A 115343-nucleotide genomic window follows, 5' to 3' on the forward strand; every position below is an offset into this window, starting at 1 on the left:
CAAGGCTTTTTTTTATGTCTAAGATATATTTTATTTGGTAAAAGGCACTGAAACTCTAGTGTTACCCCAACCTAAGTGAAGGTGAACACCATTATCGGCCTCACTAAATGTCATTGAAAAGGCTTCTAAAAATTCTTCACCAGATTTAACAGGTACTGCTAAACGTGCCACATCATTTTTTTCATTATAAAAATAAGATCCCCAAACGTTTAGGTCTTTACTTATAATTGCTGTCCACTCGTCCTCTCCAGGAATTACATAAAATGTATATGTTCCGGCTTCTATTTTGGTATCACCCAATTTCATATCGGTATACAATGTTAATTCTGCTGCTTCATTTGCGCCAGTTCGCCATACTTTTCCATTAGGAGCAAGTTTTGACACCTCTCTGCCTTTTAGCTGAGGTCTACTATATACTATTTTAATTAATTTATCAGATACTTTGTAATCTCTAGGGAAGGCAGTCGCATCCATAGGACTCTTGTCTAATTTTGAGAATTTTTGAGCATTTACATGAGCGCCTGATAATACTACAATTGCAAAGGCAATTATTGTAAGTAATTTTGATGTTTTCATAAATATTTTTTTAAGGTTTTGATATTTTCAAATTTAAGGTAGAATATCCTTAAAGTTTTGATAAAAGTCGTTAAGCTTTGTTAAAGTTTACAGCGTTTTAATTTTACTTAGCATAAAGCATCATTTAAAAAGAAGGAATTAAACGAGGTAAAGTTATTGAATTTTGATTTGGACTTAAAACCCGAAAAGAACGTTGTTCTGAAAGGTTTTATTGAAACTTCACTAAACGACGGGCAGATTTTTCAATAATAACACCTTTTAAATTCTTGGTTTTGGAGAACATCATTTTCTTTCAATTTGAATATAGAAATCTGAATATGTAGTGCATTGTTCTTTAACGTTTATATACAGAGCTCTAATCACTAAAAGGAGTTTAATATCATGGTCTCTTTTATATAAAGTCGTAAAAAATGATGCTAGAAGTTGCCTTAATTTATTTGAAAATATTCACTACAGTTAATTAACTTTTTATATTTTCGATTAATGCAAGAAGATTTTCTACACTACATCTGGAAGCATAAGAAGTTTAATAACGCCCAGTTAAAAACTGTTAGTCATGAGCTTATTGAAATCAGCTCAGTAGGTGATCATAATTTTAATGCTGGACCAGATTTTTTTAATGCAAAACTAAGAATAGGCCAACAGTTATGGGCTGGAAACGTAGAAATACACTTGAAATCTTCTGATTGGTTTGTACATAATCACGAGAAAGATACGGCTTACGACAATGTGATTCTGCATGTAGTTTGGGAACACAATGCTGAGGTGTTTAGAAAAGATAATTCTGTTGTTCCAACTCTAGAGCTTAAAAATTATGTATCAGCTTCTGCATTAAAAAATTACAGAACACTTTTTAACACAAATCAAAATTGGATTAATTGTGAGAACGATTTTGCTTTAGTTGACGATTTCACAATTTCAAATTGGCTAGAACGCTTATATTTTGAGCGTTTAGAGCGAAAATCTAAGGAAGTATTTTTGCTGTTGGAAACTTCAAAAAACGATTGGGAAGCTGTATTATTTAAAATGTTGACCAAGAATTTTGGTTTGAAGGTAAATGGAGAGGCGTTTTTTAGTTTGGCAAACTCTTTTGATTTTTCAGTTATAAGAAAATTACAATCAAAAGTAGAGCACATTGAAGCACTTTTGTTTGGGCAATGTAGATTGTTAGAAGTTGATATTGAAGAGCCTTATTATAAAACATTACAAAACGAATATTTATTCTTGAAGCAAAAGTTTGGTTTAGATAATTCACTTGTGGTTTCACCTTCATTTTTTAGATTGCGCCCTAACAACTTTCCAACCATTAGATTGTCTCAATTGGCTCATTTGTTTTCAAAACATCATAATTTGTTTTCAAAACTTATGGAAGCCAAAACTATAGAAGATATTTACAGCCTTTGCTCGGTAGCAACTTCAGAATTTTGGAAAACCCATTATACGTTTTCAAAAGCTTCTAAATCAACTCAAAAGCCAATTTCAAAAGCATTTATCAATTTGCTGATTATTAATACGATTATCCCTGTAAAATTCAGTTATGCTAAGTTTCAAGGGAAACAAGTAGAAGATCAAATTTTAAAATTGGTGGAAACATTACCCTCAGAAAAGAATAGTATTTCAGATAGATTCAATTCATTAAAAAACATATCAAAGCATGCATTGCAATCGCAAGCGTTAATTCAGCTAAAAAATGAGTATTGCGATAAAAATAAATGCCTAAAATGCGCCATTGGCAACAAACTTTTAGTAAGCTAAACTTTTAAAAGAATAACCTATAGGCTAATTTGCGCCTATGAATATGGCTTATCGAATTTTATTGTTTTTGCAAAAGCGTGGTTATCACGTTTGCTGGCGGATTACAGATAGATTTGGTATTCGTGCCAAGGTAGTATTCACATAACTTTTGTAACCATTGGTTTTGCATTATATATGGTTTTGGCATTTTGGATGCGCATTAAAAATTTAGATTAGAAAATTTTACTTCAAAAAAAATAATTTTACTAGAAAAGATAATGTTTTATGTATCGCCTTCATAGATTTTTAGATGTCATGAAGGTAATGGTTTTGATTATTTATGATTTTACGTTATATGAAATCAATTAAATAGCCAATTGATAAATTAAAAAAACCTGTTGTTTTTAGCTTGGGTTCAGTTTCTACACGAGAAGGGAAATTAATATTATAGCCCAATTCAAAATCCCATGATTTGGTGACTAAACTTATCGGAATGCTGACTTGCGTGTTTAATAAATCGAAGATATCGTTATAAATATAATCAATAGTGGTTACTTCACCCTGGGTGTTTAATTGTTCTAAGGCAATGGTTTGTTGTGCTACTACGAAACTAAGTTGTGGTCTAAATTTAAATGAATAGTTCTTTTTTGTTACTAAGATTAGATTCGCATAGCTACGGGATACAATTTGAAACGATTGATCGGTTCCAAATAAGTACGATGTCGTTAGTCTTGTGCCCAAGGTTCGTTTATTATTTCGTAAACCTAAATTTAAACTGACTGAGTTCGTAAAAACATCCCAACCGTTGGCGTAAAAAAACCGGGTGTAGGCAACATTATAGTTTAAAGACTTCTTTTTGCCGATGGTATTATAATACCCTATCGAAACATTAGTAAAATCCCAATTTGGGCTAAAATTTTCATAATAAATACCTGAAACGCTAATATTAAACCCTGAAGCACCGTAATAGGATATTTGAGGTACTATATTAAATTGATTGATTCCAGAATCACGACCTGTAAAAAAAGTATTGCTGTTAAAAGATACGTTTGTGTAAATAAAATTATTGGTATTGAACGAATCTAAAATATCATTCATAAATTGTTCATCGTTAAAAAACAATTCGTCAAGAAGCATATCTATTTCGTCTTCTTTTGGTTCTTGTGCATTTAAATCAGCAAAGGTTACTGCTGTAAACAGCAGCAACCAAAATGCTAACATTTGTTTTTTAAAAATGGGCTGAGTGTTCATCTTTACAAGATTTTAACTACCCCCCTTTCCACTTCCACTACCGTTTCCTGCTCCATTTCCGTTTCCGTTTCTGCCGCCATTTCCAGTACGAGTGCCATCGCTATTTCTAGTTTTATTACCATTTCCTCCAAAACCTTCGCCGTTTCTCATTTCGCCTTGGCCAGATTGTTGTCTTGTTTGTTGCATGTGTTCTTGCAACATTTGTCTTTGCTCTTGGGTACAAGACTCTCTAAATTGTTCTCTTACTTGACGTAATTGACGTTCTTGGGTTTTAACCATGTCTTTTTGGGCATCGTTGAAGGACTTTCTCAAACGTAATCTCATTTGTTCTTTAGTTTGAGTTTTGTCTTGCAAGATGGCCAATTGTTCAGCTGTTAAAGAAGCTTTGAGTTGTTCTCGGTTTTTTAACATTAATTGGCGTTGCGTTTGTAGCATTTCTTTTTGTTGAAGCGTTAATTTATTCATAATGGGAGTATAATCATCTTCCTGAGCAAAAAGTGTGCTTCCTGTTGTTAAAAGCATTATTAAGCTAAATAATGCAATTACAGTTTTTAACGATATTGTTTTCATGACTTATGAATTTATATTATTAAATCAGTTATACTACTTAGAACCTAAAATTTTAAAATAGTTTGAAATTATAGTACGATATTTTCAATTAAACTTTTATCTAGGTAGTTATTTATTAAAGAATCTTCTATAAAAACAGAATTGATAAAAATGTTCTCTAATTGTTGTTGAGATAATTCGGCTTCAATTATAACATTAGTAACAAGGTAGCTGTTTAAATAAGTGTTCATTTCTGAGTCTGAAATTAGTAACGATGATGTTAAAAAATCACCATTAAGAATATCAGGGTTTATAGTTTTAATAGTTTTGGTATTTGTAATTTGTTCTGTATTAACGGTATCCTTATTTTGCATCCATAATGTTAGTGTAATAGCTAGAACAATACTAGCAGCAATAGGATAAGCAATTATAGGTCTTAACCAAAAAATGGTTTGTCTAGGCTGTTCTTCTTGTATTATTTTATTAAGAATGTTTTTCTTAGATTTTGCAAAAAAATTATCAGGAATATCCATTCCAAGTTTTTCTTTATGAAGTTTTGAAATGTCTTTTTTATGTTGATCTGAATCTTTCATGGTATTTTAAATCTTAATTTTTTAGACCTTAAATTTTTTTAATAGTTTGTTTAGCACTGCGCCACTATTTTATCTTCAATAGTTTTTACGGCGCTGTAATACGATGATTTTAATGTGTTTTCGCTTATATTTAAAATTTCTGATATGTCTCGAAAACTTAGATCGTCAAAATATTTCATTTGAAAAACACGTTTTTGTTTTTCCGTGAGATTAGAAATAGCTTCATTCAGCTTTAATTGTACGTCATTACCATTAAAAAAACTGTCTTGGGCTAAGTTTTTAATATATGTGTTGTTGTCTTGTTCTATAGATATTGCGTTTTTAATTTTAATTTTTTCTAAAAAACGTAATGATTCGTTATAAGCTATTCTATACATCCAAGTATGTAAGCTACTTTTTTCTTTAAAATCATGTATGCCATTAAAAATTCTAATAAAGGTGTTTTGTAGTACGTCGTTGGCATTGTCGTGAGTAACAACTATTTTACGAATGTGCCAGTATAAGCGCTCCTGATACAAATCAAGTAAATCCTTAAAAGCTTTATTTTTTGACTTTGGATTCTTGAGATTTCTTATAAGTTCAATGTCGTAATCCATAATATGAAGGCTTTATAACTTAGACCCTTCTTTTATTAAATAGTTTGTTTAAAATACAAAAAAAGACACATTTAAATTCGTTATATTTTTATGAGTTTAGTGCAATGCAAGACGATTTTTTACATTGTATGTGGAAACATAAAGAGGTTCAGCAAAAAGATTGATAAACTTCAAAAGGAATATAAATTTTTAAATCAGAAATTTAATCTTGATAATACTTCGGTTAGAGTGCCTTCATTTTTTAAGCTACACCCCTATAATTTGCCAACTATCAGAATATCTCAATTGGCGAATGTATATTACAGCAATCAAAATTTGTTTTCAAAAGCAATTGATGGATCGTCAATAGAAGATATGTATTTACAATCTTCGGTTGAAAATTCAGAATTCTGGAAAAACATATTATACTTTTTCTAAGGTATCAAAAGCAACTAAAAAAGTTATTCCAAAAGTATTTATTGATTATTAATACGATTATCCCTGTGAAATTCAGTTATGCTAAGCTTCAAGGAAAACAAGTAGAAGGTCAAATTTTAAAATTGGTGAAAACATTACCCTCAGAAAAGAATAGTATTTCAGATAGGTTCAATTCATTAAAAAACATATCGAAGCATGCGTTGCAATCGCAAGCGTTAATTCAGCTAAAAAATGAGTATTGCGATAAAAATAAATGCCTAAAATGCGCCATTGGAAACAAACTTTTAGTGAGCTAAACTTTTAAAAGAATAAACTATAGACTAACTTGCGCCTATGAATATGTTTTATCGAATTTTATTGTTTTTGCAAAAGCGTGGTTATCATGTTTGCCAGCGCATCGCAGATAGGTTTGGTATTCGTGCCAAGGTAGTACGCACATCGTTTATGTACATAACTTTTGTAACCATTGGTTTTGGTTTTGCATTATATATGTTTTTGGCATTTTGGATGCGCATTAAAGATTTAGTTTATACCAAACGTTCCTCAGTTTTCGATTTATAGCCTATGAATCCTATTGTACGCCTTTTTAGATCTAGAATTTACACAGCATTGATGCTCTTGGTATTTATTATGCTGGTTGGTGTTTTTGGCTACCGTTTTATCTCAGATTATTCTTGGGTTGATGCTCTGTATATGACGGTTATTACCATGACAACGGTTGGTTTTAGCGAAGTAGTACCTTTAGACGACCAATCTAAAATATTCACTATATTCTTGATTTTGGCAAGTGTAATTATCGTAGGTTATGCATTATCAATAATAACAGAATATATTTTAAGTAAAAATGATATTGAAGAATTAAAACACAAAAAAATGCAAAAGAAAATAGATGGTTTTAATAATCATGTAGTTATTTGCGGTTACGGGAGAAATGGCAAACAAGCTGCTAGAAAGCTGCAAGCGCACAATAAATCGTTTGTAGTGATTGAGAGAAATAAAGAAGTTGAAGAACGTTTAAAACATGACGGCGTGCCTTACGTTATCGGTAATGCTAATGAAGATGAAACGTTGCTTTTAGCAGGGGTAGATAGAGCTTCTAGTTTTATATCGGCTCTTCCTAGCGATGCCGATAATTTGTTTGTAGTACTTTCAACTAGGCAATTAAACAGTAAAATAAATATTATTAGCAGAGCGTCTCAAGAGTCGTCGTACGAAAAGTTAAAATTTGCCGGTGCCAATAATGTGATTTTGCCAGATATGATTGGAGGAGACCATATGGCATCCTTAGTAGTTGTTCCTGGTTTAATGGAATTTATTGATAATCTTTCTATTGTAGGGGACTCTAATATCAATATTGAAGAAGTAGCCGTAGAAAAACTGTTTAATGGCAACATAAAGAAAGCTAGAACCATAAAAGATTTAGATTTAAGGAAGAAAACAGGATGTACCGTTATAGGGTATAAAGATGAAAACGGAGAATATACAGTAAACCCGGAAGCAGAATTACACCTTGCGCCAAATTCAAAGATAATTGTATTAGGGCGACCAGAGCAAATAGAAGAACTTAATTCTGAATACGATATTGAGTTCGAAGAATAACTACATTTAGCGTAATATGTTTTAAAAAACGATTTTTTTTTAGCATCTTGCTGACTTCTTATATTTATTTTTCAATAAAACTAATTAATTAAAGCACTTATGAAGAAGTACCTTCTTTCAATATTCACTACGATTGTGCCATTTTTTATGTTTGCTCAAGAATCGGGCAACAAGGGCATAGATCAACAAATAGATGAAGCGTTTAAACCTGTTTCTGATTTTTTCTCGAATATTATCTTTTTTACTATAGGCGGTGTACCATTTGTTTTAATATTATTGGTATTCAGTGCGGCTTTTTTTACGCTATATTTTAAATTTCCGAATATTAGACATTTCTGGACAGCCATTAATGTAGTTAGAGGCAAATATGAAGATATTGAAAAGCATGGAGCAAAAGTGCTTTATGGAGAAGAAGGTATAGCACAGGGTGTAGATCTTAACACAGTAGATGATATTGAAGAACACATAGAGAATATAGAAAGTATTCATAGCGATCTAGAAATAGATGGGGATATAAAGGACACTATAAGAGATGAAAGTTCTGATGGCGAGGTTTCTCACTTTCAGGCATTGGCCACTGCGGTATCTGGAACGGTTGGCAACGGAAATATTGCTGGAGTTGCCTTAGCTATCGCTCTTGGAGGGCCAGGTGCTACTTTTTGGATGGTTGTTTGTGGGCTTTTAGGTATGTCCACTAAGTTCGTAGAATGTACCTTAGGTGTTCATTACAGGGATGTAGGAGCCGACGGTACAGTTTATGGTGGTCCTATGTATTACCTTACCAAGGGGCTCAAGGAAAAAGGGCTAAAGACTTTGGGTAAAATTGCAGCAATTTTATTCGCTATTTTTTGCGTTGGTGGTTCTTTTGGAGGTGGAAATGCTGCACAGTCCAACCAAGCAACTATTGTAGTTAAGGAGCTTTTAGGGCTAGAAAGTACTATGGCAGGAACTGTAATTGGATTAGTAATAGCCTTAATTGTAGGTATTATTATTATCGGGGGTATTAAGAGAATCGCATCGGTTACGGAAAAGATTGTACCGTTTATGGCACTTATGTATATTTTATGTTGTCTTTATATTATTTTTGGAAATTTCAGTTTAATCGATGATGCTATTGGATTAATTGTTAGTGAAGCTTTCAATCCGAAAGCTATTGGCGTAGGAGGGTTCATCGGTGTGTTATTGGTAGGATTTAAAAGAGCTGCTTTTTCTAACGAGGCTGGTGCAGGTTCAGCTTCTATTGCCCACTCAGCGGTGAAAACAAAATACTCTGCTTCTGAAGGATTGGTAGCGCTACTAGAGCCATTTATAGACACAGTAGTAATATGTACCATGACGGCTTTAGTGATTATCATATTTAATTTTGGAGGTTATTTTCAATATGGCGGTGATGGCTTAGGCGCTGTATTAATTGATGGAGTTGCTTATGAAGGTGCAGGAATTACAGCCAAGGCTTTCGCAGAATATATACCTTTCTCTGATGTGTTTCTTACAATTGCAGTATTTTTATTTGCCATTTCTACTATGATATCATGGAGCTATTACGGATTGCAATCTTGGAAGTTCCTTTTTGGTAGAGGAAAAAGAGCAGACCTTGTTTATAAAGTATTGTTTTTAACGTTCGTAGTTGTTGGGGCAGCCGCAAGTATGAAATCTATTTGGGATTTTTCCGATGCCATGATTTTTGCAATGGTATTTCCTAATATGGTAGGTCTGTACTTGTTAACACCAGTAGTTAGAAAGCAGTTAAAACGTTATACCGATGCTATAAAGCTTAAGAGAGAGGCTCTTCAAGATTAAATAAAAAATGAACAATTTTAAATCCCATTTTGTATTCACTAAAGAACAACGAAATGGGATTTTTTTATTATTATTAATTATCGTTGTGCTGCAGTGCATATACTTTTTTGTGGACTTTTCTTCTGGTGATGTTGTTGCTGATGAGACTGAACTAAAAATATATAAAGCTGAAATTGATTCTCTAAGGCGAGCCAAAATCGAAGACAATAAACCTAAAATATATCCTTTCAATCCAAATTATATTACCGATTATAAAGGTTCAGCATTAGGAATGAGCAATGAGGAAATTGACCGTTTATTAGCTTTTCGCAAACAAAATAAATGGATAAATTCTATAAAACAATTTCAAGAAGTCACGAAAGTTTCAGATAGTTTATTGGCTGAAATATCACCATATTTTAAATTTCCGGAATGGGTATCAAACCCTGAACAGCAAAAAGTAAATACAGATTCATATAATAATAGGGCTAAAACCTTTGCTCAAAAAAAGGATTTAAACAAAGCTACAGCAATAGAGCTACAGCGCGTTAATGGTGTTGGAAAGACACTGTCAGAGCGTATTACAATCTATAGAGATAAATTTAACGGTGGTTTTATTGCCGATGTGCAATTAGAAGAAGTTTATGGGTTATCACCAGAAGTCATTTCAAAAATAACAGAACAATTCACGGTAAAAACACCAAGAAAAATTTCAAAGATTAACTTGAATACGGCTTCGGCAGACGATTTAGTCAGTATTCAACATATAGATTACGAAATTGCCTATAATATAATAGAATACCGCAACCTAAACGAGAGGTTTAAAGCTTTAGATGAATTATCAAAAGTAAAAGACTTTCCCACAAACAAATTAGAGATAATTAAATTATCTTTGCAAATTCAATAAATGAGTGCATTAAAATTTCCTATCCTAACAAACCAAGCAGAGTTTTAATGTTTATCAAAAAATTGCATGTATGACGAGTATGTATTTTACTGAAGAGCATCATCTCTTTAGAAAAAGTTTACAAGATTTTCTTAGAAAAGAGGTAGTGCCTCACATTGATGATTGGGAAAAATCTGGAGAAATAGATAAAGCTGTTTGGTTAAAGTTCGGTGAAATGGGGTTCTTCGGTATTAATTATCCAGAAGCTTACGGCGGATTAGATTTAGATTTATTCTACACTGTAATTTTACTGGAAGAACTTCAAAAAATTAATTCTGGTGGATTTGCTGCAGCCGTTTGGGCGCATGTATACTTGGCTATGACGCATTTAAATGCCGAGGGTGACGAAGCTATAAAGCAAAAGTATCTTGCGCCAAGTGTAACAGGAGAAAAAATTGGCTGTTTGTGTATTACAGAACCTTTTGGAGGGAGTGACGTTGCTGGAATGCGCACCGCAGCTGTAAAAAAAGGCGATACATATGTTATAAACGGGTCTAAAACATTTATTACTAATGGTGTATACAGTGACTATTTAATAGTAGCTGCCAAAACAACACCAGAATTAGGAAATAAAGGAATTAGTCTGTTTCTTGTAGATAGAGATACTATAGGTTTATCTGCAACAAAGCTTGATAAATTAGGTTGGAATGCTTCAGATACAGGTGAAATTGCGTTTGATGAAGTCACTATTCCTGCCAGTAATTTAATGGGCGAGGAAAACAAAGGGTTCGCTTACATTATGCAACATTTTGCTTTGGAGCGTTTAATTATGGGTATTAATGCACATGCACGGGCAGAATATGCTTTAGAGTATGCCATGCAATATATGAGCGAGCGTACTGCATTTGGTAAAACTATAGATAAGTTTCAAGCCTTAAGGCACAAGATAGCCGATTTGTATGCGGATATGGAAATTAACAAAATGTACAACTACTCTGTAGCAAATGCATTAGATAAAGGTGAGTACGTCGTAAAAGAGGCGACGATTTCTAAATTGAGATCTACTAAAATGGCTGACGAGGTCATTTATCAGTGCTTGCAATTTTTAGGTGGTTATGGCTATATGGAAGAATATCCGATGGCAAGATTATTTAGAGATAGCAGATTGGGGCCAATTGGCGGTGGAACTTCAGAAATTCTTCGAGAAATTATCGCTAAAATCATAATTGATAAAAAGGAATATCGACCAGCTACCAAATAGTTTTTACTTTTCCAAAAAAAATAAAAGTTGTTAATTGTAAAATCTAAATTACTTTTTATATTTGCATCCGAAAAATTTTAAAAGAGAGGAGGTTAAGACCTATGTTGATAGTTCCAATAAAAGAAGGAGAAAATATAGATAGAGCTTTAAAGCGTTACAAAAGAAAGTTCGATAGAACTGGAAGAAAGCGCGCTTTACAAACAAGAAAGCAATATACAAAGCCTTCTGTGGCGCGCAGAGCGCAAATTCAAAAAGCGCAGTACATTCAAAAACTTAGAGACGCTGAAGACGTTTAAGCTGCTCCAATAAATAAACTATAATCCCGCTATATGCGGGATTTTTTTTTGCCTTACTTTAATCACCGATAAAACAAATAAATTGTATATTCCACTTAAAACTTTTAATAAAAAATGACTTTCAGTGCTTTTACAGATTATTTGCTTTTAGAGAAAAACTATTCTAAGCTTACGGTAAAGGCATACCAGTCTGATTTAGACGCGTTTCAAAATTTTATAGCAACAGAATATCATTCGAAAGCAATAAAAAAGGTTAACTATTCTCAAATACGAAGTTGGATTGTTAGTTTAGTAGAAGCAGGTATAACCAACAGAAGTATTAACCGTAAAATATCATCTTTAAATACCTATTATAAATTCCTATTAAAAGTAGGAGACATTAAACAAAACCCATTAGCCAAACACAAGGCATTAAAAACCAGTAAAAAAGTTCAAATACCATTTTCAGAACAAGAAATTAAAACGGTTTTGGGTGATTTTAATTTTGATAATTCTTTTGAAGGTCTGCGTGATAAACTTATTATAGAATTATTTTATTCAACAGGTATCCGCCGCATTGAACTCGTAGAGCTAAAACTGTCAAGCATTGATATTAACAATAAGACTATTAAAGTTCTCGGAAAAAGAAATAAGGAACGCATTGTGCCGTTGTTAAATTCAGTAAGGAGCACTCTAAAGCGTTATTTGAAAGAGCGTGCTGGTTTAGCAGTAATCAAAGACACAGGTCATCTCATTATAACGAAAAAAGGCGTTAAAATATATGAAACACTTGTTTACAGAATTATAAATGATTATTTTAGTCAGGCTTCTTCGAAGGTAAAAAAGAGTCCGCATATATTAAGACATTCCTTTGCGACACATTTGCTAAATCAAGGAGCAGATTTAAATGCTGTTAAAGAGCTTCTTGGTCATACAAGTTTGGCAGCTACACAGGTTTATACACATAATAGTATAGCCGAACTTAAAAAAGTACATTTAAAAGCACATCCCAGAAGTAAAAAATGATGCTTTTAAATTTTTGTCTAACCGAAAATAGTTAAGTTATGATAAATGCTTTTCATTGTATCTTATTAATGTAAGTAGCAAATTCATTATTTCTATTTTAAAATCTTAAACCATATGAAAGTAAACACACAATCCATTAATTTTAATGCAGATAGAAAACTTATTGATTTTATTCAAAGACGTATGGATAAATTAGATATGTATTATGATAAGGTTATAAAATCTGATGTATATTTAAAGGTTGAAAACACGAGTGATAAAGAAAATAAGATTTTTGAAGCTAGGGTAAGTGTTCCTGGAGATAGTTTTATTGTGAAAAAACAATGTAAAAGCTTTGAAGAAGGTGCAGATAGTGCAGTTGCATCCTTAGAAAGGCAGTTAAAAAAGCGCAAGGAGAAATTAAGAGCACATTCCTAATAAATTTTTTGAAAAAATGTTTTGAATAATTAAAAATATCTATACATTTGCAGTCCGTTAGAAATAGCGGGCTTTTTTTATGTGGAAAAATGTAAAAAACGCCGATATAGCTCAGCTGGCTAGAGCAGCTGATTTGTAATCAGCAGGTCGTGGGTTCGAGTCCCTCTATCGGCTCAAAAAAAAGCAAAGAATTTAGTTCTTTAAAATATTGAAAATTAATTGGGAAGATACTCAAGCGGCCAACGAGGACAGACTGTAAATCTGTTGGTTTTCACCTTCGCAGGTTCGAATCCTGCTCTTCCCACTTAAAATTTTATCATAAAGTCGTCAAAAGTTCGCTTTTGTAAGGCTTTTTTATAAAATTTTATGTTCGGGGTACCCCGAACAGGATCATCGAGCATAGCGAGATAATCCTAAAATAAAACCAAGCAAACTAAAGTTTGCAAAACGCGGGAGTAGCTCAGTTGGTAGAGCGTCAGCCTTCCAAGCTGAATGTCGCCGGTTCGAACCCGGTCTCCCGCTCGAAAAACCATTTACGAGTTACGATGTACGAGTGCAAATCGTGAATCAGAAATCGGCAATCGTAAATGAATTGCCGACGTAGCTCAGGGGTAGAGCGTTTCCTTGGTAAGGAAGAGGCCACGGGTTCAAATCCCGTCGTTGGCTCAAAAATTAAATAGAGTACACTAATATTATTATATAACTAAGATTTAAATTATTTAAAACATGGCAAAGGCAACTTTCGATCGTTCAAAACCACACTTAAACATTGGTACTATTGGACACGTAGATCACGGTAAAACAACTTTAACTGCTGCTATTACTAAAGTATTAGCTGATGCAGGTTTTTCAGAGGCAAGATCATTCGATCAAATTGATAACGCTCCAGAAGAGAAAGAAAGAGGTATCACAATTAATACTTCACACGTAGAATATCAAACAGCAAATCGTCACTATGCCCACGTTGACTGTCCAGGTCACGCGGATTATGTAAAGAACATGGTAACTGGTGCTGCTCAAATGGATGGAGCTATATTAGTTGTTGCTGCAACTGATGGTCCGATGCCACAAACACGTGAGCACATCCTTTTAGGTCGTCAGGTAGGTATTCCTCGTATCGTTGTTTTCTTAAACAAAGTTGATATGGTGGATGATGAAGAGCTTTTAGAGCTTGTTGATATGGAGGTAAGAGATTTATTAAACTTCTATGAGTATGATGGAGATAACGGGCCAGTTGTGTCAGGTTCTGCTTTAGGTGCACTTAACGGTGAGCAAAAATGGGTAGATACTGTAATGGAATTGATGGAAGCATGTGATACTTGGATTGAAGAGCCAGTTCGTGATATGGATAAGCCTTTCTTAATGCCTATTGAAGATGTGTTCTCTATTACAGGTCGTGGTACTGTTGCTACTGGTAGAATTGAGACTGGTGTAGCTAATACAGGAGATCCTGTAGAAATCATTGGTATGGGAGCTGAAAAATTAACTTCTACTATCACTGGTATTGAGATGTTCCGTCAAATATTAGATAGAGGAGAAGCTGGAGATAACGCTGGTATTTTATTAAGAGGTATTGAGAAAACTCAAATCTCAAGAGGTATGGTTATCACTAAACCAGGTTCTGTAACACCGCATGCTAAATTCAAAGCAGAGGTTTATATCCTTAAAAAAGAAGAAGGTGGACGTCACACTCCATTCCATAATAACTACCGTCCTCAGTTCTACGTTCGTACAACTGACGTTACTGGAAACATTGCGCTTCCTGATGGAGTTGAAATGGTAATGCCTGGAGATAACTTAACTATTACTGTTGAGTTAATTCAACCAATTGCTATGAACGTAGGTTTACGTTTCGCTATCCGTGAAGGAGGTAGAACAGTTGGTGCAGGTCAGGTAACTGAGATTTTAGACTAAACACTAGTTTAATATAAAATAAGAACTCAAGGTATCACGCCAGCGGCGTGATGCCTTTTGACTTATATTTACGGGTTTAGCTCAGTTGGTAGAGCACTGGTCTCCAAAACCAGGTGTCGGGAGTTCGAGTCTCTCAACCCGTGCTAATAAAATCGGGTAGATATACTCAATAGTTAAAATAGGATGTAATTCCTAGAAAAAAGAAATTAAATGGCTGGAATTGTAACATACGTAAAAGAATCGTTCGGTGAACTTAAAAATAATGTGACATGGCCTTCATGGGCAGAGGCGCAAAGTTTAACAGTTTTAGTAGCTGTGTTTTCAATTATATTCTCCTTAGCAATTTGGGGAGTAGATACAGTTTTCAGCAAGGTGATAACGGCTTACTTTGATTTAATTAAATAAAAGGGTTTTTTATGTCTGAAGTAAGTGAAAAAAAGTGGTACGTTGTTAGAGCTGTAAGTGGTCAGGAAAACAAAATCAAAACATATATCGAGAATGAAATTGCTCGATTAGGTTTGCAAGATTATGTTGATCAAGTTTTAGTACCTACCGAAAAGGTAATACAAATTCGTAATGGAAAAAAAATCCAAAAGGAAAAAGTATTTTTCCCAGGATATATTATGATTCAAGCGAATTTAACTGGAGAGGTGCCTCACATCATTAAAGGAATAACTAATGTAATTGGTTTCTTGGGAGAAACAAAAGGTGGAGACCCTGTGCCATTGAGACAATCTGAAGTGAACAGAATGCTAGGTAAGGTGGATGAATTGGCCGTTGACGATAATGTTCATGTGGCAATTCCATTTACTAAAGGAGAAACTGTTAAAGTAATTGATGGTCCATTCAACGGATTTGATGGTACTATCGAAAACATAAATGAAGAAAAGCGCAAGCTTGAAGTGATGGTCAAGATTTTCGGAAGAAAAACACCATTGGAATTAAGTTATATGCAAGTAGAGAAAATTTAATAATTGTTACATATCCAGATAAGTTTAGAGCTTCCAAACTAATCTTATCAAATTTAAATTTTAAAACATGGCAAAAGAGTTAGGTAAAGTAGTTAAGCTACAAGTTAGGGGAGGTGCTGCGAATCCATCGCCACCGGTTGGACCCGCTCTAGGTGCTGCTGGAGTAAACATTATGGAGTTCTGTAAGCAATTTAATGCTAGAACTCAAGATAAAGCAGGTAAAGTATTACCTGTTGTTATTAGTGTTTACAAGGACAAGTCTTTCGATTTCGTAATCAAGACGCCACCAGCTGCAGTACAATTATTAGAAGCGGCCAAGGTGAAAAAGGGTTCAGGCGAACCAAACCGAAAAAAAGTAGCTAAAGTGTCTTGGGACCAAGTTAAAACCATTGCGGAAGACAAAATGCAGGATTTGAATGCATTTACTGTTGAGTCTGCTATGAAAATGGTTGCTGGAACTGCAAGATCAATGGGAATCACTGTAACAGGGAAATTCCCTTCTTAATCTATTAAAGACATTAGAAAATGGCAAGATTAACAAAAAAGCAAAAAGAGGCTTTAGCGAAAATAGAAAAGGGAAAACTGTATTCTGTTGATGAAGCGTCTGCATTAATCAAAGAAATTACCAATACTAAATTTGATGCATCTGTTGATTTAGCAGTGCGTTTAGGAGTAGATCCTAGAAAAGCAAATCAAATGGTAAGAGGTGTTGTATCTCTTCCTCATGGTACTGGTAAAGACATGAAAGTATTAGCATTAGTAACACCAGATAAAGAAGCCGAGGCTAAAGAAGCAGGAGCTGATTACGTAGGTTTAGATGAATACCTTGATAAAATTAAAGGTGGCTGGACAGACGTTGATGTTATTATTACTATGCCAAGTGTAATGGGTAAATTGGGTCCTTTAGGACGTGTATTAGGTCCTCGTGGTTTAATGCCTAACCCAAAAACTGGTACAGTGACTATGGATGTTGCAAAAGCGGTTAGCGAAGTTAAAGCTGGTAAAATTGACTTTAAAGTTGATAAAACTGGTATTGTACACGCAGCTATTGGTAAAGCATCATTTAGTGCTGATAAAATTGCGGGTAACGCAAATGAATTATTACAAACATTACTAAAATTAAAACCAACTACTGCAAAGGGTACTTATGTGAAGAGCATTTTCATGTCTTCAACCATGAGTCCTAGTGTTGCAATAGATCCTAAAATTGGTTAATTAGTTAAATAACTTTTATTATGACAAGAGAAGAAAAATCGCAAGTAATTCAAGACTTAACTGCACAATTAACCGATAACGCTAATATATACTTAGCAGATATTTCAGGATTAAATGCAGGTTCTACTTCAGACTTACGTCGTGCTTGTTTTAAGGCAAACGTTAGTATGGCAGTGGTTAAGAATACATTACTTGAAAAAGCAATGGAGGCTTCAGATAAAGAATTTGGAGAACTTCCAACGGTTTTAAAAGGTAACACTTCAGTAATGTATTCTGAAACTGGTAATGCGCCAGCTAAAGTAATTAAAGCTTTTAGAAAAAAATCAGAGAAACCTTTACTAAAAGGAGCTTTTATTGAGGAGGCAATTTACATTGGTGATGACCAGTTAGATATGTTGGTAGATATCAAGTCTAGAGAAGAGTTGATAGGTGAGATTGTTACATTATTACAATCGCCTGCTAAGAATGTTATTTCAGCACTTAAATCAGGTGGTGGAACATTGGCAGGTATCATTAAAACTTTATCCGAAAAAGAAGGATAAACAAACAAGTACGCACTTTTTACAATTATATTATTATTAAAACATTTTTAAAACGATAGAAAAATGGCAGATTTAAAAGATTTCGCAGAACAATTAGTTAACTTAACAGTAAAAGAAGTTAATGAGTTAGCTACTATATTAAAAGATGAGTATGGTATCGAGCCTGCTGCTGCAGCTGTAGCTGTAGCTGCTGGTGGAGGTGCTGCAGGTGGTGGAGAAGCCGCTGAAGAAAAATCAGAATTTGATGTAATCCTTAAAGCCGCTGGTGGTTCTAAACTAGCTGTTGTAAAATTAGTTAAGGAATTAACTGGTTTAGGATTAAAAGAAGCTAAAGGTCTTGTAGACGAGGCTCCTTCAGCAATTAAAGAAGGTGTTGCTAAAGACGAAGCTGAAGCTCTTAAAGCTCAATTAGAAGAGGCAGGAGCAGAGGTTGAGCTTAAGTAAGCTTAATTACTCAACAATACAAAGGTTTAGGTTTATCCCGCGAAGGCGGGATATCGCCTAGACCATTTTGCGTATATAACCATATACGCAAATAAATTGAAAAAACAGTCTGTTTATTAGGTTTAAAATTTGGCTGTTTCTCTAGTGTTTAAAAGCACTATCAAAATATTTTTTAATCAAAATTCCGTCCATTGATGTTGTCAACACAAGCTGAAAGATTAAATTTCTCCTCTATTGTAAATAGAACGGAATATCCAGATTTCTTGGATATTCAGATTAAATCCTTCCAGGATTTTTTCCAATTAGAAACAAAATCTGAAGAAAGAGGTGATGAAGGGTTATACAATACCTTCATGGAAAACTTTCCAATTACAGATTCTCGTAATCAATTCGTATTAGAATTTTTAGATTACTTTGTTGATCCGCCAAGATATGCTATTGAAGAGTGTATTGAAAGAGGATTAACGTATAGCGTTCCGCTAAAAGCAAGGCTAAAGTTATACTGTACAGATCCTGAACATGAAGATTTCGAAACCATCGTTCAAGATGTTTATTTAGGAACTATACCTTACATGACGCCAAGTGGTACTTTTGTTATCAATGGTGCAGAACGTGTTGTGGTGTCTCAGTTGCACCGTTCACCAGGGGTGTTCTTCGGTCAGTCTTTCCATGCAAATGGTACAAAATTATATTCAGCAAGGGTAATTCCTTTCAAAGGGTCTTGGATAGAATTTGCTACTGATATCAATCAGGTAATGTATGCCTATATTGATAGAAAGAAAAAATTACCTGTTACAACTTTATTCCGTGCGATTGGTTTCGAGCGCGATAAAGATATTTTAGAGATTTTTGACTTAGCTGAAGAAGCTAAAGTTTCTAAAACAGGTTTAAAGAAATACTTAGGACGAAAGCTAGCGGCACGTGTATTAAACACTTGGCATGAGGATTTTGTTGATGAAGATACAGGTGAAGTAGTATCCATCGAGCGTAACGAGATTGTACTTGATCGTGATACTATTCTTGATAAAGAAAATATTGAAGAAATTCTTGAAGCAGGTGTAAAAACCATCTTGTTGCACAAAGAAAGCAATGAGCAAGGAGATTATGCTATTATTCACAATACACTTCAAAAAGATCCAACAAACTCTGAAAAAGAGGCTGTTGAGCACATCTATAGACAACTACGTAACGCAGAACCACCAGATGAGGAAACTGCGCGTGGTATTATAGACAAGTTATTCTTTTCAGACCAACGTTACTCTTTAGGTGAGGTAGGTCGTTACAGAATGAACAAGAAATTAGGTCTTGATATTGGAATGGACAAGCAAGTGTTGACCAAGGAAGATATCATTACTATCATAAAATATTTAATTGAGTTAATCAATTCTAAAGCAGAGATTGATGATATTGATCACTTATCAAACCGTCGTGTACGTACAGTAGGTGAGCAATTATCCTCTCAGTTTGGTGTTGGTTTAGCACGTATGGCTCGTACAATTCGTGAGCGTATGAACGTTCGTGATAACGAGGTGTTTACGCCTATAGATTTAATTAACGCGAAGACATTATCTTCTGTAATTAACTCATTCTTTGGAACAAACCAGTTGTCTCAGTTTATGGATCAAACCAATCCATTAGCGGAGATTACGCATAAGCGTCGTTTATCGGCTTTAGGACCTGGAGGTCTTTCAAGAGAAAGAGCAGGCTTCGAGGTACGTGACGTTCACTATACGCATTACGGGCGATTATGTCCTATTGAAACGCCAGAAGGACCAAATATTGGTTTGATTTCTTCACTTTCAGTATATGCGAAAGTGAATTCTATGGGATTCATTGAAACACCATACAGAAAAGTTGAAGATGGTGTTGTAGATATCAAAAACGCACCTACGTATCTAAGTGCAGAGGAAGAAGAGGAAAAACTAATTGCACAAGCAACTATCGAAGTGGATGATAAGGGTAAAATTTTACATGATAAGGTAATTGCTCGTATGGAAGGTGACTTCCCAGTAATCGATCCTAACGATTTGCATTACACTGATGTTGCACCAAACCAAATTTCATCGATTTCAGCATCATTAATTCCTTTCTTGGAACATGATGATGCAAACCGTGCATTGATGGGATCAAACATGATGCGTCAAGCAGTGCCTTTATTGAGAGTAGATTCTCCTATTGTTGGTACAGGTTTGGAGCGTCAAGTAGCGTCAGATTCTAGAGTATTAATTAATGCTGAAGGCAATGGAGAAGTGCTTTACGTTGATGCAAACGAAATTAAAATTAGATACGACCGTACTGAAGATGAAGCTAAAGTAAGTTTTGATAGTGATATCAAATCTTATCCATTAGTGAAATTCAGAAAAACAAACCAAGGTACTTCTATTAACCTTAAACCTATTGTTGTAAAAGGTGATAAAGTAACTAAGGGACAAGTTTTATGTGAAGGATATGCAACTCAAAAAGGTGAATTAGCACTTGGTAGAAATATGAAAGTAGCCTTCATGCCTTGGAAAGGGTATAACTTTGAGGATGCAATTGTAATTTCTGAAAAAGTAGTACGTGAAGATATTTTCACATCTATTCATATTGACGAATATTCTCTTGAAGTAAGAGATACAAAATTGGGTAACGAAGAGTTAACTAATGATATTCCTAACGTTTCTGAAGAGGCTACCAAAGACTTAGATGAGCATGGTATGATTCGCGTTGGTGCTGAAGTGAAGCCTGGTGATATCTTAATTGGTAAGATTACGCCAAAAGGTGAATCTGATCCTACTCCAGAAGAGAAATTATTACGTGCTATCTTTGGTGATAAAGCTGGAGACGTAAAAGATGCTTCTTTAAAAGCTTCACCGTCATTAAATGGTGTTGTAATCGACAAGAAGTTATTCGCAAGAGCTGTAAAAGACAAGCGCAAGAGAGCACAAGATAAGGATGATATTCTAGTGTTAGAAGCACAATACGACAGAAAGTTTGATGAATTAAAAGAAGTTTTAGTTGAGAAACTTTTTGCTATTGTAAATGGAAAAACTGCACAAGGGATCTTTAATGATTTAGGTGAAGAAGTATTACCAAAAGGTAAAAAATTCACCTTGAAGATGTTGAATGCTGTTGATGATTATGCGCATTTAGTATCAGGAAAATGGACGACTGATGATCATACTAATCAATTGGTTTCTGAGTTAATTCATAACTATAAGATTAAGGAAAATGATTTACAAGGGGCTTTACGTCGCGAGAAGTTTACCATTTCTGTAGGTGATGAATTACCAGCAGGTATCATCAAACTAGCTAAAGTTTACATCGCTAAGAAGCGTAAGCTTAAAGTAGGTGATAAAATGGCAGGACGTCACGGTAACAAAGGTATTGTGGCTCGTATTGTTCGTCAAGAAGATATGCCATTCTTAGAAGATGGAACTCCTGTAGATATCGTATTAAATCCACTTGGTGTACCGTCTCGTATGAACATCGGACAGATCTATGAAACTGTATTAGGATGGGCAGGTCAAAAATTAGGTCAAAAATATGCAACACCAATTTTTGATGGTGCAAATATTGACCAAATTAATGCCTTAACTGATGAAGCAGGTATTCCAAGATATGGACACACGTATTTATATGATGGTGGAACTGGAGATCGTTTTGATCAACCAGCTACTGTTGGTGTGATTTACATGCTGAAATTAGGACATATGGTTGACGATAAAATGCACGCACGTTCTATCGGACCGTACTCATTAATTACGCAACAACCGCTTGGTGGTAAAGCACAGTTTGGTGGTCAGCGTTTTGGTGAGATGGAAGTTTGGGCACTTGAAGCTTATGGTGCATCAAGTACCTTACGTGAGATCTTAACTGTAAAATCTGATGATGTAATTGGTAGAGCTAAAACATACGAAAGTATAGTAAAAGGTGAACCAATGCCAGATCCAGGTTTACCAGAATCTTTCAACGTATTAATGCACGAATTGAAAGGTTTAGGTTTAGACATCAGATTAGAGGAGTAGTTAATTAATTAAATTCATTTCAACCATATATTATGGCAAGAAAACAAGATAAAAATACAGTTAAGAGATTTAATAAAATCTCAATTGGTTTAGCATCACCAGAGTCTATTTTAGCAGAGTCTAGAGGTGAAGTTTTAAAACCAGAAACTATCAATTATCGAACGCACAAACCAGAACGTGATGGTTTGTTTTGTGAGCGTATTTTTGGTCCTGTAAAGGATTATGAATGTGCTTGTGGAAAGTATAAAAGAATTCGCTACAAAGGTATTGTATGTGACCGTTGTGGTGTTGAAGTAACTGAAAAGAAAGTACGTCGTGATCGCGTAGGGCACATCAATTTAGTTGTTCCTGTGGCTCACATTTGGTACTTCCGTTCGTTACCAAACAAGATTGGGTATTTATTAGGTTTACCGTCTAAGAAATTAGATATGATTATTTACTACGAACGTTACGTAGTAATCCAACCTGGTGATGCTAAAAACGAAGAAGGAGAGCCATTACAAAAAATGGATTTCCTTACTGAAGAGGAATACTTAAATATTGTTGAAGAATTACCTCAAGAAAATCAATATTTAGAAGATTCAGACCCTAACAAGTTTATCGCTAAAATGGGAGCTGAGTGTTTAATTGATTTATTGGCACGTATCGATTTGGAAGCATTGTCTTATGAATTACGTCATAAAGCTAATACGGAAACATCAAAACAACGTAAAACTGAGGCTTTAAAGCGTTTACAAGTTGTTGAAGCATTACGTGAATCTAACAACAATAGAGAAAATCGTCCGGAGTGGATGATTATGAAGGTTGTGCCAATTATTCCGCCAGAATTACGTCCTTTAGTGCCGTTAGATGGTGGTCGTTTTGCTACATCTGATTTGAATGATTTATACCGTCGTGTAATTATTCGTAACAATCGTTTAAAAAGGTTAGTTGAGATAAAAGCACCAGAGGTGATTTTACGTAATGAGAAACGTATGTTACAAGAATCTGTAGATTCATTGTTTGATAACACACGTAAATCATCAGCTGTAAAAACAGATTCTAACAGACCATTAAAATCATTATCAGATTCACTTAAAGGTAAGCAAGGGCGTTTCCGTCAAAACTTACTTGGTAAGCGGGTTGATTATTCTGCACGTTCTGTAATTGTTGTTGGTCCAGAATTAAAATTATATGAATGTGGATTGCCTAAAAATATGGCAGCTGAATTGTACAAGCCTTTCGTTATTAGAAAACTAATTGAAAGAGGTATTGTAAAAACAGTAAAATCTGCAAAGAAAATTATAGACAAAAGAGAGCCAGTAGTTTGGGATATCTTGGAAAACGTTCTTAAAGGACATCCAGTATTGCTAAACCGTGCGCCAACGTTACACCGTTTAGGTATCCAAGCTTTCCAACCGAAATTAATCGAAGGAAAAGCAATCCAGTTACACCCATTAGTGTGTACTGCATTTAATGCGGATTTTGATGGTGACCAAATGGCGGTGCATTTACCGTTAGGACCAGAGGCAATCTTAGAGTGTCAACTATTAATGTTGGCATCTCATAATATTTTGAATCCAGCAAATGGTTCACCAGTTACTGTTCCTTCTCAGGATATGGTACTTGGTTTATATTATATGACTAAGGAGCGTAAATCAACTCCTGAATTACCAATTAAAGGTGAAGGCTTAACATTCTACTCTCCTGAAGAAGTAGAAATAGCTTTCAACGAGAAAAGAGTTGATCTAAATGCAGGTATCAAAGTAAGAACTATTGATATAAATGAAGACGGGAAGTTAGATAGAATGATTGTTGAAACTACTGTAGGTCGTGTATTATTTAACCAACATGTACCACAAGCAGCAGGATATATCAATCAGGTATTAACTAAAAAGTCTTTAAGAGATATTATTCATGGTATTCTTAAAGTAACGTCTGTACCTGAGACAGCAGAATTCCTTGATGCGATTAGAACTTTAGGTTTCAAATTTGCATTCCAAGGTGGATTATCTTTTAGTTTAGGTGATATTATTATTCCGCCAGAAAAGCAGGGAATGATTGATAAAGCTAATGGTTTAGTTGACGGTATTACCGGAAACTATAACATGGGACTTATCACAAATAACGAACGGTACAATCAGGTTATTGATATATGGACGTCCACCAATGCTGAATTGACAGAGTTGTCAATGAAGCGTATTCGTGAAGACCAACAAGGATTTAACTCGGTGTTTATGATGCTTGATTCTGGAGCTCGTGGATCTAAAGAACAGATTCGTCAGCTTACAGGTATGCGTGGATTAATGGCGAAACCTAAAAAATCTAATGCAGGTGGTGGTGAGATTATTGAAAACCCGATTTTATCTAACTTTAAAGAAGGCCTTTCAATTTTAGAATACTTTATTTCTACCCACGGTGCACGTAAAGGACTTGCAGATACAGCGCTTAAAACGGCTGATGCAGGTTACTTAACACGTCGTTTAGTAGATGTTTCTCAAGATGTTATCATTAACAGTGTAGACTGTGGTACATTAAGAGGTGTTGAAGTTGAGCCATTAAAGAAAAACGATGAAGTTGTAGAAACTTTAGAAGAAAGAATCGTTGGGCGTGTTGCATTGAATGATACTTATAATCCTCAAACTGATGAATTATTAGTTGCATCAGGTGAGTTAATAGATGATAAGATTGCTAAGGCTATTGAAGACTCCCCAATTGAATCTTTAGAAGTACGCTCTCCATTAAGTTGTGAAGCTACTAAAGGTATTTGTGCTAAGTGTTACGGACGTAACCTTGCTACAGGTAAAATGGTTCAAAGAGGTGAGGCTGTAGGTGTTGTTGCAGCGCAGTCAATTGGAGAACCTGGTACACAGTTAACCTTGCGTACATTCCACGTTGGAGGTATTGCTGGTAACATTTCAGAAGAAAATAAATTAGCGGTTAAGTTTGATGGTATTGCTGAAATAGAAGATCTTAAAACTGTAAAAGGTGAAGATTCTGAAGGCAATATTGCAGATATCGTAATTTCTCGTACATCTGAAATTAAACTAGTTGATAAGAAGACAGGAATCACTTTAAGTACAAATAATATTCCTTATGGTTCTACTATTTTCATAGAGAATGGTCAAGAATTGAAGAAAGGCGATGTGGTTTGTCAATGGGATCCATATAACGGTGTAATCATTTCAGAATTCGCCGGTAAAGTGAGGTATGAGAACATCGAACAAGGTGTAACCTATCAGGTTGAAATAGATGAACAAACAGGTTTCCAAGAAAAAGTAATTTCTGAATCTAGAAATAAAAAGTTAATCCCAACACTTCATATTGAAGATGGTAAAGGAGAAACGATTCGTTCATACAACTTACCAGTTGGTGCTCACTTAATGATTGACGATGGTGAAAAGATTAAAGTTGGTAAAATTTTAGTAAAAATACCTCGTAAATCGGCTAAAGCTGGTGATATTACTGGTGGTCTTCCTCGTGTAACAGAGTTGTTCGAGGCACGTAACCCATCTAATCCTGCTGTAGTTAGTGAGATTGATGGTGTAGTATCTTTCGGAAAAATTAAGCGTGGTAACCGTGAAATCATTGTTGAGTCTAAATTAGGTGAGGTTAAGAAATACTTAGTAAAATTATCTAATCAAATTCTTGTTCAAGAGAATGATTATGTAAAAGCTGGTATGCCATTATCTGATGGTTCTATAACACCTAACGATATTCTTAATATCAAAGGGCCATCTGCGGTTCAACAATACTTAGTGAATGAGGTACAGGAAGTATATCGTTTACAAGGTGTGAAAATTAATGACAAGCATTTTGAGGTTGTAGTAAGACAAATGATGCGTAAAGTTAGAATTATTGATTCTGGTGATACCATTTTCTTAGAAGATCAATTAGCTCATAAAGATGATTTTATATCAGAAAATGATGAAATTTTCGGAATGAAAGTAATTGAAGATGCTGGAGATTCTACTAACTTAAAAGCAGGTCAGATAGTTTCACCTCGTGATTTAAGAGACGAAAACTCTATTTTACGTAGAGAAGACAAGAAACTTGTTGAAGCAAGAGATGCGAAACCAGCAACGGCAACACCTATATTACAAGGTATTACTAGAGCTTCGCTTCAAACAAAATCATTTATTTCTGCAGCATCGTTCCAGGAAACAACAAAAGTGTTGAATGAAGCAGCAGTTGCAGGAAAAGTGGATACTTTAGAAGGATTGAAAGAAAATGTAATTGTTGGACATAGAATTCCAGCAGGTACAGGTATGAGAAATTATACCGATATAATTGTAGGTTCTAAAGAAGAGTTTGACGAAATGATGCAGGTAAAGCAAGAGATGAATTTTAACTAATTGTCATTCCTGCGAAGGCAGGAATCTAAAACATAAAAGCCTTCATGTGTAGTAACTTGAAGGCTTTTTTTATTAAAGTATTAAATTATGGCAGACGAAAAGAATAAACAACAGCAAGGACAAATCAATATAGAATTAGATGAGAAAGTTGCAGAGGGAACTTACTCTAATTTAGCAATTATTAACCATTCTGTTTCAGAGTTTGTAGTAGATTTTGTTAACATCATGCCTGGGGTGCCAAAAAACAAAGTAAAATCAAGAATTATATTAACACCACAACATGCTAAAAGATTGTTGAAGGCATTGAGTGATAATGTAGCTAGGTTTGAAAATGCCCACGGTGAAATTAAGGATTATGAGCAACCGCCAATTCCTTTAAACTTTGGACCAACAGGGCAAGCATAATTTTTTGTTCTCGAATGAACAGTAATTGAAAGCTTAATTGACTTACATTAAGTTTGATATTTAATACTTGACATTTTTTTGGTATAAATTCGTTTCAGAAAATCTTTGAAAATATAAGAATTACAATGTTTAAAGGTCCTGTACAAAGTCTAAATTCAAACATTACATATATTCTATAAAAAAGCTGGATAAATTTTTATCCAGCTTTTTAAGTTGTTCACTATATTAAAATAGAAGGTTATCTATTTATAACTATCCTTTTAACTACACTAGGATTGTTGTTAGTTTCGATGATTAGAAAGTACAATCCATTTGCAAATGATGACACATCTACCTTATCTGAAGAAGGTTCTGCTGCCATTACTCTGCTACCAAGTGCATTAAATAATTGAATACTGTTAATTTTTGTTTTAGATTTTATAGTTACAAAATCTTTCGCTAGAGTTGGATAAACCATAATATCGTTATTTTGAACAGCTTCATCATCAACGCCTAACGTGGTATCGATTTGTCCACTAATACCATCAAAATAGTAGTTGTCTGCTGTCTTACCTGTTAATAGCCTTAACGTTATTCCGGTCGTACTCTCTGTAATATTCGTGGTAAACGTATATTTTGTGTACGCAGAGGTAGTTGTCGGATAAATCCCAACGAAATCTGAACCACCAGCAGTTTTATCTATTTTCAATTGAATGCCTACCTGCGATGCATTATCTGATTTTACATAAGCATCAATAGTAACGGTTTTTCCATTAAAGTCACCATCGTACGTTGTGTTTTGCAATTGCACGTCTCCTAATTTTGGTGCAGCTAGCGTATTGGTTTTTGTAGTTGAAATTTTAAAAGCATTGTTACCTTCAAAAATCATAGAACCCTCATCCGAAAAGGTTGCTTCTGCATCGGTAGAACCAGAAATAACACTCGTCCAATTGCCATCAGATAAATAACATTCTGCACTTCCGTTAGCTATTATATTAGCTTCCGATGCATCACAATCTATATATGTAATAGTAATAACACTAATACTGTATGCAGGAATGCTAAAACTTCCTGTTGAAGTAGATTGTGTGCTTGAGCTCCACGGACTTGTTTTATCCGTGTAGGGTGAAGTCAATTCACTAGTAATATCTTCATTAAACGTTTGGATGGTATAATTACCATCATAAGCTACACCATCCATAGAGAAGTTTAATGTGGATGCTACAGGCAATTTGTTTACTGCAAAAATTTTATACTCAGTTCCTGTATTAACCGCTTTAGCATACATACCTTGTAAGCCAGTTTCTATATCCGGACCGTTACTGTATGCATCATAAACCTCATTATTTTTAAAAACATCAAACAAAGAGGCGTACATTACACCCAAAGCCGATAACTTCATTTGCCCGCCGTCTAAAAAGGCTAAAGTAGATTCAGAATAGGTGTTGTTTTTCCATAACATATGAATTCCAGCTTGTTCCACTACCCCTTGAACATTTCCTTTTTCTAACGCCAAAAACACGTCGGCACTCGCAAGTGTTTGTGTGAAATTTACGGGCATATCGTCTGTTAAAACACCCCATTCTGTTATTAGAGCCGATTTTCCAGGGAAATTAGTACTGAATTTTGAAACACGTTCTTCCACTACCTTATACGACGTCATCATTTTATAAACCGTAGAGCCGCTGTAGAGAAAAGAGTTGGAATTATTATAAAAATGAACGGTGGCCGCATCAAAATAATCATCCACAGTGTCAATATGGTTTTTTATGGTATTATTCCAGCTACCTGTAAAATAATAATCTTTTTCAAGGCATACTGCCGCCTTAACATTGGGATTTACTGTTTTTAATTGTGTAATCACATCAGTAGTGTGACTAATATAAGAGTTGACATCTCTAATGTTATTGCCTCCTTGTTGGTCTGAGAAAAAGTTTTCGTTTCCTAACTCAACCCACTTAACATTCATGCCATCATTTAGTCTAGATTGATATCTGTTCTTTGAGTCTGTTGGAGAATCAATAAGCGTATTAAACATTAAAGTTGCAGATGCACCGGTATTATTTAAAACAGTTTTATACCCTGAATAGCCAAAAGTAAAAGAGGAACTATAATTTTTCACATCAACCCCATTGGTGCCATCAGGATAATAACCATCGGTAAGATAATTATAGTAATTCCCTACGGTACCTCCAGGAAATCTGAAGTTAGTTTGTGGAAACCAGTCATTAATAATTTGGCTAGTTTCAGGAGAGCTCCAAGTGTAGCCTCCTTGATTTTCCATAAACCTAAAGTGTGAATTTGTTGATAGCAGATCGTTATTAAAATTGTGTTTGCTGTTAGTATCTATATCTAAAGTATAGATTGGGCTTGCGGGCACATTAAAGGGAAACGAAAAAGCCATTGCTGGCTGTATGTTTGTAATTTCAGGATTTTTGATAATCATTTGTCCTGTAACGTTTTGTAATGTAAATTCAATACGCAAAGAAGTTAATCCTTTGTTGTTGTATTTCCTAACAGCAATACCCGTCTTTTCAAAAGTCCCCTCTGGGTGCTTATCTAAGTTTTCAGCAACAACAATACTATTGGTTCCCCCTTCGTAAATTTTTATTCTTGGCGCCTCAAACACCCTGTCACCTAGAACAATATTATTAATTTCAATTTCGGCTGTTACGTAAACATCGGTATAGGTATTTGCCACGTTTACATCTAAATATACTTTGTTATTTTTTGACGTTAATGTGTACTGATTGCCAACACGGGAAATACCAGAGCCAACTTCTGTCCAGGTGTTAGTATCAAAACTAATATTGGTTGGAAGTGTCTGTGCAAAAGAGTTCCCAATTATGAATATTGAAAACACTAAGCAAATTCGGTAAATCTTTTTCATACAATTGTTTTTTAATGATTTTTAAATTACAGTATTTAAATAATCTACTGATTATCTGGATGTTCAGTAAAACATAGGCAAATTTAATTTTTGTACTGATACTACTGGTTTTCTAATTCTCCTAAAAGGTTAGATAACTATCAATATTAAAAAGAAGCTACTCGCTCCAATTTTTTATATAATATTTTGCTAGTTTTCCAGATTCAGTCAAGTCATCAGCGCTCCAGCCACCATCAATGCTAGAACCTGGTTTTAGGGCAGAAGCTCCCTCATCTTTATCATTGATAGACCAATTGCAGTGTGTAAGATTGTGTATTCTCATAAAGTCCATCCAGAGCTTAGTAGATGTAGCATCTACATTTCCATTGCCATCTGCATCCACGCAGCCCCATTCAGTTACAATTAGTGCAATTCCATTCTCTAGTGCTTTTTCAGCTTTATTTATTAACCATTCCTTATGTGAACCAGAATAAAAATGAAGTGTGTAAGCAATGTTTGTATATCCTGTAATTGGATTATTGGAAGCAATGTCTACATCTTGAGACCAATGCGGCGTACCAACCACTATGATGTTATCGGGATCAATCTTTCGAATGGCAGCAATTACTTTTTCAGCGTAGGGTTTTATAGTATTATCCCAGGAAACTTTTAAAGGTTCGTTATAGATTTCGTAGATAACATTTGGATATTTACCGTATTTGCTTGCCATTTTTTCAAAAAATGTAATAGCTTCATTAGTAGTTTCTTCGGCGCTATGACTATGCCAGTCAATAATAACATACAAACCCAATGCAATGGCAGCATCAACAACAGCCGTTAGCTTGTTTTCATTTGTTGTAGGATCATAAAGATAACTATCTTGAATATCTGGGTCTGCAGTCATTGGTATCCTTATAATAGTTGCGTTCCAGTCATCTCTTAGCCATTCTACAACCTCTCTGTTGTAGAAACCATTACCTTTATAGTAATCATTTGACCAAAATAAACTATTACCTGCAAAACTTACCACTTCTCCTTTTGAGTTAACAATGCGATTGCCTTCTACAGATAAGTTGCCATTTTTAGACACCACTGTGCGTGTTTCAGAAGAAAAATTAGATATCGTATTCTTTTTAGAATTACAACTAGATAAAAGTAAAGTGATGAAAATAAAAATTCGCATAGGGAAAGATTAATATATGGCTCAAAACAAATTTAAAGGTTTTAAGGGTCTCTTTTTGAGGCTAAATAGTATTTTGACAATATCTAAACCTTTTACGATGTTAGTGAAACCCTTGTATCTTATATTAGAAATACTTTTATACCATTACATTAATATCTATTTATCTATGAAAGTTTTTGTTTTAAAGCCAATAATTCTCCTATTAATTGTTTCACTTATTTACACCTGTAAAACAGACAAAGGTAAAGGGGTAGCCGATAAAAATGATAGTAGCGAGATTACAAAACCTAATGTTGTTTTCTTTATAGCTGATGACATGTATCCGTGGATGTTTAATAACATACCACAAGGACAATCTGAAGATGGTAAGCCTTTAAATCTTACGCCTAGTTTAGACCGCTTAGCGAAAGAAGGTGTTTGGTTAGACAACATGAAAGTAGTATCTCCTGTTTGTACACCAAGCCGATATAATGTACTAACAGGTAATTATGCTAGTAGAGCTACAAACGAGGCTTTTATTGGCTTTACGGAAAAAAATGACGGTCAAACGGTAATACAATGGAACTCCTACATTGTTCCAGGACAGCCAACAATGGGTACTTATTTTCAAGATTTAGGCTATAAAACAGGTTTTGTAGGTAAAAATCATATAATCGAAAGCTTATCGCAGGTGGGTGATGGTGGCGAAAAACCAGAACTAGATGCGGATCCAACAGACCCGAAAGTAAAGGAGGGTTTAGAATATAGATATAATGAATTGCAAAAGGACATTAAAAGATCTGGCTTTGATTATGCGGATAAATTATATCATAATAACCCTAATTGGTTAGGCATTAGAGCCTTGGCTTATCAAAACATGGATTGGATTGCAGAAGGAGGTGTAGAGTTTATAGATAAGTATAGTAACGAGCCTTTTATGTTATACATTGCTTCTACTTTGCCGCATGCACCGCTTAAACCAGAGTTGTCTTGGAAAGCAGATAGGAGAATTACACCAAGAGGTATCTTAGATAAAGCGCCTACCGTTTTACCACAACCACCCGTAGAATCGCTCAAAAAGAGAATTAAGGAAGCAGGGTACCAAGGAAAAGACCGTGAAAATTTGTTATGGCTAGATGATGCTGTTGGTGCATTGTTTAAGAAGCTAGAAGAAGAAGGTGTACTAGACAATACAATTGTAGTATTCTTTAACGACCATGGTCAAGATTATAAAGGTACTTTATATGAAGGAGGCGTAAACTCGCAAGCGTTCATTTGGAAAAAGGGAGGCTTTGAAGTAGGTAATGTTTTAGAAGCGCCTGTTTCAAACGTAGATTTTTTACCAACATTATTAGATTTTGCGGGAGATAAAACTAATCTCGATAAATTTGATGGTAAAAGCTTTAAGCCTGCACTAGAAGCAAAGGCTTACCAAGGTAGAACGTCTTTCTATCATGAATTAGGCTATGCTAGAGCAGTGGTGAAAGATGGTTTTAAATACTATGCTGTGCGGTACCCCAAATGGGCTACAGAGTTTACTTTTGAGCAACGTAAGGACACTCTTCAAAAATATACAGCATTTAGGGAGTCTTTTGGCGAGCATGCCATATCTAATGATCCCAATGCACCATATGGTCAATTAGAAATGGTTCCAGGTGGTGGAGGTGCAGAGCATAATGCGTATGTTAACCATCCTAATTTTTCATCACCAGACCAATTATACGATTTGAAAAATGATCCTGAAGAGCAAAACAATTTGATAGATAATCCTAAATATTCTGAAATTCTTAAGGAGCTAAAAAACGAACTAAATGACTATACCAAATCATTACCTGGTAAGTTCAATTTATAAGAGCAAATTGCTTAGAGTTGTTTGAGACTATATGTTTTATAAGGGTTTTGACTATTTACAAACCTCTTAGGACTCTAAACTGACCCATGGATTAAATAGAATAAATACATTTACATTAATAATATCATTATTCTGCTGAATGGAAATTTCCTTTCTAGCAAAAACTAAAATCAATTAAACTTAAACAAACTAAAAATTAACAAATGAAAAAATCAAAATTCATTAAACTATTAATTATTTGTTTGCTGCCAGGTTTTGTTTTGGCTCAAAAAACAATATCGGGTACAGTTACGGATAATACGGGACAACCGTTACCAGGAGCCTCAGTGCTGCAAAAGGGCACAACTAAAGGGGCGGTTACAGATTTTGATGGGAAGTACTCATTAACTGTAGATAGTACTCCAACTACTCTTGTTTACGGCTTTTTAGGTTACAAAAGCAAAGAGGTTACTGTAGATAAACAAACGCAGGTTAATGTCGTATTGCAAGAAGACACAAGCCAATTGGACGAAGTTGTTGTAATTGGTTATGGTACTGCACGTAAGAGTGATATTACGGGCTCTGTTACCTCAGTTGAAGTTACAGAAGCTGCTGTTGCTCAAAACACCACTGTAGACCAGTTGCTTCAAGGTAGGGCAGCAGGTGTTCAGGTGACTCAAAATGGAACACCAGGTTCCGGTGTAAGCGTTCGTATAAGGGGCTCGAACAGTTTGAGAGGAAATAATGAGCCGCTTTATGTTGTAGATGGTGTAATTATATCATCAGCTGGTGAAGATGCTGCTAACGCCGGAGGAGGTAACGATTTACAAGAGAATCAAAATGGTTTGAATGGTATTAACCCTAGAGATATTGAAAGTATTGAAGTGCTAAAAGATGCATCTGCAACAGCTATTTATGGTTCACGAGGTGCAAATGGTGTTATTTTAATTACAACCAAAAAAGGAAAAGTTGGAAAAGCCAGTATTGGAGGTTTTGTAACGTCAAGCGTTTCAGTAATAAATGAAAGAATAGATGTGTTAGATGGTGTTGATTTTGCTAAATATCAAAATGAGGCAAATTTAGTAGATGGACTTAACCCTCAATTCCATATTGAAGGCAATGACGTGTTTAGAATTAATTATAACAATACTGGTGCCACTATTGAAGCGGAACCTGTAAACCAAGTAAATTGGCACGATGAAATTTATAAACAAGGATTTTCTAAATCTATCGGTGCTAATTTTAGTGGAGGTAACGATAGTGGTTCGTATTATGCAAGTATTACTTATAACGATCAAGGTGGTATTGTAGATAACTCGCGTTTTCAGAGCGGAAATTTTAATATAAATTTATCTAAAGACCTTTCTGAGAAATTAAAATTAGATGCGCGCTTAAATATGTTTTATTCTAGCGGACAATTTGCTCAAGATGGTGATAGAGCGGGAGGGCAAAGAAGTTTTATAAACAACTTAATTACATTTAGGCCGTTTTTTGATGAGCAAAGTGCTATCGATGATGATGAGCAAACTTCTAACCCTTATTCATGGGTAAACGATTTTCAAGATTTATCAGAAGAAAGACGATTGATAGGTAATATTGCTTTAACCTATGATTTAGGTAAAGGCTTGAAGTACAAAGTTCAAGCAGGTGGTAATATCAGAGATAAATCGCGTGATCGTTTTTATGGTTTAACTACATTCCAAGGAAGCACGTCTAATGGCGAGTTGCAAATGTCTTCATTAAACAGTAAAGCATATCAAATTAACAACCTATTACTATTTAATAGAAACTTTAATAAAAAGCATAGGATAAATGCAGTTGCAGGTTTAATATATGATGTTAGAGATACTAGAAACGAGCTGTATGCAGTCACAGATTTTTCAACTTTAGAATTTGGAGCAGATCAACCAGCTTATGGTCAGGTTATTTCTAGACCTTTAGAAGTACGTCCAACAAAAACACAATTGCTGTCATATCTTGGTAGAGCTACTTATACATTAAATAATAAGTATATTTTCACTGGTACGTTTAGGGCAGATGGTTCGTCTAAATTCTCGAAAGAGAATAGATTTAGCTACTTCCCTTCTTTAGCGCTTGCTTGGAGAGCAGGAAGCGAGAAATTCCTTAGAAATTCAAAATTGGTTTCTAATTTAAAATTTAGAGCAGGTTGGGGTATGACAGGAAATCAGGGTATTCAACCTTATCAAACCTTAAGTAACTATGGGCCTCAACTATATGGTAACCCAGATAATGGAACAAGTGTAGGTTTTATTCCACTTAACATTGGAAATAGAGATTTAAAATGGGAAACTACTGAGCAAATAAACGTTGGCGTGGATTTTGGATTTTTTAATGATCGAATTTCTGGTACTGTTGATGTCTACTCAAAGGAAACTCAAGATCTTTTACAATTAGAAAATTTAGGACCTTCAGCTGGTTTTGAATCTGTATTGGTAAATCGTGGAAATATTGAAAACAAAGGGCTTGAAGTAACTTTAAGTGGTTTATTAGTAAATAAGGATGAGTTTACTTTTGAAGTTGGAGGTAACATTGCTTTCAATCAAGTCAAAATATCCAAATTAGGAAGTTCACAATCTGAAATTCTTATCGATGGAACATACCAACAACGTTCTTTTTATTTAGGAGATAATATTTCTAGTGGAACTTATTTTAAAGCGCCGGCGAATGCATTTATTCAAGGTGAAGAAGTAGGCTTATTCTACGGTTGGGAAACTGATGGAATATGGCAAACTGGAGACACAGGTCTACCGAATGGATTTCAGCCTGGAGATATAAGGATAATAGATCAAAATGGAGATGGCGAGATTGATGGGAATGATAGAACCATAATCGGTAATCCAAATCCAGACTTCACTTATGGAGGTTTTCTAGATTTCAAATACAAAAGATTATCTCTAAATGTATTGATAAATGGTGTGCAAGGGAATGATATTGCCAACGGAAATAATATTAAATGGGCAACTCCCGACGGGAATACTCAAAACATTTTTCCGTATGCGTATCATAATGCATGGAGACCAGATGCACCATCTAATAGCGTTCCAAGAATAGGTTATAGAAAAGAACAAACAGCTATTTCTATTACCGATAGAATTATAGAAGATGGTAGTTTTTTAAGGATTAGTAATATTACTTTGGGTTATGATATACCCGTAGAAAACTCAAATACATTTGCTAATGCCAACATATATGTATCAGGTGTAAATATGTTTACGTTTACGAAATATTCGGGTTATAATCCTGAAATAACAAGCTTTTCGTACAACGGTAATATACTAGGTGTAGATTGGTTAGGGATGCCAAATGTGCGTACTGTAATATTAGGATTAAACCTTAACTTTTAATAAAAAATTGAATACAATGAAAAATTATAAATATATATTAATAGCAATCCTTGGCTTCACAGTATTTAATTGTGGTTTAGAGGAAGAACCGCCATATTTGGCAAACGAAAACGTTTATAGTTCGGCAAGTAACGCAAAAGCAGCCACACTAGGTATGTACTCTGCTTTCAGTGATTATTTTTATTATGGGAATCAATTTGTGTTTCTGGTTAATTTAAACTCTGGGTTTGGTGTAACCAGACGTGGCGGTAATCGTAATAGCAGTATTGATAATACCACTTTAGCATCTTTAAACCCCACTTCAAATAGCTTGCAGTCCGACAATGCTTGGGGCGCTATTTATAAAGCAATTGCAAGAAATAACGATGCGATAGTTTCCGGGGTACCTTTTGACGACGCTGCAACAGCTGAAGAATTAGGCATCAATGATGCTATCGGTCAAGCCTATTTTTTAAGGGCATTTAATTATTTTAATTTGGTAAGACTATGGGGAGAAGTACCGTTAAGGTTAGAACCTACAACCTTAGAAACGGTGCATGTTGCTAAATCTCCAATTGTAGATATTTATACTCAGATTATATCAGATGCTAAAAACGCTCAAAAATACATGAATGGTACTATTGGAGCAGGAACGGCGAAACCTTTTGCTGCTGACATGTTATTGGCCAAAGTATATATGACATTGGCTACGGCACCGTCATCTCATCAACCAGAATCTGGTAACTATTGGCAATTGGCTTATAATGAAGCTAAAAAGGTATATGGTCAATATAGCTTATATCCAAGTTACGATGGGCTGTTCGATATAGATACGGGTAATAATACAGAAGAGTCTATATTTGAAATACAATCCTCAGAAGGAGCCTCTTTAGATCATACCAGAGCATTTACACCCTCAAATTTCACTCAGGCCAATACGTTTGGTTGGCTTAAAATAAATGCAGAAGTATACGACAGACATGTATCTACATATCCAAACGATCCGAGGTTGAATACTAATTATCTTTTAGAATATACGCACTCAGGAAATGGTAATAATATTACGGTTTACCCACTTAGAGCAAGGAATAATTTTAACAATGCGTTTCCATGGGCGTTTAAGTTGGGTTCTAAAGATCCTAACAATACCAGTAGAGAAACGGCTAAAAACTTCAAAATTTATAGGTATGCAGATGTATTGTTAATGCTTGCAGAAATTTCGAATGAGTTACAAAATGGTGAGCAACTAGGTTATGTACAGGAAGTTCTAGATAGAGTTGGTTTAACGCCTCACTCAGGGTATTTAGGTGGCCAAGAATCATTTAGAGATGCAATAATGCGTGAATACGAATTCGAATTGGTTACAGAATGTCATGACTGGTTTAATAATAGACGTAGAGGATATAATTATTTTTTAAACAATGTGATTATTCCTCACAACACAGCACCAACGTTTGATGCCAATGTTGATGTAACATTTGAGACTGATGAGAATAAGGTAATGTACTTGCCAATTCCAGCATCAGAAATTAATAACAATAACGAAATATCAGGATAATTATGAAAACTATAAATATTAAGCACATATTCTATTTATGCCTTATTGGTTTGGTATTTTCATCGTGCGGTGAAGAACGCATAGATTCAGAATATAATGAATATACCCCGAAAAAATTGGCAGACAATGATGGTAATGTTGTGTATACAAATATCAGCACTTACCCCTTAATAGGTGATATAAGTTCTGAAGCTCCTACAGTTGATGTTGAAGGGGCGAGTAAGTTTCTTATAGCAGATATAGAGGCACCTGCTGGAAGTACTTTTAATAGATCTAGATTTAAAATTGACAATAATACTGGAGTAATTACCTATGAAAATAATGGTGAAATTTCTCCAGGAACGTACTTTGTTGATGTTGATTTAACCTATGTTTTAGGTGTTGTTACCTACCAAAGGGCTTTACAAATAGATATTGATGCTGTTCCGGTAACTGTTCAAGTGGATAATGCTAACCCAACAGCTGGTATTTTTGAACAAGGCGTTGTGGCTACGGCGTCATACACAGACACCTCAGGTTCTGGCTTAATCACTTCAGTAAGTTATACTTTAGTAAATGCTCCAGAAGGATTTAGTATAGATAAGGATACGGGTGAAATTTCTAAATCTTATCCAGCAAACTCGGGAGATAATCCTATTTCAGTTAAGGTTACTACTAATTTAGGGGCTGTTACCGTGGAGAATTTAACTGTTGTAACAGTGGGTGATGCACCAACTATTGCTTATGTGCAAACTGGTAGTACAGCACCCTTAACAAGTGTTACACTATCACCTTGGACTGCCTATACATCTGAAGTGCCAACATTAAATGGTATGACAGCTGTGAGTTATGATGTTATTTTGCCTGAAACTCTAGTAACAGATGGAATAATTGTAAATACTAATGGTTCAATTTCAGTACTTGCTGATCAAAATTTACCCGTTGGCACATATAGTCTAGGAGTAAAGGCAACAAATGCTAGTGGCATTGAAGTAGAATTTGAAGATATTATTGAGTTGATTGTAGAGAACCGATGGGAAACGTCAAAATTATTCGACGATACTTTTGACGATACTACGACAGGTGCTTTAGATCCAGTAAACGCTAGCTATCCAGAATATACAGGTTACACTTTGGGTACTACAAGTGCATGGCAAAAAGTAGTAGTTACAAAAGCCGGAGCACCTGATATAGAAGGGTTAAGGGTTTTCAATCCAGGAACAGACGACCATTATTTGGTAAGAACAATAGATATAACTGTTGTAAGGGCCTTAAGGATAACTTTTGGTGAAATATTTGGCTATAATGATAGGTTTGCAACTGAGACGTATCAACGCGCATTGTACGCTGGTGACTCTACATCAGATTTAGAGTCTGGAACGTTTAATGCGGCAAATTGGACTGCAGTGATGCCTATTGGGGATCCAAGATGGCCAGGGTCGAATACATGGGGCTCAAGAACACCTAATATTGTAGGTAATGTAGATGTTGATTTGAGTAACATCGCCGGAAATGATTTAAAAATAGCATGGTTTTTGGGTAATGCTAGTGCAGCTCAAAATGGACAATATATCATCGATTCATGCAGTGCGGAATATGCTACGCCATTTCCAGCAGAAGAAAATTAATAGAAAAATAAATATCTCTTATTTTACTGGTCTTAAAAAGCTAGTTTAAGGCCAGTAAGATGAGGTTTCATAAATTATAACTACTAAAGACGCTAAAAAATAGCAATAAAGAATAGCTAGGTATATAGAGAACAAAAATCCAATCCACAAATATTAAGAAATGGTACAGTAAGCTTCTCCTAAAAAGTATTAAATATGTTTAAAAAAATAAGTTTCATTGTAATTGGGGCGGCATTAATTTTGGCTGCTGCATGTCACCTGAAGAATAAGGAACATCTTTTGGCGATGCATACAGATGATGAAATAAACCAAAAGCCTAATATTATATATATTATGGCAGATGATCTTACTACTCAAGCTATCAGTAGTTATGGCGGCATATTTAAGGATATTGCACCTACACCAAACATAGACAAGCTAGCTAATGAAGGTATGCTTTTTCAAAATGTATTATGCACCAATGCTATTTGTGGACCTAGTAGAGCTGCTATCTTAACAGGTGATTATAGTAACATAAATGGTTATTATAAAAATGAAAGCGGCGGAAAATTTAATGACAGTCTATGGACATTTCCTCAAGAGTTTCAAAAAAACGGTTACCAAACATCACTTTTTGGTAAATGGCATTTAGGCTCACAGCCTAAAGGATTCGATGTTTTTAAATATCATAACGCAGCCAATCAACAAGGGATGTATTGGAACCCAGTTTACAATGTAAATGGGAAAGACGAAAAAACTGAAGGATACGCCACTAATTTAAGTACGGATTTTGCATTACACTGGCTAGATAAGGATCGAGAAAAAAATGCACCTTTCTTGATGGTTTTACAATACAAGGCCCCTCACAGGCCATGGGAACCGGACAAGAAATATGAAAAATTATGGGAAGATATTGAAATGCCATATCCCGATACATTTAATGATTCTTACAAAGGACGTGAACTTACAGCTGGTGATACTGAAATGACTATGGATTATTTCTCCAATAGAGATATGAAGATAGAAGAGCCCGAAGGGTTAAAAGGAATCGAAAAAGTAAAATGGGCATTTTTTGGAGCAAAACCTCAAGAGATAGTTCAGCCAAAGGGAGTGAGTGATGAAGAAGGTCGAAAATGGCGATATCAAACCTATATTAAAGATTATTTGGCTTGTGTAAAGTCGGTTGATGATAATGTTGGACGTGTTCTTGAATATTTAGATAAACACGGTTTAACAGAAAATACTCTGGTTGTATTTACGTCAGATCAAGGCTTTTATTTAGGTGAACATGGTTTTTTTGATAAACGATTTATTTACGAAGAGTCAATAAAAATGCCATTCATTGTAAAACACCCTAAAAAAGTACAAGCAGGAACTGTAAATGATGATATTATTACCAATATTGATTTTGCACCTACGTTGCTTGATGTGGCCAATATTAAAACTACCCAAAACATGCAAGGGAAAAGCTTTAAACCAATATTAAAAGGAAAAACACCCGATAATTGGCAACAGGCTATGTATTATCACTATTATGAGTTTCCATATTGGCATCATGTACAGCCACATTATGGTATTAGAACACAAAACTATACGCTTGCCCATTTTTACTATAATATTGATGTATGGGAACTCTATGATTTGCAGAAAGACCCAAAACAAATAAATAATATTATAAATGATCCGCAATATGCGAATGTTGTTGAAGATTTAAAAAGGCAGTTGAAAGATTTAATGGATAAATACGAAAACAATAAATCTTTAGCAGATTTCAGAAAAATAACGGATGCCGATTTCGGACTTATTTCAAATAAAGAGGGCGAGGCATCAGTTCAAGACATACTAACCAAATAAAAAAAAAGAATGAATAGGATGTATTCCACATTAGCTTTTGTAACTATACTATTTATGGCTGGTTGCAATACACAAAAAACGGCTAGCACAGACTCAAAGAAGAGTGAAGCTATAGCATCTAGTAGTAATAAAAAAAATATTCTTTTCATTGCTATTGACGATTTGAAACCTTTGCTTTCAAACTATGGCCATTCAGAAATGATAACACCTAATTTTGATCGTTTGGCGGATATGGGTATGACCTTTACAAACGCACACGTGCAATATGCCGTTTGTGGTCCCTCAAGAGCAAGTGTAATGACAGGTGCTAACCCAGATAAAACTAGGGTTTGGGATTTACATACCGATTTTAGGGAGTCTGCGCCAAACTTAGTTTCCATGCCAGAATATTTAATTTCACAAGGTTATGAAAGCACAGGTGTTGGAAAAATTTATCATATCCCTTCTGCGGCCGACGGACACGACGGAAAAACTTGGAGTATCCCTCATGAAATGCCAAAAAATTATGATCCTACTTACGGAGATCCTGCATACGCGTATTACCAAGACCCTGAAACAAAGAAAAAGCTTGACGCTATAACGCAAGAAGCGTTAAGTAAAGGTATAAAAAAGTGGAAAACCAGAGGCTATGCACTTAAAAGATATAAACCAAGTACAGAGAGTGTAGATGTGAGTGATGAAGCTTACAACGATGGTCTTTTCACACAAACAGCATTAAAGCAATTAGATCAATTAGAATCTGGAAGCAAGCCTTGGTTCTTAGCGGTGGGGTATCAAAAACCGCACTTGCCATTTGTGGCTCCTAAAAAGTATTGGGATTTATATGATAGAGATAAAATTGAACTGGCCAAATTTCAAGAACTAGCAGATGGTACACCAAAATTAGCGTACCATTCTTTTGGAGAACTTAGAGCTTTTACAGATATTGATAATGACCTGGGCGTAGGAGATAAACTTCCTGAAGCCAAACAAAGAGAACTTATACATGGCTATATGGCGTGTGTTTCGTATATCGATGCGCAAATAGGCATGCTTTTAGACGAACTGGAAAAGCGTAAGATATTAGACGAAACAATTATTGTGTTATGGGGCGACCATGGATTTCATCTAGGAGATCACACCGAATGGTGTAAACATTCAAATTTTGAGCAAGCAACCCGTATTCCGTTTATGTTTGCTGGCCCTGGTGTAGCAAAAAGTCAAAAATCAAACCACCCAGTAAATTTGGTAGATTTGTTTCCAACCATATTCGATTTGGCAGGAGTGCCACAGCACCAACAAACTGATGGAAAATCGTTAATGCCTCTGTTAGATTCAGATTCTAAAACCACTATTGATGTAGATTATGCCTACCATCAATATGCCCGAGGAAAACGTATGGGGTATGCCGTGAGAACAGAACGTTATAGATATACGGAGTGGCACAATAATTACAAAAGTTTCAACACTTATAGCAATGATAATATTGTAGGCATAGAATTATACGATTACGAAAAGGATCCATTAGAAACAAAGAATTTTGCCAAAGATCCTGAATATAAAGCTGTAGCTGCACAATTAAAAACGACACTTAAAAATCACTTAGGAAACTAATAATTAATAGCGTGATTTTTAAAAGCGATGGTTGTCATCGCTTTTTTTTGCAAAAATTTCAACATCAGAGGATAAAGCGTTGGTTAGACCAAAACAACTTTAAAAAACAAGCAAATGAAGTATTATATAGCTCTTGCACATCTTGGTTTTACGTTGCTATTTTATAATTGTAAATCGAACGATAATTACCAACTTAAAAGTGTTAATAATAGCAGTCCAAATCTGCTTGTTGGTGCAACCTTAAATTACCATGAGCTTGGTACCAAAAAAGAAGCGCTCTATTTAAAAGATTTCAAATATCTAACGCCAGCTAATGAAGCCAAACAACGTATCATTCATCCTAGTCCAGATGTATGGAACTGGTCTAAAATTGATGCTTTCATGGCTTTTGCTAAAAAACATGATCTTATAATGCGGTTGCATGGGCCCATAAGTCCGCAAGCCTCAAAATGGGCAAAAGAAGACCATAGAACAGCCGAAGAGCTATCACAAAATTTAGAAGAATTTGCAACGGCATTCGCGAAACGTTTTAATAATGAAACCCAAGTAAAATGGATGGATGTTGTTAATGAAACGGTATTGGCTAATGGAGATTGGTTTGGTCCCAAAGAAGGTACAGATAAATGGGAGAATCCCTGGCTAACTATAGGACTCGATGCAAACGGATATCCTAAATACATTGTAAGAGCTTTTGAAATAGCTACTAAACATGCTACAAATATCAAGCTAGTCTATAATCAAAATGCAGGTATGGAAACCGAAATGTGGGATAAAGTTAAGCGCACTATACTATACTTACGTTCCAAAGGGCTGCGCGTAGATGGATTGGGTTGGCAAGGGCATTTATTATTAGGGGCTAAACGAAAAGACTTTATAGATAATGCAGATGTAACTTTAAAGAAATTAGGAGACTTAATTGATTGGGCACATCAAAACGATTTAGAGTTTCATGTTACAGAATTGGATTATTTAATAAAGGACGAAAGCCTTATAGATAAAGAACGTCAAGTTCAGAAAGAAGTGTATCAAAAAATTGTGGATGTACTCCTGGAAAAAAGTAAAAACGGTACGGTAACACTTAACCTCTGGGATTTATCTGTTCGTCCTCATAAAGGTCAGGGAAATTTTCATTCGATTTACGATGAACAATTAAACCCTACACCAGCTTATGAAGTCTTACAGGTATTATTAAAATAATAGATTGTAGAACTTTATTTAAGCATAATTTATTTCGAATTAATAAATATTACGATTATTCAATAACAAGTATTTGAAAAAAACATTAGAATTTAAAGCTGTCTAAATAATATTTATAGGCCTTACTAATAGTAGTTTGATTACAATTTTTATACAGGTGAAGTACTATATACTCTTAATATTAATCTTTATTTCTACTTCCTCAAGTATTGCACAGGATAGTAATAAAGGAAATTACAAAGACCAATGGCAGTTTCCTGCCAAGGATGCCACATATTACGTAACAGCAGAGCAACAACGCGAGCTGTATGCTACTGAAGCTGAAATGCAATGGTTTAAAGACGCAAAACTGGGCATTTTTGTGCATTGGGGTCCGGCATTATTAAAAACCAATGTGTTGAGTTGGGGAAGGTTTGGGGAAAGACCAGGTGCAGGGCGACCAGCTACAAACGGTGAGGCTCCCGAGGTTTACGATAATTTATACAAAACGTTTAACCCCAAAGACTTTGATGCTGATACTTGGATGCAACACGTAAAAGATTGGGGAGCCGAATATATAGTGTTCACTGCAAAACATCATGATGGTTTTGCTTTTTTTGATGCAAAAAATTCAGATTATACCATTATGAACACGCCATACGGTAAAGATATTTGTAAACAACTATCTGATGCAGCCCATAAGGCCGGAGTCAAACTCTTTTGGTATTATTCGCAACCTGATTGGATGCATCCAGATAATTTAAGGGAAAAACATTACGAAAATTATTTGCCCTACATGAAACAACATGTAAAACAGCTATTTACCGAATACGGTAGAATAGATGGCGTGTTTTGGGATCATTTAGCTACAAAATATTGGCAATGGGACAGTTACCATCTCCTAAAGGATATGAAACAGTGGCAATCGGGAATACTTAGCAACGCCAGAACGGGTTTTGGCTGGCCCTTGCCAGATAGAGGGGATTATGATACCCCAGAGCAATCTTTAGGTCCTGTAAATCACCATAGGTATTGGGAGGCCTGCTTAACCATGACGGATAAATGGTTGTATAGCCCCAAAGGCCCTATTAAACCTTATGAAACCGTTTTGGGGATGTTAATTCAAGTGGCCGGAAATGGGGGTAATTTATTATTGAATCTAGGTCCTAACGGCAAAGGTACGTTTGTTGAAGCCGAAGCTAATGAAGTTGATAAAGTGGGTGCGTGGATTAAACAGTACGGGCACACCATTAAAAATACCCGTAGAGGCATTTATATTGGTGGTGATTATGGTGCCTCAACCCAGACAGGGAACAAACTTTATATTCACGTATTGCAACAATTATCAGAGGATGCTGAAGCTACAATAGAATTACCAATGCTTCCAACTGAAATTATTTCAGCAAAAGGGATTACTGAAGGTTTTAAAAATTACGATGTTGTAAATAAAACATTGGTACTTCACTTTAATAAAAATAAATTTATTAAAAACCTCGACAACATAGTAGAATTAACTTTAGCTGAAAATCCATTAAATTTTGAACGTATTGAAACTTGGAAAGCTAATCCATTATCTAAAAAACAATTTAACGTAACCGCATCTTCTTTTATAAAACCGAAACACAAGCCAGAAGTTATTTATAATACTAAAGGTAATGTGTTTAGTGAGGGTATTCACTTAAAGTCGTGGTGGGAACCAGCTAAAGATGATAGTAACGCGAGTTTAACATTGAATTTTCAATCAGCAAAAAAAATAAAAACAGTGTTATTGAGCGAAAATATGCGCTCGCATTGCGTACGTAAATTTACTTTGGAAACTAAAGATAAAAACGGAAACTGGAACACTATTTGTACTGGAACAACTATTGGTGAAGGGTTGCGCATAAAATTAAGCGGTAGCGACATATTTGGTATTCGTTTTAAACCAAGAGAACATACAAAAGCCATTCAAATCACTGCATTTAATGTTTATGAATAGATTATTTTTTATAACAGTTTTAAGCTTAGTTTCTTTTGTTTCTAAAGCACAGAAAACCATTAAGAAGCCTAATATAGTCTTTATTCTCGCAGATGATTTAGGTATTAATGCCCTGAACTGCTATGGTAACAACCTAGTTGAATCGCCTCATATAGATCGCCTTTTTTCAGAAGGTATGCATTTTACAAATGGCTACAGTAACGACCCCACTTGTGCGCCTTCACGAGCTTCAATTATGACGGGCCAATATGTGCCAAGGCATAAGGTGTATCGGGTAGCAGATCGCTTTAAAAAAGACGCAGTTACCCTTTCTAATATGCAATATTTACCTCCTGAAAATAACAGGGTTCATGGACAAGGTGTGGGAGTTGCGCCCGAAAAAACACTTATTCCAGAAGCATTGAAAGCGAATGGTTATGCAACATCAGCCTATGGAAAGTGGCATTTAGGAAGAGGTGCAATGGGAATACCTAACCAGTTTGATGAAGGTTTTGAAATTACGGGACATTACACCATTAAAACAGAACCTAAGCAAAACCTTGAGGATGGGGTTTATGCATCAGATCTAGTAACGCAAAAAACAATTGATTTTATTAAAAATGCTGTAGAAAGCAAAACACCCTTTTTTGCCTACGTGCCTTATTATTTGGTACATAAACCCTTAGAGCCAAAACCGGAAGACCTTGAGTATGTAAAGAACAAGTTAAAAGACAATACCATAATTGGCAAAGATGAAATTAAAGTGCTGGCTATGATTAAAGGTCTAGACGATAATATTGGTGCCTTATTAACTACAATATCAGAATTAGGTATTGAAGAAGAAACTATTATCATTTTTACTTCAGATAATGGCCATTATAAAACAGAAAGCAACATCTTCAATCAACCTTATAAAGGTGTTAAGGGCCAAACATTAGAAGGTGGTATTCGCGTACCCTATATATTTAAGTGGAAGCATAACATTCAGGCAGGGTCTATTTCCAAAGAGCCTATTATTCATGTTGATATTTATCCTACTATTTTAGAGATGACAGGAACTCCGAAACCTCAAAATTTAGTACTTGATGGAGAAAGTTTGTTCCCTATTTTAAGCAATAGAAACAAAAAATTAAAACGCGATGCCCTTATTTGGGAATACACAAATTATTCAAGGTATAATGCGAAGAGACAAACGTTTGCTTCAGAATGGGTTAATGTGATTCAGCAAGAGGGCTATAAATTAACAGAGGTTGTGGAATCAGACACCTATTATTTGTATAATTTGAATAATGACCCTTATGAAACCAGAGAGGTCTCTAAAAATTATCCCGAAAAAGTCCATAAGCTTAAAACCAGACTAAAGCAGTGGAAAGAGGAGGTTGGGCACGAAGCGCCAAAACCTAATCCAGATTACAAGAAAATATAAATCAAACACTTGCTATAGGGCATAATAAGCGTAAAAAATTGAAATAGACGATTATCTAACCTTTTCAGATACTTAGTTATACATTGAGGTAAATTTTTAATCTAATTTTAGCTTATCATAAAAAATACACTTATGAATCTAATAAAACGTTTTGCATTTATCATATTAGTTTTGCTTTTTGGCTGTAAAACACAACAATCGAACCTAAAGCAAACTACCGAAACAGAACAACCTAATATCTTAATTATTCATGTGGATGATTTAGGATACCATGATTTAAGTGGCCATGGCTCAAAAATTTATCAAACACCAAATATTGATGCTTTAGAGAAAGCATCTATTTCTTTTACCAATGCCTATGCAAACTATCCACGATGTGTGCCATCACGGTATGCAATGATGACGGGGAATTATCCTGTACAAAATGGTAATGTGCCAGATGATGGGTTTAAATTAAATAATACGCCAGATAATAAAAACTTTGTAAAGCAATTTAAGGCCTCAGGATACCAAACCGCATATTTTGGCAAATGGCATCTTGGTGGCGAAGGGAGCTTAAAGGATTTTGGTTACGACTATAGTTTTGGCGCAGGACACGCAGGCTCTCCAATAAGCTTTTTATACCCTTTTAATGTGTTTAAAGGCAAAGGAAAAACTAAAAAATCCCCTATTCCAGACGTAGATAATGTGAGTAAAGAAGGCGATTATTTAATGGATGTGATGACGGATAATGTGATTAAATACATTAAAAATGCAGATAAGAACAAACCTTTCATGGCTATGTTTTCGTTTTATGCAGTGCATCAGCCTTTAGAAGCCAAACAAAAGGATATACAACGCAATAAAGAAGAAATTAAGAATTTCGATTTTGGAAATCAACCAGAATTCATTCCAGAAGGTACTGGCCGTACTAAAATGCGCCAAAACCACCCTAAATATGCGGCCATGGTTGAAACTATGGATGAAAATGTGGGCAAGCTTTTACAAACCTTGAAAGATTTGAATATTGAAGACAACACTATCGTTATCTTTTCATCAGACCATGGAGGTTTGTCTAACGATGGGTATAATAAGCGCGATTTGGCTACAACAAATTATCCGTTGCGTGCAGGTAAAGGTTGGTTGTATGATGGTGGTATAAAAGTGCCTTTATTGGTGAAATGGAACGGTAAATTTCAACCACGAACAGATAACGAATCTATCATTATGCTCATGGATGTTTTTCCTACCTTAACCGATATTACCTCGAAAGCTGATTTAAAAACCGATGGTAAAAGTTTTCTTCCAGTACTTAAAGGTGAAGAGAATTGGAAAGACCGCACCGTATTTTGGCACTCCTCAAAAGCCAGACCTAAAAGCACTGGAGACACCAAATCCTCAAGTATTAGAAAAGGGGACTTTAAATTGATTAATTGGTATAAGGAAGGACGAACAGAATTATATAACATTGTTAACGACCCATCTGAAAGTAAGGACATTTCAGAAGATAATCCTAAATTAACTCAGGCTCTGCTTGGTGAATTAAACACTTGGAAATCTAATTTTTAAAGCCTTATGAAAACTCTAATTTATAGTGTTATTTTTTTCACCTGTTTAAGTTTTTATGCACAAAACCCAATACCTGAAATAGAATCTGAAACTGTCATTTACAAGAAAATTGATACTATTGCATTGAAGTTGCATATTTATAAACCTTTGGATTTTGATGCTTCTAAAACCTATAACTGCATTGTGTTTTTCCATGGAGGTGGTTGGAATGGAGGCTCTTATAAAGCCTTTCAACGGCAATCTCGATATCTGGCTTCTAGAGGAATGATTGCTATTTCTGCTGAATATCGTCTTAAAAACACGCATCAAACCACGCCTTTTGAAGCCGTTGAAGATGCAAAGTCGGCTATTCGCTACGTACGGAAACATGCAAAAGATTTAAGTATCAATCCAGATAAAATTGCTTCCGGAGGTGGATCGGCAGGAGGCCATTTGGCCGCTGCTTGTGGAAACATTGAAGGTTTGGAAGCCAAAAACGAAGACCTTAGTGTCAGCTCTAAAGCCAATGCATTAGTGCTTTATAACCCTGTTTACGATAATAGTAAACGAGGTTACGGCTATCGAAGAATGAATGGCAGATATTTGGAGATTTCACCATTGCATAATATCTCAAACGGAGCACCGCCTACCATAGTGTTTTTTGGCACTAACGACAAGACAACCCCCGTAATATCATCCGAAGAATACAAAGCTAAAATGGAGGCTGTAGGCAGTCGCTGTGATCTACATTTTTATGAAGGCGCAGAACATAGCTTTTTCAATAGAGGAAACTATTTTACAGACACCCTTATAAAAACTGATACTTTTTTGACATCCTTAGGCTTTTTGGAGGGTGTCCCTACAATTAAAAAATAATGATTATGAAACGATTGATTTTTCAATTAATAGTATGCATCCTATCGTTTAGTGCCTTTGCGCAAAGCAGTACTATAAACGGAGAAGACCTCATACTTGGTGATAAACTAAAACACCTCAGTACAAATAAAAACTATGGTAAGGTTACTGCTACTACAGACACTATTGCCAATACGCCAATTATTGAATTTGAAACCTTTGTTCAACCCAAATTTATATACAATTGCGCTACAGCATTGCCTATAAAAAATGGAAACTATAAAGCAGGAACTGTATTCTTGGTTTCCTTTGATGCTAGGACGGTTAAATCAAGCTTAGAAACCGGTGAGGCAAAAGTTAATGTGTTATTTCGCCAGACAGATTCCTATAAAGATAACCTCGTTACCACGCAAAGTATATCATCAAATTGGCAAACCTACTATTTACCTTTTGAAGCCAACGTACCATTGAAAGAGGAGGCCTTTAAACTTGTCTTTCACTATGGTTTTAAGCCACAATCTTTTCAAATAAAAAATTTAAAATTTGAAGTTTTTCCAAAGGGAACAAGCATAAATAGTTTGCCAAAAACAAAAATTACCTACAGCGGTATGGAACCAGATGCCCCATGGAGAGCGTCTGCTATAAAACGTATTGATAGCTTGCGTAAAGGCAATTTTAAAATACAATTAGTTAAAAACAACGTTCCTGTAGCTAACCAAGCGGTATCTATAAAACTTAAAAAACATGCATTCTTGTTTGGGGCCGCAGTTAATGCTAAGGATATAGTTGAAGACCAGACCTACTATAGCAATTTTAAAAAGGCATTTAATTTGGCGGTTCCTGCAAACGATTTAAAAATTAAGACATGGAGATGGGAGGTTAAAAGACCCACGACAATGGAAGCCCTACAAATGCTTAATAAAGACAATATAAAAGTAAAAGGGCATGTGCTGATTTGGCCTGGATTTAATTATTTAACACCTATTTTTAAGGAAAAAGAGGATGACCCAAAAGCTATTACAAAGCTAACAGAAGACCATGTGGAAACCATGCTAGAGGTAACTAAAGGCAAGGTGTCACACTGGGACGTGGTTAACGAAGCCTACACCAACCAAGATTTGCAAACCATTACTGGGTCGGAAGATATTCTGTATAACGGTTTTAGGGCTTTAAAGGCAAAACAGCCCAACGTATTGGCATTTACCAACGAGTATGGTATTATTAGTAAAGGTGGATTAGACACACAAAAACAACATTGGTATTACGATTTTGTTAAACGAATCGATGAAAATACTGAAGGATTAATTGACGGTATTGGTATTCAATGCCATATAGGTTCCGACCTTACTCCACCTGAAAAAGTTATAGAAATTCTTGATTTTTACGGGCAATTGGATAAGGAAATAAGTATTTCAGAATTCACTATGGATATACAAGATCCTGAAATTAGAGAGCAATACACCAAAGATTTTATGATCGCCACCTTAAGCCACCCTAAGGTTAGGGAATTTTTGTTTTGGGGCTTTGTTGAGGATGAAAGAAAAAAAGTGGATGTCTATAATAAAGATTGGAGCCTGGGTGCCATGGGAAAAGCGTTCTTTTCTTTGGTGCATGACCAGTGGAATACCAATTTGGTAGGCAATAGCAACGAAAGAGGGGTGATAGATGGTACAGGTTTTTATGGTGAATATGAATATGCTTTTTTAGATGGTAACAAATTAATTAAAGGCACGTTTAGTGTGAAGCCGAATCAAACTAATTTCAAAAAGATTGAATTATGATAAGAGTACTGCAATTTGCGTTAATATTGGTGGTGTTATCCTGCAAATCAGAACCAAAACAAAATCAAGAACAAGAAGAAACCAAACAACCTAATGTCTTATGGATAGTAACTGAAGATATTAGTCCAACGCTTTCCTTTTACGGTGATAATACGGCTAAAACGCCTGCCCTAGATAAACTTGCTAGTGAAAGTATTATTTACGATAATGCTTATACCACAGTGGGGGTTTGTGGCCCTAGTCGCTCTACTATTATTACGGGCATGTACCCCACAAGTATAGGAACCATGCACATGCGTACATCGCATGATGTGTTCTCTTGGGGAAGACGGGATTATAGTGCCAAAGTGGACATTCAGGATATTAGTGGAAATACCATAAGAAAGTATTCTGCGGTAATACCCGATTACATAAAATGCTATACGGAGTATCTTCGGGAAGCAGGCTATTATTGTACCAATAATTACAAAACCGATTACCAGTTCGCGGCCCCAGTAACCTCTTGGGATGAAAACAACCAAAGTGCTCATTGGCGCAATGCACCAAAGGGTAAACCTTTTTTTTCAATATTTAATATTGATGTGTCTCACGAAAGCTATCTGTGGCGTAATAAAGATTTGCCACTTACGGTAAATCCTGATGACGTACCCGTGCCACCGTATTTACCAGATAATGTAGCAACACGAAATACGATAGCTAGACACTACAGCAATGTAGAGTTGATGGACAAACGCGTGGAAAATATCATAGCCCAATTAAAAGCAGATGGTTTATACGATAATACCATTATATTCTTTTATAGCGACCATGGTGGGCCGTTACCAAGACATAAGCGGGAAATTTATGACTCTGGCTTAAAAGTACCTTTTATTATTAAAGGTTTGGATGGCAAGCCTGGAAGAACGGACCGACTGATATCTTTTGTCGATTTGGCACCAACCATGTTAAGTTTAGCTGGAGTAGAACCGCCAAAGTACATGGAAGGAAAACCCTTTTTAGGTAAATATGATAACGAAGAACGCGAATATATTTTTGCAAGTTCAGATAGGTTTGATGAGTTTACAGACCGAATTAGAGCCACACGGGATAAGCAGTATTTGTATGTAAGAAACGATTTCCCTGAACTGCCCAAGTACAAGGATTTGGCTTATAGAAGAAATATACCTATGATGGATACGTTTTTGGAATTGAGGGAAGCAGGTAAATTAAACGAGGTTCAACAAATTTGGTTTCAAACGAAAACAAAGGAAGAGTTATACGACTGCATCAACGATCCATTCCAAATTAACAACTTAGCAGATGCCCCAGAATATCAGGATGTTTTGCTTAAAATGCGAGGAACGCTCAACGCGCATTTTGAAAACAGACCAGATTTTGGTTTAACACCTGAAGCTGAAATGATTGCGAATATGTGGCCCAATAATCAGCAACCGACTACAAAGACAGTTAATGTAAGTATTAGTAACGCCTCTAAAGGTAAAAACGCAACCTTATCGTGCGATACCACAGGTGCATCAATGGCCTATATCATATCAGACCAGCCCATAGAAAATCTTGATTTTAATAGTCCCTGGCAACTTTATACTGCGCCTATAGCTGTAGAAAATGGCAAACTTCTGTACACCATAGCGCATAGAATAGGGTTTAAGGCAAGTGACATTGTTTCAGAAGAACTTTAAAAACCTAGAAACAATGAGGGTGTTTGTACGCTGTGGTATTTTGGTTTTAGCTTGCTTGATATATTCCTGCAATTCCAAAAATGAAACCAAGACTAAAAAGCCAAATATACTTTTATTGTACATGGACGATTTACGTCCCGAACTGGGGTGCTACGGAAACACTTTAATACAAACCCCAAACATTGATGCTCTGGCAAAACAAGGCGTTCAATTTAATAATGCCTATTGCAATGTACCGGTTTGTGGTGCATCTAGAGCAAGCACATTAACAGGTGTGTTACCAACAAAGCATCGGTTTTTAGACTACAATACTTTTGTAGAAAACGAAACGCCACAAGCGATAACCCTGCCACAATGGTTTAAAAATAATGGCTACATCACTATTTCAAACGGAAAAATATACCATCATTTAGATGATAGGGAAACCGATTGGGATGAGGTTTGGCGACCTTATGCCTTCAATGAAAACAATTTGGGTTTAGCACCAACCGATTATTGGCAATCGCTTTGGAAAGATTATCAACGTCCCGAAAATATTCAAGAATATAAAGCTACTAACACTGGGCCTGCTTACGAAAGTGCTGAAGTTCATGATTCCACCTACATAGATGGACTCTTAACGGAGAAAGTAATCAGAGACCTCAAAAAACTAAAAAAAGCCGAAAAACCGTTCTTTTTAACAGCTGGATTTATTAGTCCGCATTTACCATTTAATGCACCAAAAAAGTATTGGGATTTATATCCTAGAGATAGTATAAAACAACCCGAAAACTATAATTACATTCCTAAGAATGCACCTAAAATGAGTATTAGCAATTGGCACGAAATGCGGGGGTATTCTAATATCCCTAAGGAAGGTCAGGTAAGTGATACTTTGGCAATAGATTTAATTCATGGGTATTACGCTACGGTAAGTTATGTAGATGCCTTAATTGGTAAAATAGTATCCGAATTAAATCATCAAAATCTTGGTAAAAACACTATTATTATACTGGTATCAGACCATGGTTATAACTTACAGGAACACACACAGTGGGCAAAATTCACCAATTATAATACGTCAACTCAAGTACCTCTAATAATCTACAATCCATTGTCAAAAGAAAGCGGTGAGAGAAATGCCTTGGTAGAATTGGTAGATTTATATCCTACATTAGCCGATTTATGTGGTTTAGAGGTTCCTAAGAATCAATTGGACGGCACAAGTTTAGTTCCTGTTTTAAGAGATAAAAAAGCAGAAGGCAAGGACCACATCTTAATTAAAAAGGGTAATGGATATACCCTAAAAACACCAGATTTTAGTTATACCGAGTTTATTAAAGCCGAAGACAACACAACAATAGCATCTATGCTTTACGACCATAGAGTGGATAAAGATGAAAACCGTAATGTTGTTGCACTTCCAGAATACCAAGAGGTTGTAAAAAGACTAAAACACATACTTCACAACGCCTACAAGGCGCAAATTGAAGGTAAAGAAACCACCGAATAATGAAAAAAAACTCAAAAATTAAGAGCACATTAATTCTTCTCTTGCTAATAATTAATAGTTCTTGTAAAAGTACAAAACATCAAATGAGTGAAACAGCAACCCTTTTTTCAAAAGATAATCTTATACCTTGGTCTATTGTAGGCTTCGATGTAAAAGAGCGTACACCCAAAGAGCGTATTGATATGCTAAAGCGTTTGGGTTACAAGCAATATGCCTATGGCTACCGCCCCAAACATTTACCAACAATGGCTCAAGAATGGCAATTGGCTAAAGAAGAGGGTATTGATATAAAAGCGGTTTGGCTTTATATAAATTTATATAAAGACAAAGTTGGTAAGTTGAGGTACGATGCAGAACCTGTATTTGAGAACCTAAAAAAAACAGGTTTAAAAACCCAAATATGGGTAGGTTTTTATCCAGAGTATTTTGACGAATTAACCGATGAAGAATCATTGAAGCAAACCGTAGAAATGGTGTCTTACCTTTATAAACGTGCCAAAAAACTAGGGTGTAAAATAGGATTGTATAACCATGGTGGTTGGTTTGGCAAACCCGAAAATCAATTGCGAATCATACAGGCTTTGCCTAATGAAGATTTAGGTATTGTATTTAATTTTCATCATGCTCACGATACGCTAGAAGAGTATCCGGAATATATAGAGAAACTCCTACCTTATTTATGGGCGGTTAGTTTAAATGGAATGAGAGCCGAAGGACCAAAAATTATAACCATTGGTGAAGGCAATCTCGAGAAAGAAATGATTCAACGTTTAATAGATTTAGGCTATAAAGGACCATTCAATATTCTTGGCCATGTAAAAGGTGGCGATCCAGAAATTATATTACAAGAAAATTATGAGGGCTTAAAAAATATCCTAAACTAGTTGATTTTGCGCTTATCAAACCCTATCAGACGATTATTGAACCTAATTTAGGGATGATTTATAGAATTTTACAAATAGAAAAACCAACGAATTTTTAAAAACCAAAATAAGATGAAAAAAATAATTTTTACATGTCTATTATTGATCGGTTTCGCAACCACTAGTTTTGCGCAATCAGATAAAATTAAAGAAATAGCTACCGAGAAAGTAGAAGAATTAAACGCTCAAATCATTAAAGGTGATGCATCGGCAGCATTAACAGATGCTCAGAAGGAAGAAATTGCAACTATTCATATCAATAGAATAAAAGAATACCGCAAAGCTAAAAAATCTGGAAGTTCTGATGAGGAATTAAAAGCGGTAAATAAAAAGTATTTCAAACAAATATTTTCTGAAGTGTTAACTAAAGAACAACGACTAGCTAATAAAGCAGGGAAAGATAAATAAGTCTAAATGAAGAGGTTTCTACTTTTCACACTATTAATAGCATATAATGCCTTGGCCCAAATAATACCACAGCAAATGGTGAGTAATATGGGGCGAGGTATCAATATCGGTAATGTATTGAGTGCACCTGTAGAAGGTAATTGGGCACCGGCAGTGACCCAACAATATTTTACGGATGTTGCATCTGCTGGTTTTACCAATGTTAGGGTGCCAATAGACTTTTTTGGTGACAGAACGAGCGGTGATACTAGCATCTACTCATCTGCAGCAGGAACATCGGCATCTTATACTGGGTCCCCTTCAGATTATGTGGTTAGTGCAACCTATTTAGACCGTGTAGAAGAGGTAATAACTTGGGGACTTAATGAAGGACTCATTGTAATTTTAGATTTTCACGGTGCTAAACTTAAAGAAGAGTTTTTAGATAGGTTCGATCAAGCCTATGCACCTACATTATATACGTATCCAGATTCTGCCAGACGTACTGCTGATAATGAAAAATTCAGAGCTATTTGGGGGCAAATTGCCAACCGATTAAAAGACTACTCGTATAATCTACTCTTCGAAATTGTAAACGAGCCCTATTTCAGGTTGTCCGAAGTAGAAATGAATACCATTAACACAGATGTTCTAAGCATTATTAGAGCTTCTGGAAGCAATAACACCTCACGAAATGTTATCATTACAGGTGGTGGTGAGAATTCTTGGGAAGCACCACTGCAAATAGATACTGCTATTTTATCGGGCGATGCATATTTAATTCCAACATTTCACTATTATTTGCCTTTTAAATTTACGAGTTCTTCTAGAGATCCCCAGGATCAGAATACTTGGGGTGACACTAGCGATAAAAGTAGTGTTGAAACCCATTTTGATAATGTGCTTGCTTGGGCAAACACAAACAACGTTCCTGTTTTTTTAGGAGAATTTGGAGCAGACAACACCTTGGGTTATAATTATTCTACGGGAGATTTAGCTTCTGTTTCATCTAATGCTACAGGATTTGCCGATGGTGGTCCTGATAATGCTTCTCGAGTTGAATATCACAGGTTTATTGCAGAAGAAGCCATAAGCAGAGGGTTTAGTTTTGCGGCTTGGGATGCTGGTCCAGAATCCAATAAAACCATTCATAAACGTACAGATGCACCGTCAACCGTAAATTATGATATTAATGATTTTACGGTAATATCTTACGATCCAAAAAACACATCGCTCAGTACGGTTATAGACAGCTCCACTTGGGTAGAAGATGTGAAAAATGCGTTGTTAGGTATTACCGGTACTTGTGAAACTTCTGGTATCATATCTAATGCCGATATTGAATGTGGTTTCGATACCGATTGGTCCTTGCTGGCACAAAACGGTGCCGTGGCTGCAATAAGCAATACCGATGTTGCCAATAGCTATAACTCTAGCACTTCATTAGAAATAGATGTTACCACCGCTGGTCCAGCATTAAATGCAGTAGTTGTAAAAAATTTGGATGTAGATGCCTCAACTTATGCCAGCAATAACTATGTGTTTTCTGGTTATGCCAAAGCTTCAAGCGGCTCGCAGAGTATGCGTATACGTTTAAGGGTCGAGGATATTGTAGGAGCTGTATCCTATCCTGGAAAAACCATTGCATTATCAACAAATTACCAAGAGTGGACGTATGAGTACACCGTACCAGCGAATACCGCTGGGTTAGAGTTTCAAATTATTTGCGGAGCTTCAACGGGTTCTTATTATTTCGATGCTTTTAAAATGGAAGAACAAACCTTGAGTGTAGCCAATGTAAATTTAAATGATGATCTTAAAGTGTATCCAAATCCTGCATCAAATGTTATGCATATAGCGTCTAAAAATCGTATACAAAATGTAGAATTATTTGATGTAACTGGAAAAAATGTTTATGCTTTTAAGGATGATAACATTATTGAAATTCAAACTGTTAACATGAAAAAAGGGTTTTACCTTTTGAAGTTGACAGACCAAAATAAAAATTGTACAACACGAAAAATTTTATTAAATTAATTGATTATTAAATAACTATTAAAACTTCACTTATTATGAAAAAAATTACATTTTTACTTTTAACTATCTTGCCTTTTATTGCCTTTGGACAGGATGTAGTATACGATTTTAATACTGATGGAAATCAGGAAGGTTTCACCCAAGGAGGTATGTCGAACCTTACAGTTGCTGGCGGTGTAATTTCGAATGACACATGGGGAGGGTCATTTCATCAATTAAGAACACCAGATGGTTTAAATTTGGTTGAAGCCAATTATACACTTTTAGGAATTCGCGTTGAAAATTCAACCGATTTTGAAACTTGGCAAGTTGTTAATTACGATGCGGGTTCTACGGCTGCTGGCCAAGGAACATTAGTAGATTTCACTATGCCTACCGTAACTGATGGTTCAGGTTTTACGGATTTTATTGTTGCCATACCTTCTAACCCTGATAATGGTGGTACTATCGATAGAGTGGGTATTAGAGCAAAAGGTACTGTTACTACGGGAACTTTAAAAATAGATAAATGGGTGATTTTCAATGCTTCTGCAGAAAATATTGTAACTAATGGCGATTTTGAATCAGGATTGTCTCCATGGACCACTAGTGGGCCAGAAGCAAGTGCCGCTCAATTAGTTACTGGAAATGGTGGCGGTAATGCTGGTAGATTAGAACTTAATGCCACCACTACAACTAACAACTTTTTAGATAATGTTATTTATGACTTTGGTTCAGTTCAACCGGCACAAACGGTATCTGTGAGTTTCGACATCAAGAGTAACAGAACAGATTTAGTGCACCAGGTATTATTCGAAACTTACCTAAGTGGAGTTAAAACTAACGAAAATACAGGAGTAGTTTCATCATTAGGTGCTGCGGATACTTGGGAAACGATATCCTTTAATAAACCAATTGCTAATGATTTTGATCAAATTGTATTTCGTTATAAACTAAGACAAAATGGAAGCGACCCTGCTGCAATTAATGGAGATTACGTGGATATAGATAACGTGGCATGTAGTATTACACCTGCTCAAACGCTTTCTACTTCTAGTAGAACTAGTTTTGATTTTATCTTATACCCTAACCCAGCAAAAGATGTTTTATATATCAAAGGATTGTCGGCTATTTCTAAAGTGTCATTATATGACATCACAGGAAAGTTGGTATTACAAAACTCTAAATTGGTAAACGATGGTTTAGATATTACGTCTTTAAAATCTGGATTATACATGGTAGAAATCACCAATATTGAGAATGCAACTGCAACTAGAAAAATTGTGGTAGAATAGTTTCAACCAAAGTTTTATAAATTATTAAAACCGTTCCGTAATTTATGGAGCGGTTTTTTTGGTTTAATCTTAAGTGGTTATGGTGCCTTCAACTATTTTGGCTACTGTGCTTCATTTTAATCAAACGTCGTTTTTATCAAAAACCACTCTAGTAGCTTAAATATCAGTTCATAACGTTTTGTCAGGAAATATCAACAGTTTATCTGTTACACTACCTTGTCTTTGACAATAATTATACTCTAAGTAATGAATTTTGAACCTTTAAGAAAGTATTAACATATAATTTTGAATCAGATAGAATTACTAGTTGCTATTGTATCTGCCCCTCTCAATCTAACATTCTTGTATTTGCTTGTGTTTTAAAAATTTGACTAATTAAAATAAAACACAAAATCATGAAAAAAATTACATTATTATGTATGTTCGTTTTGCCATTACTAGGAATGGCACAAGTAATTACTAACGGTACGTTCGATACGACCTTAGATGGATGGGTGGTACAAAATGGTGCCACAATTACCCAAACTGGAACAGAGGGAGCCGATGCTCTTGGAGCAATGCAAATTGATGCAGCCGCAGCCATAAATTCAGGCGCTAAATCAAGCCCAAATACGTCACCAGCAGTTGCAGGAGATTATTTGTTGTCTTTTAAAGTAAAAGGAACCGCAGGAGATAAAATCCAAGGAGATATTTTCCAAGGTGCATTTGCAGGCGGAGCACAATATACTATTCAAAATACAGGTGTTTGGGAAGAATACACACATATTTTCAATGGGCTAACCACAGATCCTTTAAATGTTAGGGTTATAGGGAAAACTGCCAGTGCAACCTATTTGATTGACGATGTAAGTTTTGTTAAGGTAACTACGGGTACACAGGATACGTTTATCACCAATCCAGATTTTGAAACAGGGGACTTAACTGGCTGGTCTGTTGTAGGACCAGATATTACGGCAGGAGTAGTAACCGACGCAGGAACTAACGGTACCGAAGTAGTACAAATAGACTTTGTACAAGACCAAACAAATGTTAATAATTATATTGAAAATGCAGAGTTTGATTTTGGTTCTACCGTAAACACCTCGCTGGTTTCTATTAGTTTTGATGCTTTTACTACTAATGCAAATATTAATTTTCAGGCTGCTATAAGAACCTATGATGCATCAGGTGCTTTAGTCGAAAATTTATTTACCGGACTCGAAACTATATCAGCGAACACGTGGGCGACTGTTAATCTTAGCAAACCAGTTACGCAACCGTTTAACAAAATAATTATTCGTATAAGGCTTCAAGGTGGTGGTTTAATGGGAAATAAAGTTGCCGTAGATAATGTTTCTTCTGAGTTCGATTTTTATACCTTAAGTTCAAAAAGTAAACGTTCAAACACCATTGAATTTGGCTTATATCCAAACCCTGCGAAAGACATTTTAAAAATTAAAAGTTTAAATGGTATTTCAAAATTAAGCGTTTATGATGTAACAGGTAAGCAAGTGTTGGTTGCCGACAAAGTTTATGGTGATAAAATTGATATTTCAAATTTAACAACTGGTATTTATGTGCTTCAAATTGAAGATAATGATAAAAATACCGGAACCAAGAAATTTGTAATTACTAAATAAGTATAGTGATAATTGCACCAATGCTTTTAACCTAAAGGCATTGGTGTATTTCAAATTAACAAGAATTACTCTATGATTCTAGTGGTTTTGATGCAAAAAATACTAGTCTTGAGAGCTTCATACAACTAAACGTTTTAAATCATATGACAGCTGTATTTGTTATCGTCGGTTTGCTTGTAGCTTTCAATTTGCTATTACTAAAATTTAGTTGTAATAGCAGTTCAAAAAGAAGCAGATCTACTATTTCTAAAGTAAACAGATTAAATAACGTTAGAGGTAAAACTACCCAAACTTCTAAAAGGCATCACCTAGAATATAGGAAATCATCTTAACAATCTTCAATAGTAATAGTGAATGTCTTAAGAAACATAAAGGGATTTATATATCTTATTTTAATTAGTAACTCATTACTTTATGCTCAAGAAGGTAGCGGGAAGGTTTGTATAGATGCAGAACCACTTTGTGGGTCTAGTCAATTTTCGTACGCTAACACTTCTGGTTTTAATTTAGCAGAAACAGGACCAGACTACGGCTGTGTAATCTTGCAGCTTAATCCGTCTTGGTTTTATTTGCAGATTGCTGAGGATGGTGATATTAAGTTGAAAATTGAGCAGAGTACCACAAGAGGTGGGTTTCCGGATTTAGATGTAGATTTTATTGTTTATGGACCTTTTAAAGACCCCACTTCAGCTTGCGTGTCAGATTTAACGACTGCTAAAATAATAGATTGCAGTTATACGATTAATTTTGTGGAAGAGGCAGATATTGCAAATACAAAGGCAGGTGAATACTATCTTTTATTAATTACAAACTTTTCAAGAAAACCAGGCTTCATAACTGTTACCCAAACCGCTGGTTCTGCTACAACAAATTGTGTATTGGTTGAAGATCCTATTGTTATAAACCAACAAGGCTGTCAAGGAACGCCAGAAATACTGAATGCCACGACAGTAGGAGCAACGCTTTACAAATGGTATAAAGACGATGGCACAGGATATTTTATTGATATTCCTGAAAATTCTTCTTCGATTTTGGAGGTGGCTACTTCAGGTGTATACAGAGCAGAAGTGCTAAATGCTGCGGGAGTTGTTATAGGAGTATATGAGTATCATTTAAATATACTTGAGGTTGTAAATTTATCCGTTCCCATAGAGGATATTGTAATCTGCGATTATCAAGATAATAATGATGGTATAGCTGAATTTAATCTTCAAACCAAAACAGACGACATTTTAAATGGCTATAATTCTGCCTCATTTGAAGTAACTTATTATAAGAGTAAGGAAGATGCCGTATCTGGAACCGCAACCCCATTGCCAACGTTATATACCAATACCCAACAACGAGATTCGCTTTTTGTACGCGTAGAAAATATTTTGGGTTCTTCACCTCAGTGTTTTACAGTAGGAAAATTTGATATTCAAGTAGACCTATTACCCGAAACAATATTAAGTGATACCTACATTCTATGCGTAAACACAAATGGTACGGAAGAGATTCTTACACCTCCAGTTATAGATACTCAGCTATCTGAAATGGAATACATTTTTGTATGGCGTTTCAACGGAACGTTGCTGTCTTCTGAAACTAATAGCTTCATTTTCCCCAGAGATGAAGGGGATTATGAGGTAGAATTTATTAATGTAGCTACTGGATGTAAAAATTTTGCAGCAACTTATGTTCAAATAAGCGAGCCGCCACAAATCTCTGCTCATGTAATTACCCAAGCATTTGTAGAGACCAATAGTATAGAGGTAAGTGCTGCAGCAATTGGTACTCAAGATTTCGAATACCGTTTGGACAATGGGTCATGGCAATCTTATAATATTTTTGAAAATGTGTCCATCGGCGAGCATAATATTACGGTAAAAAATTTATCGGGTTGCGGTTATTCGTCGATTAAAACATTCGTGATGGATTATCCATCATATTTTACCCCAAATGGAGATGGAACTAATGATACATGGCATGTTTTTGGATTACATAGTCAACCCGAAGCAAAGGTTACTATTTTTGATAGGTACGGGAAACTCATAAAACAATTAAGTGCAACTTCTCGAGGGTGGGACGGTAACTTTAATGGGAAATCCTTACCTGGTGATGATTATTGGTTTATAATAGAATATGTTGAACCTCTAGATAATCAACTAAAAACGTTCAAATCTCATTTTAGTTTGGTGAGATAATATTGCAGAAACATAGCAAACCATATTACTTAACTTTCTTTTGAAGCTTAGTAGTATCTGCCATACTATTAATAGTAATTTTAGGATTTTGGTATAGGTAAATAGCACTAGTGCCCGTAGCATCAATAGTAACATCCTTTACTACCTCTAAATAAGCATTGCTAGAAATATTACATTCTACTTTGCAACTATTTATAGTAAAGTTATCACCTTTAAATACGGTGTTATTATCCAGTTCTATATCTGCAGTATCACAATTGCCTTCAATTACTGCATTGGTCCTTTCATAAAGGCCTACTGAAACTTTAGGGGCGTTAATTAAAGCTTCTAGTTTGCCCGTGCCTTTCATGTTTATATGACACGTATCAGAAGTGATATTTAGTTGCGCCCTGGCTTTATCTGCACTTTCAAAACTAAAATCACCTGTTTGAATAGTTAAGCTAATTTTTGATGAACCGCTAGTCTTTAATGTAAGATTGCTTAAATTTAAAGGTGTTAATCCAATAATTTCGGTATCATCGGTAGCTTTAATATGTTTGAGGAAATCGTTGTAACTTACTTTAATATTCATACGTTTTTTAGAAGTAATTCTGTTTAGTTTTTTAAAGTAAAGTACACTGTCTTTCACCGAAAAATTTATTACTTCATGTAAGTTTTCATCAGTTTCAATTTCTACTGAAGGTATTTTGTTATAAATCAATTCGATTTCAAAATCTTCATCTAGACTTATAGTATGAAAAGAACTGATTTCAGTATTTATAATGGAAACCAATCTATTTCCTTTTATCTTTTCGGGGCTTTGTGCGAAGACGAGATTGCAGCTTACAACTAATATCAAATTATATATCCAGTATTTCATCATTTAGCGTTTTTTATAGTTATGTTTTTCTAGATTTTTTTTGTTACTATCAACCAAAGATTAGTTTTAAATTTAGTTATTTAGCAATAAAACTTTCTTTTTGAATATGCTTTTTATTGAATTCTTATTTTAATATGACAATTATCATATTATTCTCAATCATCTACCACGACCTTTGTACAAGAATACTAAAATAGTATATGCAATGAACTTACGAAAAAAAATAAATACTAGGGTATCATGCTTAATTATATTTTTTGCGCTTACAATTAATTTCTTACAAGCTCAAGACTATAATTTAAGCTTAAATGAGTCTTCTTTAAAGATTTATGGTACATCTAGTTTGCACGATTGGGAAGAGGTAGCAGAGTCTTATTCTGGGTTTATTTCTTTTAAGGATTTTGGTACGGGTGAAATAAATAAATTAAGTGTAGAAATACTAGCCGAATCCCTAAAAAGCGGAAAAAAAGCTATGGATAAAAACACTTATAAGGCTTTAAATACAGATAAGTTTAAAAAAATAATGTTTAGTGTTACAAAGATTAAAAGTGTAACTCCAACGGGAAATAATACCTATAAAGTAGAGAGTAATGGTAAGATGACAATTTCTGGGCAAACCAATGATATTACTTTAAGTTTTGTAATGCAGGTAAACCAATCTGCGGTAAAAATAGAAGGCTCTAAAACAATAAAGATGACAGATTTTGGGATTGAACCGCCAAAAGCGCTTTTCGGTACCATAACTACAGGAGATGAAATTACAATTAAATTTTCAACAAAATTCACACAACCAAATTAATAAACAATTAAAAAATCAGAAATTATGAAAACAATAATTAAAAACACCTTACTGGTATTATTTTTTGTGAGTAGTTTTAGTTTTTACGCACAAAACAGAAGCTTAGATAATTTTAGGCAGCCTGATAAAGACGGAATAAATGTTTTTGAGGCTCCTAAAGATACGGTATCAACATTTAATGGAGTAAAGGTTAGAGTAGGAGGGTCTTCAACACTGCAATTACAAGCCTTAGATCATGAAAATTCAGGAGCAGTTCCATTAAAAGAAATTGGAACTAATTTTAACCTGGCAACAGCTAATTTAGATTTAGATGTGGCTTTAGCTGATGGAGTTAGAATGCATTTAAGAACGTACTTGTCTTCTCGTCACCATCCAGAACCTTACGTAAAAGGTGGATATTTTCAAATTGATAAGTTAGATTTTATTAGCGAGGGTCTTTTAGAAGATTTTATGAAACATGCGACTCTTAAAATAGGTCATATGGAAAATAATTATGGTGATGCTCATTTTAGAAGATCAGATAACTCTCAAGCTATTTATAATCCATTTGTAGGAAACCTAATAATGGATGGCTTTACTACCGAAGTAGGTGCAGAGCTTTATTATAGATGTGATAGTGGTTTCTTAGGAATGGTTGGCTTTACAAACGGTAAGCTTAACCAAGGCGTGGATAATCCAGATACTGGAGGCGCTTCTTTCTTAGCCAAATTAGGTTACGACAAGCAATTTAATGATGATTTTAGATTTAGGCTTACAGGATCACTTTATAACACAGGAGCAGTAAGAACATCTTACTTGTACAGTGCCGATAGAGCAGGTTCTAGATATTATCTGGTTTTAGAGGATGTAGATGCGACGGCAAAAGGAAACTTCAGATCAGGTCGTTATAACCCTAATATGAGAAATGAAATTACTGCTATTATGTTTAATCCTTTCCTAAAATATAAAGGTTTAGAGTTTTTTGGAACTATTGAATCTACAAAAGGTAAGGCTAATGCTGAAACAGAAGAAAGAACGGCTAAACAGTTTGCAGGAGAATTAATTTATAGATTTGGTAATAACGAAAACTTTTACTTGGGTACACGTTATAATAAGGTAGATGCAGAAGATGCTAACGAAGGGGATATTGAAATAACTAGATTCCAATTGGGTGCTGGTTGGTTTATGACTAAAAATGTTTTAATGAAATTGGAATATGTTTCTCAAAAGCATGATGGCTATGGCACTGGCAGTATATTTAACGAAGGTAAATTTAATGGATTAATGGCAGAAGCTGTTATAAGTTTCTAAAATATAATCTATTATAATAAGCATCGGTCTTAGTATTATTCAGCTTTTAATTTATTTTATAAATTTATAACTTGTAATACTAAGACTTGCTTATTTAATCTAACGGCGATTGTAATGAAACGGGTTTTATTGTTTTTTATAATATTAATTTTTTTCGGGTTTACCTATGCAGAATATGCTAACAATACTTTCGTTCTTATTAAACCAGAAAGCAAATTAGTTATTCACGGAAAAACTAATGTCAACAAGTTTAATTGCGCATATAATGTTTTAACCCTCCAAGACCCTATTCCTGTTTATTTTGAGTTGAAAGGTAATAGGATGGTTTTTAAAAAAACTCAACTCGTTTTAAACAACTCTTGTTTTAGTTGTGGCAACAAGGTCATGAATAAGGATTTTCTCAAGTTGCTTAATTCTGAAACTTATCCTAATATTATTATTACATTAAACGAAGTTGAAAGCTACGCAGAAAACGATAATATCATACAGGCAAATGTAGATATAGAAATTGCAGGCGTGGTTAACTCATACACATTTCCAATGCAAGTAAATATGTATGATACCATGCAGATAAGTGGAATTTTAGACGTTAACATATGCGATTTCAATATGAAGCCACCAAAGAAAGCGCTAGGACTTGTTGTGGTTAATGAGATAATTCAAATTGACTTTGCGCTGCAAATAAAAAATCAGTCTTAAATAAAAACTCATTAAAAAAACCCGTTAAAATAGTTTTAACAGGTTTTTACTTGGTTGTAGTTTATTTAGTTGCTATAGTTATCGTTTATTAATACTTCCGCCAGAACTTTTGTCGGTATCCAACATTTCTGGGTTGCCGTAATATTTTACACTAGCACCGCTAGAAGCTTTCGCTATAAGCGCTTTAGACGTGTTTACAGTTAAGTTGGCACCACTAGACGCCGATACTTCAGATGATTTTGCTTTTAAGTCTCCCGCTTTTATAGTACTGCCACTGCTTGCATCTGCACTTAAGCTTAGGGCTTCCCCGGAAACCTTCAAGCTACTGCCGCTAGAGGAATCGCAAGTTAAATTATTTGCTTCCACTTTTACTTTCATGTTGCTGCCACTACTGGATTTTAATTCTAAATTATCAGCAGTAATCGTGTTGGTAGAATGTACACTACTACCACTCGTTGACGTAATGTCAGCAATAGATTTAAAGTTTACATTTACTTTTTTAGAAGAAGCTTTACCAATTTGTTCTTTGCAATGAATTTTAAGGACACCGTCTTTAATTTCGGTTAAAATAAGTTCCTGTAAATTTTCATCTGCTTCAACTGTAATACTTTCGCTGTTTCCCTGGGTTAAATATACGCTTAGTCCTTCAGAAGCTTTTATTTTTGAAAATGATTCGTTTACGGCTCTAGTTTCCATTACTACATTACCATTGCCTTTTACGCCAGTACCCCAATTCATATTGATGCAGGAGAACATAAGTAAACTTAAAATGGAGGTGACGATGATTCTGATTAATGTTGTCATGATGTTTTGTTTTTAAAGTGATTGATGATTAGTAATTTATTTATATTTCAAATATCTTTTTTATTCTATTGTTTATAAAGAATTGATTTCCGAATTGTTATTTTTTAATGATGAATTGTTAATTATCAGATTTAATATCAATGCCACTGCGATCAATGTTTACTTTTACGTCGTCTGATTCTACCTTTATACCATTACTGTTTATTTTTACTTTATCGTTTCCGTCTTCAATTTCAATACCGTCTCCGTTAATTTTAACGCCTTCGGCATTAACGTTCACTTCAAAAGTATCGTTATTACAATCCAAACATTTGGTGTCGTTATGTAAAATTTTTAAATAATGCTCTTCCTGGCCATTGTCCAATATGTCATCGTAATACGATGTGTTTCTATGAAAAGAATACGTATTGTCATCAGCATACAGAACAGATCCTTCGGGTAAATATAAAATCAACTCTACTTCTTGGTCACGATACTTGTTCTCAAAATCAGTGGTTAAGTATGCATCCAGCAGCAGTTCGTTATTGTTAAAAGCGTAACCGTAATTAATTGCTTCAGCCCGTTTTTTAGCTACAGAATAGCTACTGCCTTCAGCCTTTTTTTCTATACTTAAAGCTGCTAAAGAATCCTTTGTAGAGCGTACAATTAATCTGATATCAGACGAATAGATTATTTTTTCGTCGTTTTCATCAGGTACAATTTTAAAACCATTAGAGTCTCTGTATAAATACCCGCGCTTATTTCTATAATAATTGTCATTACCAACCATTTTCACGAAAACGGTGTCTTTGGCGGTAATATGTATTTGCTCTTTTTGTACAACATTTGCCTCAAAAGCATGTTCACTTGCTTGTTTAATTCCCAATACTATAAGGCCAATTACCGCGATAAGCCATAATCCAAACAGCGAGAATTTTGCAACATTACCAATAGATTTCAAATTGTTTACCAAAATTTTCAATCCTAAATACGCTAGGAAGAAAAACGGTACACCAACGGCAAAAAGTACCAACAGCGATACTAGCCATATTGGCGTATTTGCTGCGTTAGCCGCATCTACTATATCAAAACCTGGTACATTTACGGCATCTGAAATTCCAACAGTAAATAGCGATATTATGAGTGCAATAACAGTAACCGAACCAACAAACATTAAAATAGCACCTATAAATTTGGCAAATATTTTAAAGAAGAACATGATGACATCTCCTAGTGTTTCAAAAAATGTCCTAGAAGAGGATTTAATGGAGTTTGCTCCTTTTTTCACGTCTACTTTTTTTGCAGCATTAGAAACAGAATCCGATACATTTTTGGCGACATCACCTACAGTTTCAGTTACCGTATCAAACCCGTCTTTTATTTTTTTTTCAATGTTACTAATGTTAACAGGCTCTCCCGTCATCATTATTTTTTCGGCTGTCGTTTTGGCTTCAGGTACTAAAATCCAAAGCAAAATATAAAGCAACACACCAGTACCAGCACCAGCTAATAAAAGAATCCAAGCTAAGCGAATCCAAATTACATCCACACCAAAATAGTGCGCTAAACCAGCTGATACACCACCCACGTAGGAGTTGTCCGTATCTCTGTAAAGTTTTTTGGTAGGTGCCGATTTTCTATAATACGACTGTTGAGGTTCGTCCTCAAAGATCTCGTCATCTACCAGATAATCTTCAGGTTGTCCCATAATGGTAATCACCTCGTCTACTTCGGCAATTCGTATCACTTGTTTATCGTTTTGCACACGCTCATTAAAGAGTTCAGCTATACGTGCCTCTATATCGGCAATAATTTCAGATCGACCTTGAGAGTCTGTAAATGAACGTTTTATAGCCTCAAGATAGCGTTGTAATTTTAGGTACGCATCCTCATCAATATGAAAAAAGATACCTGCTAAATTTATGTTGACTGTTTTATTCATTTCTTTGTTGTTTTTTGGCTTGTTACAATGTTTACTGCGTTACGTAATTCGTTCCAAGTAGTATCTAATTCCTTCAAAAATAATTTACCAGTTTCGGTTAAACCATAATACTTTCTTGGTGGTCCAGAGGTACTTTCTTCCCATCTGTAATTTAAGAGTCCTGCGTTTTTAAGTCGCGTTAGTAAAGGGTAAATAGTACCCTCAACTACTAGCAACTTTGCGTCTTTTAGCGTTTGTAAAATTTCTGCAACGTATGCATCGTCGTCCTTTAAGACCGATAGTATGCAGAACTCCAAAACGCCTTTACGCATTTGTGCTTTTGTGTTTTCTATCTTCATAGTGTCATTCCTTTAATGTTGTAAAACTGTTCATTTTTTGATTGATTGATTGATTGATTGATGAAATTTCTTATAATAATGTTATTATGGCGTTACCACACCCTTCGAGTACCTCAGGGCAAATGGTCGGGCTTTCGGCAGTCGCTCTCTGCGAGGAGCTTCAACAAATGCCTCAATCCCTAACGCAGTAACGTCTATATATTTATATGCTTTCATTTTAAAAAATTAATAGTAAACGGATACTTATACAACTCACCATCTCTAGCTTTTAAACTGGCAATAACAATTAAAGCCAATTCAATAATAAATGCGATAACTGCTAAAACGCCTAAACCACCACCAACATAAAGTAAAGGCGAAGGTTTTCCCATTGAGATATGAAAATCATGAAATCCGTTAAACTCTATAAAATCCAAACCGCTAAATATTTTGAAAATAAAAAACGGAATAGTAAGTGTGCCCAGAATAATAGCATAAAGAAAAATACTTATCTGAAAATTTAAAATCTGCTTACCGTGTTGATCAATAAATTCAGATTTATCTTTATTGATGGTCCATAATATTAATGGTCCAAGAAAATTTCCTAATGGAATAACGAATCTACTAAAGGTAGATAAGTGAATAAAAGTAGCGATGTTTTTTTGATGATTATCTAACATGGTTTTTTGATTGATTAAAAACATATAATAGTTTCTTATGCAAATATATGTCTAAAAAAAGGTACTGTGTTACACATAGTACTATAATTAACATTTTTTTAACATTTTAAGCAATGAAATAATTTCATAACTTCGTAAAATAAACAAATGATATATGAATCTGACTACCAGTAAATTAAATGCTTTTAGCATGCTTAAGTTGCCCTCGGCTTACCTATGCGGTGTGCGTGTAAAATATTTACAAGATGAAAAATGTGAAGTAACAGTAAAGCATCGATGGATCAATCAAAATCCATTCAAATCTATGTTTTGGGCGGTGCAAGGAATGGCGGCAGAACTCTCAACAGGTGCATTAATGATTGGGAAAATTCAAGAATCTGGTAAGCGTATGTCAATGTTGGTTACTTCAAATAATGCCACATTTACAAAAAAAGCAACAGGTAGAATTGTATTTACATGCAATGATGGGTATTTAATTGACGAAGCTTTACAAAAAGCCATTGAAACAGGAGAGGGACAAACTATTTGGATGAAATCTGTTGGGGTTAACGAAGATGGTGTTGAGGTGTCCACCTTTAATTTCGAGTGGAGTGTAAAATTAAAATAGTAGGCAGTTTGCAGTCGCAGTATTCAGTAGATTCACTCTTTTTTTGATACTAAACGTCTTTGATACAGGGTTTTTAAGGCTTAAGGGTTATTGTAAAAAATGTATAAAAACTTTAGAAATACACAGATTTTGCCCTATTTTATAAGGTTCAGATTAATGTGTAAACCCTAAGAAATAGAATTTGCTTGGTATCCGAATTTAGTGTTTGGTTTTTGGAATTTTAATTACTTTGTAACAAAACCCAAAACAAATCAACATATAAACGAATACACAACAAACAACTTAACAACGAACAATAATATGACAGCACACGAAATAGACTATCGCATTTACGGAGAAGAAATGCAATACGTAGAAATAGAACTAGACCCTAACGAAGGTGTAGTAGCAGAAGCAGGCAGTTTTATGATGATGGACGATGGTATTAAAATGGAAACCATTTTTGGGGACGGCTCTCAAAAAGACTCTGGCTTTTTAGGAAAAATACTTGGTGCAGGAAAGCGCATCCTTACTGGAGAAAGCTTATTTATGACGGCGTTTTATAACACTTTAGTAGGTAAGCGTAACGTATCATTTGCCTCACCTTACCCTGGGAAAATTATCCCTATAGATTTAACCGAATTTGGGGGTAAGTTTATTTGTCAAAAGGATGCATTCCTTTGTGCAGCAAAAGGCGTAAGTGTTGGTATAGAATTTTCTAAAAAATTGGGAAGAGGCTTATTTGGTGGTGAAGGTTTTATCATGCAAAAATTAGAAGGCGACGGTATGGCCTTTGTGCATGCTGGTGGTACCATGGCCAAAAAAGAATTAGCTGCAGGAGAAACACTAAGAGTAGATACAGGATGTATTGTTGGTTTCGACCAAACCGTAGATTACGATATTGAGTTTATCGGAGGTATTAGAAACACTGTGTTTGGAGGCGAAGGTTTGTTTTTTGCAAAATTACAAGGTCCAGGAACAGTTTATGTGCAATCCTTACCGTTTAGCAGACTTGCAGGTAGAGTTTTGGCATCTGCCCCAAGAGCAGGAGGTAAGAGTAAAGGAGAAGGCAGTATTTTAGGAGGTTTAGGCGATTTATTGGATGGCGATAATAGATTTTAACATTGTTAAAATCCTATTAAAGTAGTAGAATTTTGCAATTTTTATTTAAATTTAGGCGTTAATTTAAAACAAAGCCTATTAATTAAATCTACGTTTACAAACCTAAAACCCTAACACAAAAATGGCAAGAGCAATGCTAGAGTACACCAAAACTGTACTAGAGAAAGTGAGTTTTGACGCGACATTGTTTTGCAGAGAAGTACAAAAGGCAGTTAAAAGATTGTTGCCTTACGAGATAGAAGAGCTTAAAATTTATATTCTTTCTCTTGTACAGCAAAACCCCGATTTAAATCAGTGCATGATTTATTTAAAACCATAAGAAAAGCGACCAACAGGTCGCTTTTTTAATTTTTACCTTTCACTAAAGTTCTTTTAGGGTTTTGTGTGATAAAATATTAATTTTATATCATGCAAGACATTATAAACAATCTCCCAAAGCACGCCAAAGACAAGCATAACGAAAACAAAAAATTTTTCGCAAAGCTTAAAAAGAAGCCTCCAAAAAATCTAGATTATGTGATGCAGGAATTGCACAGCGAAGAGTTCGAACGCACCGATTGTTTAGAATGTGCCAATTGCTGCAAAACCACAGGGCCTTTATTTACAGATAAGGACATTGAGCGTATTGCAAAATTCTTCAAGCTAAAACCACAGCAATTCATTGCACAGTATTTAAGGGTAGATGAAGATAACGATTATGTGTTGCAAAGTGTGCCATGTACATTTTTAGGAGCAGATAATTACTGTGCGATTTACGATGTGCGTCCTAAGGCATGCAGCGAATTTCCGCATACCGATAGAAAAAAGTTTCAACAAATTTCAAGTCTCACGCTAAAGAATGTGGCAATTTGTCCAGCCGCGTTCAATATTGTAGAAGCAATGAAAGAACGCGTAAAAATCTAGTTCGCAGTGTTAAGCACAGTTTTTTAGACCTCATATAAATGCTCAGAATAATGAATCTGAAATGAATGCCGCTAGAGATAGTTCTGGCTTTGCGAGAGTTTTCCAGATTATTTATCTTTAGAAGAAAATTTCAACTTTGGAAAGCTTATTAAATTACTTCGAAACCATTCCATCACACCATAGAGCTATCATAATTGTAGGAGGCTTAACCTTGTTTTGGATAATTGAAGGTATTATGCCCTTGTTTGGCAAGCCCTATAAAAAATGGAAACATGCGGTACCTAATATCTTTTTTACGCTAACTACGATTTTAGTGAATTTACCCCTGGCGTTTTTGCTTTTAAAGTCTGCAGATTGGGTAATAGCCAATGAATTCGGAATTTTAAATTGGTTGCCGGAAATGCCGCTATGGCTATACGTTGTTGTTGGTTTACTGCTAATGGATTTTATAGGAGCTTACATTCCGCATTACATTGAGCATAAGGTTAAACCACTGTGGATGGTGCATTTAGTACACCATACCGATCATAATGTAGATACCACAACCGCGAACCGCCATCATCCGTTAGAAAGTGTAATTCGTTATATATTTACCTTAATTGGCGTTTTTATTATTGGTACGCCTATTGCCTTAGTGATGTTGTATCAGTCCATGTCGGTAGTGGCAACCCAATTTAATCATGCCAACATAAAGTTACCCAAACGCTTAGATACTCTTTTAAGCTACGTAGTAGTTTCTCCAGATATGCATAAAGTTCACCATCATTATCGTTTGCCCTATACCGATTCTAACTACGGAAATATTTTTTCAGTTTGGGATAGGTTGTTGGGTACTTACATGAAATTAGATGCAGACAAAATTGTCTATGGCGTTGATGTATTTCCAGATGAAACCAAGAACGGTAATATTCTAGAGTTGTTAAAACAACCGTTCCAGAAATATGAAAAACCTACTATGGATGCCGATGGCTAATTTTTTTATTTGGGCGTTACCCGCAACACTTCGACAAGCTCAGTGCAGGTGGGTCGGGCTTGAGTTTATCCTGAGCACCGTCGAAGGGCTGCAAGTCCTCGCACCTCCTGCGTCGGGCTGTGGGCTTTCCACTACAATCCCTAATGCACTTATCAGCAAACGTAGTTTCACCCCAGCACTTCAACCTGTCAGGTACAGTCCTTTCAAATTTTATTAGAAATCGTACCTAGATAAACTTAGCAGAACTATCGATAACTAATCGTATATCAAATATTTTGCTCTTATTTTCTTATATACCTCCAAATCCGCCTGCCATGTTGCTTTTATTTCAGTTTCGTTCATCCCTTGTTCAATCTGCTGCTGTAGTACGTCGGTGCCAGCATGTGTCGTGAAATTCTTTGTATTAAACATCAAAGACTTGTCCGTAGCATTTTTGTAAGCCTTAATAACCCACTTTAGTGTCATGCCTTCAACGGTCGCATCTCTTAAATCCTCACCATAACATAGGGTGTTTTTATGCTTTGGATGTTTCGCACCAAAATTAGGAACAGGGGTATACTCAAATGTCAAAACCGTCTTGTCTAAATACGGCGCGCCATAACGTTGAAACTGAAATTCTGTACCCCGACCAGCATTTATCGTAGTGCCCTCAAACAAACCAAGACTTGGGTATAGCCTAATAGCTTGGTCATTCGGTAAATTTGGTGAAGGCCGTATAGGTAAACTATAAAAGGTATCGTGTGTGTAGTTTTTAACGGGAATAACCGTGATATCGCACTGTAAGCCATTAGCCAGCCATTTTTCACCATTAATCATTTTGGCATACTCGCAAATGGTCATGCCATGTACTAAAGGAATCGGGTGCATACCCAAAAAGCTACTATGTTCGCTTTTTAAAGTAGGACCATCCACATAATGTCCATTGGGGTTAGGTCTGTCTAAAATTAAAACAGGAATATTTTGTTCTGCACAAGCTTCCATAACATGGTGCAGTGTAGAAATATAAGTGTAAAATCGAACACCAACATCTTGAATATCGAATACCAGAATATCTAAACCCTCCAATTGCGCTTTGGTCGGTTTTTTGTTTTTGCCATGTAGCGATACAATGGGGAGTTTGGTTTTGATATCTGCACCATCCTCAACCAATTCTCCAGCATCAGCTTTTCCACGAAACCCATGTTCTGGGGAAAACACTTTTTTAACAGCAATACCTAAATTCAAAAGAGAATCTACCAAATGCGTATAGTCGTGGTCTATGGCAGCATCTAAATTAGTGCCTTCGGCAGCCATAGGTACCGATTTAAAAATCACTGAAGTTTGGTTCGCAACAATACCAACGCGCTTGCCTTTTAAAAGCGGTACATACAATTCAGTTTGATTTGCACCAACAACAAGCGTACTGTCAATCCTAGTAAAACTGGGAATCGCATCATTCTTCTTCTCTTCAGTCTTCTTCACATTCCCACAAGAAATCAGCACTAAAACCACCCCAATTATTAATGGGAAAACTGTATTTTTGAAAACATCTTTAAAAGTCATCACAGAAGTTTGAATTACGAGTATTTTATAGCAAAACGCATTATTGGTAGTAAAGCGTATAAAAGTAGCATTTCGGCACCAATAATAAAAATTGGTATTGCTGCTATTGCAATTGGTATGGTAGTGATGATGATTGCCATTGCAACAGGTATTGGCCTACAAGAAAAAATACGTGATAAAGTGGTGGCGTTTAATGGGCATGCGACCATTACAAACTACGATAGTAATGCCTCGCAAGAAAGTTTGGTGCCAATTTCTAAAAACCAAGAGTTTTATCCGGAATTTAAATCGGTAGAAGGGGTAAGCCATATTCAAGCTGTGGCAACAAAATTTGGAGTAATTCGTACTGAAACCGACTTCGAAGGTGCTATTTTAAAAGGCGTTGGTAGTGATTATAGTTGGAAATACTTCGAAGAGTTTTTAGTAGAAGGCAGACTGCCTGTTTTTGAAAAAAAATGGAGCGAAGAAGTGTTGATTTCCAAATATCTAGCAGATAGACTAGGTTTTACCTTGAACGACAAATTTCAAATGTATTTTTTGAAAGACGATACTGAAAAACCACCCAACATCATCAGTTTTAAGATTGTTGGAATTTATAGCTCAGGATTTCAGGATTTTGATGCGCAGTATCTTATTGGAAATTTAAGGCATATTCAGCGTATCAACAAATGGGATGAAGACCAAATTGGCAATTTTGAGGTATTCATAGACGATTATGATGAGATAGAACGCATGGGCGTAGAGATTTATCAAAATACACCGTCAACTTTAAATACATCAACCGTCAACGAAAAGTTTTATTCCATTATTGAATGGGTGAAGATTTTTGATAAAAATATTTATGGTATTATCGGTATTATGATTTTGGTAGCAGGCATCAATATGATAACTGCACTATTAGTACTAATTTTAGAACGTACCCAAATGATAGGTATTTTAAAAGCTTTGGGAAGTTCCAATTGGAGTATTAGAAAGTTGTTTTTATACAATGCGTCTTACTTAATCCTTTTAGGTTTGTTTTGGGGTAATGTATTAGGTTTAGGCTTCTTGTTTGCTCAAAAATACTTTAAACTCTTTCCGTTAGATCCAAGTGTGTATTATGTTACGGAAGCACCAGTGTATATCAACTGGACGTATATTTTAGGATTGAATATTGGTACACTTGTACTGTGTTTATTAATGCTTTTGGTGCCTTCTTACATTATTACTAAGATTTCTCCAGTGAAGGCAATTCGGTTTGAGTAGATTCGTTTAACATGTTTTTGTATGGTTGGTTGCTCTGCGAATAAACATAGCAAAAGGTGACAAGTCTGTGGGAAATTCGGGGAATTTTCCGAGTGTTACAGAGAAACCCAAGCAATTAACTATACGTACTGTTGTGTACAGTTACATTTTTCTTTTCGTATAATGCTAATAAACCTAAAATTGGTCCTAATGCCAATATAGTATAAATATACGTTGAGTTAATTGAATCCTGCAATAGGTTTAGAAGCTGGATGCTAATTATTGTAATTGAGAAACCAATACAATTTACAATCGTAAGTGCGGTTCCTTTTATTTCTGCTGATGCATTTTGAGCCACTAAGGTTGAGAAAAGAGGTGAGTCAGCTATGACAACCATTCCCCAAAAAATTAGAAAACCAATAAACAGGCTTTGAGAATCAGTCAAAAAGACTAACGGTGAAACGAGGCAACATCCACATGATAAGATTAATGCTATACGTGCCGTTCGTTTAATTCCAGCTGTTTGTGCGAGATATCCTCCTAATACACAGGACAATCCGCCTACTCCTATAATAATGAAAGATAATAGTGGAATATTGAATGTTACTTGATGATGTTCTACTTCATATGTCTTTAATATGATAGGTACAAAGGCCCAAAAGGCATACAGCTCCCACATGTGGCCAAAATAACCGAAGGCTGCAGAGCGAAATTTTCGATTCCGAAATACGTCAAAAAATGCTGATATGTTTAACTGATTTCCAGGTTTTCGGTACGGGCCATCGGGAACCATTATCAGCATTAATAAACCACCTATTACGGCAAGAGATGAAGTAAGAAAGAGTACAGATTTCCATGTAAAAGCTTCAGTTATTTCCCTTGCTAGATGTGGGAATGCAGTACCAACAACCAATGCACCAACTAAAAAACCAAGTGACTTACCTAGTCCTTTTTCATAATAGTCAGCGGCTATTTTCATGCCGACTGGGTATATGCCAGCTAAAAAGAAGCCAGTAATAAAACGAAGTGAAAGTATACTTACTAAACTGTTTTCCTCCCATATTATCCCAATATTGAATACGGAACCAAGTAAAGCACAGGTTAAAAACACTTTTGATGGTGAAAAGCGGTCAGCGATAGTCAGAATTGCGAAAATCAACGTACCCAAAATAAATCCGAATTGTATGGCTGATGTTAAGTGCCCTAGAGCACTGGCTTTAAGATTAAAACTTACTATAAATTCGCTCATCACACCATTCCCCGCAAACCAAAGTGATGTGCAACAAAACTGAGAGATTACGATTATTGGAAGTATTAACTTAGACTGTTTCACTCATAGTTTTTCAAATTGCACACAATGGGTTAACGGATATGCCTCGTTTTTAACTTATTTAAATCCGCCGTTAAACGAAGATATAAGAAATATTTTACAAAATAAAGTTGGTTTTAAACCTATTCCTTTCCCTCAATATCACTAATATGATGCTCCAAAGCTTTTACGGAAATCTGTATTTCTAAAATTAAAAACCCTAACGAAGCAATCAGTAAAATAAGGGCAACCCCAAACACCCAAACTGCAATGGTCTGTTGTTCAATATAAATTAAAAACATGGTGAGTACGCAAAGTAACAAGCTAGAAATCCCTAGAATTTGCATAGAACGCGTGAGGTATAATCGTTTTTTTATATTTTGAATTTGGGCAATCAATACCGAATCTTTATTCTGAATGTATTTATCATGTAAACTTCTAATGGTGGCAGCATAGGCCAAAAATCTATTTGTATAGGCTAGCATTATCAAGGATATTGCCGAAAACAATAAGGCAGGCGTGGTTAAAGTTAATTCTTCCATATAATTTTTTTGATAATGTAGATTATAGTGAGCTAAATTCCTTAATTATTTCCGAATCACCTTTACATTCATTTCCTCCACTTTTTTATCAGAAAGAGGAGAAGGAGAACCAAATAATAAATCTTCGCTAGTTCCTGTTTTTGGGAATGCCATCACTTCTCTAATAGATGCTTTTTTCTCTAAAATCATCATCAGTCGGTCTACACCCCATGCAATACCGCCGTGTGGTGGTGCACCATAATGAAACGCGTTATACATGGTGCCAACACTTTTCATCATTTCGGCTTTGTTGTACCCCATATTGCGGTATGTAGCTTCTAAAATTTCTGGTTTGTGCGCACGTACTGAGCCACCGCCAATTTCATAACCGTTCAATATTAAATCATATTGTTGGGCGATAATGGTGCCAATTTCATCTTCTTTTCCGTTAATGTGCTTCTCGATATCATACACCGCTGGCATGGAGAAGGGGTTATGTGTAAACGTCCAATGACCTTCATCGGTTTTTTCAAACATAGGGAAATCCACCACCCAAGCAGGTCTTAATTCTTTGGGGTTTATCAGTTTCAACATGGCGCCTAATTCCTGCCGTACAGCATCTAATGCTTTATTTGCAGTGTCATAATCGGCCGCAGAAAAGAATACAATATCACCAACTTGTGCATTGGTAGTTTTAATGATGTTTTTGGCAATGTCTTCACCTAAAAACTTGATTATAGGCGATTGTAAATCGTTTTCATTAACTATAATATAGGCTAATCCGCCTAAACCATTGCTTTGAGCAATGCCAGTCAATTTTTCAATTTGCCCTTTAGACAAACGCTTTTTACCTTGTTCTTCGGCCGAAACTCTAATACATTTTACGATGCCACCATCATCAATAGGTTTGCTAAAGACTTGGAAGGTTGTGTCTTTTACAATATCAGTGATATCCTGAAGTTTTAACCCAAAACGTAAATCTGGTCTGTCGCACCCATAATAATCCATGGCTTCTTTGTACGTCAACACTTCAAACGGATGTAAAATCCATTTCTTGCCATAGATTTTAGTCACAATTTCATTGAACATAGTTGTGTTCAAATCAATGATATCCTGCATGCTGGCATAAGCCATTTCAATATCTAACTGAGTAAATTCTGGTTGTCTATCACCACGAGAATCTTCATCTCTAAAACATCTGGCAATTTGGAAATACTTTTCATATCCGCTTACCATCAAAATTTGCTTAAACTGTTGGGGTGCTTGTGGTAATGTGTAAAACGAACCTGCTTTTTTACGCGTAGGTACTATAAATTCTCTTGCGCCTTCATCGGTGCCAGCAGTTAAAATAGGGGTTTCCACCTCTAGAAATTCTTGCGCGTCCAGTAAGTCTCGCATCAATTTAATCACCTTATGGCGATTTACTATCGCGCGACGTACATCATCATTTCTATGGTCTAAATATTTATATTGAAAGCGTACTGTTTCGTTTGATTTGTGAGCACGTTTTATTTCAAAAGGTAATGTTTTGGATAAATTTAGAATATCCAATTCTGAGGTTTCTAACTCTATAGTCCCTGTTCTTAATGATGGATTGTAATCATCAGCTTTACGCTGTACAATTTCTCCAGTAACTGTAATTACAGATTCTGGTTTTAACTTTACCAAGTCATCAAGATTTGGAAAGGATTCCCTACTTAAACGTACTTGAAAGATTTCATGACTAGAATCACGTAAATCAATAAACATTAATTCGCCATGATCTCTAACACTAGCAACCCAACCTGCCAAGGTGACTTTTTTAGAAATTGAAGCTTCGTTTAATTGTGATACTTTATGAGTGCGATATTGCTCTTTAATAACAAGTGGAACTTCTGGGAGTTTTTCTTCTTCTGAAGTTTGATTTACAACATCTGATTTTGTAGTCTGTTTATTGTCTGCTTCAGTTTTTAAACTAGTTGGGGCATCAGAAGCTAATTGCGCTAAAATACGCTCACGAATTACTTTTCCAGATGCGCCTTTTCCGATAATGCCGATAACTTTCCCAACAAGAATACCGGCCTTTCCTTGGTTTCCAGCTTTAATATCCTTGGAAATGGCATCATTTTCAGAAATAACCTTTGCAATGGCATTTTCTATTTGGGATTCAGAAATGGTGTTATCTTCAAAATATTTGTTATAATCGAAGCTTCTATCTTTTAGATAGGATGTAATGGCGTTTTGAACTAATACTGAAGTAATTTTTTCGTCTTTAAACAGTTGAAAAATTTCAATAAGATGTTCTATTCTGTGAATATCACCATAAGCTTCAGCATCAATGTTGTTAACTAATGTTTTTGCAACAAAAGAAGGGTCTTTTATAACATCGTTTATGGCCATAAATGTTTTAGAACGCAGAGGGTCTGCCGTAAAGAACTTAGCGTCTTGAGGCAACACACCACCTTTTATCAAAATAGATTCCACAGCAAATGGCAATGTACTGATATCTACATCGATTGACTCTACAACGTTTTTGATATCTAGAAAAGGTAAATCGGGCTCGGAGATGAAACGATAATCGGCTTCAAACTCCTTTTTACGCATAGTTTTTGTCTGCTTTAAGTCAGCATCAAACAACACGGTGGTTTGGTCTGGTCTAAATTCTTTATGCTCTAAATAATAATTGAGTTGCTTTTCAACTTCCTCCTTTAGGGCTTCAACCATAAATTTGAAAGAGTTGAGGTTTTTAATTTCGGTACGAGGATTTAAAGTATAATCCCGTTTTTTACGAAGTGACACCGAAACATCCGATTTAAACTCTCCTTTTTCAAGGTTTGCTTCGGAAATTCCTAAATTTTCAACAATGCGTTGCACATATTGTGCATAAATTGAAGCATCTTCGATATGACGAATACAAGGCTCAGTCACAATTTCAATAAGTGGAACACCTGCTTTATTAAAATCTACTAGCGAGACGTTTTTCTCATGCATTAATTTTGCTGCATCTTCCTCTATATGCACTTGGGTTAGATTGACTGTAAATTGAGAACCGTCATTACGAAAACACGATACTTGTCCGTCAGGAATTATCGGGTTGTGAAATTGCGTAATCTGTATGTTCTTAGGGTTGTCCGGATATTCGTAATGTTTCCTATCCCAAGAAATGACATCATTTTCAAAAGTAGATTTTACGGCTTTTCCAAAGTAAATGGCTTTTGTGATTGCTTCTTTATTAATAGCAGGTAACACGCCCATTTGCCCCGTACAAACTGAACAAATATTATGGTTTGGTGTTTCTGTTTCCTCATTTGCACAAGAACAGAATAATTTCGTTTTTGTATTTAGGCGCACGTGGGTTTCCAGACCTATAACTAACTCTAGTTCGTGCTTTTTAAGTTGCTCGTTTAATTGCTCCAGTTTCATCTGATAGAAATTAATTTTTTAGATGACAGATGCAATATACACTCAAGTACTAGTGATTTGCATGAAAATATCGATAATGTATATTTCATTATATCGTGTCTTTTAAGAAGTTAGCAAACTTCAAAACGAGTTCGTCATTATTTTTTGCAGCAGTAATTTGTAAACCAGTGGCAGTGCCTTGGGGTACAGTTAACGTAGGGAGCTCTCCCAAACTAAACCCAACCGTGTAAGCATCTGATAAATACATGGCCATAGGGTCTTTTAAACTGTCTCCAATTTTAGGAGGCGTGCTTGGTGTTACGGGAGAAACGATGATGTCAACTTTTGTAAAATCATCTTCAAAATTTGCTATAATCTGGTCTCTCAGGTTCAAACCTTTTAAATAAATTTCATCTGAAAAGCCCTGAGATAATACCTGATTACCACCAACAATTCTGCGTTTGGTTTCCTCTGAAAAATTTTCAGATCGGGTAACCATATACGTTTCCTTTAAATTTTCACCTTCAATTCGATTGCCATAATTCGTGCCGTCTAACCGTGAAAGATTGGACGCAGTTTCGGCCATAGCTAAAGTATAATATGTAGAAACAAGGGTGTTGGCATCAAAGAAATCTAGTGGTTTTACAGTAATGCCTTTCGCTTTAATGTTTTCAATTGTAGCTAAAAAATCAGATTTTATCTGGTCATCAATTGCTTCGCTTTCAATGAAATTCTTAAAATATCCAACAGTTTTTACGGCTTCAGTATTTAAAAGGTGAGCTTCCGAAATAACTTTAGATTCATATGTGGTTTGGTCTTTTATATCCTTTCCGCTCATTACATTTAAAACGATACGAACGTCTTCAATAGATTTTGCAATCGGTCCCACACAATCGGTAGACGATGCATAAGCCATTAGGCCATATCGTGAAACACGACCGTAAGTTGGTTTTAAACCATAAACGCCATTATAACCTGCCGGCTGACGAATTGAGCCGCCTGTGTCGCCACCAATGGAAAATACTGTATAATCTAAAGCTACGTTTACTGCAGAACCTCCACTAGAACCACCTCCAACCAAATCTGGGTTTAGTGCATTTTTAACCGCTCCAAAAATGGTGTTTTCACTAGACGATCCATGTCCAAAACTATCACAGTTTTCTTTAACTACAGGAATGGCACCAGCATCTAGTAATTTTTGAATCGCAGTGGCGGTATATGCCGATTTGTAATGTTTCAATAAATCAGAACTCGCCGTGGTGTAAGTACCTTGTAGCATATATACATCCTTAATTCCAAACGGAATGCCTTCTAATATCCCAAGCGTTTCACCGTTTTCAATTTTAGCATCAACTTTCGCCGCTAATTCCAATGCTAATTCATCTAACAAGGAATTTACAGTGTTATGCGTGTTTGGTTTTAAGGCTTCTAATTTTTCTTGTATAAGCTGTGTACACGTAAATGTTTTATCCATCAATTGCTGATGAATTTTATGTATTTGGGACTCCATAACTATTCTTCGATTACTTTAGAAACTACTAAATAGCCGTTTTTTTCCTTCGGAAAGTTTTCAATAATGATTTGTTTTTCTGTTGCAGAACTATCTATCACAACGTCATCTCTCAAATCATCTAAAGACACGCAATTATTATGATGATTATTAAAAGAGTTATCATTTGATGTATTCGCATTTTTAATCACTTCAAATAACTTGTTCACAGTCTCGGATGGCTGCGCTCCTTTAATACTCGACAAAACGTCGACTGTCATAATTTTACTCATGTCTTTTTATTAAAAATTTAAGCAGGTAAAATTACAAAAGTTTTTATGCAGAATAAGGGTTTAGGGCCGCAAAGTTGGTTGCGTATTTCTATTGCTTTGGAATATTCAAAATATTAGCAATTTTGTTGTCAATTTGTATAGAAAAGCAATGGAATTATAGTAATATTGAAAGTGTGTTTGAGATGCTAAAGTTTACAAACACACAAATTTTAAGTGTTTTTCACAATTTTAGAATGAAAATTAAGCTCACTACAACACATTGCAAACTTCAGTTGGAATACCCTTTTAGTATTTCGAGGTATACGGTGAGTACACAGGATACCATTATAGTTTGCATCTCAAACGGAGCTATTTCTGGTTATGGCGAAGCTACTGTAAACCCTTATTATGGCAGTACAATTGAAGGGTTGGAAACATCCGTAAAAAGCGTTTTTGGTATTGTTGAAGCAAGTAGCGGATTACATCCCAAAGATTTATGGAAACAGCTGGAACCTATACTTCGTAATGATTATTTTGCGTTATGCGCCATAGATTGTGCATATTGGGATTTTTATGCAAGATTGCAAAGGAGCACCTTAAGAAGTTTTTGGAGCACAAACGAACTAAAACTTCCACAAACCAATTACACTATTGGAATTGATGAGATTTCTGTAATGCAGTCAAAAATCAAGGAAAATCCATGGCCTATTTATAAGATTAAATTGGGTGTTGAGCATGACTTGGAAATCGTGAAAGCTTTGAGAAGCGTAACAGATTCTGTTTTTCGTATTGATGCCAATTGTGCATGGGAAACTGAAGAAACCATCAAAAAATCAGAAGTTTTAAAAGGTTTGGGTGTTGAATTTATAGAGCAACCCTTAAAAGCAAATGATTGGGAAGGCATGACGTATGTAAAGAAAAAATGTAAACTCCCCATTATTGCAGACGAAAGTTGCCAAAAACTGGAAGATGTGCAAAAATGTGCAAAGGCATTTCATGGTGTTAATATAAAACTGATGAAATGTGGAGGTATTACACCTGCATTACAAATGATAGAAAACGCCAGAAAATATCAACTAAAAACAATGATTGGCTGCATGACCGAATCTTCTGTTGGTATTTCTAATATAGCCCAATTAGCGCCGCTTTTAGATTACTTAGATGCAGATGGCTCGTTGCTTTTAAAAAATGACATCGCCGAAGGAGTGCGCTTTAAAAGTGGCAATATTTTGTATCCTGACGATTATGGATCTGGTGTTAGGATGAAAAATTGAAAAGTGAAGTACCTTTTAGACGAGTTATAATTTATTTCACTGAAATTTGATATTGTAGTATAGCCATTCCCTTATAATCTTTTTGTTTGAAAGACACAGCATCAAAAATAGGACGATGTTGATAGCCTAAACTAAATTTATTATTGTGGGTACCATTTATTAAGAAGTTTATGGTAAAGTCATAAACCGTCATGGCATCCTCTAAAGCATCCCAATTTGAGTGTTGTATAGCAATATTTGGTTGAATAATCATGGACTGACTTAAAATTTCTGTCTGCTTAAAAGCATATCCAAATTGCGTGTACCAAGTGGTACCAGTACCAATCATAGGAAAAGCAACACCAGCGCCATTAAAGTCTGTGCCACCTCCAGTAGTGGGGTTATTGGCACCAACATTTCTTATGTAGTCCTTTCCAAAATCATAATCGAAATACCCTAAATAAGCGGTTATGGCGTTACCATTTGTAAGAGGAAGATTTAAGAACGAATCTGCCGCAAAATGGTTTGCATCATAAAATGTAGTACTTGGTGATTGTGCGTCTCCGTCGCTCATGGCTTTTTCTTGATATTGAAACCCTGCACCAATATTAAATACTTTCTTTGTTTGCATGTATGTACCCGCATGGTAAGCAGATTTGTTGGATTCAATCTCGAAAAATTGGTACTTTAGGTAGGAAGATGTTTTTACTCTAGGCTTGCCGTTTGAAAAATTCACTTCGTTATCTGGTATATTGGTAACCGCAAAAGGTCTGTTAAACGCAAGCCTGTAATCGAACTTTCCAACTTGTCCCTTCAACCACACTCCAAATAAACGTCCTAAATCATCATTTTTTTCAACAGAGTTTAAAGTAAACAACGGTGTGTCTAGTCCCATCATCGTTTTAGCCGAACGAATATTCCACCTATTTAAACCTTGCCATCCAGATTTACCAACCCCAACTTCTAAGAATTTAGCAAATTTATATTCAACATATAAATCTAGAACCTCAAGGGAGATGGTTTTGTTTTTAAAATTATAATTGTTGCCACCAAAAATGGCGTAGGCAAAAATATTAGGTGTTATTTGTGAGGATACAGGAATGCGTAGCCTTCTAATTGATATATCTAGAAATTCTGAGGCTGGTTCTTCGTATATAACTGAACCTTCGTTCAAATCAGAGTATCGAAACCATATCTGTGACGTAATATTCCAATTAATCTTGGGTTTAAAAGCATCATTATCTTGTCCAAATGTAGCGGCTGGAGTTATTAAAATAAAAATAATGGCTAATATTAATATCTTCTTTATTTCTAATTTCATTTTAAAATTTATTCTAAATTTTAAGCAAAAGTATTATCAATTGTTTCATCATAATGTGACATGTGTCATAATTTTAACGCTTTTTTCACTATAACGTTTGCGTTTTTCGAGTAAAATAAGCTATGGGTTATACTCAAAATAAAGCCTCAGAGGCATTCAGTAGTTTTTTGGTTTTAATAATTTGATAAAAAACACCCAAAATCCAATTTAAGGCACTTTTTAGTTGTTTTAAGGAGGTTTTAGGTAATTAACAATTGTTGATAATTATTAGATAAACTGTCGTAAAACATCCTAAAATGCGTTTGGATTTCGTATATTTGTTTGTATTCAGAAGGATGCTTAATCGCATCTTTTTTTGTGAAAAAGAATGAAACCAAAAATAAGATAAAATATAAATATGAGCGAGCCAAAAGAAGAATTTAATAAGCACAATTATTCGGCAGATAGTATTCAGGCCTTGGAAGGAATGGAGCATGTGCGCATGCGTCCCTCAATGTATATTGGTGATGTTGGGGTTAGAGGATTGCACCACTTAGTTTATGAGGTTGTAGACAATTCTATAGATGAAGCGCTTGCGGGTCATTGTGATAATATTACGGTAACCATAAATGAAGATAATTCAATCACTACGGAAGATGACGGACGAGGTATTCCAGTAGATTTACACAAAAAAGAAGGCGTTTCTGCACTTGAAGTCGTAATGACCAAAATTGGTGCTGGAGGTAAATTTGATAAAGATTCCTATAAGGTTTCTGGTGGATTACATGGTGTGGGGGTAAGTTGTGTGAATGCCTTATCTGAGCATTTGAAAGCGACGGTTTATAGAAATGGGAAGATTTGGGAGCAGGAATATGAACGCGGTAAAGCCCTTTATCCTGTAAAATCCATTGGAGATACGGATAAAAGAGGAACTATGGTTACGTTTAAGCCAGACCCAACAATTTTTACGCAAACCTTAGAATATAGCTATGATACCTTGGCAAGTAGATTACGTGAGTTAGCGTATTTGAATAAAGGTATTACGATACATATTGTAGACAAACGTTCAAAAAAAGAAGACGGCTCTTTTGAGGGAGAAACATTTCATTCTGAAGAAGGATTAAAGGAATTTATCAAATATTTGGATGCTACCAGAGAGCCTCTAATGAAAGATGTAATAGCTTTTGAAGGCGAAAAAAATGATATACCTGTTGAGGTTGCTATGATTTATAACACCTCTTATGCCGAAAATTTACATTCTTATGTAAATAACATTAATACTCATGAAGGTGGAACACATTTGTCTGGTTTTAGACGTGGATTGACACATACGTTAAAAAAGTATGCCGATTCATCAGGGTTGACTGATAAATTGAAGTTTGATATTGCAGGTGATGATTTCCGCGAAGGTTTAACGGCAATTATTTCTGTAAAAGTTCAAGAGCCTCAATTTGAGGGGCAAACGAAGACTAAATTAGGTAATCGTGAAGTTTCAGCATCCGTAAGTCAAGCTGTTTCTGAAATGTTAACAGATTACTTGGAAGAGCATCCAGATGATGCCAAAATTATAGTGCAAAAAGTGATTTTGGCGGCACAAGCGCGTCATGCAGCCCAAAAAGCGCGTGAAATGGTACAGCGTAAAACTGTGATGAGCATTGGCGGATTGCCAGGAAAATTAAGTGACTGTTCTGAGCAAGACCCAACAAAATGTGAATTATACCTTGTTGAGGGAGATTCTGCGGGAGGTACAGCAAAAGCAGGAAGAGATAGAAACTTTCAAGCCATTTTACCACTTAGGGGTAAAATTCTGAATGTTGAAAAAGCAATGCAGCACAAGGTGTTTGAGAATGAAGAAATAAAAAATATTTTCACTGCGCTTGGTGTAACTATTGGTACAGAAGAAGATAGTAAAGCTTTGAATCTTTCAAAATTACGTTATCACAAAATTGTTATAATGTGTGATGCCGATATTGATGGTAGCCATATTGCCACATTGATATTGACCTTCTTTTTCAGGTATATGCGTGAGTTGGTTGAGAACGGCCATGTTTATATTGCAACGCCACCTCTATATTTGGTAAAGAAAGGCGCTAAGAAGCAATATGCATGGAGCGATAAAGAGCGCGACGACATTATTGCCGAATATGGTGATGGTGCAAAAATTCAGCGCTATAAGGGTCTAGGAGAAATGAATGCAGAACAACTATGGGATACAACCATGGATCCTGACTATAGAACCATGCGCCAAGTACAAATAGATAATGGCACGGAGGCTGATAGAATTTTCTCTATGCTTATGGGTGATGAAGTGCCGCCGCGTAGAGAGTTTATTGAAAAGAACGCTATTTATGCGAATATTGATGCGTAGAAATAGTTAAGATTTCATATTATTAAATAGCCTTGATTTATAAATCAAGGCTATTTTTTTATCTATTAAAATCGATAAAAAGCATTTTTTAACGATAAAATGTTATTTAATATCGTTTTTTTTATACATTTGTATGACCAAATCTATTAACTATAATGAAAAAATTAACCTTATTTATTGCGCTAATCTTTGTTACACAAGTTTCAAAAGCGCAAAACGATCTTGATGCTTTATTAGCGGCTGGTGTAAATAATGCTGAACGTTTTGCTAACGATTACTTAATGCCTGGAACCAATGGTTTGATGCATAGTATGAATGCCAATTGGTTTAATACTGCAAACGCTAAACCTTTAGGCGGCTTTGAAATTTCAATTATAGCAAATGCTTCAATAATTCAAGACGATCATCAGTCTTTTCAAATGAATATTGCAGACTATAACAGTGATCCAGATCAAGACTTTACCATTACGTTTGCTGATCCATCATCATCTAAGTCTGTTGCTACAGCTTTAGGTGAAAACGATCCTAATATTGATATCATTATTACCTATGATGACCCTATACTTGGTGAACAACAAGAAACAATTACACTTCCTAGTGGAATAGGATCTGATACTGCTAATTTATTACCAACAGCTTTTTTACAAGGTGCGTTGGGTTTAAGTAAAGGCATAGAGATAAAAGCACGTTTTGTACCAAAAATTGATACAGATGAAGTTGATTTGAGCATGTACGGTGCCGGATTGCAACTGGATTTTACAAAATGGTTGCCAGCAGATAAATTGTTACCTGTTGCCATTTCTGGTTTAGTAGCTTATACACATTTAGATGGATCTTACGACTTAACAGATTCTTCAGGCATAAGTGGGCAGAATCAAAGATTAGAAAATAGTACCAACACATGGCTTTTTCAGTTGATTGCCTCTACGAAATTACCTATTATTAATTTTTATGGTGGTTTAGGTTATATCAAAGGTAAGTCAGAGTCGGATTTATTGGGATCATACACAGTTTCAAGCGGTCCTTTGTTTTCTGAAACCATTGTAGACCCTTTTTCAGTATCAAGCGAAGTTTCGGCTGTGAGAGGAACAGTGGGGACAAAATTAAAATTAGGTTTTTTCAGACTTAATGCTGAATATCATGTATCTGAGTTTAATGCCTTTTCAGTTGGTATAAATTTCGGATTTAGATAGGAATACCTTAATAGTTTCATAATAATTATTTAGTTTTTTTAGTTAGTTTTTATTTAATTTAGTTAAAAGTGTAACGTTAAATCGTTGCACTTTTTTCTTTTGTATTTCAATTGGTAGTAGTTTATAATTTGAGTAGTTTTGCATGACGAAAATCATAAAATAAGGCAGTTGCCAGTTTTATCTTTGTGATGTTAAAATTTAATAAAAACAATCTAAACATAAAATTATGAAAGTTACCGTAGTTGGAGCAGGAGCAGTAGGTGCAAGTTGTGCCGAATATATTGCAATAAAGGATTTTGCATCGGAAGTTGTGTTATTAGACATTAAAGAAGGGTATGCCGAAGGTAAGGCCATGGACTTAATGCAATGCGCATCTTTGAATGGTTTTGATACTAAGATTACCGGTGTAACCAACGATTATTCTCAAACAGCAAATAGTGATATATGCGTAATAACTTCTGGTATTCCTCGTAAACCAGGAATGACTAGAGAGGAATTAATTGGTATTAATGCAGGTATTGTTAAGACTGTATCTTCAAGCTTAATCGAGTTTTCACCAGAAACCATTATCATAGTGGTGAGTAACCCAATGGATACGATGTCCTATTTGGTACACAAAACTACAGACTTACCGAAAAACAAAATTATTGGTATGGGTGGAGCATTAGATTCTGCACGTTTTAAATACAGATTAGCAGAAGCCATGGAAGCGCCAATAAGTGATATTGATGGTATGGTAATAGGAGGTCATAGCGATACTGGTATGGTACCGTTAACAAGTCATGCTACAAGAAACAGCATTAAAGTTTCTGAGTTTTTAAGCGAAGATCGTTTAGAGCAAGTTGCTGCAGATACTAAAGTTGGTGGTGCTACATTAACAAAGTTATTAGGAACATCTGCTTGGTATGCGCCTGGAGCAGCTGTAAGTGCCTTAGTTCAAGCAATAGCTTGCGATCAAAAGAAAATGTTTCCGTGTTCTTCATTGCTCGAAGGTGAATATGGTTTAAATGATATTTGTATTGGAGTTCCTGTTATTTTAGGAAGTAATGGTATTGAAAAAATTGTGGATGTACCTTTAAGTGATGCCGAAAAAGCACATATGAAAGCTAGTGCAGAAGGTGTTTCTAAGACTAATGGATTATTAGAATTATAAGCAAGTAGCCTAAAATAAATATTTGTAATAAAGACTGTAGAAATGCAGTCTTTATTTTTTTATATTTGCCGCATGAGTCTCAAAAAGTACATAGGTGCCATAATTGTTTTATTGGTGTTACTTGGTATTGCAAACCAGCAACAGGCTGATGTGCATAATCAAGAAATCGTACTAGAATTTAATGAGGCAAACGTTTCTGAAGTAGATGCAGAAGTAACCATTGCAATTTTAAAAGAAGAACTACAACATTTTGGTGTTAAAGATTTTAGGGTTGTAGATGATAACAATGGTAAGCTAAAAATCACCTATTATAGTAATGCTGATGTCTTTTCGGTAAAACGCATTCTTCTAAAGAAAATCAGATCTGAATTAAACACTTCAGATGATGAGGACGCACCATTTAGCGTTCCTTTTGAAGATAATGACGTTGCTTACAACTTAGATGTACATGAAATTCAAAAAGGCAATACATCAAATTCTGGCCTCAATGGCATTGCAGTTGCAGATTTAAATACAAAAACAGATAGGTTTTCCAAACCTAAAATTTTAGTAACGGCCTCTTATAACAGTTCTAAAAAAGCAAATGTCAGTTTTAAAGAGGCATTCCGTATTTACAAAAATACGTTTCTAGAATTAAACAATGCATTACAACAAATACCCGAAGTTAGGGCAGGACCGTGCTGTTAATGGGTAATAGGTTCTTTTAGAAACCCACTTATTATTTATGTGTATCCTTAAAGTTTACACCTAAAATATAGCTTTTCAACCTAAAGGCTATAATAAAAAATCACAAATAACATTAAAATTGTCAAATCTAAACGTAAACTATATATTAGCGCGTTTAAAAATTTTGACTAAATAAACATTTAAAATGCAAAATAAAGGAGTAGTTAAGTTATTTGCTATTTTGTTTGGTTTGGTAAGTATCTACCAATTATCATTCACATTTAAAGCAAATCAAATTGAAAAAGAAGCTGAGGAATTTGCCATCAATAAATTTCCGGAAACAGAGGACGATTACCGTGCTAAGCGAAATTTAGAAGAAATTAATTATCTAGATGCGAAGGCAAATGACACTGTTTTTGATTTACTTGTTGCCGAATACACCTACAACGAAGTAAAGCAAAAAGCCATGAACTTAGGTTTAGACCTCAAAGGGGGTTTAAACGTTATTCTACAGGTATCTGTAAAAGACATATTAAAAGGATTAGCTAACAATTCTAAGGACCCTGTATTTAATGCGGCTTTAGAAAATGCATCAGAACTTCAAAAGGATAGTCAGAATACCTATTTGGAAGATTTCTTTATTGCTTTTGATGCTATTAAAGGCGATAAGAAATTAGCGTCGCCAGACATATTTTATACGAAAGCCTTAGATGGTGAAATTGATGGTACTATGTCTGACGAGGAAGTACAAGGGGTTATCGAAACAAAAATAGACGAGTCTATTGTTTCTGCTTTTGAAGTACTGCGCAAGCGTATTGACCAATTTGGTGTAACACAACCAAATATTCAACGTTTAGGGAACTCTGGTCGTATTTTGGTAGAATTACCAGGAGTGAAGGATATAGAGCGTGCTACAGGATTATTGCAAAGTACAGCACAATTAGAGTTTTGGGATGTGTACAAAGGCGAGCAATTTGGTGGGTTTTTAGGTCAAGCAGATCAGATTCTAAAGGAATTGGTTGATGTTAAAAAAGATGATGCTGAAACTGAGCCGCAAGATGAAGAGAATGCTACCGAAGATAAAATTGATGAACTTTTAGGAGAGGCTGCGACGGATTCTACAGAAGTTGATTTAACTTCTGAAAGACCGTTAATTAGTTTGATTCGGGGTTTTGGCTACCAAGGAGGTCCAGTAATAGCTTCTTTCGAAGTTAAAGATAAAGAAACTGTACTTGAGTATTTAAACAAGCCTCAAGTAAGAGCTATACTGCCTGCGGAAATGCGTTATGTGAAATTTGCATTTAGTAAGCCTGAAAAGAATGGTGAAATTGTAGATTTATATGCTTTAAAGGGGAATAGAGATAATCAGCCCGAATTAAGCGGAGCAGTAGTAACTGATGCAAGACAGCAATATGGACAAACGGGAAAACCAGAGGTTTCTATGCAGATGAATAGTAAAGGAGCGAAAATCTGGGAGGAAATGACGGGTAGAGCGTTTAATCAAGGTAGTCAAATTGCTATTGTATTAGATAATGTTGTGTACTCAGCACCAGGCGTAACCACAGGCCCAATCTCTGGCGGAAACTCCTCAATCTCGGGTAATTTTACCTTAAACGAGGCCATTGATTTAGCCAACGTATTACGTGCAGGTAAATTACCAGCATCGGCTGATATTATTCAAAGTGAGGTGGTTGGGCCATCATTAGGTCAAGAAGCTATCGATAGTGGTACCATGTCATTTTTAATTGCACTGGCAGTAGTATTATTATGGATGATATTCTACTACGGAAAAGTAGGAGGATTTGCCGATATCGCCATGTTGTTAAACATTTTGTTAATCTTCGGTATTTTATCAGGATTGGGAGCCGTATTAACCTTGCCAGGTATTGCTGGTATTGTATTAACTATCGGTATGTCGGTAGATGCTAATGTACTTATTTTTGAGCGTGTTCGAGAAGAACTGGCCAAAGGCAAAGGACAAAAGGATGCTATTAAAGACGGATTCAGTAATGCATTATCATCAATTCTAGATGCCAACATTACTACAGGATTAACGGCATTAATATTATTTATTTTTGGTACAGGTCCAATTAAAGGATTTGCAACTACATTATTAATAGGTATTGCAACGTCATTGTTTACCGCGATTTTCATTACAAGATTGCTTGTAGATTGGTACACAAACCGTGGTGGAGAATTAAACTTCTCAACAGCAATTACTAAAAATCTATTTAGAAATATCAATATTGAGTTCTTGAAAAAGCGTAAAGTGGCTTATATCATCTCAGGAATATTAATAGCTATAGGTTTAAGTTCATTATTCACTAATGGTTTAGACCAAGGTGTAGATTTTGTTGGAGGTAGAACTTACCAAGTGCGTTTCGCTCAAGATATGAATGCTTCTGAAATTACGGATGTACTTTCAGATCCTGAAGTATTTGGTAGCGCCAATGCAAAAACATTTGGTGATGCAAACCAATTAAAAATTACTACCAAATATAAAGTGAACGAAACAGGAGCTGAGGTTGATGAGGAAATCAGATCATCACTATTTAGTGCCTTACAACCATATTTTGACGGTATGACATATGAGGATTTCATCAGTGATGCAGAAGACAAAACTGTTGGTTTAATGCGTAATGACAAGGTGAGCCCTACTATTGCCGATGATATTAAAAAAGCATCATTTTGGGCAATTCTTGGCTCTTTAATCGTTGTATTCCTATATATTTTACTACGATTCAAAAAATGGCAGTATTCATTAGGCGCGGTAGCGGCCGTATTCCACGATGTGTTAATTGTATTGGGTATCTTCTCGCTTACCTACAAGTTTATGCCGTTTAATATGGAAATAGACCAAGCATTTATCGCGGCAATCTTAACAGTAATTGGTTATTCGTTGAACGATACGGTAGTAGTATTCGATAGAATTCGTGAATTCTTTAACGAGCATACCAGCTGGAAATTCGATCGGGTAGTAAACTCATCACTAAGTAGTACACTAAGTAGAACCTTAAATACATCTTTAACTACGTTGGTAGTGTTGTTGTCAATATTCGTTTTTGGTGGTGATTCCATTAGAGGATTCATGTTCGCCTTAATAGTTGGTGTTATAGTTGGTACCTACTCATCGTTATTTATTGCAACGCCAATAATGTACGATTCGGTAAAAAAATTAGAGGGAAATAAGAAAGACTAACTCAAACTTTTCCTTTGTAGAAAGCCTGTTAACGTAAGTTGCAGGCTTTTGTGTTTTTGGGCGTTCCCCTGTCGGGTCGGGCTTTCCGCTATATCTTTTTAAAATGACCTCATTGTGGGGAGTATGCAACGTGGCAATCTTAAATATTAAAGTTCTTAATCAAATTGTCTTCAAGAAGTTTAAAAAGGATGCCGCTGCAATCCCTAACGCATAATCCGCTAAGGTTAGCACTCAACCATAGCTAATACTTTAATAAATCTTTAAGAAACGAAACAAGACTAAATCGTAGAATACTTAATAACTTCGCCATATAAACCAAACTCAATATTACATTTTAAAAAAGAATCTAATAGGTTTAAGAAAAATGGACGTTAAATATGTGATCAAATGGTTTTTAATAGTGGCCATTTATAGTTTTGGTTGTCTTCTATCAGCTCAAGATATTCAAATTAAGGGTCAAGTTATTGAAGAAACAAGCAAGCAACCTCTTGCCTACGCTACTGTGGCCTTATTTGATAACACTACAAAACAAACCATCACAGGGGTAATTACTTCAGATGATGGTTCTTTTAAAATTGAAACCGAAGCAACGCAATTTTATATTCAAATAAGCTTTATGGGCTTTGTCTCTAAAACCATAAGCGACTTTAACGTTAATAGAGGAAAGGTAGATTTAGGCACAATTATTTTAAAAGAAGATGCAGAACAACTAAATGAAGTGGTAGTGCAAGCAGAAGTATCTTCATCACAATTTAAATTAGATAAGCGCGTGTTTAACATAGGCAAAGATTTAAGTAGCACCGGAGCCAGTGCTTTAGAAGTTCTAAATAACGTACCCTCAGTAAATGTAGATATTGAGGGTGCCATAAGTTTACGCGGCAGCTCTGGTGTTCAAGTATTGATAAATGGCAAACCTTCTATTCTTACTGATGATGGTGGCGCTTTAGGAAGTATTACTGCTGATATGATTGATAGAATTGAAGTTATCACCAATCCATCCGCTAAATATGATGCCGAAGGTACATCTGGAATTATTAATATAGTTATTAAAAAAGACGAACGTAAGGGTATTAACGGGGCGTTTAGTTTAAATGCAGGTATTCCAGATAATAATAGTATTGGTATAAGTTTAAATCGCCGTTCGGAAAAATTCAATTTATTTACCCAAATGGGCTTAGGAAGACGTGTATATCCTAGAGATTCGGAAAATATAAATGAGAATTTGCAAAACGGCACGTCCATAGTTAGTGAAGGTAGAGACTTAAGGGTTGAAAAGTTTTATAATATCACCCTAGGTACCGATTATTATATCGATGACAATAATGTTTTAACATTATCGGGAAATTTTGCTTATGAAATTGAAGACCAACCATCAGATATTAATTTTAAATCACTAGATGCAAATAGCGATATAACATCTGAATGGAATCGTACTGAAGCTACAGAAGCAACAAACCCTAAGTGGCAATATGAGTTAGTGTATAAAAGAGATTTTGAAGACCATGAAGACCATGATTTATTGTTGAGTGCTACTGGACGATCCTTTTCTAAAGATTTAACGTCTTTATTTCAAGACACCACTATTTCTGGAACAGATAGAGACAATACACAAAATACGCGAACAGATTACGGTTCTAATAATTACACGTTTAAAATAGATTATACAAAACCGTTTTCTGAGATTTGGACTCTTGAAACGGGTGCGCAATATCAAATTGATGATATTGGTAATGATTTTGAAGTACAGGACTTGGTAAACGGCGATTTTGTGACTGATTTAGGGTTAACCAATAACTTTCAGTTTGATCAAAAAGTATTAGGAGCCTACGCTATTGGGGGATACGAATATGAAAAATGGGGACTGAAAGCGGGATTAAGACTGGAGCAAACCGATTTAGAGACTACGCTTGTAACTACGAACGAATCTAATAATCAAACGTACACCAATTTGTTTCCAAGTGTTCATACCTCTTTTAAACTGTCGGATGCTGTGTCGCTACAAGCAGGTTATTCAGCACGAATTAATAGACCAGGGATGCGTGAACTAAATCCGTTTTTTAATATTCGCAACAACTTTAATATCCGTAAGGGGAATCCAAAATTAATGCCCGAGTTTACAGATTCGTATGAATTAACCAGTATTTTCGATATTGGAAAAACATCTTTAAATCTTGGAATATACCACCGCTATACCACTGATGTAATTGAGCGTATTTCTACTTTTGAAAATAATATTAATACAAGTATACCCGAGAACGTTGGCACCAATAGTACGTTGGGTATTGAATTTAATACCAAGTATAGTCCTGCGACATGGCTAACATTTAATGTAGATTTTAATTACAATCAGTTTGATAGGAAAGGTACTTTTGAGTCGGCAGTTTTTGATTTTAGCGGTAATCAATGGAGTTCGAAACTTATGGCGAAATTTGATTTACCTGCAGATATAGACTTAGAAGCTGTTGGCAATCACAGATCAAAAGTTAAAACAGTACAGGGCGTAAGTAGTGCAAATACGTTTCTAGACATTGGTATCCGAAAAAAAATATTAAAAGATAAAGGTGTAATTAATTTAAGTATTAGAGACGTTTTTAAATCTAGATTTTCCGAAAGCTTTATATCACAGGGTAATTCAGACGCATACAGCTGGAGCAGACGTGGTAGGTTTGTGGCTATAGGTTTTAGCTATGGTTTTGGTAAAGGTGAAGCTATGGAGTACTCGGGTGGAAAAAGGCGATAGACAGATAGATATATGTAACAGATTTATTGTAAATAAATACGATCAATTAGCAACTCAAAAGATTCTGCTTTCTTGTTACCAAATAAAAACCCGAGTTCTGCAATGGTATCACCCGAAAAATTAGGGATATCTAAAAGGCGTCCCCTAAATTTTGGAAATAAATCTTTGAAAGCTATTTCAACAGTTTCCCAATCGCCCGAAGTGGTAAAATAGGCAACATAAGAATGCCGTTGATCTAGCTGTTCTTTTACTCTAAATTGATAACGCTTACCATCACCTTTAATGCGCATTACAATTTTAGAATAACGATCTGTGGATATTGTTGCTCCGCGATACCTAACAGATGAAAACCCACCATTATTATCCAACGAAATTTCACCAAAAAACTTCCCATTGCCAGCATCATCAATTTTAAAAAGCCCTGAGGATTTCCCACCCATTACCACATCGTCAACAATTAGCCAGTTTTCAATATTGGAAGTTTTACTAAAATCAACAATAGAATGTGTTTGCATCTGTAGCATAATTAAGAATAAGAAAATCGCTAGTTTCAATTTAAATTCGTTTAATTGATTGGTACAAAGAGCGTTTTAACACCCTTTGTACCATTTTGGTAATTGCTTTTAATTAATTTTATTCTCTTTTTGAAGTGGTAATACTAAGTTCATATTATTTTTTATAGTCAAGTCAATAACGTTCCTTAGATTCGTTAAAATGTCTGAATTCCCTTCAATTTTTATTTTTTTTGAGGATGTTAGTTCATCTAATTTCACTTTGCCATATAAGTAGTTAATAAAATCTGCTTTCAAAACAGATATGGCTACATCAGATGAAGGATCGGAATAGTCTTTTAGTGCGTTTAATACGCCATTATGTAAATCTAAATTATAAGGAACTTCGTTGGTGAGATTTAAGTTTATGGAATAATTGCCCATTTGTTCTGCTTTTATTTGATCTGCAAGCATTCCTAGATATTCCATTAAAAGTTCTGTTGGTAATGAAGCTATTACTTCAGGAGAAGTAGTACTAAGATTATTTGGAACATTTCCGCCAACGCGTAATTCATTTGCAGCCGATAAATACCAATTTCTGTATAGCGCATTTTCTTCCTGGTAACCTAATTGTTCAAATGCGTCGGCCATTAATAAGTTTGCTTTTGTATTAGTGGCCGTATAGGATATGATATTATTTAAAATGTCAACAGTAAACCTATAATCACCTTCGTCGAAAAAGTCTAATGCAGTTTCTAATACTGCACCTTCTCCTCCCATAGCTTTTACGTATCTTTTTCCTCGTTCTGAATCAGGATAACTTGCTAGCTCTGTTGGGTTTGCATTGTACCAGCCCAGATTTTTAACGTAGGTCGATTTCAGATTATTAGCGGTTTGTCCATAATAGGGGCGATTGTTCCAGCTATTGAATACCGATTTTGGGAGTTCAGCAAATTCGGCAATGTCGTTTGGTCTATACCCGTAATTTGCATATCGCAATGTTGTATTGTAGATGGATTGATACAGGTCGCGCTGGTCCTTTAAGTAGGATACTACTTCTTCATTACCCCAAACGGGCCATGTATGTGGGCCAAATTGGACTTCAACTTCATTTCCGAATCTAGCGATGACATCTGCAATGTAACTAGCCCATAACTTTGCATCCCTTGTTTCAGCACCTCTAAGTGTATAAATGTTATGTTGAAGGTGATTTACTTCTTCTGCCATAGACAATGCTTTCCATTCAGGAATGTAGAACACCAACTCAGCTGGAGCTTCCGCACTTGGAGTGAAGTAAAACTCAAAATTAAGACCATCAATTATTAGGTTTTCACCTTCTTCTTTACTAATTATTTTGTTTGGTATTGGAAGGGAAGAAGCTCCATTAGCTAGTGCAGCTCCCAAGGCACCAGTAATTAAGCCTTTTTCACCTGGTTTTAATACATTTCCATATTGGTATCCAGCTCTTCTAGCCATGATATTTCCAGCCATAACATTCTCACTTACAGATTTCTCTACGAAATTTAGTGGAGCTATCAAGGGAATTCTACCAGAGCTAAAATCTTCTGGAGTGGCTAATCCAGCATCATAGATTCCAGCAAAACCGCCAAAATGATCGGCGTGACTATGGGAAATAATCACTCCTTTGAGTTTCTTTTTTCCACGGTGCTGCTCGTAAAGCTTTATTGAACTTGCTAGTGTTGCTGCCGTATACTCTACATCGTATAAAATAATTCCATTTTTCGTTTCAATGATGGTTAGATTTACTAAGTCTTGTCCTCTAACCTGATAAATGTTATCTGTAACTTTGTATAAACCTCCACGATTTACTAATTGGGCATGTCTCCATAAACTTGGGTTAACAGATGCAGGTGGTTCTTTATCTTGCATGAAATTAAAACCCGTAGCATCAAATACACCTTCAATGTTGCCTTCGTTAATTAGTGGCGCTATAAAACCTCTATCAACGCGCTCGAAAGCGCTTTTGTCATCAAAATCTAAAAATTCATAATAAGTTGCATTTTGAGTTTTTGTAAATTCGGTTGCTGCTTTCTGGTTTTCAGAGAATGTATAATTCACATTTTTTTCTTGATTACAACCTAAGAGGACTACTCCAATTAAGAGGACTGATAAGCTTATTCTTACTTCCATGTTTTTAAATGTTATCGGGTGATTTTTTCAATATTAAAATTACATAACTAGAACGGTTTCTATTTTCCAAATGTTGACGAATGCATTGATAGATATGCGTCGTTATAATGGCTTATATCCGCTGTTAAACGAAGATACCTTAAATTTATATAAAGGCAATACCTAAGACTTTAGTATTTCAAGAAAAATCACTGTTAATAACAATAACCTAAATAGTTAAAAAACAATTCCTAAATAACTATTTTAATTTTGTAAATTTGCCTGCGTTTATAAGCGCAACATGACTACCAAAACTAAGTACATTTTCGTAACCGGCGGGGTTACATCTTCACTCGGAAAAGGCATTATTGCCGCATCTTTAGCCAAATTATTACAAGCACAAGGGTATCGGGTAACCATTCAAAAACTAGATCCTTACATTAATGTAGATCCTGGAACCTTAAATCCGTACGAGCATGGTGAATGCTACGTTACCGAGGATGGTGCCGAAACCGATTTAGATTTAGGGCATTACGAGCGTTTTCTAAATGTACCTACGAGTCAAGCCAATAATGTTACCACAGGGCGTATTTACCAGAGTGTGATTCAAAAGGAACGTGAAGGTAAGTTTTTGGGTAAAACGGTTCAGGTGGTGCCTCACATTACAGATGAAATTAAACGTCGTGTACAACTTTTGGGTAAGTCTGGAGATTACGATATCGTTATTACCGAAATTGGGGGAACCGTTGGTGATATAGAGTCTTTGCCATACATTGAAGCAGTACGACAATTGCGTTGGGATTTAGGGGAGCATAACGGTATTGTTATTCATTTAACTTTAGTTCCTTATTTGTCGGCAGCGGGCGAGTTAAAAACAAAACCAACCCAACACAGTGTGAAAACACTCATGGAAAGTGGTGTTCAGGCAGATATTTTAGTATGTAGAACAGAACATAACCTTCCAAAAGATCTACGTAAAAAGTTGGCGTTATTTTGTAATGTAACTGCCGATTCTGTTATACAGTCTATAGATGCTTCCACAATTTACGATGTGCCTAACTTAATGCTCAAAGAAGGTTTGGATAAAATTGTTTTAAGTAAGCTTAACTTAGAAAGTACCAAACCAGATTTAAAGAATTGGAACAAGTTCGTAAGACGCCATAAAAACCCAAAAACCGAGATTAATATAGGCTTAATTGGGAAGTATGTGGAGTTGCAGGATTCCTATAAATCTATTTTAGAATCGTTTATTCATGCCGGTGCAGAAAATGAAGTAAAGGTAAATGTGGAGTCTGTACATTCCGAATATTTAAACGATGAAAACGCAGGTTTAATGCTGGGGCATTTAGATGGTGTATTAGTAGCACCTGGTTTTGGCGAGCGTGGTATAGAAGGTAAAATTTCGGCGGTAAAGTATGTTAGGGAACATAATATTCCGTTTTTGGGTATATGTTTAGGAATGCAAATGGCGGTTATAGAGTTTGCACGAAATGTATTGAACTTGTCAAATGCAAATTCTACTGAAATGGATCCTGATACCTTGCATCCCGTTATCGATTTAATGGAAGAGCAAAAAAGCATTAAAAATAAAGGTGGTACCATGCGTTTGGGTGCTTGGGATTGTGCATTGATGCCTGGAAGTAAGGTTGAAAAAATCTATAAAACAGAACATATTAGCGAGCGCCACAGACATCGATACGAATTTAATAGCGATTACAGATATCAGATTGAAAAAGGAGGTATGCAGGCTACAGGCTTAAACCCCAAAACCGAATTGGTTGAAATTGTTGAGATTTCAGATCATCCATGGTTTATTGGTGTACAATACCATCCAGAATATAAAAGTACAGTAGCAAAACCGCATCCATTATTTGTTGGATTTGTAAAGGCAGCATTAAAACATAAAAAATCGAAATAAATGCCATTGTGGCATTTCGTTGTACATTGGACAGTTTTTTGACAATCAGAAATCATCCTCTCCACATAGAGGATGTTTAATTTAAAACTATGGAAGAAAAGAAGTTAGATATTAACTCGGTTATAGGTTTTGTTCTCATTTTTGGAATCATGATTTACATGTTCTGGCAAAATAAACCAACGCCAGAAGAACTAGAAGCCCAAGAAAAAGCAAAACAAGAACAAGTTGCTGCGGAACAAAACGCCAAGGCAGATAAGCAAACCTTAGTAACTACTGCAGAGGATTTTGCAATCGGTAATGGGGCAGACTCGTTACAAATGGTAAAACTTCAAAATAAATTGGGTGCTTTTGCCTATTCTGCAGCAAATGCCTCAGATAAAGAAACTACCGTAGAAACAGATGTTTTCGAACTAAAATTTAACAACAAGGGTGGATATCTTTCCCAAGTGAAATTAAAGAATTTTGTGGATTACGATTCTATACCAATCTACATTATTAAGGACAACAATGCAGTTTTCAATATTAATTTTGGAACTACCGATAGTAGAATCCTTAACACACAAGATTTATATTTTACACCAACTGTTTCTAAAAGTGGAGATAATACCATAGTTTCTATGAAGCTAAAAGTTTCTGAAAATGAATTTTTAGAATACAGATATGAGTTGAAACCTGACGATTACATGATTGATTTTAGTGTAAAATCTCAAGGTTTAAACGATGTTATCAACAGTTCCCAAGCTATTAATTTAGATTGGAAATTAAAAGGATATCGCCATGCAAAAAGTATCTCTTACGAGAACAGATATACCGATATTCATTACGAACATGATGGCGGAAATGCAGATTATACAGGAATGGGTGATGCTGATGAAGATTTAAATGATGTTGCATGGATAGGGTATAAGCAGCACTTCTTCTCATCTGTATTGTTGACGGATTCACATTTTAAATCAGCAAAAATAACTACAGAAAATTTAGTTGAAGATGAAGAAAACGATACGGTGTATACCAAAATGTTTACTTCTAAAATCCCACTGGAATTAAAAGGAGGCGAGTTTAACGAATCTTTAGATTGGTATATCGGCCCCAACGATTTTAGAATTTTAAATAGCTACGATAGAAATCTAGATGAGATTGTGCCATTTGGCTGGGGGATTTTTGGATTGATTAACCGATACATTTTTATGCCATTGTTTGGTTTCCTTGGTGGGTTTATGCCTTATGGAATTGCAATTGTGGTAATGACAATTTTGGTGAAAATATGTTTATCGTTTGTGCAGTACAAGCAGTTTTTATCTCAAGCAAAAATGAAGATTTTAAAGCCTGAGCTAGATGCGATTAGAGAAAAGCATAAGGATAACAAAATGAAGGCACAACAAGAAACTATGGCATTACAAACCAAAGCAGGTGCAAGTCCGTTAGCAGGATGTTTGCCAGCTTTAATACAGTTACCGGTTTTTTATGCCTTATTCCAGTTTTTCCCTTCTGCTTTTGACTTAAGGCAGAAAAGTTTCTTATGGGCAGACGATTTATCGTCGTATGATACCATTGCGAATTTACCATTTAACATTCCTTTCTACGGAAGTCATGTTAGTTTATTCCCAATATTGGCAGCAATTGCTATTTTCTTTTATATGAGGTTAACAACGGGGCAAAATATGCAATCGCAACCGCAACAGGAAGGTATGCCAGATATGGGGAAAATGATGAAATACATGATGTATTTTTCACCAATAATGATGTTGTTCTTCTTTAATAATTATGCATCTGGATTAAGTTTATATTACTTTATTTCAAACTTGATTAGTATCGGAATTATTTTGGTAATTAAGAATTACATCTTAGATGAAGATAAAATTCACGCTCAAATACAAGAGAATAAAAAGAAGCCGAAAAAGCAAAGTAAGTTTCAAACTAAAATGAAACAAATGATGGAACAGGCAGAACAGCAGAAACAAATACAACAGAAAAGAAAGAAATAAGATAACATGTGTTCTTAAAAAGCTGCCTTTTGGCAGCTTTTTTTGTTATAACAAAGTAAACGAAATTGCGTTAGTAGTATATGAATTAAATTTTAGTATATCAATGAAAAAACTAGGTTTTATAATTCTTTTAGTGGGATGGTTTAATAGCGCTGTGGCCCAAACATTTAATCAGTTTAATGAGAATGGTAAGCGCCATGGGGTATGGAGAAAATATTTTGACGGCACCAAAGTTTTAAGATATGAAGGTGCTTTTGCAAATGGAAAAGAAATTGGGCTTTTTAAGTTTTATAAAAACATAAAAGGTAAAGCTGTTTTATCAGCAACCCGACAGTTTAATGACACTACAGATATTGCTCAAGTTAAGTTTTATACTTCAAAAGGAAAAGTTATTAGTGAAGGTAACATGAGGGGTAAAACCTATATAGGTACTTGGAAATATTATCAAAAGAATTCAGACAAGCTCTTGACGTTGGAAAATTATAATAGTGAAGGAAATCTCGATGGTGAGCGTTTTGTGTATTATGAAAATGGACAAATAGCCGAAGAAAAACATTATAAAAATGGTTTATTAGAAGGTAAAGCTATAAATTATTCGTTAAAAGGTGTAGTGCTAAAAACTTTAATCTATGTGAATGATGAACTGCATGGATCTGCTAAGTTTTTTAATCCTAAAGGGGAATTGCTTGTAGAGGGGCAATATAAAAAAGGTGGAAAACATGGTATTTGGAAATATTATGACAAAGGTAAGCTTGATGAGACCAAAGACTTTACAGTAAAAGGCAAGTATAAACCCATAAAAAAAGCCCCTTGATTTCTCAAAGGACTCTTTTCATAGACAATTTTTACTTACTAACTATAAACCTTAAAACTTGCCTATACTAAACAAACCAAACTAAACTAAATATATCTTTTGGTAAAGGTGGTTAAACAACCTTGTTGATTACGTAAATAACACCATTTGAAGCTTTAACATCAACAGCAATTATGTTGCTTACCCTGTTGTTTGTACTCGCCAAGGCTGCACCACCCATGATATTTGCTGCCATATCTTTACCTTTAATTTCTTGTATTTTTGTTTAACAAATTTAATGATAAATTAAACAAAAATGAAATTTTAGTTCATAAAAAACGTTAATTTGTTATACTTTTTTACTGTTGTTTTTAAAAAAAGAGAGTCCCTTGAAATTTCAAGGGACTCTTATAGAAAATTTCATACTTAGCAATTTTCTATCCTAAACAAACCAAACTAAAATTTTATTCTGATGGTAACAATACTTTATCTATTACATGAACAACACCATTGGTTGCATGTACATTTAGTAAACTAGGTACTAAACCGGCTGGAGGATTACTATTGGCAGCGTCTTGCACTGTTAAGTTTCCTAAGTTTATGCCTACATTTTGATCATTTAACATCTCTACATCACCCGTAACTAAATCCGTTGAAAATACATAAGCACTCGCTTTAACAACATGGTGTGTTAGTATTCCGGCTACAGCAGTAGGATCTGTACTATTTATGGCATCAGCAGTTAATCCAGCAGCTTCAAATGCAGCATCAGTCGGAGCAAATACTGTAAATGGTCCATCGGTACCAAATGTATCACCTAACCCAGCTCTCTGTAATGCAGTTGCTAACAAAGTAAATTCTCCTGGACTGCCTCCAGCAAATTCAGCTACTATTTCGTTTATTGTTTGAGTTGGGGGCAATAATACTCTATCTATTACATGCACTACACCATTCGATCCTTCTATGTCAGTATCAGTAACTGTTGTTGTACCGTTTAAACTAACAGCCCCACCTGCGTTTGTTAAATAAACAAAACCACCAAGTGTTTCAACTGCCGTTGAAGCTCCAGCAGTCGTTGGTAAATTTGCAGCCATTACAGTATCATCAATTACATGATACGTTAATACAGCATCAGCGCCGTTAACATCAGTTACCCCAGCGGCTTCAAAAGCTGCATTTGTAGGTGCGAACAATGTTAAACCGTTTCCGCTAGGTCCATTTCCTAATAACACAGATAAAACGTCGGTGTTTGCATTTTGTACTGCTGCTATTAATGTAGTAAAATTCTTGTTGAAATAAGCAGGTGCTACTATAGTTCCTACGATAGGCGCTATAGATGGTGGAATCATTACATTATCAATAATATGCGCAACGCCATTTGTTGCTAAGGCATCTACTGCGATAATTTGTGCGCCAGCAATAAATAACCCATTGTCTTCTGCTGTTATCGTCGCAGTTTCACCATTTGCCATTGTAATGTCGCCAGGGGCTACTAAATTAGATGTTACTGTTGCCGATGTAAATACATGGTATTCTAAAACGTTTCTTAACACGTCTTCTGGAATATCGTCGATGCTCTCTTGCCCTATAGCTTCTAATAATGCATCAAAGGCATCATTAGTTGGTGCAAAAACTGTAAACGTTCCATTTCCGCTCAGCGTGCTTACTAAGTCTGGATATTTCACCAAAGCAGCTTCTAAGTCTGATAAAATGTCTGGATTTGCTTGTACAATCTCCACAAGGCTATTTGTTGGCACAAATGGAGCAGGACCGTCATCATCACTACATGATAATACAAATATAGATACTAAAAATAGTACTATTAATTTTTTTGTTGCTGTTAATGTTTTCATAGTTTTTTTATGATTTTATTATTTTGTTTAACAAATGTATGAATAAATTAAACATAAAAACAAATTTTGTTTCATAAAAAAATGCAAAAATTAAACAAAATTAGCTTTTTGTGCATTTCATCGATGTTTCATCAATGAATTTAAACCTAACAAATTGTGTATCTTTGCATTCTTAATTTTTTTCACTGAATAAAATGAAAAGAGTAGTTGTAGGACTTTCTGGTGGGGTAGATTCAAGCGTTGCGGCTTATATATTAAAGGAGCAGGGTTATGAAGTTATTGGATTGTTCATGAAGAATTGGCATGATGATTCTGTAACAATCTCTAATGAATGTCCTTGGTTAGACGATAGCAATGATGCTGTGCTCGTAGCTGATAAATTAGGGATTCCTTTTCAAACAGTAGATTTAAGCGAGCAATACAAAGAACGTATCGTAGATTATATGTTCAAGGAATACGAAATGGGAAGAACACCAAATCCCGACGTATTGTGTAACCGAGAAATAAAGTTTGATGTTTTTATGAAAATTGCTTTAGATCTTGGTGCAGACTATGTCGCAACTGGTCACTATTGCAGGAAGGGTATTATAGAAAACGAAGAAGGACTAATTTATCAATTGCTTTCGGGTGTGGATACTAATAAAGATCAATCCTATTTTTTGTGTCAATTATCCCAAGAGCAATTATCGAAATCTTTGTTTCCTATAGGTGAATTAACAAAACCTGAAGTTAGGGAAATAGCGACGAAACTTAATTTGGTTACCGCAGAAAAAAAAGATTCTCAAGGTTTATGCTTTATAGGCAAAGTAAAGCTACCTGATTTTTTGCAACAACAACTCAAACCCAAAGAAGGTGTTATTGTTGAAATTTTAGAAGATGCACCAATATATCATCATCACAAAAGTGTATTTGATTCAAAAATCGAAGCATTACAATATTTGTCTAAGAAAATAGAATATACCATAAATGATGGTAAAGTTGTTGGTAAGCACCAAGGCGCACATTATTTTACCAAAGGTCAGCGTAAAGGTTTGGCTGTAGGAGGAACACCAGAACCCTTATTTGTGATCGATACGGATGTAGAAAACAATATTATTTACACAGGGCAAGGTAAAAACCATCCTGGGCTTTTAAAGAAAGCACTCTTTATCTCAAATGAAGAATTACATTGGATTCGTGAGGATTTAGTGCTGGATACTCATGAAACTATGCAGGTAGACGCAAGAATCAGGTACAGGCAGCCACTTCAAAAAGCTACATTGCATAAAGTTAATCGTGGATTATATATAGAGTTTCAAGATTTACAGTTGGCAATAACCGAAGGCCAGTTTGCAGCGTGGTATGTAAATGAAGAATTAATAGGTTCAGGGGTAATTTCATAACTTAGCGTTATGACTAATAGAATTACAAATCTTTTCAATATTAAATATCCCATTATTCAAGCTGGTATGGTTTGGAATAGTGGTTGGCGGTTGGCTTCAGCTGCTAGTAACTCTGGAATTTTGGGACTGCTAGGAGCAGGTTCCATGTATCCAGAAGTGCTACGTGAACATATTCAAAAATGTAAAAAAGCAACTAACAAGCCTTTTGGAGTTAATGTACCGATGTTATATCCAGACATTGAAAATTTAATGGATATCATTATAGAAGAAGATGTGAAAATTGTTTTCACTTCTGCGGGAAACCCTAAAACTTGGACAAAATGGCTTCAAGATAAAGGTGTTATTGTGGTTCATGTAGTAAGTAGTGTAAAATTTGCTTTAAAGGCAGAAGAAGCTGGTGTGGATGCTATTGTCGCAGAAGGGTTTGAAGCTGGCGGACATAATGGTAGAGATGAAACTACCACCTTAACTTTGATTCCTATGGTAAAGGAAAAAATACACGTACCATTAATAGCTGCAGGAGGAATTGCAACAGGAAAAGCGATGTTGGCATGTATGGTCTTAGGTGCCGATGGTGTTCAAATTGGAAGTAGATTTGTAGCAAGTGAAGAAAGTTCAGCCCACCAAGACTTTAAAAATGTTGTAGTGGATGCGAAAGAAGGCGATACGCAATTAACCTTAAAAGAATTGGCACCCGTAAGATTGATAAAAAATAAGTTTTATAACGATGTGCAGGAGTTGTATAAAAAAGGGACTTCAGTTGAAGAGCTGAAAGCACTTTTGGGGAGAGCTAGAGCTAAAAAAGGCATGTTTGAAGGTGATTTGGAAGAAGGGGAACTAGAGATTGGCCAAATTTCTGGATTAATTAATGATATAAAACCGGTAAGCACTATTGTTGAGGATATTGTTTCAGAATTTGAAGCTGCAAAAAACAGTATCAGTTCCATTTAGAATAAAACTTAACCATTTATTGAATTCTCGTGCATCCACGATATTCATTATTATATTTTGTTGGCTTTATTAAAAAATTTTCGTCATTAATGGCGTATTAAAGTTAAGATATGCATTATCAGTTCTACTAATTAGGTATAGTGTTTTTAGAATCAACAAAACTGTTATAAAAATGCTGTTTTCGAAACCATCAGGACTGATGTCATTTTAAAGTGATTTAGCTGCTATAAAACAATTATTAATTCTCTTGCTCACATAAACACTTCATTTGTCCATTTGATTATGGCGTAAACTAAAAAAGGGGAAGTTAATTTTCCCCTTTTTTTCATTTCTTGAAACACTTCGCTTAAAATTTTAAATCCCTATTAAAAAGAGAGCTAAACGTTTCTAAGTGCTATTATAGTAGTTACTAGAGATGTTCTGAGGCGTTTCAAAGGTATAAAATTACGATAAATACCTAAACGCTTTATTTGACAAGTTATTAACAAATGTTAATTAATTGATAATATAAAAAGAATGATTTGCAATATGGTAATGCAACCTGTAAACTCTACTTTTGCAAAATGCAATTACAAAACTATACTAAAGAGTTTAGATACAATTGGAAACTAGCTGCCCCAGTAATGTTAGGCATGTTGGGGCATGTATTTGTAAGTTTTGTAGACAATATTATGGTTGGCCAACTTGGTACTGCAGAATTAGCTGCAGTGTCCTTGGGTAACAGTTTTATGTTTATTGCCATGTCTTTGGGTATTGGGTTTTCAACAGCCATTACACCATTAATTGCTGAAGCCGATGCAGAACAGAGTTTTAACACCGGGAAATCATACTTTAAGCACGGGTTGTTTTTATGTACGGTTCTTGGCGTCTTATTGTTTTTGCTAGTCTTTTTTGCAAAGCCTTTAATGTATTTTATGAAACAACCTGAAGAAGTGGTGCAATTGGCAATTCCATATTTAGATCTGGTTGCTGTGTCCCTCATTCCTTTGATAATTTTTCAAGGTTTTAAGCAATTTAGTGATGGACTATCTATGACAAAGTATCCTATGTATGCTACGCTACTAGGTAACTTGGTAAATATTGTTTTAAACTACATGCTTATTTTTGGGAAATTTGGAATGCCACAATTAGGTATTGTAGGTGCTGCTTATGGTACATTAGCTTCTAGAATTATTATGGTAGGGTACTTGTGGTTTCTCTTAAAGCAAAATGAAACATCAAAACATTATGTGTCACAATTAAAATTCTTTGTTTTAGAAAAGTTAATGATTAAAAAGATTTTTAATTTGGGTATGCCTAGTGCGATGCAGATGTTTTTTGAAGTAGCCATTTTTACCGCGGCTATTTGGTTAAGTGGCCTTTTAGGGAAGAACCCACAAGCAGCAAACCAAATTGCCTTAAATTTAGCTTCTATGACATTTATGGTCGCTATGGGCTTAAGTGTTGCCGCTATGATTCGCGTTGGAAATCAAAAAGGATTAAAACAATATGGTGAGTTAAGGCGTATCGCATTTTCAATATTCTTATTCGGATTTATTTTTGCAGTTGGTTTTGCTATTTTGTTTTTGGTGTTTCACCAGCAGCTACCTAGAATCTATTTAGACGTTGGCGATGTGTCTAATGCCATAGATAACGCTGAAGTGCTCAAAATAGCATCAAAATTATTGTTAGTAGCAGCAGTGTTTCAAATAAGCGATAGTATTCAGGTTTTGGTATTAGGCGCTTTAAGAGGATTACAGGATGTAAAGATACCTATGCTGTTATTGTTTATAGCGTATTGGATTGTTGGTTTTCCCATTTCTTGGTTTTTGGGTAAAGCAGAGGTTTACGGCAGTATTGGAATTTGGATTGGGTTATTATCAGGTTTAACTATGGCCGCAATTTTATTGTATATTCGATTCAATTATCTGACAAAGAAATTAATTTTATCAAAATAAACATAAGACGAATGACATTACCAAAATTTATACTAGGGGATAACACCGAATACCCAAATGCTATATTTGTAATACATACCGAATTCCCTCGATTCATTATAAACCTTGAAAATGATGAAGTTGAATGGTTTGAAGATTTCGATGCTGAAGACCAGAAAGAATTAGAAATAGAAACAGAGAATGCCATCAAGTTGGCTACTGCCTTTTATGATTCAGAAATAGCAAAGTACGAAGAATAGGTTTAGACTATGATTGATCAAGTTTTAAAATACGACACCGAACTATTTTTGTTTTTGAACAACCTTGGCTCTGAAACCTGGGACGGTTTATGGTTGATAATCACAAATAAACTAGCTTCCATACCGTTGTATGCGCTACTTTTATTCTTATTGTACAAGAAGTTTGGAGCAAAGTCTCTTCTAGTCTTCGTTGTTGTGTTAGCATTAATGATAACATTTACTGATCAAATTACAAATGTATTCAAGAGGGGTTTTGAGCGCCCAAGACCTTGTGGTGTTCCCGATTTGGTAGAACATTTACGTTTTATTGCGGTGCGCTGCGGTAAATACGGTTTTTTCTCTGGTCATTCATCAAACTCAATGGCGGCGGCTGTTTTTGCAGGTTTGGTATTACGTCCTTATTACAAAAATCTAATTTTCATTTTATTATTTTGGAGTTTTATTGTAGCGTATAGTAGAATCTATGTTGGTGTACATTATCCGTTAGATATTATCTGCGGGATGACTTTTGGAGCGATTTCAGGATTTTTGTTTTATAAACTCTCGCGGTATCTTTTAAAGCGATTTATTCAGTCTTAATATAAACTCCGCAGCAGCAAAAGGCGTAGTTTTATTTTTTTCGACTAAAGTGAGCTGGTTTTCTAATTCTTTTTTAATCTCTGTACGACTAAAGAAATCAGACTTCAAACGATTTTCTATAGTTTGAATGAGCCAGAACTTGTTTTGCTCAATGCGCTTCTTATTAAAATATGCACTGCTCCTAGTGAGACTTATATATTCTAAAACAAGCTCCCAAATAGCATCAATCCCTTCATTTTTTAACGCGCTACAAAGCGACACTTTTGGTGTCCATCCCGATGATTTTTTAGGATAGAGGTGAAGCGCTCTGTTAAATTCTACTTTTGCCAATTTTGCTGCTTTTTGGTTATCGCCATCTGCTTTATTTATAGCGATGGCATCTGCCATTTCAATAATACCACGTTTAATTCCTTGTAGTTCATCACCTGCATTAGCCAGTTTTAACAGTAAAAAGAAATCAACCATACCGTGTACCGCAGTTTCACTTTGACCAACACCAACAGTTTCAATTAAAATAATATCAAAACCAGCAGCTTCACATAAAATTATGGTTTCTCTAGTTTTTCTTGCAACACCACCCAATGAATCACCAGATGCCGAAGGGCGTATATAGGCATTGTTGTTTTTAACCAGCGTTTCCATTCTGGTTTTATCACCCAAAATACTACCTTTTGAAATGGAGCTACTAGGGTCTATAGCCAAAACCGCAACCCGTTTACCTTTTGAAGTTAAATGTTCGCCAAATGCCTCAATAAATGTACTTTTTCCAACACCTGGAACTCCAGTAATACCAATACGAATAGAATTATTTGCATGCGGAAGGCATTGTTTTAAAATGTCGTTTGCTTGTTGTTGATGTTGTTGGTTTGTACTTTCTATGAGTGTTATGGCACGACTTAACTCTGAAATTTTTTGGTTTAAAATACCTTTTACTAGTTTGTCTGTATTTAGTGTTTTAGTACGCTTAGATTTGAATTTTGATATATAAGACGGATTAATCATCTCCGAACCGGAAACCCCATCTGTAGTTTTTAAAGCCGTCTTTTTTTTGTTTGTCACAATTTAAAGCAATGAGTCTCTAAGATAGTATTTTAAAAGATATTAGCGTAATGGCACTTTAATACGAACATCATCCCAAGCCATAGTCATGAATAGTTTATCCGTAGAATTATCAAAGGCTATGGTAAATTGTTCTACGGTTGTATCGAGATTTTCAACAGGAGCAACGTAGTTTATTACATCAAATTCTGGTTCGCGAAGTGGCTCCAAGGTTTCGTGGTTTACACCCCAAGGGTATTGTTTGGAGTTGAAGATTACGGTCCATGCGGTATCGTTTGGTACCGTCCAAAGTGTGTATTTCCCCGCTTGTATATAACCGTTGCCTATTTTAAGTGGTTGATTAGTCTCGAACGTTGTGGCTTCGTTAGCGCCAGTTCTCCATACTTCGTTGTAAGGCACTAATGCTCCAAATACTTTTCTTCCTCTTTTTGAAGGGCGATTGTAAAATACGTTCAGCTTTAAATCGTCTACTTTAAAGGCTACATTTTTCTTGGGACTTTTTCGTTTTTGCAATCCATCGTTAAAATATGAATATGCCAAAATACCGATTGCTGCCAAAAATAAAATTAAAATAATGCGCTTTAAAAAAGTATTCATGAATGAGAGGTTTTGTAACAACAAAGATACTTGATGCTTAAGTATTTGTAAAGTAGAAACGGTTATTTATTTAGGTTTGTTGTATTATAAGTTTACAAATGGAAAATAACTTAAGAGTTAGAACGAAATTAGCAAACAGACCCGCGTAAGGGATAGTAGCGGCAACTTTTGGCGAGGTGTACATCGAGCCAAAATTATTAACGGATAGCCCCGACCCAATCTAAGAAAGTAAATACCCAAATTTTTTTTATAAAAAAGCGATTTTTTTGCAACACTCTGTTTTTTTTGTCGTCTTTAAAAATGAACTAACTTAAGACCAAAAGTATAGGCATGTTTCAAGTTGACATTATTGAACAATGTAAACAGAACAATCGTAAGGCACAAATGCAGTTGTACAACCAGTACTGCAACGGTATGTACATTGTGGCAAAGCGGTTTTTGAAAGATGCAAATGACGCTGAGGACGTGGTTCAGGAGGCGTTTATTAAGGCGTTTTCTAAACTTCACCAGTACAAGGCTGAGGTGACTTTTGGAGCTTGGTTAAAACGTATTGTGGTTAATAAGAGTATCGACTTTCTGAAATCAAAAAAACAACAGTTAGTAGAGTTAGACGAGGTGCACCTTAAAGTGGTTGATACGGGACATAACGACAAATGGTTGGTAGAAGATACAATTACAGTAAACGATGTAAGGAAGGCAATTCATCAACTGCCTGAAAAATATCAATATGTAGTAATGTTGTATTTAATTGAAGGGTATGACCACCAGGAAATATCGGAAATTTTAAATATAACTGAAGTAGCATCGAGAACACAATTATCTAGAGGAAAAGCAAAATTACAGGAACTATTAAAAGCACAAAAAAATGGCACAGGATATTAGAGATCTATTCAAAAATGAAAAAATGGAACACGAGGAAATGCCAAAAAATCATGAAGCACGTTTTCTTGAAAAACTAAAAGCCGCATTTCCTGAGGAGAAAGCTTCCCCTAAATTTAGTTGGCTAAATATTGCTGCTAGTGTTGTGTTGCTAATTGGTTTAAGTTTTGGAGCGTATTCCGTGTTCCAAGTTGAAACACCAAGCGGTGAAGAACTTGTTGAAGTAAAAACCAAAACATTGGGAGATGTGTCTCCAGATTTAAAAAAGGTTGAGGACTATTATTTAGCAAGTATAAATTTAGAATTGTCTAAAATAAAGCCAACACCTGAAACGAAAGCCATTTTTGATGGGTATTTAGAGCAGTTGAATGAACTAAACCAGGAATATAAAACGCTGTCTATGGAACTTACTGAAAATGGTGCCACAGAGTTGACGATTACGGCATTAATTGACAACCTAAGATTTCGTTTAAACCTAATGTATCGTTTAAAAGATCAATTAAAAACCTTAAACGCTTCAGAAGAATCAACTGAGGCAACACAATCTATTTAAAAAAATCAAAAGATGAACAGAACAATTATAAAATTAAAAGTATTGGTACTTGCTTGTTTCGCAATAACAACATTGGGAGCGCAAGAAAAAGTAACCAAAGTATCGCAAAGTTTTAAAGTTGATAAAAATGTTACTATACACCTTAACACAAGCCATTGTAATATTGTATTTGATACTTGGAACAAGAGTGAAGTAAGTATTGAGGCTTTCGTGGAGAGTGATGAGCTTTCTAAAGAAGAGCTAGACGAAATTGCTAAAGACTGGAAGCTTGATATAGATGGCTCAACATATTTGGTAACCATAAATACAAGAGGATCTTACGCGCCCCATACTTACAGTTTTGATGCTAATGGCCAATATTCTGATGAAGTAAAGCGTGCATTGAAAAATTTAAAATATGAGTTAGCAGAGTTGCCAGAGATGGACTTTGATTTCGATTTTAATTTTGACAACATACATGTTATTGAAATGCCGGAACTTCCCGAGATGCCAGAACTTCCTGAGATGCCAGAGTTGCCTGAACTACCAGAAGGCGTTGGTGCTGTAGC

The 115343-nt window shown here is 35.2% G+C and carries 92 protein-coding genes, 5 tRNA genes and 1 pseudogene (1 of these 98 cut by a window edge); 73 read left to right on the plus strand and 25 right to left on the minus strand.

Features of this window, described 5'->3' with window-relative positions; genetic code table 11:
• Positions 1–30: 30 nt before the first annotated feature.
• Positions 31–576, minus strand: coding sequence for a DUF2911 domain-containing protein (locus BMY39_RS05970; protein ID WP_092577069.1), 546 nt, complete (start codon positions 574–576; stop codon positions 31–33).
• 483 nt (positions 577–1059) lie between these two features.
• On the opposite strand from BMY39_RS05970, the gene BMY39_RS05975 reads away from it, so the two are divergent.
• The gene (locus tag BMY39_RS05975; protein ID WP_092577072.1) at positions 1060–2331 is read left to right on the plus strand and encodes a DUF2851 family protein; all 1272 of its coding nucleotides are present in this window, start codon (positions 1060–1062) and stop codon (positions 2329–2331) included.
• Between the two features lie 37 nt (positions 2332–2368).
• Positions 2369–2547, plus strand: a pseudogene (locus tag BMY39_RS15365) (PspC domain-containing protein).
• Positions 2548–2661: 114 nt separating this feature from the next.
• Here BMY39_RS15365 and BMY39_RS05980 read toward each other — a convergent pair.
• The 4 genes from BMY39_RS05980 to BMY39_RS05995 all read right to left on the minus strand — a co-directional run bounded on the left by BMY39_RS05980 (position 2662) and on the right by BMY39_RS05995 (position 5299).
• Positions 2662–3561, minus strand: a complete 900-nt coding sequence (locus BMY39_RS05980; RefSeq protein WP_092577075.1) for a hypothetical protein — start codon at positions 3559–3561, stop codon at positions 2662–2664.
• Positions 3562–3573: 12 nt separating this feature from the next.
• On the minus strand, positions 3574–4131 hold the full coding sequence (locus BMY39_RS05985) for a hypothetical protein (RefSeq protein ID WP_092577077.1): 558 nt from the start codon (positions 4129–4131) through the stop codon (positions 3574–3576).
• 68 nt (positions 4132–4199) lie between these two features.
• Positions 4200–4703, minus strand: coding sequence for a hypothetical protein (locus BMY39_RS05990; protein ID WP_092577080.1), 504 nt, complete (start codon positions 4701–4703; stop codon positions 4200–4202).
• 50 nt (positions 4704–4753) lie between these two features.
• Positions 4754–5299 carry an RNA polymerase sigma factor gene (locus tag BMY39_RS05995; protein WP_092577083.1) on the minus strand — a complete coding sequence of 182 codons (546 nt, stop codon included), beginning with the start codon at positions 5297–5299 and terminating at the stop codon, positions 4754–4756.
• Between the two features lie 90 nt (positions 5300–5389).
• Here BMY39_RS05995 and BMY39_RS06000 point away from each other — a divergent pair, with 90 nt between their 5' ends.
• The 24 genes from BMY39_RS06000 to BMY39_RS06120 all read left to right on the plus strand — a co-directional run bounded on the left by BMY39_RS06000 (position 5390) and on the right by BMY39_RS06120 (position 26791).
• On the plus strand, positions 5390–5716 hold the full coding sequence (locus BMY39_RS06000) for a DUF2851 family protein (RefSeq protein WP_092577088.1): 327 nt from the start codon (positions 5390–5392) through the stop codon (positions 5714–5716).
• Positions 5717–6049: 333 nt separating this feature from the next.
• Complete coding sequence (locus BMY39_RS06010) at positions 6050–6277, plus strand: PspC domain-containing protein (protein ID WP_092577097.1); 228 nt, start codon at positions 6050–6052, stop codon at positions 6275–6277.
• A 3-nt stretch (positions 6278–6280) separates the two neighbouring features.
• A complete protein-coding gene (locus tag BMY39_RS06015; protein ID WP_092577100.1) occupies positions 6281–7315 on the plus strand; it encodes a potassium channel family protein in 1035 nt (344 codons plus the stop codon).
• 99 nt (positions 7316–7414) lie between these two features.
• Complete coding sequence (locus tag BMY39_RS06020) at positions 7415–9115, plus strand: alanine/glycine:cation symporter family protein (protein ID WP_092577107.1); 1701 nt, start codon at positions 7415–7417, stop codon at positions 9113–9115.
• A 7-nt stretch (positions 9116–9122) separates the two neighbouring features.
• On the plus strand, positions 9123–10001 hold the full coding sequence (locus BMY39_RS06025) for a ComEA family DNA-binding protein (RefSeq protein WP_092577110.1): 879 nt from the start codon (positions 9123–9125) through the stop codon (positions 9999–10001).
• A 70-nt stretch (positions 10002–10071) separates the two neighbouring features.
• A complete protein-coding gene (locus BMY39_RS06030) occupies positions 10072–11241 on the plus strand; it encodes an acyl-CoA dehydrogenase family protein (protein ID WP_092577113.1) in 1170 nt (389 codons plus the stop codon).
• Between the two features lie 101 nt (positions 11242–11342).
• Complete coding sequence (rpsU, locus tag BMY39_RS06035) at positions 11343–11537, plus strand: 30S ribosomal protein S21 (protein WP_092577116.1); 195 nt, start codon at positions 11343–11345, stop codon at positions 11535–11537.
• 114 nt (positions 11538–11651) lie between these two features.
• Positions 11652–12542 (plus strand): tyrosine-type recombinase/integrase, encoded by an 891-nt coding sequence (locus BMY39_RS06040; RefSeq protein ID WP_092577118.1) that lies wholly within the window; start codon positions 11652–11654, stop codon positions 12540–12542.
• A gap of 114 nt (positions 12543–12656) precedes the next feature.
• The gene (gene hpf / locus BMY39_RS06045; RefSeq protein WP_092577121.1) at positions 12657–12959 is read left to right on the plus strand and encodes a ribosome hibernation-promoting factor, HPF/YfiA family; all 303 of its coding nucleotides are present in this window, start codon (positions 12657–12659) and stop codon (positions 12957–12959) included.
• A gap of 100 nt (positions 12960–13059) precedes the next feature.
• A tRNA-Thr gene (locus tag BMY39_RS06050) sits at positions 13060–13133 on the plus strand.
• Positions 13134–13180: 47 nt separating this feature from the next.
• Positions 13181–13263, plus strand: a tRNA-Tyr gene (locus tag BMY39_RS06055).
• 145 nt (positions 13264–13408) lie between these two features.
• Positions 13409–13481: transfer RNA gene (locus tag BMY39_RS06060), tRNA-Gly, on the plus strand.
• Positions 13482–13553: 72 nt separating this feature from the next.
• Positions 13554–13625, plus strand: a tRNA-Thr gene (locus tag BMY39_RS06065).
• 60 nt (positions 13626–13685) lie between these two features.
• The gene (gene tuf, locus BMY39_RS06070; protein WP_092577124.1) at positions 13686–14873 is read left to right on the plus strand and encodes an elongation factor Tu; all 1188 of its coding nucleotides are present in this window, start codon (positions 13686–13688) and stop codon (positions 14871–14873) included.
• 70 nt (positions 14874–14943) lie between these two features.
• Positions 14944–15016 (plus strand) — tRNA-Trp (locus BMY39_RS06075).
• Positions 15017–15083: 67 nt separating this feature from the next.
• The gene (gene secE, locus BMY39_RS06080) at positions 15084–15278 is read left to right on the plus strand and encodes a preprotein translocase subunit SecE (RefSeq protein WP_092577128.1); all 195 of its coding nucleotides are present in this window, start codon (positions 15084–15086) and stop codon (positions 15276–15278) included.
• 11 nt (positions 15279–15289) lie between these two features.
• Entirely contained in the window at positions 15290–15844 is a 555-nt protein-coding gene (gene nusG / locus BMY39_RS06085; protein WP_092577130.1) for a transcription termination/antitermination protein NusG, read from the plus strand.
• A gap of 67 nt (positions 15845–15911) precedes the next feature.
• Positions 15912–16349, plus strand: coding sequence for a 50S ribosomal protein L11 (rplK, locus tag BMY39_RS06090; RefSeq protein ID WP_092577137.1), 438 nt, complete (start codon positions 15912–15914; stop codon positions 16347–16349).
• Positions 16350–16369: 20 nt separating this feature from the next.
• Positions 16370–17059, plus strand: a complete 690-nt coding sequence (gene rplA, locus BMY39_RS06095) for a 50S ribosomal protein L1 (RefSeq protein WP_092577142.1) — start codon at positions 16370–16372, stop codon at positions 17057–17059.
• A 20-nt stretch (positions 17060–17079) separates the two neighbouring features.
• Positions 17080–17601: a 50S ribosomal protein L10 gene (rplJ, locus tag BMY39_RS06100; protein ID WP_092577145.1), complete on the plus strand. Its 522-nt coding sequence runs from the start codon at positions 17080–17082 to the stop codon at positions 17599–17601.
• 63 nt (positions 17602–17664) lie between these two features.
• Positions 17665–18045 (plus strand): 50S ribosomal protein L7/L12, encoded by a 381-nt coding sequence (rplL, locus tag BMY39_RS06105; RefSeq protein ID WP_092577148.1) that lies wholly within the window; start codon positions 17665–17667, stop codon positions 18043–18045.
• Between the two features lie 194 nt (positions 18046–18239).
• Positions 18240–22052, plus strand: a complete 3813-nt coding sequence (rpoB, locus tag BMY39_RS06110; protein WP_092577151.1) for a DNA-directed RNA polymerase subunit beta — start codon at positions 18240–18242, stop codon at positions 22050–22052.
• Positions 22053–22084: 32 nt separating this feature from the next.
• Positions 22085–26386: a DNA-directed RNA polymerase subunit beta' gene (rpoC, locus tag BMY39_RS06115; RefSeq protein ID WP_092577154.1), complete on the plus strand. Its 4302-nt coding sequence runs from the start codon at positions 22085–22087 to the stop codon at positions 26384–26386.
• Between the two features lie 87 nt (positions 26387–26473).
• The gene (locus BMY39_RS06120; protein ID WP_092577157.1) at positions 26474–26791 is read left to right on the plus strand and encodes a DUF3467 domain-containing protein; all 318 of its coding nucleotides are present in this window, start codon (positions 26474–26476) and stop codon (positions 26789–26791) included.
• A gap of 238 nt (positions 26792–27029) precedes the next feature.
• On the opposite strand, the gene BMY39_RS06125 is transcribed toward BMY39_RS06120, so the two are convergent.
• Positions 27030–29660, minus strand: coding sequence for a T9SS type A sorting domain-containing protein (locus BMY39_RS06125; RefSeq protein ID WP_092577160.1), 2631 nt, complete (start codon positions 29658–29660; stop codon positions 27030–27032).
• 157 nt (positions 29661–29817) lie between these two features.
• Positions 29818–30822 (minus strand): glycoside hydrolase family 5 protein, encoded by a 1005-nt coding sequence (locus BMY39_RS06130; RefSeq protein ID WP_092577163.1) that lies wholly within the window; start codon positions 30820–30822, stop codon positions 29818–29820.
• Positions 30823–30988: 166 nt separating this feature from the next.
• Here BMY39_RS06130 and BMY39_RS06135 point away from each other — a divergent pair, with 166 nt between their 5' ends.
• The 20 genes from BMY39_RS06135 (at position 30989) to BMY39_RS06230 (ending at position 62886) form a co-directional block, all read left to right on the plus strand.
• The gene (locus BMY39_RS06135; protein WP_092577167.1) at positions 30989–32653 is read left to right on the plus strand and encodes a sulfatase family protein; all 1665 of its coding nucleotides are present in this window, start codon (positions 30989–30991) and stop codon (positions 32651–32653) included.
• Between the two features lie 203 nt (positions 32654–32856).
• Positions 32857–35997, plus strand: a complete 3141-nt coding sequence (locus BMY39_RS06140) for a SusC/RagA family TonB-linked outer membrane protein (protein WP_092577170.1) — start codon at positions 32857–32859, stop codon at positions 35995–35997.
• 16 nt (positions 35998–36013) lie between these two features.
• Positions 36014–37534, plus strand: a complete 1521-nt coding sequence (locus BMY39_RS06145; RefSeq protein WP_092577175.1) for a RagB/SusD family nutrient uptake outer membrane protein — start codon at positions 36014–36016, stop codon at positions 37532–37534.
• Between the two features lie 2 nt (positions 37535–37536).
• Positions 37537–39141, plus strand: coding sequence for a hypothetical protein (locus BMY39_RS06150; RefSeq protein ID WP_092577177.1), 1605 nt, complete (start codon positions 37537–37539; stop codon positions 39139–39141).
• A gap of 195 nt (positions 39142–39336) precedes the next feature.
• Positions 39337–40974, plus strand: coding sequence for a sulfatase family protein (locus BMY39_RS06155; protein ID WP_092577179.1), 1638 nt, complete (start codon positions 39337–39339; stop codon positions 40972–40974).
• 18 nt (positions 40975–40992) lie between these two features.
• Positions 40993–42567 (plus strand): sulfatase, encoded by a 1575-nt coding sequence (locus tag BMY39_RS06160; RefSeq protein WP_177176550.1) that lies wholly within the window; start codon positions 40993–40995, stop codon positions 42565–42567.
• A 114-nt stretch (positions 42568–42681) separates the two neighbouring features.
• Positions 42682–43764: an endo-1,4-beta-xylanase gene (locus BMY39_RS06165; protein WP_092577183.1), complete on the plus strand. Its 1083-nt coding sequence runs from the start codon at positions 42682–42684 to the stop codon at positions 43762–43764.
• A 157-nt stretch (positions 43765–43921) separates the two neighbouring features.
• The gene (locus BMY39_RS06170) at positions 43922–45721 is read left to right on the plus strand and encodes an alpha-L-fucosidase (protein ID WP_143064745.1); all 1800 of its coding nucleotides are present in this window, start codon (positions 43922–43924) and stop codon (positions 45719–45721) included.
• Positions 45714–47126: a sulfatase gene (locus BMY39_RS06175; protein WP_177176551.1), complete on the plus strand. Its 1413-nt coding sequence runs from the start codon at positions 45714–45716 to the stop codon at positions 47124–47126. Before BMY39_RS06170 ends, BMY39_RS06175 begins: the two co-directional genes overlap by 8 nt.
• Before the next feature lie 132 nt (positions 47127–47258).
• The gene (locus BMY39_RS06180; RefSeq protein WP_092577189.1) at positions 47259–48674 is read left to right on the plus strand and encodes a sulfatase; all 1416 of its coding nucleotides are present in this window, start codon (positions 47259–47261) and stop codon (positions 48672–48674) included.
• A 6-nt stretch (positions 48675–48680) separates the two neighbouring features.
• On the plus strand, positions 48681–49529 hold the full coding sequence (locus tag BMY39_RS06185; protein WP_092577192.1) for an alpha/beta hydrolase: 849 nt from the start codon (positions 48681–48683) through the stop codon (positions 49527–49529).
• Positions 49530–49534: 5 nt separating this feature from the next.
• The gene (locus BMY39_RS06190; RefSeq protein ID WP_177176552.1) at positions 49535–51289 is read left to right on the plus strand and encodes an endo-1,4-beta-xylanase; all 1755 of its coding nucleotides are present in this window, start codon (positions 49535–49537) and stop codon (positions 51287–51289) included.
• Positions 51286–52968, plus strand: a complete 1683-nt coding sequence (locus BMY39_RS06195; RefSeq protein WP_092577196.1) for a sulfatase family protein — start codon at positions 51286–51288, stop codon at positions 52966–52968. The genes BMY39_RS06190 and BMY39_RS06195 overlap by 4 nt, the downstream gene beginning before the upstream one ends.
• Before the next feature lie 13 nt (positions 52969–52981).
• Positions 52982–54460: a sulfatase gene (locus BMY39_RS06200; protein WP_092577199.1), complete on the plus strand. Its 1479-nt coding sequence runs from the start codon at positions 52982–52984 to the stop codon at positions 54458–54460.
• Positions 54461–54543: 83 nt separating this feature from the next.
• Positions 54544–55344, plus strand: coding sequence for a sugar phosphate isomerase/epimerase family protein (locus BMY39_RS06205; RefSeq protein WP_177176554.1), 801 nt, complete (start codon positions 54544–54546; stop codon positions 55342–55344).
• Positions 55345–55455: 111 nt separating this feature from the next.
• Entirely contained in the window at positions 55456–55791 is a 336-nt protein-coding gene (locus BMY39_RS06210; RefSeq protein WP_092577203.1) for a hypothetical protein, read from the plus strand.
• Between the two features lie 6 nt (positions 55792–55797).
• On the plus strand, positions 55798–57807 hold the full coding sequence (locus BMY39_RS06215; RefSeq protein ID WP_092577205.1) for a cellulase family glycosylhydrolase: 2010 nt from the start codon (positions 55798–55800) through the stop codon (positions 57805–57807).
• A 35-nt stretch (positions 57808–57842) separates the two neighbouring features.
• The gene (locus BMY39_RS06220) at positions 57843–59081 is read left to right on the plus strand and encodes a T9SS type A sorting domain-containing protein (protein WP_092577207.1); all 1239 of its coding nucleotides are present in this window, start codon (positions 57843–57845) and stop codon (positions 59079–59081) included.
• 395 nt (positions 59082–59476) lie between these two features.
• On the plus strand, positions 59477–60700 hold the full coding sequence (locus BMY39_RS06225) for a T9SS type A sorting domain-containing protein (protein ID WP_092577209.1): 1224 nt from the start codon (positions 59477–59479) through the stop codon (positions 60698–60700).
• Between the two features lie 350 nt (positions 60701–61050).
• Entirely contained in the window at positions 61051–62886 is a 1836-nt protein-coding gene (locus BMY39_RS06230; protein WP_092577211.1) for a T9SS type B sorting domain-containing protein, read from the plus strand.
• A gap of 25 nt (positions 62887–62911) precedes the next feature.
• Here BMY39_RS06230 and BMY39_RS06235 read toward each other — a convergent pair whose 3' ends face one another.
• The gene (locus BMY39_RS06235) at positions 62912–63748 is read right to left on the minus strand and encodes a GIN domain-containing protein (RefSeq protein ID WP_245738186.1); all 837 of its coding nucleotides are present in this window, start codon (positions 63746–63748) and stop codon (positions 62912–62914) included.
• 202 nt (positions 63749–63950) lie between these two features.
• Here BMY39_RS06235 and BMY39_RS06240 point away from each other — a divergent pair, with 202 nt between their 5' ends.
• From BMY39_RS06240 to BMY39_RS15065, 3 genes are all read left to right on the plus strand, one after another.
• Positions 63951–64544: a YceI family protein gene (locus BMY39_RS06240; RefSeq protein ID WP_092577215.1), complete on the plus strand. Its 594-nt coding sequence runs from the start codon at positions 63951–63953 to the stop codon at positions 64542–64544.
• Positions 64545–64568: 24 nt separating this feature from the next.
• Entirely contained in the window at positions 64569–65834 is a 1266-nt protein-coding gene (locus BMY39_RS06245; RefSeq protein WP_092577218.1) for a hypothetical protein, read from the plus strand.
• Positions 65835–66155: 321 nt separating this feature from the next.
• On the plus strand, positions 66156–66533 hold the full coding sequence (locus BMY39_RS15065; protein ID WP_394333962.1) for a YceI family protein: 378 nt from the start codon (positions 66156–66158) through the stop codon (positions 66531–66533).
• A 78-nt stretch (positions 66534–66611) separates the two neighbouring features.
• On the opposite strand, the gene BMY39_RS06255 is transcribed toward BMY39_RS15065, so the two are convergent.
• The 4 genes from BMY39_RS06255 to BMY39_RS06270 all read right to left on the minus strand — a co-directional run bounded on the left by BMY39_RS06255 (position 66612) and on the right by BMY39_RS06270 (position 70255).
• Positions 66612–67337, minus strand: coding sequence for a head GIN domain-containing protein (locus tag BMY39_RS06255; protein ID WP_092577224.1), 726 nt, complete (start codon positions 67335–67337; stop codon positions 66612–66614).
• 118 nt (positions 67338–67455) lie between these two features.
• Positions 67456–69258, minus strand: coding sequence for a PspC domain-containing protein (locus BMY39_RS06260; RefSeq protein ID WP_092577229.1), 1803 nt, complete (start codon positions 69256–69258; stop codon positions 67456–67458).
• A complete protein-coding gene (locus BMY39_RS06265) occupies positions 69255–69596 on the minus strand; it encodes a PadR family transcriptional regulator (RefSeq protein ID WP_092577232.1) in 342 nt (113 codons plus the stop codon). The genes BMY39_RS06260 and BMY39_RS06265 overlap by 4 nt, the downstream gene beginning before the upstream one ends.
• A gap of 212 nt (positions 69597–69808) precedes the next feature.
• Positions 69809–70255 (minus strand): DUF4870 domain-containing protein, encoded by a 447-nt coding sequence (locus tag BMY39_RS06270; RefSeq protein WP_092577754.1) that lies wholly within the window; start codon positions 70253–70255, stop codon positions 69809–69811.
• Between the two features lie 154 nt (positions 70256–70409).
• On the opposite strand from BMY39_RS06270, the gene BMY39_RS06275 reads away from it, so the two are divergent.
• From BMY39_RS06275 to BMY39_RS06295, 5 genes are all read left to right on the plus strand, one after another.
• Entirely contained in the window at positions 70410–70862 is a 453-nt protein-coding gene (locus tag BMY39_RS06275; protein ID WP_092577236.1) for a DUF4442 domain-containing protein, read from the plus strand.
• A gap of 300 nt (positions 70863–71162) precedes the next feature.
• Entirely contained in the window at positions 71163–71963 is an 801-nt protein-coding gene (locus tag BMY39_RS06280; protein WP_092577762.1) for a TIGR00266 family protein, read from the plus strand.
• A 121-nt stretch (positions 71964–72084) separates the two neighbouring features.
• Positions 72085–72282, plus strand: coding sequence for a hypothetical protein (locus BMY39_RS06285; protein WP_092577239.1), 198 nt, complete (start codon positions 72085–72087; stop codon positions 72280–72282).
• 89 nt (positions 72283–72371) lie between these two features.
• Entirely contained in the window at positions 72372–72866 is a 495-nt protein-coding gene (locus tag BMY39_RS06290) for a YkgJ family cysteine cluster protein (protein WP_092577242.1), read from the plus strand.
• A gap of 136 nt (positions 72867–73002) precedes the next feature.
• Positions 73003–73839 carry a sterol desaturase family protein gene (locus tag BMY39_RS06295; protein WP_092577244.1) on the plus strand — a complete coding sequence of 279 codons (837 nt, stop codon included), beginning with the start codon at positions 73003–73005 and terminating at the stop codon, positions 73837–73839.
• Positions 73840–74094: 255 nt separating this feature from the next.
• Here the strand turns inward: BMY39_RS06295 and BMY39_RS06300 are convergent, their stop codons facing one another.
• Positions 74095–75381 (minus strand): exo-beta-N-acetylmuramidase NamZ family protein, encoded by a 1287-nt coding sequence (locus tag BMY39_RS06300; RefSeq protein WP_092577248.1) that lies wholly within the window; start codon positions 75379–75381, stop codon positions 74095–74097.
• A gap of 9 nt (positions 75382–75390) precedes the next feature.
• Between BMY39_RS06300 and BMY39_RS06305 the strand changes: the two genes are divergently transcribed.
• Complete coding sequence (locus tag BMY39_RS06305; protein ID WP_092577252.1) at positions 75391–76626, plus strand: ABC transporter permease; 1236 nt, start codon at positions 75391–75393, stop codon at positions 76624–76626.
• Between the two features lie 115 nt (positions 76627–76741).
• On the opposite strand, the gene BMY39_RS06310 is transcribed toward BMY39_RS06305, so the two are convergent.
• The 5 genes from BMY39_RS06310 to BMY39_RS06330 all read right to left on the minus strand — a co-directional run bounded on the left by BMY39_RS06310 (position 76742) and on the right by BMY39_RS06330 (position 83598).
• Complete coding sequence (locus tag BMY39_RS06310) at positions 76742–77938, minus strand: MFS transporter (protein ID WP_092577256.1); 1197 nt, start codon at positions 77936–77938, stop codon at positions 76742–76744.
• 119 nt (positions 77939–78057) lie between these two features.
• Positions 78058–78456 carry a DUF2721 domain-containing protein gene (locus BMY39_RS06315; RefSeq protein ID WP_092577259.1) on the minus strand — a complete coding sequence of 133 codons (399 nt, stop codon included), beginning with the start codon at positions 78454–78456 and terminating at the stop codon, positions 78058–78060.
• A 45-nt stretch (positions 78457–78501) separates the two neighbouring features.
• Complete coding sequence (gene gatB/aspS / locus BMY39_RS06320) at positions 78502–81837, minus strand: bifunctional amidotransferase subunit GatB/aspartate--tRNA ligase AspS (protein ID WP_092577262.1); 3336 nt, start codon at positions 81835–81837, stop codon at positions 78502–78504.
• A gap of 88 nt (positions 81838–81925) precedes the next feature.
• Positions 81926–83326 (minus strand): amidase family protein, encoded by a 1401-nt coding sequence (locus BMY39_RS06325; protein WP_092577265.1) that lies wholly within the window; start codon positions 83324–83326, stop codon positions 81926–81928.
• A gap of 2 nt (positions 83327–83328) precedes the next feature.
• Positions 83329–83598: an Asp-tRNA(Asn)/Glu-tRNA(Gln) amidotransferase subunit GatC gene (locus tag BMY39_RS06330; RefSeq protein WP_177176556.1), complete on the minus strand. Its 270-nt coding sequence runs from the start codon at positions 83596–83598 to the stop codon at positions 83329–83331.
• 233 nt (positions 83599–83831) lie between these two features.
• Here BMY39_RS06330 and BMY39_RS06335 point away from each other — a divergent pair, with 233 nt between their 5' ends.
• Positions 83832–84851: a dipeptide epimerase gene (locus BMY39_RS06335; protein WP_092577780.1), complete on the plus strand. Its 1020-nt coding sequence runs from the start codon at positions 83832–83834 to the stop codon at positions 84849–84851.
• 31 nt (positions 84852–84882) lie between these two features.
• On the opposite strand, the gene BMY39_RS06340 is transcribed toward BMY39_RS06335, so the two are convergent.
• Positions 84883–86151 carry a hypothetical protein gene (locus tag BMY39_RS06340; protein ID WP_092577269.1) on the minus strand — a complete coding sequence of 423 codons (1269 nt, stop codon included), beginning with the start codon at positions 86149–86151 and terminating at the stop codon, positions 84883–84885.
• A 397-nt stretch (positions 86152–86548) separates the two neighbouring features.
• Between BMY39_RS06340 and gyrB the strand changes: the two genes are divergently transcribed.
• From gyrB to BMY39_RS06370, 6 genes are all read left to right on the plus strand, one after another.
• A complete protein-coding gene (gene gyrB / locus BMY39_RS06345) occupies positions 86549–88498 on the plus strand; it encodes a DNA topoisomerase (ATP-hydrolyzing) subunit B (RefSeq protein WP_092577271.1) in 1950 nt (649 codons plus the stop codon).
• 155 nt (positions 88499–88653) lie between these two features.
• Positions 88654–89691, plus strand: coding sequence for a DUF6588 family protein (locus BMY39_RS06350; RefSeq protein WP_092577275.1), 1038 nt, complete (start codon positions 88654–88656; stop codon positions 89689–89691).
• Positions 89692–89917: 226 nt separating this feature from the next.
• A complete protein-coding gene (locus tag BMY39_RS06355; protein ID WP_092577278.1) occupies positions 89918–90844 on the plus strand; it encodes a malate dehydrogenase in 927 nt (308 codons plus the stop codon).
• Between the two features lie 72 nt (positions 90845–90916).
• Entirely contained in the window at positions 90917–91531 is a 615-nt protein-coding gene (locus BMY39_RS06360) for a hypothetical protein (RefSeq protein WP_092577282.1), read from the plus strand.
• 184 nt (positions 91532–91715) lie between these two features.
• A complete protein-coding gene (gene secDF, locus BMY39_RS06365) occupies positions 91716–94709 on the plus strand; it encodes a protein translocase subunit SecDF (RefSeq protein ID WP_092577286.1) in 2994 nt (997 codons plus the stop codon).
• 364 nt (positions 94710–95073) lie between these two features.
• Entirely contained in the window at positions 95074–97449 is a 2376-nt protein-coding gene (locus BMY39_RS06370) for a TonB-dependent receptor (RefSeq protein ID WP_092577290.1), read from the plus strand.
• Between the two features lie 23 nt (positions 97450–97472).
• Here BMY39_RS06370 and BMY39_RS06375 read toward each other — a convergent pair whose 3' ends face one another.
• Entirely contained in the window at positions 97473–97964 is a 492-nt protein-coding gene (locus BMY39_RS06375) for a CIA30 family protein (protein WP_092577293.1), read from the minus strand.
• A 108-nt stretch (positions 97965–98072) separates the two neighbouring features.
• A complete protein-coding gene (locus BMY39_RS06380; RefSeq protein WP_092577296.1) occupies positions 98073–100091 on the minus strand; it encodes an alkyl/aryl-sulfatase in 2019 nt (672 codons plus the stop codon).
• Between the two features lie 280 nt (positions 100092–100371).
• Here BMY39_RS06380 and BMY39_RS06385 point away from each other — a divergent pair, with 280 nt between their 5' ends.
• The 3 genes from BMY39_RS06385 to BMY39_RS06395 all read left to right on the plus strand — a co-directional run bounded on the left by BMY39_RS06385 (position 100372) and on the right by BMY39_RS06395 (position 104787).
• The gene (locus BMY39_RS06385) at positions 100372–101988 is read left to right on the plus strand and encodes a CTP synthase (RefSeq protein WP_092577301.1); all 1617 of its coding nucleotides are present in this window, start codon (positions 100372–100374) and stop codon (positions 101986–101988) included.
• 89 nt (positions 101989–102077) lie between these two features.
• Positions 102078–103973: a membrane protein insertase YidC gene (gene yidC / locus BMY39_RS06390; protein WP_092577305.1), complete on the plus strand. Its 1896-nt coding sequence runs from the start codon at positions 102078–102080 to the stop codon at positions 103971–103973.
• 103 nt (positions 103974–104076) lie between these two features.
• Positions 104077–104787, plus strand: coding sequence for a toxin-antitoxin system YwqK family antitoxin (locus BMY39_RS06395; RefSeq protein WP_092577308.1), 711 nt, complete (start codon positions 104077–104079; stop codon positions 104785–104787).
• A 112-nt stretch (positions 104788–104899) separates the two neighbouring features.
• On the opposite strand, the gene BMY39_RS15165 is transcribed toward BMY39_RS06395, so the two are convergent.
• Both BMY39_RS15165 and BMY39_RS06400 read right to left on the minus strand, forming a co-directional pair.
• Positions 104900–105022 carry a fasciclin domain-containing protein gene (locus BMY39_RS15165; RefSeq protein WP_218140994.1) on the minus strand — a complete coding sequence of 41 codons (123 nt, stop codon included), beginning with the start codon at positions 105020–105022 and terminating at the stop codon, positions 104900–104902.
• A 208-nt stretch (positions 105023–105230) separates the two neighbouring features.
• On the minus strand, positions 105231–106619 hold the full coding sequence (locus BMY39_RS06400; protein WP_092577311.1) for a fasciclin domain-containing protein: 1389 nt from the start codon (positions 106617–106619) through the stop codon (positions 105231–105233).
• A gap of 194 nt (positions 106620–106813) precedes the next feature.
• On the opposite strand from BMY39_RS06400, the gene mnmA reads away from it, so the two are divergent.
• The 5 genes from mnmA (at position 106814) to BMY39_RS06425 (ending at position 111707) form a co-directional block, all read left to right on the plus strand.
• On the plus strand, positions 106814–108001 hold the full coding sequence (mnmA, locus tag BMY39_RS06405; protein WP_092577314.1) for a tRNA 2-thiouridine(34) synthase MnmA: 1188 nt from the start codon (positions 106814–106816) through the stop codon (positions 107999–108001).
• 9 nt (positions 108002–108010) lie between these two features.
• Complete coding sequence (locus BMY39_RS06410; protein WP_092577317.1) at positions 108011–108952, plus strand: NAD(P)H-dependent flavin oxidoreductase; 942 nt, start codon at positions 108011–108013, stop codon at positions 108950–108952.
• Between the two features lie 563 nt (positions 108953–109515).
• Positions 109516–110889: an MATE family efflux transporter gene (locus BMY39_RS06415; RefSeq protein ID WP_092577320.1), complete on the plus strand. Its 1374-nt coding sequence runs from the start codon at positions 109516–109518 to the stop codon at positions 110887–110889.
• An 11-nt stretch (positions 110890–110900) separates the two neighbouring features.
• A complete protein-coding gene (locus BMY39_RS06420) occupies positions 110901–111128 on the plus strand; it encodes a hypothetical protein (RefSeq protein ID WP_092577322.1) in 228 nt (75 codons plus the stop codon).
• Between the two features lie 9 nt (positions 111129–111137).
• The gene (locus tag BMY39_RS06425) at positions 111138–111707 is read left to right on the plus strand and encodes a phosphatase PAP2 family protein (RefSeq protein ID WP_092577324.1); all 570 of its coding nucleotides are present in this window, start codon (positions 111138–111140) and stop codon (positions 111705–111707) included.
• Here BMY39_RS06425 and meaB read toward each other — a convergent pair.
• Together meaB and BMY39_RS06435 are read right to left on the minus strand one after the other, a co-directional pair.
• A complete protein-coding gene (meaB, locus tag BMY39_RS06430) occupies positions 111684–112766 on the minus strand; it encodes a methylmalonyl Co-A mutase-associated GTPase MeaB (protein ID WP_177176557.1) in 1083 nt (360 codons plus the stop codon). The genes BMY39_RS06425 and meaB overlap by 24 nt on opposite strands.
• A gap of 42 nt (positions 112767–112808) precedes the next feature.
• Positions 112809–113363, minus strand: coding sequence for a DUF2911 domain-containing protein (locus tag BMY39_RS06435; protein ID WP_092577327.1), 555 nt, complete (start codon positions 113361–113363; stop codon positions 112809–112811).
• A 330-nt stretch (positions 113364–113693) separates the two neighbouring features.
• Between BMY39_RS06435 and BMY39_RS06440 the strand changes: the two genes are divergently transcribed.
• The 3 genes in view from BMY39_RS06440 to BMY39_RS06450 are tightly spaced (at most 12 nt apart) and all read left to right on the plus strand, a layout consistent with a single transcriptional unit that may run on beyond the window.
• Positions 113694–114245, plus strand: a complete 552-nt coding sequence (locus BMY39_RS06440; protein WP_092577330.1) for an RNA polymerase sigma factor — start codon at positions 113694–113696, stop codon at positions 114243–114245.
• On the plus strand, positions 114229–114795 hold the full coding sequence (locus BMY39_RS06445) for a hypothetical protein (protein WP_092577333.1): 567 nt from the start codon (positions 114229–114231) through the stop codon (positions 114793–114795). The genes BMY39_RS06440 and BMY39_RS06445 overlap by 17 nt, the downstream gene beginning before the upstream one ends.
• Before the next feature lie 12 nt (positions 114796–114807).
• Positions 114808–115343: the beginning of a hypothetical protein gene (locus BMY39_RS06450; protein WP_092577341.1), read on the plus strand. 1069 nt of this gene lie beyond the right edge of the window; only the first 536 of its 1605 coding nucleotides appear in the window; its start codon is at positions 114808–114810; its stop codon lies beyond the right edge, outside the window.

Origin of the sequence: Hyunsoonleella jejuensis, from assembly GCF_900111025.1 — a bacterium.
GTDB classification, from domain to species: domain Bacteria; phylum Bacteroidota; class Bacteroidia; order Flavobacteriales; family Flavobacteriaceae; genus Jejuia; species Jejuia jejuensis.

Excerpts from the sequence above, each read along its gene's own strand:
- BMY39_RS05970 (WP_092577069.1), bottom strand. The coding sequence starts at position 576 with ATGAAAACATCAAAATTACTTACAATAATTGCCTTTGCAATTGTAGTA.
- BMY39_RS05975 (WP_092577072.1), top strand. The coding sequence starts at position 1,060 with ATGCAAGAAGATTTTCTACACTACATCTGGAAGCATAAGAAGTTTAAT.
- BMY39_RS05980 (WP_092577075.1), bottom strand. The coding sequence starts at position 3,561 with ATGAACACTCAGCCCATTTTTAAAAAACAAATGTTAGCATTTTGGTTG.
- BMY39_RS05985 (WP_092577077.1), bottom strand. The coding sequence starts at position 4,131 with ATGAAAACAATATCGTTAAAAACTGTAATTGCATTATTTAGCTTAATA.
- BMY39_RS05990 (WP_092577080.1), bottom strand. The coding sequence starts at position 4,703 with ATGAAAGATTCAGATCAACATAAAAAAGACATTTCAAAACTTCATAAA.
- BMY39_RS05995 (WP_092577083.1), bottom strand. The coding sequence starts at position 5,299 with ATGGATTACGACATTGAACTTATAAGAAATCTCAAGAATCCAAAGTCA.
- BMY39_RS06000 (WP_092577088.1), top strand. The coding sequence starts at position 5,390 with ATGAGTTTAGTGCAATGCAAGACGATTTTTTACATTGTATGTGGAAAC.
- BMY39_RS06010 (WP_092577097.1), top strand. The coding sequence starts at position 6,050 with ATGAATATGTTTTATCGAATTTTATTGTTTTTGCAAAAGCGTGGTTAT.
- BMY39_RS06015 (WP_092577100.1), top strand. The coding sequence starts at position 6,281 with ATGAATCCTATTGTACGCCTTTTTAGATCTAGAATTTACACAGCATTG.
- BMY39_RS06020 (WP_092577107.1), top strand. The coding sequence starts at position 7,415 with ATGAAGAAGTACCTTCTTTCAATATTCACTACGATTGTGCCATTTTTT.
- BMY39_RS06025 (WP_092577110.1), top strand. The coding sequence starts at position 9,123 with ATGAACAATTTTAAATCCCATTTTGTATTCACTAAAGAACAACGAAAT.
- BMY39_RS06030 (WP_092577113.1), top strand. The coding sequence starts at position 10,072 with ATGACGAGTATGTATTTTACTGAAGAGCATCATCTCTTTAGAAAAAGT.
- rpsU (WP_092577116.1), top strand. The coding sequence starts at position 11,343 with ATGTTGATAGTTCCAATAAAAGAAGGAGAAAATATAGATAGAGCTTTA.
- BMY39_RS06040 (WP_092577118.1), top strand. The coding sequence starts at position 11,652 with ATGACTTTCAGTGCTTTTACAGATTATTTGCTTTTAGAGAAAAACTAT.
- hpf (WP_092577121.1), top strand. The coding sequence starts at position 12,657 with ATGAAAGTAAACACACAATCCATTAATTTTAATGCAGATAGAAAACTT.
- tuf (WP_092577124.1), top strand. The coding sequence starts at position 13,686 with ATGGCAAAGGCAACTTTCGATCGTTCAAAACCACACTTAAACATTGGT.
- secE (WP_092577128.1), top strand. The coding sequence starts at position 15,084 with ATGGCTGGAATTGTAACATACGTAAAAGAATCGTTCGGTGAACTTAAA.
- nusG (WP_092577130.1), top strand. The coding sequence starts at position 15,290 with ATGTCTGAAGTAAGTGAAAAAAAGTGGTACGTTGTTAGAGCTGTAAGT.
- rplK (WP_092577137.1), top strand. The coding sequence starts at position 15,912 with ATGGCAAAAGAGTTAGGTAAAGTAGTTAAGCTACAAGTTAGGGGAGGT.
- rplA (WP_092577142.1), top strand. The coding sequence starts at position 16,370 with ATGGCAAGATTAACAAAAAAGCAAAAAGAGGCTTTAGCGAAAATAGAA.
- rplJ (WP_092577145.1), top strand. The coding sequence starts at position 17,080 with ATGACAAGAGAAGAAAAATCGCAAGTAATTCAAGACTTAACTGCACAA.
- rplL (WP_092577148.1), top strand. The coding sequence starts at position 17,665 with ATGGCAGATTTAAAAGATTTCGCAGAACAATTAGTTAACTTAACAGTA.
- rpoB (WP_092577151.1), top strand. The coding sequence starts at position 18,240 with ATGTTGTCAACACAAGCTGAAAGATTAAATTTCTCCTCTATTGTAAAT.
- rpoC (WP_092577154.1), top strand. The coding sequence starts at position 22,085 with ATGGCAAGAAAACAAGATAAAAATACAGTTAAGAGATTTAATAAAATC.
- BMY39_RS06120 (WP_092577157.1), top strand. The coding sequence starts at position 26,474 with ATGGCAGACGAAAAGAATAAACAACAGCAAGGACAAATCAATATAGAA.
- BMY39_RS06125 (WP_092577160.1), bottom strand. The coding sequence starts at position 29,660 with ATGAAAAAGATTTACCGAATTTGCTTAGTGTTTTCAATATTCATAATT.
- BMY39_RS06130 (WP_092577163.1), bottom strand. The coding sequence starts at position 30,822 with ATGCGAATTTTTATTTTCATCACTTTACTTTTATCTAGTTGTAATTCT.
- BMY39_RS06135 (WP_092577167.1), top strand. The coding sequence starts at position 30,989 with ATGAAAGTTTTTGTTTTAAAGCCAATAATTCTCCTATTAATTGTTTCA.
- BMY39_RS06140 (WP_092577170.1), top strand. The coding sequence starts at position 32,857 with ATGAAAAAATCAAAATTCATTAAACTATTAATTATTTGTTTGCTGCCA.
- BMY39_RS06145 (WP_092577175.1), top strand. The coding sequence starts at position 36,014 with ATGAAAAATTATAAATATATATTAATAGCAATCCTTGGCTTCACAGTA.
- BMY39_RS06150 (WP_092577177.1), top strand. The coding sequence starts at position 37,537 with ATGAAAACTATAAATATTAAGCACATATTCTATTTATGCCTTATTGGT.
- BMY39_RS06155 (WP_092577179.1), top strand. The coding sequence starts at position 39,337 with ATGTTTAAAAAAATAAGTTTCATTGTAATTGGGGCGGCATTAATTTTG.
- BMY39_RS06160 (WP_177176550.1), top strand. The coding sequence starts at position 40,993 with ATGTATTCCACATTAGCTTTTGTAACTATACTATTTATGGCTGGTTGC.
- BMY39_RS06165 (WP_092577183.1), top strand. The coding sequence starts at position 42,682 with ATGAAGTATTATATAGCTCTTGCACATCTTGGTTTTACGTTGCTATTT.
- BMY39_RS06175 (WP_177176551.1), top strand. The coding sequence starts at position 45,714 with ATGAATAGATTATTTTTTATAACAGTTTTAAGCTTAGTTTCTTTTGTT.
- BMY39_RS06180 (WP_092577189.1), top strand. The coding sequence starts at position 47,259 with ATGAATCTAATAAAACGTTTTGCATTTATCATATTAGTTTTGCTTTTT.
- BMY39_RS06185 (WP_092577192.1), top strand. The coding sequence starts at position 48,681 with ATGAAAACTCTAATTTATAGTGTTATTTTTTTCACCTGTTTAAGTTTT.
- BMY39_RS06190 (WP_177176552.1), top strand. The coding sequence starts at position 49,535 with ATGAAACGATTGATTTTTCAATTAATAGTATGCATCCTATCGTTTAGT.
- BMY39_RS06195 (WP_092577196.1), top strand. The coding sequence starts at position 51,286 with ATGATAAGAGTACTGCAATTTGCGTTAATATTGGTGGTGTTATCCTGC.
- BMY39_RS06200 (WP_092577199.1), top strand. The coding sequence starts at position 52,982 with ATGAGGGTGTTTGTACGCTGTGGTATTTTGGTTTTAGCTTGCTTGATA.
- BMY39_RS06205 (WP_177176554.1), top strand. The coding sequence starts at position 54,544 with ATGAGTGAAACAGCAACCCTTTTTTCAAAAGATAATCTTATACCTTGG.
- BMY39_RS06210 (WP_092577203.1), top strand. The coding sequence starts at position 55,456 with ATGAAAAAAATAATTTTTACATGTCTATTATTGATCGGTTTCGCAACC.
- BMY39_RS06215 (WP_092577205.1), top strand. The coding sequence starts at position 55,798 with ATGAAGAGGTTTCTACTTTTCACACTATTAATAGCATATAATGCCTTG.
- BMY39_RS06220 (WP_092577207.1), top strand. The coding sequence starts at position 57,843 with ATGAAAAAAATTACATTTTTACTTTTAACTATCTTGCCTTTTATTGCC.
- BMY39_RS06225 (WP_092577209.1), top strand. The coding sequence starts at position 59,477 with ATGAAAAAAATTACATTATTATGTATGTTCGTTTTGCCATTACTAGGA.
- BMY39_RS06235 (WP_245738186.1), bottom strand. The coding sequence starts at position 63,748 with ATGATGAAATACTGGATATATAATTTGATATTAGTTGTAAGCTGCAAT.
- BMY39_RS06240 (WP_092577215.1), top strand. The coding sequence starts at position 63,951 with ATGAACTTACGAAAAAAAATAAATACTAGGGTATCATGCTTAATTATA.
- BMY39_RS06245 (WP_092577218.1), top strand. The coding sequence starts at position 64,569 with ATGAAAACAATAATTAAAAACACCTTACTGGTATTATTTTTTGTGAGT.
- BMY39_RS15065 (WP_394333962.1), top strand. The coding sequence starts at position 66,156 with ATGGTTTTTAAAAAAACTCAACTCGTTTTAAACAACTCTTGTTTTAGT.
- BMY39_RS06255 (WP_092577224.1), bottom strand. The coding sequence starts at position 67,337 with ATGACAACATTAATCAGAATCATCGTCACCTCCATTTTAAGTTTACTT.
- BMY39_RS06260 (WP_092577229.1), bottom strand. The coding sequence starts at position 69,258 with ATGAATAAAACAGTCAACATAAATTTAGCAGGTATCTTTTTTCATATT.
- BMY39_RS06265 (WP_092577232.1), bottom strand. The coding sequence starts at position 69,596 with ATGAAGATAGAAAACACAAAAGCACAAATGCGTAAAGGCGTTTTGGAG.
- BMY39_RS06270 (WP_092577754.1), bottom strand. The coding sequence starts at position 70,255 with ATGTTAGATAATCATCAAAAAAACATCGCTACTTTTATTCACTTATCT.
- BMY39_RS06275 (WP_092577236.1), top strand. The coding sequence starts at position 70,410 with ATGAATCTGACTACCAGTAAATTAAATGCTTTTAGCATGCTTAAGTTG.
- BMY39_RS06280 (WP_092577762.1), top strand. The coding sequence starts at position 71,163 with ATGACAGCACACGAAATAGACTATCGCATTTACGGAGAAGAAATGCAA.
- BMY39_RS06285 (WP_092577239.1), top strand. The coding sequence starts at position 72,085 with ATGGCAAGAGCAATGCTAGAGTACACCAAAACTGTACTAGAGAAAGTG.
- BMY39_RS06290 (WP_092577242.1), top strand. The coding sequence starts at position 72,372 with ATGCAAGACATTATAAACAATCTCCCAAAGCACGCCAAAGACAAGCAT.
- BMY39_RS06300 (WP_092577248.1), bottom strand. The coding sequence starts at position 75,381 with ATGACTTTTAAAGATGTTTTCAAAAATACAGTTTTCCCATTAATAATT.
- BMY39_RS06315 (WP_092577259.1), bottom strand. The coding sequence starts at position 78,456 with ATGGAAGAATTAACTTTAACCACGCCTGCCTTATTGTTTTCGGCAATA.
- gatB/aspS (WP_092577262.1), bottom strand. The coding sequence starts at position 81,837 with ATGAAACTGGAGCAATTAAACGAGCAACTTAAAAAGCACGAACTAGAG.
- BMY39_RS06325 (WP_092577265.1), bottom strand. The coding sequence starts at position 83,326 with ATGGAGTCCCAAATACATAAAATTCATCAGCAATTGATGGATAAAACA.
- BMY39_RS06330 (WP_177176556.1), bottom strand. The coding sequence starts at position 83,598 with ATGAGTAAAATTATGACAGTCGACGTTTTGTCGAGTATTAAAGGAGCG.
- BMY39_RS06335 (WP_092577780.1), top strand. The coding sequence starts at position 83,832 with ATGAAAATTAAGCTCACTACAACACATTGCAAACTTCAGTTGGAATAC.
- BMY39_RS06340 (WP_092577269.1), bottom strand. The coding sequence starts at position 86,151 with ATGAAATTAGAAATAAAGAAGATATTAATATTAGCCATTATTTTTATT.
- gyrB (WP_092577271.1), top strand. The coding sequence starts at position 86,549 with ATGAGCGAGCCAAAAGAAGAATTTAATAAGCACAATTATTCGGCAGAT.
- BMY39_RS06350 (WP_092577275.1), top strand. The coding sequence starts at position 88,654 with ATGAAAAAATTAACCTTATTTATTGCGCTAATCTTTGTTACACAAGTT.
- BMY39_RS06355 (WP_092577278.1), top strand. The coding sequence starts at position 89,918 with ATGAAAGTTACCGTAGTTGGAGCAGGAGCAGTAGGTGCAAGTTGTGCC.
- BMY39_RS06360 (WP_092577282.1), top strand. The coding sequence starts at position 90,917 with ATGAGTCTCAAAAAGTACATAGGTGCCATAATTGTTTTATTGGTGTTA.
- secDF (WP_092577286.1), top strand. The coding sequence starts at position 91,716 with ATGCAAAATAAAGGAGTAGTTAAGTTATTTGCTATTTTGTTTGGTTTG.
- BMY39_RS06370 (WP_092577290.1), top strand. The coding sequence starts at position 95,074 with ATGGACGTTAAATATGTGATCAAATGGTTTTTAATAGTGGCCATTTAT.
- BMY39_RS06375 (WP_092577293.1), bottom strand. The coding sequence starts at position 97,964 with ATGCAAACACATTCTATTGTTGATTTTAGTAAAACTTCCAATATTGAA.
- BMY39_RS06380 (WP_092577296.1), bottom strand. The coding sequence starts at position 100,091 with ATGGAAGTAAGAATAAGCTTATCAGTCCTCTTAATTGGAGTAGTCCTC.
- BMY39_RS06385 (WP_092577301.1), top strand. The coding sequence starts at position 100,372 with ATGACTACCAAAACTAAGTACATTTTCGTAACCGGCGGGGTTACATCT.
- yidC (WP_092577305.1), top strand. The coding sequence starts at position 102,078 with ATGGAAGAAAAGAAGTTAGATATTAACTCGGTTATAGGTTTTGTTCTC.
- BMY39_RS06395 (WP_092577308.1), top strand. The coding sequence starts at position 104,077 with ATGAAAAAACTAGGTTTTATAATTCTTTTAGTGGGATGGTTTAATAGC.
- BMY39_RS15165 (WP_218140994.1), bottom strand. The coding sequence starts at position 105,022 with ATGGCAGCAAATATCATGGGTGGTGCAGCCTTGGCGAGTACAAACAAC.
- BMY39_RS06400 (WP_092577311.1), bottom strand. The coding sequence starts at position 106,619 with ATGAAAACATTAACAGCAACAAAAAAATTAATAGTACTATTTTTAGTA.
- mnmA (WP_092577314.1), top strand. The coding sequence starts at position 106,814 with ATGAAAAGAGTAGTTGTAGGACTTTCTGGTGGGGTAGATTCAAGCGTT.
- BMY39_RS06410 (WP_092577317.1), top strand. The coding sequence starts at position 108,011 with ATGACTAATAGAATTACAAATCTTTTCAATATTAAATATCCCATTATT.
- BMY39_RS06415 (WP_092577320.1), top strand. The coding sequence starts at position 109,516 with ATGCAATTACAAAACTATACTAAAGAGTTTAGATACAATTGGAAACTA.
- BMY39_RS06420 (WP_092577322.1), top strand. The coding sequence starts at position 110,901 with ATGACATTACCAAAATTTATACTAGGGGATAACACCGAATACCCAAAT.
- BMY39_RS06425 (WP_092577324.1), top strand. The coding sequence starts at position 111,138 with ATGATTGATCAAGTTTTAAAATACGACACCGAACTATTTTTGTTTTTG.
- BMY39_RS06435 (WP_092577327.1), bottom strand. The coding sequence starts at position 113,363 with ATGAATACTTTTTTAAAGCGCATTATTTTAATTTTATTTTTGGCAGCA.
- BMY39_RS06440 (WP_092577330.1), top strand. The coding sequence starts at position 113,694 with ATGTTTCAAGTTGACATTATTGAACAATGTAAACAGAACAATCGTAAG.
- BMY39_RS06445 (WP_092577333.1), top strand. The coding sequence starts at position 114,229 with ATGGCACAGGATATTAGAGATCTATTCAAAAATGAAAAAATGGAACAC.